We start from the raw sequence: 115,343 nt of genomic DNA, 5'->3' as shown, positions 1-115,343 counted from the left end.
GCACGTCCTTGATTTAGCGGACGCTCATATTTTAGCCATGAAGTATCTGGAAAAGGGTAATCCAAGTAACATCTTTAACCTCGGTTCATCAACTGGTTTTTCCAATAAACAGATCGTTGATGCCGCTCGAAAGGTTACTGGTAAGAAGATTCCGGTTGAAATTGACGCAAGACGTGGTGGCGATCCTGATACCTTGATTGCTAACTCTGACAAGGCGAGAGAAGTTCTTGGTTGGAAACCACAGTTTGATAACGTTGAAGAAATCATTAAAACCGCTTGGACCTGGAAGACTAAGCATCCAAATGGTTACGAAGATAAGTAAATGGGGCACAAATATTGAAGAAAAGTAAAACTTACATTGGTGTCATCCTAGCAATTGCTGGAGCCATCATGTGGGGAATTCAAGGACCTGTTTCGCAGTTCTTGTTTCAAGATAAGAATTTTTCAACGGAATGGTTAATGGGAGTTAAGATGTCGGTTGCCGGCATCTTAATTCTTTTATTTACAAAGTTTGTTCAAAGAAATAGGATTTTAAAGATTTGGCACACCGGATATAGCTGGGTCATCCTGCTCTGTTATGCGATTTTTGGTTTATCGGCCGTTCAGTACCTATACTTACTGACAACGAGAGCCAGTAATGCGGCAACTTCAACTATCATGCAGAGCCTTGGAACGGTCATCATTATGATTTTGACGGTGATTGTGTACAAAAAAGCACCAACGATTCAGCAGGGTGTGGCTGTAGTGGTAGCCCTACTTGGAACGTGGTTACTGGTAACAAAGGGAGATTTGACCCACCTCGCAATGAGTCCTAAAGCGTTTACGCTTGGCCTTTGCCTGGCTTTTGCTGGCGCGCTTCAGACCATGCTGCCGGTCAAACTCCAGGAAAAGTTCAGCACGTTTGTCATCATTGGATGGGCAATGATCGTTGGTGGAGTGATCTTCACCTGCGTTCATCCCTTTTGGGTGGATGTTCCCAAGCTTTCTCTTGGTGGCATTTTGGGAGTGGCCTTCATTGTGCTTTTTGGCACAATGTTGTCATTTCTATGCTTCACATCGAGTTTAAGGTACGTGTCCGCTACGACTGCTGGACTACTAGATACGTTTGAACCCTTGTCTGCAACGATTGGAACCGTGGTTTTCTTACATACCAGTTTCAATATCTATGAAATTATTGGTGGCATTTTGGTCTTGAGTACCGTTTTTATCCTGGCAATCAGACCCAGAAAAGCATCACTTCAGCACTGACTAATTGGTTGGTGCTTTTTTGATTGAACTGCTTTTGGCGGATTGCTTGTTTGTGATCAATTTTGTATAATTGGAAGCGTTATGAATGAATTAATGTTTTAAGTAAAATATTAAACATTGAGGAGGAGTTTGATGAATAGGTTCGTCAAAAAATACATATTTTTTGCGATATTTTGGGTTCTTGCCGTTTTAGCTGCCATTTTCTTTTTGCCTAGCATTTCACAGGTAACTGCACAACATGGACAAACTAAGATTCCAGCTAACATGCAGAGTCAAGTTGCTGAAAATATTCAAAAGCATTGGGGCCATCATATTAGCGATACCAGACAAGTTGTACTGGTATATAACAACGGCAATAAACGCATTAATGCTAGTAAACAGGCTAACATCGATCGAACCGTTTCGAAGCTAAAAAATGATGCCGATTACTATGGAATTAAGGGTGTTACCTCAGCAAACGAGAATGCCGCCGCCAAGAAACAACTGATTTCAAAGGACGGTACGACTGAATTAGTTCAACTGAATGTTTCGAAAAAGGACTCGGTTGAAACGATGAACAATAAACTCAAAAAGGGTGCGAAAACGGCGAACTTGAAGTCGTACGTGACGGGATCCGATGTCTTAGATGACGACATGCGGCAGTCAATGATTGATGGAATCAAGCAAACCGAAATCATTGCAGCAGTCTTCATTTTGATTGTGTTGATCATTGTCTTTAAATCTCCAATCGTTCCGTTGATTTCACTTTTGACCGTGGGAGTTTCTTTCATTGTCTCTTTGAGTGTCGTCATGAATTTGGCGAAGTATATGGGCTTTCCACTCTCAAACTTTACCCAGGTCTTTATGGTGGTAGTGCTGTTTGGAATTGGAACTGATTACAACATCCTACTGTATGACCGGTTTAAGGATAATCTGGGACAAGGAATGGACAAAGTGGAGGCGACGGTCGATGCCAGAAGACGAGCCGGTAAGACCATTCTATACAGTGGTGGTTCGGTCCTAATTGGTTTCTTTGCCCTTGGACTAGCCAAGTTCTCAATTTACCAGTCTGGAGTGGCAGTTGCCATCGGAGTGGTGGTATTATTACTGGTACTTCTCTCATTAAATCCGTTCTTTATGGCGCTCCTTGGTAAGACCATGTACTGGCCAGCTAAGAATCTGTCACCAAAGAAACGGGGTAGTCGAATCTGGTACTTCTTGTCCAGTCATTCAGTTGCACATCCGGTGATGGCGATTGCCTTGGTTTTAGTTTTGACTTTGCCGTTGATTTTCTTTGCAGGAAAGAGCAGCTTGAACTACGATAATTCGGTTGAATTAAGTAATTCATTGCCTTCAAAACAAGGATTAAATACGGTATCCAAGCATTTCTCAAAGGGAACTGCTGAACCGTCAACGATTTATATTCAATCCAAACACAAGGTCAATAACGAGAAGTCAATGATGGAAATTGATCGGATTACTCGTCAATTGGAGAAAAATAAGGAAATTAAGACGGTTACTTCGGTCACCCAGCCAAGTGGCGAACCAATTAACCAACTCTACTTAAACGATCAGCTGGGGACTTTGAACAGTAAGATGCAACAGGCTAATGCTGGTCTAACCCAACTTCAGAGTGGGGCTAACAGTGGTTCATTTAATGCCGATCAACTAAAGGCAATTGGGGCTTCGGCACAATCAATTGGAGATCATTTAAAGACCATTCAAGGCGCTAGTGGAGCAAGTACCGCTCCTGGTCAAACGTCGGGTCAGCAAGTCATCGCCCAGATGCAACAACAAGCCACCGCTATGGGGTCACCAATGAGTCCCCAGCAGTTACAAATTGTTGCTAGTGGCCTTCAAAGTGTTAGTTCCAAGGTACAAATGCAACAGGCCGCTTCTATGTCAGGTCTTCAAAATGAATTGGCTGGGATTGCCTCAGATACTCAAAACATTGGTGCAAATGCTCAGGCGATGGGGCAACAACTCCAGGGTGTTCAAGCCCAATTGACGCAGGCAAATGATGGCCTAAGTAAGATTAATAAGGGCATGCAACAGTCAAATGAATACTTGACCGGTTTACAGAACTCAGCTGCGGCTGCGAACACGTTCTACATTCCTAATCAGGTGCTTCAAAGTGATACTTTCAAGCAAGCCTTAAACAACTACGTTTCTTCTAATGACAAGATTACAAGCATCACCTTTGTCTTAAAAGATAACCCATCAAACGCTAAGTCGATGAACTTGGTTAAGGACGTTCAAAATCAAGTTAAACAGTCACTGAAGGGAACTAGTTTAAATGATGCAACCGTTGCAATTGGGGGAGAGACAGCAACCATGTCTGACACCCATGATATTGCCTCACAAGACTTCTTCAGAACGGCTGTCATCATGTTAGTCGGAATCCTGATTGCACTGATGTTTGTAACCCGTTCAATTTTACAACCACTTTACATTGAAGGAACATTAATTTTGACGTACTTCACTTCATTGACGTTGACACGGATCTTCTCGGATATTTTCCTCGGACAGAGCATGTTGACTTGGAACACGCCGTTCTTTACCTTTATCATGTTGATTGCGTTGGGGGTTGATTACAGTATTTTCTTGATGATGAGGTACCGAGAAACCAAAGACGGAACGCCTGCGAAACGAATCGTTAATTCGGCCAACTATATTGGAGTAGTGGTATTATCTGCTGCTGTGATTTTAGGTGGTACGTTTGCCGCACTGATTCCATCAGGAATTTTGACACTGATTCAGGTTGCCATCGGGGTAATCATTGGTTTGATTATCTTAGTAATCATCTTGCCAATCCTGTTACCAGCTGCCATTCGGTTAACGTATCAACCAATGAGTTTTAAACGAGATAAAAACGAAGATTAGTTTTTAATTTAAAAGCGAAACCAAATAAAATTGGTTTCGCTTTTTTATGTTAGATAAAATGACATGGACTATTGACCGCCCTGTTCTTTACGCCTAAAATTAAACTATTAAATTGATATGTAAAAAAATAAATCGGTTTATGCCGAGTTAGGGTGAAAATATGAGTGAAGAAAAGACTAGCATTGGAAAAAGTAAAGTATTAAAAGGCATTGCTTGGGCAACCCTTGCATCCACTTTTTGGGGTATTTCTGGGGTTGTTTTGCAGTTTGTCTCACAAAATGCCGCTATTCCAGCTTCATGGTTCTTGTCCGTCAGAACTATTTTTTCCGGGATTCTACTTTTAGCAATTGGTTCGATTATGTATGGGAAAAAAATCTTCCATGTTTTTAAGGACTGGAAATCGATTATTTGTATTGTGGCATATGGAATCATTGGCTTAGGTGCCAACCTGATGTCGTTTTACCTTAGTGTTCAGGACGGAAACGCAGCATCAGCAACCATCTTGCAGTATTTATCACCACTGTTCATCCTTTTAGGTGGATTTTTGTTCTTTCATAAACGTCCCTATAAGATTGATTTAATTGTGTTCCTGTTGGCACTTGTCGGGGTGTTTTTGGCAATTACCAAGGGTGACATTAATCAGTTAGCCATTCCGCTGCCAGCGTTACTTTGGGGAATTGTTTCAGGAATTACGGCCGCATGTTACGTTGTCATCCCTCGGCCATTAATGGAAGAAAATTCACCAATCGTCGTCCTTGGATGGGGAACCTTGATTGCCGGATTGGTCTTTAACATTCATCAACCAGTTTGGGTTGGTGTACCTCACTTAACGATGGGTGCGATCATTGGGATTGGTGCCATTGTTATCATTGGAACCGTAATCCCATTTGCATGTTTGCTTCACAGTTTACATTTTGCTTCCTCTGAAGATGTTAGTTTAGTTGACGCCGTTCAGCCAGTAGTGACTTTCATTTTGAGTGTTATCTTCTTGCACACCAAAATTAGTTTAATGGAAATTGTCGGATCCGCCTTGGTAATTCTTGCCATCTACATCTTGCAGGATTCCAAGCGTCGCAATATTAAACAACAGAAGCTTTAGCCGAGATCATGGCAGATAAATATAAAGTAATTCGTTTTACCGGGGTTCCAGTTAAACTGGATGACTCCGGTAATTATGTAATTAAGAAGGATGAGCAGGGTAATTTTAAACTTCATACTTGGCGGATCGGGAAACATACTAAGGGACATTTTCAGCGCATTGGTCAGGTTTTTTTGACGGAAAATAAATTAAGGGTTGCCATTGTGGCGGATTTTAGTGTATCTTTTAAAAAACGACATTTGTACACACCGATGGAACGTTTTTTAAATGATTACGTTGATTTGAAGTTGATTGATGAGGCAAAGTCACATTTAGATCAAGAGTAGACTGTGAGGAGAGAATATGAAAAGTAAAACGGGTAAGATGAGCAACACCGTTAAAGGAATTAGTTTAGCGGCGTTTGCTTCAACTTCATGGGGTGTTGCTGGCGTTATTACGCAGTACGTTTCACAAAACGTTGGGATTCCAGCTGCGTGGTTCTTGTCAGCACGAACTACCGGGGCTGCCATTGTATTATTACTAGTCAGTGCCATTATTTACGGAAAAGGCATTTTTAGTGTTTTCCGTTCATGGAAATCAATCATGTGGCTAGTTTTATACGGTTTGTTCGGTTTGGCTGCCAACATGGGAAGTTTCTACGTTAGTATCCAGACTGGAAACGCCGCTGCCACCACGATTTTGCAGTACCTGTCACCGTTATTCATCCTACTGGGTGGTTTTCTGTTCATGCGCAAAAAGCCTATGAAGATGGACATCGTGGTCTTCATTTTGGCGCTAGCTGGAGTTTTCCTTTCAATTACTAAGGGGGACCTTTCTCAATTATCCATTCCCTTTGACTCGTTTTTCTGGGGGATCATTTCTGGAATCACTGCTGCTTTGTACGTGGTGCTTCCAAGGCCACTGGCTCACGACAACTCACCAATCGTGGTTCTTGGTTGGGGAACTCTGATTGCCAGTTTAGCCTTTAACATTAATCATCCCGTTTGGACTAACGTTCCTCACCTAGGAATGGGTGGAGTCCTTGGTGTTTGTGGGATCATCCTCTTTGGAACCCTCCTGACATTCTCATCACTGATCTACGCTTCCCGCTTTACTTCATCAGAAGTTATTAGTCTATTAGATGCCATTCAACCGGTAGCAACCTTTATCTTGAGTGTGATCTTTTTACACACGCACATCAGTTGGATTGAAGTCCTTGGTGCCGTTCTGGTTATTTTGGCCGTTTACATCCTGCAGTACGTCCAGCGACACAAGAATCAAGAGGAACTCTTATAACTTTCTTAAACCCTTGAGCATATTGGTTTGAACCCCTGATGTTTCAAGATATAATGATGTCATACTTAAATAAAGGGGAGAGATTGTTATGTCAGACGAAAGTAAAGAAACAAAAGCATTAGATAAGATTTCAGAAATTATGAACGAACTCCAAAAAACTTTGGACAAGGAAGGCACTGAATCACAAGAGGGCCACAAAGTTCATCGTTGGTTAGAAGAACACCGTGCCATTCATGAAATTAAACGTACCCTTCATGAAGTTGGTAAGTTCGACAAGTTCGATTCTGCTGCTTATGATAAATTTATGAAAGATTATAAAAAGGTTGTCGACGATTTGGACGACAACGATTAATAAGCTCTAAAAGGAGGCTACTCGGTAGCTTCCTTTTTTTGTGACAATTTTAATAAATAAAATCGGAGATGAGAATTTGGTAGATAAAAGTAATGGATTTAGTTTTGATGGGTTCACTTTAAATCCGGCAGTGGGAGAACTAAGCAGTAATACACAGTCGATTAAGCTAACTCCAACGGAGACTTCACTAATGGTCCTTTTCATTGAGCATAAGAATAAGTTAGTGTCCAAAAAGGAATTGATGACGTTTCTGTGGGCGAACGGAAGTTTTATTGATGAGGATGCCATTGAAGATGACATTAGTTTACTTCGACGCAAGTTAGACCAAGTTGGACTAAAAGGAAAAATTAAGACGGTACCAATGCGGGGATATAAGCTGGTTGCCGATCGTTAACAATTTAAACTTTTTAGAGAAGTCAGTCATGCTGGCTTCTTTTTTGTGGATGAAAACTAATTATTGATAGTGTAAACTAAGAAAAGATTAAGAAAATATAGTAGGAGGGTAGAAATGACACGAATATTTTTAGTTGAAGATGATCAAACAATTGCGAAAGCGGTTGTTAGTGAACTTAAGAAATGGAAGTACATAGTAACGGTGACAAAAGATTGGGAACACATACTAGATGAATTCAGTGAGGTAAAGGCTGATTTAGTTCTAATGGATATTACCTTGCCAATTTATGATGGATTTTATTGGACTGAAAAAATCCGCAAAAAATCAAATGTCCCCATTATTTTTCTTTCGTCTGCAGAAATGGACCCAAACGCAGTTCGTGCCATTTCCGCTGGTGCTGATGATTACATTACTAAACCGTTTTCCACTAACGTATTGAGTTCTAAAATTAGTGCGATGTTGCGTCGTACTAAGAATAACCAACCCAACGAAAACTATTTAGAATACGAAAACTTTAAACTGAACTTTCTAACAAATGAATTCAGTGACGGTAATGATGCGGTTAAGTTAACCCCAACTGAAGCCTACGTTTTACGCATCCTTATATTAAATGTCAATAGTCTAGTCTCGAAAAAGAAATTAATGCGTTTATTGTGGGAAGGTGGGTCGTTCATTGATTTGGACGTTCTTGGAGTAAATATTAGTCGTTTAAGAGGCAAACTAAATAAGGTTGGTCTGAATGATCGAATTGTAACCGAACGAAAACGCGGATATAGGTTAATTTCTGATGAATAAGATTAAATATTGGATTCAATTATTCTTACAACAAACTCCAATTGTATTAGTTTACTTGATCACGCTTAGTTTCATGTTAGCGTTATGTTTGCTTTACAAGTTTCCAATGGAAGTTTGTAAAGATTTGATCAGGTTTACGTGGATACCCGTCGTTTTTATTATTTTGTATCAAATCGTTAAGATGAATCACAAAATTTCTAAGACCCAAAAGGATTTTTCTAGTAGAAAAATTAACGAGTTCTCCAAATCTGATCCACTACTTAGGTTGACACAGATGAATTTTAATAAACAAATTGATAATGTCACTAGGTTAGAAAAGAAAATTAGACAGCGTGAGAAGAATAATCAGGATTATCTGATGATGTGGAGTCACGAAATGAAGCTTCCAATTGCCAGGCTTAGTATTTTGGCAGAACAATCCGATAAGATTGATAGTGACGACATCGTCAAACAAGTGTCGTTAATGCAAAATGAACTCGATAACCTATTAACTTATGAACGATTAAATAGTTTTAATCATGACTTAAAGTTTGAGTCGTATGATTTAAATTTAATGATTCAGCAGGTTGTAAAAGAGTATTCGATTTTTTTCATCGAAAAACAAATCACTCCAAAAATTGAAGTTGATAACATTAAAGTTTTAACTGATAAGAAATGGCTTTCTTTTGTGTTAAAACAGGTAATTTATAATGGATTAAAGTATGCTTCGAAAAAAACTGTAATTCATGTGAATTGGAAGGGAACTACCCTTAGTGTTCAAGATAGTGGAGTTCCAATCCGTCAAAGTGAGTTGTCACGAATTTTTGAACCTGGTTTTACGGGAACTAACGGGAGAACACGGCAGTCTTCGACAGGGATGGGTTTATATTTAACTAAAACAATCTGTGATGAATTGAATATTAAAATTATGGTGACTTCTAATGAACGCGTCACTACCGTTAAATTAACTTTTTCTGACTTAATAATTGAAAAATAACAAACTGTAAGGTTACTTTCAAAACCGTAAGATCGATTTTTTAAGTAACCTTTTATAATGGATTCATAACTTAAACAAGGGGAATTTTAGATGACTTTATTAAGATTAGAACATGTTAAGAAAGTGTATCGAGAAGGATTAGAAAAGAAAATTGCGCTAAAGGATATTTCTTTTGATGTGAACAAAGGTGACTTTGTTGCCATCATGGGCGAATCTGGTGCTGGAAAGACCACACTTTTAAACATCATGGCAACCCTCGATAAGCCAACAAGTGGTGTAATCAATTTGAATGGGACAAACATTGATGAGCTATCTGAGGAACAAGCAGCCAGATTTCGACGTGATCATCTAGGTTTTATTTTCCAAGATTTTGATTTATTAGATACATTTAATAATAAAGACAATATATTACTCCCCTTAGTTTTAGCTAGGACCAGTATGGTACTTATGACCAAGCAATTAAATAAAATTGCTGATGAATTAGGAATTAATAGTATTTTGGAAAAATATCCATACGAAATTTCTGGTGGTCAGAAACAAAGAATTGCAGCTGCTAGAGCGTTAGTGACTCGTCCAGAATTAGTTTTAGCAGATGAACCAACGGGAGCACTTGATTCTCATAATTCGGCTAGGTTAATGAAACTACTTAATTCAGTAAATGTTGCCGGGCAAACGATTGTGATGGTGACTCACAGTGCCTTATCGGCAAGTTATTCAAAACGAACTCTTTTTATCAAAGATGGGATCATTTATCATGATTTGAGAAAAGGAGACATGAGCCAGAACCAGTACCTTGATGAAATTTCCAACAGTGTTAATTCCATTATTAGGGGAGGTTCTGATAATGATTGAAGCTAAATTATCCTTCCATAGTCTGAGACATAATCTTTCGCGATATGCCCTATTTATCCTTTCAACGTCACTATTAATTGGAATTAACTACATTTTATTTAGTTTATTAAATAATAGTAGTCTTCATAACAGTGAATATTGGAAGTTGATTGAGGCTCTGATGATACTCGGACTAGTATTTGTATTACTTATTTCTGTGATTTTTATTTTCTATGCGAATAGTTTTTTGATGCGACAGCGGGATCAAGAGCTTGGTCTGTATAATATTTTGGGACTGACTAAAGCAAATTTAGATCTGATTCTTTTGATTGAAAATATCATTTTATACTTAGTTAGTAGTGTAATTGGGATAATATTTGGGATCACTTTTGTAAAATTAGCATTTTTAATTCTTAAACGATTACTAAATGACAGCCAAATTAAGAGTACTATTTCGATTATTGCTATCGGATTGGTGTTACTGATATTTGCTGGTATTTTTCTCTTAATATTTTTAATTGATGTATGTCGCATTATCAAGACTAATCCAATTATGTTGCTTAGGGCGGCAAGCAAGACTCCTAATGAGCCGAAGTCTCATTACCTCTGGGGAGTGATGGGATTAATTTGTTTAGCAAGTGGTTATTTCATCTCAGCAACGACTAAGCCCAATGACAGCGTGTTATATGTATTTATAATTGCGGTAGTTTTAGTTGTAATAGGAACGTACTTAGTTTTTATTACCGGCAGCATTTTAATTTTAAAAATGCTGCAAAAAAACAAACGATTTTATTACCAACCCAATCACTTTATTTCTATTTCGGGAATGTTGTATCGAATGAAACAGAATGGTGCAGGGCTAGCTTCCATTTGCTTATTATGTACAGCAACTTTGGTAGTAATTGTGGCTACTGTAACTTTATTTATTAACACCCAGGCGTTAGTCAAAAATTTCAGTCCATATGATGTCATGGTTACGAGTAGTACTAAGTTTACTCAGACTAATAAGAAAAGTATTAGTAATATTGCTAGACAGAACCACACTAATATCACTGATTTTAAACAATTAAAACAAACTCAACCACAATCAGGAAACTTTACTGAGGAAGGTAAATTTGTCCCAAGTTTAACTGGTAAAACTGAATTATCAATCGTATCGTTGAAAGATTACAATGATTGGCAGCATCAAAGCGTTAAATTAAAACCGAACCAGGTATTATTTTTCTCACCTAGGTCTAAGATCGTTCCAAAAGAGATTAAGACAAATGGTGGTGAGTATCATGTTAAAAGAATTAATCATTTCTCTGTCACATCAGATTCACCTAACTTAGGGCAGCGTAGGACGTATGTCGTTGCTTCAAACAAAGAGAGTGTCTTGAAAATCAATCCATTTGTGAAAGAAGAGAAAGATGTTCCCTTTCAAAATGTAACTGCTTTTAATATTTATGGAAATGATAAAGCTAAGGTGGCCACTTCTAGACAAATCCAGAAACAATTAAAAATCCCAGAATATGAGTATACTTCTAAACCGATGATGAAAGATTTAATTCAATCTGTTTTTGGTAGTCTGTTATTTGTTGGAATTCTAATTGCTTTTATTATGGTAATTATGACTGCACTAATTATCTATTACAAGCAAATTTCGGAAGGACTGTCTGATAAAAACAGCTTTAAAACAATGAAAAAAGTTGGGTTAAGTACTAAGGAAAGTAAACATGCAATTCACAGTCAAATGCTCATGGTCTTTATGTTGCCAATTGTTGGAACAGTTATAAACTTAGGCTTTGCATATCCAGCTCTATCAAGCGTACTAAAAATGATTGGGGTATATGATTCAAAAGTTATGCTAAGCGTCAGTGTCTGTGCGACACTAGTTTTAATTATTTTCTATATAGTAATTTATCTGTTAACAACTCATGTTTATCAACGAATCGTTAATAATTAATTCTAAATAAAAGAGATGACAATTCAGTCATCTCTTTTTGTATAAAAAAGAACCCATCAATTAATGATGAGTTCTAAGAATCAAAAACTATTTCTTAAGTAACTTTTCAGCATCAGCTTTAACGTCGTCATCGCTCATGTTTAAGTACTTTTCCATATCAGATTCAGTCTTCATGGTATCATGACTGTTATCTTCCATGTAGTGATCCCATAATGCATCACGTACTGGAGTTGAGTCGTCGCTCCAATCAAATACTTCTGACATCTTTTCGTCTAATACGCGTGGTGTTTCAAAATCATCAGCCATGTTATATATCCCCTTTTTCATTTATTCATGTCTATTCTAGTTCTTTTGGGTTAAAAATGTTAGTTATTTGCACTTAATTTAGTGTTTTTACTTAATTTTTTAATGCCAGGGATGCTGATCATGGTGACAAAGCTGATTAAATATAAAACGGAAAGGAAAATCATTACTACGTACAGGTTGTATTGATCCATTAGAATTCCGATAATGACCGATGACATTCCACCAACAGCTCGCCCAACTCCCACGATGATATTGTTGGAGCTACTTCTAACCTCAGTGGGATAGAGTTGACTCACAACCGCACCGTATCCGCCGTACATCCCGTTTGAGAAGAAACCAACGACCGCACCAATCACTAGTAGAGCAATCGTGGTGTGCGCTAGGGCCAATAAATAAACCATGATTGATGAGGCAATTAGGAAGATCCCAAATGAGAGCCGTGGTCCGATGTGATCAAGAATCGTGCCAAACACCATCATGCCAACGCTCATCCCAATAATGGTGGAAATCATCCACAGTGAGGATCCCGCGACGTTTAAGCCACTTTGCTTTTGAACGATGGTTGGAAGCCAATTCATTAAACCGAAGTATCCAGCGATTTGAACGGTGGTCATAATCATCAAACCGACACTCTGATAGGCGGTCTTAAAGTCTGAAAACATGTATTTTTTAATTGCTTCACCAGTTGAAATGGTCTGTTCCTGCTTTGATTCAAGAAACTCATCCGACTCATGTAGGTGGCGTCTAACGAAGAAGATTAGGACAATCGGAATGAGCCCGAACAAGTACAACGCATGCCAGCCAAGGTGTGGAATAATAAAGGCGGCCAGGATAGCTGCAAGTAGAGCACCGACTTGCCCTCCGACTGATGCAATTGATGACATTTTTCCTAACTTATTCTTCGGAAAGGCTTCGGCTAGTAAAGTAATGCCAAGTCCATACTCACCACCAGCTCCAATCCCGGTCAACAGTCTTAGAAAGTAGATTAAGTAGATATTGTTGGCAAATCCCATTAGAGCGGTCGCAAACGCAAAGATGAAGATGGTGTAGGTAAACGTTTTGACTCGACCAAAACGGTCACCAAGAAATCCAAAGATCACGCCACCAAGCAACATTCCCCAGTTGGTGATGGTTCCAATTAACCCGGCCGCTCCGGCTGAGATGTGTAAGGATGCGATGATCGAACTCATTGTAAAAGACAGAAAAAGCACATCCATGTTTTCAAGACCAAAGCCAGAACTAGACGACAGTAAGACTAGTTTCTGGTTCTTGCTCATTGATGCATGGCTGTGCTCAGTATTATTGCTTATTTTATCCATAATTTCCTCCAAATTAAGACTCACTGGTCTTGTTTATTTGACGCTGTTAGTGATTATTACATAGTAAAATTGTTTTGACAAGATGAACTTTTATCTTGACGGCCCCACCGATATTCCCTATATTTAGAGTAATAATTAATTAAGTTGGTTCAGAGAAACCAGGATTATGTTTATTAACTGATATAAATTTAATTTTAAAGGACCATTCTCTGACACCCGTCTGTGATTGGTCCTTTTTTGCGAGGTAAGAAAATGAAGAAGACGATGATGATTGCGCTGGATTTTCCGACGCAGATGGACGTAAATACGTTTTTGGATCAATTTGCGTACCCAAGTCAGTTGACGGTCAAGATTGGCATGGAACTTTTCTATCGATACGGTCCTGAGACGGTCAAAGAAATCAAAAATAAAGGGTGTTCAATCTTTTTAGACCTGAAGTTAATGGACATTCCTAATACTGTATACGCGGGCATGTTTCAGCTTGCTCAACTTGGGGTTGACTACGTGACCGTGCACACACTTGGCGGAAGTGAAATGATGAGGGCTGCTAAGCGCGGCTTAGTGGATGGCAGTAATCACTCTCATAATCAGATTCCCGAGTTATTAGGGGTGACCGAATTAACTTCTATTTTGCAAAAAGGACTCGCTAACGAACAAAATTGTTCTTTGAGCATGAATGAGCAGGTGGTTTCTCTAGCTAAGTTAGCTAAAAGTTCTGGTTGTGAGGGAGTTATTACCTCCGCTAAGGAGTTGCCCGATTTAGTGAAGCAGGTTGGGGTTGATTTTGATTACGTTGTGCCGGGAATCAGAAGTAAAGACGACGCCAGTGAAGATCAAAAACGGGTGGCAACACCAGAACAAGCGCGACGTGATGGTGCGTCTGCCATTGTCGTAGGACGTCCCATTACGCAGAGTGAACATCCTTATCGGGCTTATCAAAAATACAATGATGAATGGAATTTAAAAAAGGGGACAGATTAGTTATGAATAGTACAACTGAGATTTTAAAAGACCTGGTTAACGACCAAATCGTTCAACTGAATCCAAGACGCCCCTTTACGTTTGCCAGTGGGATTAAGTCGCCAATTTACACCGATCTGCGTTTAACGATTTCGTATCCAGAACTAAGAAAAAAGATTTATCAGGTACTTGGTCAGTTAATTCAGACTAATTTTCCGAACGTCACGGTCATTGGCGGAGTGGCAACGGCTGGGATCCCGCATGCAGCCTGGGTAGCTGAAGCAATGAAGTTACCGATGATCTACGTTAGATCCAAACCAAAGGATCATGGAACCAGTAAACAGATTGAAGGAAAAGTAGGCCCAGATGATCACATTGTGCTCATTGATGATTTAATTTCAACTGGCGGCAGTGTGATTAAAGCAGCTCAGGCAGTTCAAAATGACGGCCATCAAGTTGATGGGGTGGTTTCCATCTTCTCCTATGGTTTTAGTGATGCCGACGATAATTTTGACAAGGCTGATTTAAGATTTGTTCCGCTGTTAACTTATCCTGAACTAATTAAGCAAATGCTTAACAACGGTCAAATCGAAAATGATCAGTACGAGCGACTTAATAAATGGCATCAAGACCCCTGGGCATGGAAATAAATCACTTTTTTAATTCTTCGTTTTTTAAGGATATATTACAATCTGTTATCGCTTACAATTCCCTGTTGACACGTGAAAATTTTAACTATATGATAGGAATTGTTGATAGATAGACGACTATAAATCATGGGAATAGGAGAATTAATATGGTAAAAGCAGCAGTTGTTAGAGATAATTCAGATGGATACGTTGATGTTAAAGATGTCAAACTTCGTCCAATTCACGAGGGTGAAGCTTTAGTTAAAGTTGAGTATTGTGGACTCTGTCATACTGACCTCCACGTTGCCTCGGGTGACTTCGGTGAAGTTCCGGGCCGAATCATTGGTCACGAAGGAGTCGGACGTGTAACTCAAGTTGCTGACGATGTTACCGACTTAAAAGTTGGTGATCGAGTTTCAATCGCTTGGTTCTACTCAGCTGACGGTACTTGTGAGTATTGTGTTACTGGTAATGAGACCTTATGTCGTAACGTTAAAAACTCTGGTTTCACCGTTAACGGTGCCATGGCAGAAGAATGTATCGTTGATGCTAAGTACGCCGTTAAGGTTCCTGAAGGCTTGGACCCCGTTGAAGCAACTTCACTAACTTGTGCCGGTGTTACCACTTACAAAGCTTTAAAGATTGGTGACACGAGACCCGGCAAGTGGGTTGAAATCGTTGGTGCCGGTGGATTAGGTAACCTGGGTGTTCAACTTGCCAAAAACGTCTTTGGTGCTCCAGTTGTAGTTGTGGATGGAGATCCTAAGAAGTTGGAAGCTGCTAAAGAAAATGGTGCCGATGTTTTGATTAACAGACATGACGGTAACGTTGCCGAACAAGTTCAAGATAAAGTTGGTGGGGTTTACGATTCAATCGTTACTGCCGTTAACAAGGATGCTTTCACTCAATCAGTTAACGCTTTACGTCCTGACGGAACCTTAGTTGCGGTTGCTCTACCAAAGGGTGATATGGCACTTAACATCGACAAGACCGTTCTTGACGGTATTAAAGTTGCTGGTTCACTAGTTGGAACTAGACAAGATCTTAGAGAAACCTTCCAGTTCGGTGCTGAAGGTAAGGTTAAACCAATCGTTAGAACTGACAAGTTAGAAAATATCAACAACGTAATTGATGACATGAAGGCTGGTAAGATTGTTGGCCGTGTTGTTTTCGATTTCACTGGTGATGACAAATAAATTAAAATTATCAACTAACTTAAGAAGTAGAATTCATAGAATTCTGCTTCTTTTTTTAATAATTAGTCCTGGGTCCGTTATAATAGAAGAATAAAACTATTTTCAAATTCATAACGAACGAGGAATCATAATGACGGAACCAAAGTATAAAATTGCAATCCCAAATCAGGTCGTTGAACGTCTCCATATTAAGCCGGGAGCCAAATTGAACTTGACACTGCGAAGACAGGGCATGACGGTAGAGAAAGTTAATGATGGCACGCCGAATTCGTGGAACGTTTCGATCTGGTGGTCGCTGATTCCGGCGGTGATGACCGCGTTAATCGCACTGATCTTTTTTAAGTATCGGCACTTTCAGATCGTCCCCATCAGTGGTAAATATTCGATTGCCAGTGGCACCATTGTATTGGGACTGTTTTTTGGTGCTTTACTGTTTACGATTTTTCTCATTAAAAGTCGCAAGAATCCACAAAATACCATTTATCGCAATATTTACTGGCGAAACTTTCCAACGATTGTTCTATCCTTTACTGCCAGTTTATTGGTTGGGCTGCTTGGGGTATTTTGGATTCTGGGAATTGCTTTTAAAGGCGCCACTTTCGATGTGTATACGGCGACCATCATCATTGCCATTTTAGAGGGAATCGTGAACTACGTCATGATTAGTGTGGCAGTGGCTCTAACGCCAACTTTATTAGTCGATCTTTTGAACCTAATCATTGTTTCTGGTGTTCTGATCTCCATGTCGTCAAACAGTCATCGCTACTGGTGGCGCCATAATCTGAGCTTTTTGGGGACGAGTCGAGCAACCGACAGTTGGCAGTTTAACTTGACCATTATCTTTTCCGCTTTATTGATGTGGGCTGTGATTGATTTCTTGTTTGTTTCGTTAAAATCAGTTCAAAGACCAACCATTCAAACTTGGATTTTACGAACCCTTTTGACGTTAATGGCGTTTAACGTGGCCGCTATCGGGATTATTCCCAATGACATTCAGATTCCGTGGATGCATTTTTGGCACACTCAGTTTGGCTGGTCGTTAGTTTGGATTATTATTATTCTGATTGCTGGAATTCGTTGGCTTTGGCCTGGAATTTCTAAAAACTTCCTGAAAACGTCGTATTTGATTGGACTACTACTAGTGCTGGCCAGTATCCTCTTTCAAGTTGTGAACTACTTCTCACTAACAGCCTTTGAGATTACTTCGTTCACGTTGGCCTTTTCTTGGATTATGATGTTATTTCAGTACATCTTAGACGTCGTGAACAAGGGAACGCTTGATTTTACCGTGACGCTCGCTAAAAATAACAAACAAAATTCATGAAATAAATAACGTGATATCCTACAATTAGTTCATGGAGGTGTTAAGTATGAGTAGAGATTTAGAATCAAAAGTACGTTTAAATAATGGCGTTGAAATGCCCCAATTAGGAATGGGTGTTTGGAAGAGTGATAATAAAACCGCCGCTCAATCCGTTGAATGGGCACTAAATGATGGTTATCGAGCAATCGATACCGCCAAACAATATGGAAATGAAGCCGGTGTTGGTGAGGGTCTGAAAAAAGGTCTGGCTGACAACGGATTAAAACGTGAAGATGTTTTTCTAACGACTAAAGTATTTAATGGTGACCAAGGATATGATTCAACTCTTGAAGCTTTTGAAGGACAATTAAAGCGTCTTCAAACTTCATACGTTGATTTGTTACTGATTCACTGGCCAGTTAATGGTAAGTACAAGGAAACCTGGCGTGCTCTTGAAAAGATTTACCATGAAGGTAAAGCACGGGCCATTGGAGTTTCAAACTTCAACATTCGTCGTCTAAGAGACTTGATGAAGCACGCTTCCGTAAAGCCAGCTGTTAACCAAATGGAATTTCATCCATTAGAACAAGAAGCTGACATTAAAGAATACTGTGACTTAAATGACATTAAGCTTGAAGCATGGTCACCACTTGGTGGTGGAGCTGCTTTAAACAATCCACTTGTTAAGAAGATTGCTGAAAAGTACGGTAAATCAACCGCACAAATCATTATTCGTTGGGACATGCAACGTGGCATTATCTCAATTCCAAAGTCAGCTCACGAAAAATACATTAAAGCCAATGCTGACATCTTTGACTTTGAACTTGACGACGATGACATTCGCCTAATTAATAGCCTTAACGTTGACAAGCGTTCAATTTGGTACGGTGACTTCCGTTGGAACGGGAATCCTGATGCTCCAGTTGACACTGTTGACCAATGGGATGACTAATTTAGTCAAAAGAGAAGCGTGTGCTTCTTTTTTTTATTGGTTGTGATTGTGACTGATAGCGTTTTTATTAAGATTTCGTTATAATGAAATTGTAAATAAATTAACAAAGGGAGAATTATTATGATTATTAAAGCAATTAAAAGTGCCCTTAACGTAACCAAAAAGCATTTTTGGATTTTGTTAGCAATGGTTGTTCCTGCGATCTTAATATCCGCTGTTCTGGGTGGATTAGTTAGCAGCCTGCAAAATTCTGAGGCTTTGAGTTTAAGTTATAGTTTGGGTGCCAGTTTTAGTATCTGGTTAATCTCGATCATCGTTGGAATTATTGGGATTGTATTATTTGAATCAGCAGCGATGGGGTACCTGACTGGTGACGAGACCGATACGTTTAAATTTGAAGATGCCTTTGTGGCATTTAAACAAGGAAATACATGGTTAGTGGCAGCACTGTATGCCGCTTTTATGGATTTGATTAGTTTCATTTTTGGTGCATTATTTGTTGCCTCCGCTGGCGTTATTAGTGCTTCATTTGTTCCTCGAGTCTTTGGTTTTAACACCACCACCGCTCAAGTGGTCGCTTTGATCATTGTTGGAATTGTGATTCTAGCATTAGTTGGAATTGCTTGGATCTTTGTTGCCACTGGGTTAGCGTTCATTTACTTAACCTACTTTGATGTTCAACGAGCTGGTAAAAAAGTTCATCTAATGGATGGCTTTTCAGCTTCATGGAAACTCATGACTGGCAATCGTTGGGGTCTGATTGGTTTGAAAGTTTTGAACCTAATCATTGCCATCGTAACCTACGCGGTAATTGTCCTGGTAGGTGCACTTCTCTGGTGGATCTTTGCCTCAATGTTGACATGGACCGTCTTTGCAATTGTGCTTGAAGTCATTTTGACGGTGCTCGCCATCGCAATTTCAATCTTTTACATGGTATGGTTCTCAATGGCTAACATTAAATTCTACGAAGAAATTAAATAGTTAATCATTAGTTACAAAAAGAGAAGCAAGTTGCTTCTCTTTTTTTACGTTGTCAAAAAGAACTCGGCGTGTAATAATTCTAGTAACGAAAAATGGAGGAATACATATGATTGCAAATGCAATGACAAAGTCGTGGGGAATCGTTAAGAAGAACTGGTGGATGATGTTTTTAATGGGCATCCCAGCTGGGGTCGTGGGAGCTTTTTCGGATCCAATGATGTTGTTCAAGCTTCAAGGCATGCAAAGAGCCCTTTTCTCAATCTTTGAATTAATCGTTGGTCTGGTGGGAATCTTATTTTCTGCCTCTTTGGCCATGGGATACGCCAAGAGTATTCAAAATGATAGTTTTAAGTTTAAGAATGCTTTTGTGGCTTTTAATCGTAAGTATAATTGGCCTGTCATCATTCTGGTAGGACTATTAATGACACTTGCAGAGGCCTTTGCAACCCTCCTATTGATTGTTCCCGGCGTCATCTTGTCGGTTGGATGGGGTCTTTGGATGTATTCGTATCAAGATGAAATTGAGACCGGAAAAGAAGTTGGGATTACTCAAGCATTTACCGATGCTTGGCAAACAACGAAGGGTTACAAGTGGAACTTTTTTTATCTGCAGCTGTTATTTTTCTGTATGTATTTCGTATTAACCATTTTGATGACAGCCGTTACAACCGTTGTGAAGGGTAATTCTATTTTAGCCGCGGTGGTTTCTGTAATTGTATATGTTCCAATGATTTTCATTAGTTTCTGGAATTCAGCGGCTCAAATCATTTTCTACCGTGAAATTAAAAATAAATAAGTGTCAAAAAAGCGTTCATCAAATGATGAACGCTTTTCATTTCTTAATTTCTATTTAAATAGGGTGTTAATTTGATCATACTCGGCGTGGCTAAGGTCAATGTCTAACGCTTTAGCATTGCTTTTGACTTGCTCTGGCTTTTTGGCACCCGGAATAACAACCGTGATATCAGGATTCTTGATGTACCAAGCAATGACGATTTGAGCAACGGTAGCGTCATGCTTGTCGGCAATTGGCTTTAGTTGGTCAACTTTTTCAACAATCTTTTTGAACTCTTTGCCTTTAAAGTCGGGATTGTCATGTCTGATATCATCCTTTGGGAACTTAGTCTCTTTGCTGTACTTGCCGGTCAAGAGTCCAGATGCAAGTGGGAAGAATGGAACAAATGAAATATCGTGTTCCTTTAGATATGGGAATCTTTCCCTTTCGGCTGAGCGATCAATCAAGTTGTATTCTTCTTCATCAATGTCAACCAGTCCGTCAAGGTTGGCCTGCTTTAATTGTTTCATTGACATGTTTGAAACTCCGATGGCACGAATCTTACCGGCTTTTTTCATTTCGTTTAAAGCAGCCACTGATTCGTTTAATGGGGTGTGATCATCTGGAAAATGGATGTAGAAGATATCAACGTAGTCGGTTTGAAGTCGTTTCAAACTATCTTCGACGCATTGTTTTAAGTATTCCGGAGAGTCATCAATAACAACGCTTCCATCGCTTTGAACCTTTTGACAACCCTTAGTAGCGATCTGAATCTTAGAACGATCGTATCCCTTGATGGCTTCACCGATTAGTTTTTCTGATTCGCCCATGCCATACGCAAAGGCAGTATCTAGCAGGGTAATGCCAGAGTCTAAAGCTGTTTTAACGATTTCGATTCCGGTTTGGTCACTTAAGTTTGGAAATAAGTTGTGACCACCAACGGCATTAGTGCCTAAACCTAGTGGGACGGTCGTTACGTCTGATTTACCAATTTCTACTGTTTTCATGTTAAATTCCTCCATTACTGATTGAGTTCTGCTTTAATCTCAGGTTGGGCAAGCAAATAGTGATAGATAATGATCGCTTGATTATGCTTTGTATCTTTTGCTCCGTATAATAAAATTACGTTGCCCGATTTTAAATGGGTGGAAATTAATGATATAAATCCGGGCATTTGTGGATTATTTTTTAGTTCATCCAAATACTTTTGTTTGAATTCCTCAAACTTGGCGGGGTCGTGTCCGAACCATTTTCTTAGTTCGGTACTTGGAGCGATTGATTTGAACCAAATATCTAGATCGGCGTTAACCTTCGAGATTCCACGAGGCCAGAGACGATCAACTAGGATTCGGTATCCATCCTTATCGACGGGCTTGGTATAGATTCGTTCAAGCTTCAATTCCATTTTTCTTACCTACCTTCATTGATTATTTGATCTCTTATACTATAAGCAAGTATACGATACCTTGGTGCCCAAACGTTAGAATTTAGTCTTCAATGTGGTAAAATCAAGTGTAAAAAAATTAAGGAGGGACAGTATCATGGTTAGAAAAAATCGGATTTCGGATGGTATTTCCAAATTGCACGGTTCGGCCAATGAATTCTTGAAAAAATTTCAAACTGAAATCGATGAAAAACGACATCCTAATAAACAGAGAGTGATTGATGGGACAGATATTGAGCTGGCGCCACGGCAAAAGATTGAACGTCATCGTTATCCAGATTTGGTGGACTATGGCACCTATTATTCCGCAATCATGGATAATGGGCATACTGTTCTGGTCAACCCAGATTACCTTGAGTACAGCGTTGAGGTTATGCCCGGTTCCTATGATCAAGAGCATCATTTCATAAATGACACCAATCACTGGCGGATGTACTATGTTGATGGTGTTGGAATCGATCGTTACTCGGCTCCCATCCCAGAATCCTATGATTATCTACAGGATATGGATAATGATGAGGCCGATAAATTCCCAGGAATTCCCGGAGATCGATACGGAAATCGATGGGCGATTGGGTATAATTCAAAGGATAAAATCCTGTTAGTAAGTAGCGAGGCACTCAGTTTGAATAAACGTTAAGATGTTACCAAACGTCACATTTGTAACGTAAAACTAAATTTTGTGAGATGAAAATATGGAACAGTTAAGCATTGATAAAATAATGGAAATTCTTCCAAACCGTAACCCAACTTTATTTGTGGACCGAGTGGATCAGCTAACCCCGGGCGAGTCAATCGATGCCGTAAAGAACGTCACCGCTAATGAAAACTATTTTCAGGGTCATTTTCCCGGATTTCCACTAATGCCAGGAGTTTTAATTGTTGAGACCTTATCGCAGGTGGCGTCAATCCTCATTTTGAAATCGCTTGATGTTGATCCTAAAAGTAAGGTTACTAAACTTAACAAAACTAAAAATGTGAAGTTTAGACACATGGTTCGACCCGGCGACACTTTGAAAGTTCACGTTGATTTAAAAGAAGTTAACGATGGAACCTACACGATGGTAGCTGATAGTGAAGTTAATGGCGATAAAGCTTGTTCGGCCACGCTTGAATTCTCGTTAGCTGACCGGTCCGATTAAGTAGGTGATAAGTAGTGAGTGCTTTTAAAATTATTTCAAGCGCCAAAAGTGTTCCTGAAAAGGTCGTCACTAATGACGACCTGGCTAAGATTATGGACACCTCTGATGAATGGATTAAGAGACGAACAGGCATTTCAAGTCGGCACATTGCGGTTAATGAATCTACAACGTCAATGAGTGTGGAAGTGGCTCAAAAGCTTTTGAAAAGTTCTGGGACTGATCCTAAAGACTTGGATTATGTAATTGTGGCCACCATGTCATCTGATTATCAGACTCCATCGACGGCTGCTAGCGTTCAGGGTGCGATTGACGCTACTAATGCGGTGGCGTTTGATATTGATGCCGCATGTACGGGTTTTGCGTTTGGAACGTCAATTCTTAATTCGTTGTTAGCAAAAAAGAACGGTAGTTGTGGGATTTTGATTGGTGCGGAAGTATTAAGTAAGTTTTTGGACTGGTCAGATCGATCAACTGCCGTGCTTTTTGGTGATGGAGCCGCTGGAATCTTGGTTAAAAATGATCCTAGTTCTGATTCGAAGATCTTAGGAGAGTCCCTTCAAACTTATGGTGATTTGGGGTCAGCTTTAACAGCTGGACACTTTCCCTGCGTTACACCATTTGGGAAAAGTACCAATCAGGAAAATCGGTTCTTTAAGATGGATGGTCATAAAGTGTTTAACTTTGCGTTAAAGAGGGTTCCCAGTTCAATTAAAATAGCACTAACAGATGCTCATTTAGCTTTAGATGATATTGATGTTTTTGTCATGCATCAAGCTAATGCCAGAATTATTACTAGCGTTGTTAGAAGGCTTGATTTGCCGAAAAGTCGGTTCCCAATTGATATTGATGAATATGGGAATACAGCGGCAGCTAGTGAACCACTGCTATTGGCAGATTTGCTTACAAGCGGTAAAATTCAAAGAGGAAACAAAGTTGCCCTTGTCGGTTTTGGTGGCGGATTAACTACTGGAACTGTTATAATTAATTATTGAGGACAAACAAATTTTATTAAATGGAGTGATTATTTATGGCTGAAAAAGCAGATAAGAATCAGATTTTTGACAAGATTAAGGCGGTTGTTACCGACCAAACCGATATCAACCCCGATGACATTAAAATGGACGCTAACTTCAAAGATAACTTGGATTTAGATTCATTAGATATCTTTGAAATTGTGGATGCCCTAGAAGATGCCTATGACATCGAAATTGATAGTGACGAGGGCATGGAGACGGTTTCTGACCTAGTTGATTATGTTGCAAAGCAAATTGACGAAAAGAACGATAAATAATAAAGTGTTTTTTATTTTAGGAGTGTTTTAAATTTTGAAAATCGGTTATTTATTCAGTGGCCAGGGACAACAGTTTGCTAACATGGGATCTGACTTGTATCAAAATAACGATACCTATAAAAACGTGGTCGATACCGCGTCGCATACTTTAAATCTTGATCTATCCGATCCGAAGGTTTTTGACGATCCTGAAAATACTCAGATTGCCATTTTGACTTTGAGTTATGGGATTTACCAGATTTTAGCTGGCAAGCTTCCTAAAGCGCAGGCAATGATGGGTCTTAGTTTAGGCGAGTATAGTGCTTTAGTATCTGCTAAAGCACTATCTTTTCAATCAGGATTAAAATTAGTGCGTGACCGAAGCCACTACATGGATGAAGCCGGAAAGCAAAATCCCGGTTCAATGGCTGCTGTGTTAAAGGTTGAGCCCCAAGTAGTGGTTGACGTAACTAACGAAGTTGATGGAGCATACCCAGCTAATTTCAATACCAGCGAACAAACTGTGATTGGTGGGACTGAGTCTGGGGTCAAAACAGCTAGTGCAGAACTTAAGAACCGGGGAGCAAAGCGAGTCGTTCCTTTAAAAGTGGCCGTTTCTTCACATACTCCGCTGATGCAGCTAGCGAGTGATTTGCTTTCAAAACGAATGGAGAATGTTGCCTTTAAAACCCCGGAGGTTCCAGTGATCAGCAACACTGACGTTGGTCTGTTTAATAAGGATAACCTCTCCGATACGTTAACCCGTCAGTTGGTCAATCCAACCCACTTTAAAGCGGATCTAGAATTCATGGTCAAAAACTACGGAGTGGATACGCTGATTGAAATCGGGCCGGGGAACACACTGACTAAATTTGCAAAAAAGACACTTAAAGATGTCGATGCTTATAGCGTTGACAGTTTAAAGAAATTAAATGATTTACAAGCAAAACTTGGTTTGGAGGACTAATTCATGACAACGAAAAATGACAAAAGCACGGTTTTAATTACCGGTGCTACTAAGGGAATTGGTCTGGCAACTGCCAAACGATTAGCAAAAGATCCACATAATTTTGTGATTGTGAATTCTCATCGAGAATTAAGTGATGACGAAGTAAAAGATTTAAAGTCACAGTTTGACACTGAGATTGAGATCTTGATTGGCGACGTTTCAAAAGAAGAAGACGCTGAGTCAATGGTGAACCAGATCTTAGATGAACATGATCATCTCGATGTATTAGTTAATAATGCTGGGATTACCAGGGACAAACTCTTAACGCGGATGAGCGAAGAGGATTTTAAAGCTGTGTTAGACACCAACCTTGTTGGAACGTTTAATATGACTAAGTATGCCTTAAAGACAATGCAAAAGAAACGAGCTGGTGTTATCATCAACACTTCCAGTATTTCGGGACTTCACGGAAATATGGGACAGGCGAATTATTCGGCAAGCAAATCAGGGATTGTTGGTTTAACAAAGACGACGGCACAAGAGGGATCACTTAGAGGGGTTCGTTGTAACGCCGTTGCTCCTGGCATGATCAAGACCGACATGACGGCCAAATTGAGTGACAAAATTATTTCGAGGTGGGAAGATACCATTCCCCTTCATCGTTTTGGAAGTGCTGAAGAAGTAGCCGAAACAATCGAGTTTTTGATTAATAATCAATACATTACCGGACAGGTAATCACTGTTGATGGCGGACTCACAATGTAGTTCCGTTTATTTAAGGGAGGATTCAATTGGGTAATAGAGTTGTTGTTACGGGCATGGGTGCAGTAACCCCGATCGGGAACGATGCTGAGACTTTTATTGATAATTTGTTGGCTTCAAAGGTTGGAATCGAAAAAATCACTAGTTTTGACACCTCTGAGATTAAAGCTCACGTGGCAGCCGGCGTAAAGGACTTTGATCCAAGCAAACGCTTAGCTAAACGAGACTATCATCGAGTAGATCCATTTGCGCAATACGCACTTTACAGTGCCGTAGAGGCAATGGACCAAGCTGGGTTGAAACGAGGAGAATATGATGGGAAGGATCTTGGCGTCATCTACGGATCTGGGATTGGTGGTATTAGTACTATCGAGACGCAGGTTCTAAAAATGTACAAAAAGGGTCCCAGACGTCTTTCCCCGTTATTTATCCCAGAAACCATTATTAATATGGCTGCTGGCAATATTTCGATCTACTTTGGCGCTAAAAACACTAGTAAAGCCGTGGTTACAGCTTGTGCAACTGGAACCAACGCGATTGGCGATGCTTATGAATACATTAAAGCTGGCAAGGCTAAAATGATGATCGCTGGTGGATCCGAGGCAGCAATTACGCCGGTTGGAATTTCAGCCTTTGCAGCCCTAACAGCTCTTTCTTCAAGTGAAGATCCAGCTCACGCTTCCATGCCATTTGATAAAGATCGGGATGGTTTCGTAATGGGCGCTGGTGCTGGAACCTTAGTGCTTGAAGATTACGATCACGCCAAAGCACGTGATGCACATATTTTGGGTGAGATCGTTGGCTACGGCCAAACCAGTGATGCTTATAATTTAACTGCTCCTGATCCAGATGGGGAAGGGGCCATTGGGGCCATGCAACAAGCATTGGATGAAGCTCACATCAAGACTTCCGACCTTGATTACATTAATGCCCATGGCACAGCAACTCAATCTAATGATGTTTCTGAGTCAAAGGCCATTAGCAAGTTGTTTAAAGATAATGACCACGTCTTGGTTAGTTCAACCAAGGGGATGACTGGTCATGCCCTTGGGGCTGCTGGAGCCATTGAGGCCGTGGCAATTCTTGGAGCCATGAAGCATAGTCAAATGCCAGTGAATGTTGGTGTCAGTACCCAGGATCCAGAAAGTCATATCAGGCTAGTGGATAAAGAGAATGCTAAAAGACCGGTCAATACCGCCATTAGTAATTCATTTGGATTTGGTGGTCATAACGCGGTCATTGCGATAAAGAAGTGGAATCAATAATGAATGAAAAAGACATTGAAAAATTAATTACTAAATTTGATAAGTCTAACTTACAAGAATTAAAAATTGATGAAAACGGTCAACAACTTTATTTCTCAAAGATTGACAGTCATTCTAAACCAGTCACCCACGTTGAAAAAACGGCGGATGATAAATCGGATGAAAATCAGGAAAAGCTTCAGTTGAATGCACCTACTAGTGGTAATTATCAACTAAAGGCACCGATGGTGGGAATATTGTATTTTGCTCCTAGTCCTGAAAAGCCTGACTTCAAAAAAGATGGTGATCGTGTTCAAAAGGGTGAAACGGTTTGTATCATTGAGGCCATGAAGATGGTCAATGAAGTCAAAAGTCCAGTGAGCGGAACCATCGTGAAACGTCTGGTTGATAATGGTTCGATGGTTGAGTATAACGAACCAGTTTATGAGATTAAGGAGGATTAGTTATGACATTGAATGTTAATGATTATATTCCCCAACGACCCCCAATTCAGATGATCGATAAGATTGACACTATTACCCCGGGAGAGGGAGCCGAGGCCACTAAGATGTTGGCAGGAAACGAATGGTACTTTGCAAATCAAGGTAATCATCCGACACTGCCACGTCCGTTGGTGCTTGAGTCAATGGCTCAGACTGGAGTGGTTGCTCTCTTATCAATGCCAGAATACAAGGGTAAAAACGCCTTTTTTGGTGGAATCAAACAAGCTGAATTTAAAGATGACTTTCGACCAGGCGATGTTTTACATTTAAAAGTTGATTTATTAAAGGTTAAACATAATATTGGAATTGGCAAAGGTGTTGTCACTAGGGACGGACAGGAAATCGCTAATGCAACGTTGATGTTTGCGGTTGAATCATAGTGAGTGAAAGGTGATTTAATGTTTAAAAAGGTACTGGTGGCTAATCGGGGCGAGATTGCAGTCCAGATTATCCGTGCGCTTCATGATATGAATATTAAGGCAGTGGCAGTGTATTCAACTGCTGACGCTGATAGTTTATTCGTAAAATTGGCCGATGAGTCAGTTTGTATCGGTGGACCATTTCCAGACGAGTCATATCTCAATATGGCAGCAATTGTTGATGCAGCGGTACTTACTGGTTGCGATGCTTTGCACCCGGGATATGGCTTTTTGTCTGAAAACGCTGATTTTGCGGAACTTTGCAATCAGTGTGGCATTAAGTTTATCGGTCCAAGTGCTAAGGTCATAAATTTGATGGGAAATAAAGGCAATGCTAAGGAAGCCATGAAAAAAAGTGGTGTGCCAACGATTCCTGGCAGTGATGGTTTTATTGACTCCGTGGAACAAGCCAAAGAAGTCGCTCATCAAATTGGTTATCCAGTAATGCTGAAGGCTGCTGCCGGCGGTGGTGGTAAGGGCATCCGAAAAGTTGCTGATGACGATGAACTGGCTAAGGCTTTTCAGGATACGAAACGGGAGGCTAAACTTTCCTTTGGCGATGATCGATTGTACATGGAAAAAGATCTAAACGACGCCAAGCACATTGAGATGCAAGTCATTGCCGATGAGCATGGTAACGTTGTTTATTTTCCCGAACGTGATTGTTCACTTCAACGTAATCACCAGAAGATCATTGAAGAAAGTCCATGTTCTGAAATCACTTCCGCAAAGCGCCAAGAACTTGGTCAGATCGTCGTTAACGCCACCAAGGGAATCCAGTATACAAATACAGGTACATACGAGTTCTTAATGGATCAGGATCACAACTTCTACTTTATGGAAATGAATACCCGACTGCAGGTTGAGTACACCATTACCGAAGAAGTTGCCGATGTGGAAATCATTAAAGCTCAGATCTTAGTTGCAGAAGGCGAAAAATTACCCTTCACGCAGGCTGATTGTGACGTAAAAGGCTACGCTTTGGAGTGTCGAATTGATGCAGAAGATCCCAGCAATAATTTTGCCCCATCGCCGGGTAAGATTACGAGTTTGCACCAGACTTATGGTACAAAGGGAGTTCGAGTGGACTCTGGCATTGGACAAAACGATGTCATTTCACCGTACTACGATTCGATGATTGCCAAAATCATTGTTCACTTGCCTACTAAGAAACAGGCTGTCCATAAGATGCGTCGGGTTCTTAATGAGTTTCACATTGAAGGGGTCAAAACCAACCGGGACTTCTTGATTGCTTTATTAAATGACAAGCATTTCTTGGCTGGGGACTTCAACAATAATTACATTGAAAGTACGTTCTTAAAAGAATGGATGAAGAAACATGGCAAAAAGTGATTTTGAGAATTTGAATTCGGATGAGCTGACCAAAAGAATGGATCAGATTCCTGATGATATTTGGGTGAAATGTCCTTATTGTGGGACTACTTTTTACAAAAAGAAACTTGGTAAATACAAAGAATGCCCAAATTGTGGCTATGCTTTTCGGATTGGAGCCAAAGAACGCATTCAAATGATGTGCGACGACTTTACACCCATTAATACTGATTTAAAGGCTTCCAAAAAATTTAAAGACGATAAGTACGTGGCAAAACTAAAGAAGGCCAGAGAGATTACTGGGATAAACGAAAGTGTCCTATCGGGAATCGGAACGATCAACGGTGTCAAAGTTGCGGTTGCAGCGATGGACTGGCGTTTTATTATGGCCAGTTTAGGGACAGCTACTGGAGAGATTTTGGCTCGTTTATTTGAAACGGCTACTAAAAAGGGCCTGCCGGTGATTGTCTTCACTGCTTCTGGGGGTGCGCGAATGCAGGAGGGAATTCATTCCTTAATGCAGATGGCCAAGGTCTCTGAGGCTGTGGCTGAACACAGTAAGGCTGGGTTGCTTTACATCAGTATGCTGGGCGATCCTACCACTGGTGGTGTGACCGCCAGCTTTGCCATGCAGGGTGATATTTTGTTGTCAGAACCCCATGCTTTGATTGGTTTTGCTGGTCGTCGGGTGATTGAAAAAACGATCCAACAGCGTCCGCCAAAGGATTTTCAGCGGGCTGAAACGTTGCTTAAAAATGGCTTCTTGGACGATGTCATTAAACGTTCTGAATTGAAAGAAACGTTAGGGAAGTTATTAAAATGGCATCAGGTAGGTGATCTTAATGGCTAAAAAAACGGCATGGGATAAGGTGCTAGCCGCTAGAGCTGCCAAAAAAATTGGGGTTGATGATTTAATCAACGGCATTACCGATGATTTTATGGAACTTCATGGTGACCGGGCTTATGGTGATGATCCGGCTGTTTATGGTGGGATTGGCACCATGGACAACATTGCCACTACGTTTGTGGGAATTAGAAAGGGATCAGACCTGAACTCCAACATTGAGCGGCACTTTGGTTCCGCAGAACCAGATGGATATCGGAAGGCTTTGCGTCTGATGAAACAGGCCGAAAAGTTCAACCGGCCGATTGTCACCTTAATCAATACGCCTGGAGCGTATCCAGGTGTTGATGCCGAGTACCACGGGATTGGTTATACGATTGCTCAATTAATCTTACAAGGAATGCAACTAACCGTTCCTTATATTAGTGTGATCATTGGCGAAGGTGGCAGTGGTGGTGCTTTAGCACTGGCTGTCGGTGATTGTGTCTGGGCCTTTGAGGATAGTATTTATTCGGTGCTCTCACCTGAAGGTTACGCCACGATTTTGTGGAAAGACCCCAGTCGGATGAAAGAAGCTGCTTCAGTGATGAAATTAACGCCAGATGATTTGTTGTCCGAGGGAATCATCGATCGGATTATTCCCGAAGCTGATACGGTTGATGGTTTCGAACGTTTCAGAGGCGATCTGGTTAAAAAAATTAGGGAATTAAATGCATTATCTAAGGATGATTTGGTTGCTAAGCGACTTTCCCGTTACCGAAATTTTTAATGAATGAATTAATTTTTTGATATAATGATGTAAATTAGATATTTGGTTCTAGGAGGATTTTGAAGATGGCTGATTTATTAAAAGGAAAAAAAGTTGTTGTGATGGGTGTGGCGAATAGAAAAAGTATTGCTTGGGGATGTGCACAAGCAATTAAGTCACTTGGAGCTCAAGTTATTTTGACATACCAAAATGATCGTTTAAAGAAGAGTATTGAGAAGACCATTGGTGATGAAGAGTTCCCACTGGTTAAATGTGACGTGGCCGAAGATGCTAACGTCCAAAAGGCTTTTTCCGAAATTCATGACCGTTTTGGAAACATCGATGGGGTTATTCATGCCATTGCTTTTGCTGACAAAGAAACCCTTCAAAATGGTGTGATTAACACCAAAAAAGATGGTTACAACTTAGCCGAAGACATTAGTGCGTACTCATTTATCTCAGTTACTCGTTATGCCAGCAAGATTATGAACAAACCTGGTAGCATTTTAACGTTAACTTATATGGGTTCAACTCGTGCCATTCCTGATTACAACATGATGGGAATTGCTAAGGCATCCCTTGAATCAGCTATGCGTTACCTTGCTTCTGAACTTGGTAAAGACCAAATTCGAGTAAACGCAATTTCCGCTGGAGCCGTTAAAACTTTGGCTGTTACCGGAATTAAGGGTCATCGTGACCTTCTTAAAATGTCACAATCATTCACCGTTGATGGTGAGAATGTAACAACTGATCAGATTGGTAACGTTGCTGCTTTCTTAGTTAGTGATTTATCAACCGGTGTTACTGGTGACATTATCTACGTTGACAAGGGTGTTCATTTACTTGCCTAAAACCAATCAAATAAATCTAAATATCCCATGGCCTAAAAATGGCTATGGGATATTTTTTGGGCTTAAGAGCGTGATTTGAAACATGATTACACATTAAAACAAGTGTAACCAGATACATACTTGCTTTAAAATGCTGATATGACAGGCTTTTATGTCAGAATCATTCTATCTAGAATGGTTTTTGATTGCTAAATAACGAAAACTTGTTGAATATGAACACATGGTAATTACTCGAAATACCATGCTTGAATCAAATTAGATTAATAGAGGTGAATAATTTGAGTTTAATGAACGCAAAAGAAATTATGGATCTAATTCCTAATCGTTACCCGATTTTATTTATTGACCGGGTCGATGCGATGGATCCAGGCAAGTCCATTACGGCTACCAAGAATGTTACAATTAACGAAAATTATTTCCAAGGACATTTCCCTGGTAATCCAGTCATGCCCGGTGTTTTAATTATTGAATCGATGGCCCAGGTGGCTTCAATTCTGATTTTGAAGTCGCCCCAGTTTAAGAACAAAACGGTTTATATGGGTAGCATTCGCAACGCGAAGTTCAGAAAGATGGTGGAGCCCGGTGATGTTCTACGCTTTGAGGTTAAGATTGATAAGGTTAGAGGAAGTGCCGGCTCAGTTTCGTGTGTGGCATACGTTGGCGATAAAAAGGCTTGTGACGCTCAGTTGACCTTTATCGTAAGTAACAAGGAAAGAGAACAATAAAATAGGTAATAGGAGTCGCAAATGGGTAGTTTTTCAATCTTAGAAACGGCAAGGTCAACGCCCAATAATGTTGTTACTAATCATGATTTAACTAAAATCATGGATACCTCTGATGAGTGGATCAAACGACGGACCGGTATTCACGCCCGTCACATTTCTAAGTCAGAGACTAATACTTCCATGTGTACTGATGTTGCAACTAAGCTCATTAATAAGGCCAATATTTCTGCAAGTGACGTTGATTTCATCATCGTAGCCACCATGTCATCAGACTTTCAAACTCCCTCAACTGCAGCAGCGGTTCAAGGAAATCTTCATGCCGACAATGCAGTTGCCTTTGATCTAAACGCCGCTTGTTCCGGATTTGCTTACGGAATTTACGTCTTGAATGCGTTGCTTGCAAATAAGCCGCATGCAAAGGGAATTTTAATTGGCGGTGAGAAGCTAAGCAAGTACATTGATTGGTCGGACCGTTCAACGGCGGTCCTGTTTGGGGATGGTGCTGCGGGAATTCTAGCTACCAATGATGGAAGTGAGTCAGAGGTGCTTGCTAGTGACTTAGAAACAGTTGGAGAACTTGGTAATTCGCTAACGGCTGGGCACTTCGCTGATGATACACACCAGCCGTATTTCAAGATGGATGGTCATGAAGTATATCGTTTTGCTACTCAAAGAGTTCCCAAGTCCATCAAACTGGCGCTTTCAAAAGCAAACATTGACTTAAATGATGTGAAGTACTTTATCGTTCATCAAGCAAATGAACGAATTATTAAAAGTATTGCTAACAAATTAGGTTTATCGATGGAAAAGTTTCCCGTTAATATCAATAAGTATGGCAATACCGCTGCGGCGAGTGAGCCACTGCTATTAAGTGAAATGGTAGAGGAGCATCAGATTAACCGTGGTGACAACCTTGTTTTAACCGGTTTTGGTGGTGGATTAACCATTGGAACCGTAGTAATTAGATACTAAATACAAAAAATATTATGGAGTGATAAATTATGGCAGATCAAAACGAAATTTTTAACAAAATCAAGGACTTAATCGCAAAACAAACTGATGTACCAGCATCAGACATCAAGATGGACACTAATCTTAAGGAAGACGTTGATATTGATAGTCTTGACTTTTTTGAAGTGGTTGACGGACTTGAAAATGAATATGACATCGAAATTGAAAGTGATGAAGACATCAACACCGTCCAACAATTAGTTGACTACATTCAAAAGAAGATTGCGGAGAACGATAAATAATCAGTAAAATTATTTATTTGAACAGGAGGAAATCATTTGAGTAATCGAGTAGTTGTAACAGGGATGGGAGCTGTCACCCCCATCGGAAATGATGCCGAAACCTTTTCCAACAATTTGTTTAACTCTAAAGTGGGCATTGCACCAATTACCAAATTTGATGCTAGTAACACGGGTGTAACGGTAGCTGCTGAAGTTAAAGACTTTGATCCAAGCAAGCGTTTAGATAAACGTGCCTACAAACGAATTGATCTTTTTTCACAGTACGCTTTGTACAGTGCTAAAGAGGCCATGGATCAAGCTGGCCTGAAACAGGGTGATTACGAACCTGAGGACCTTGGTGTCATGTACGGAAATGGAATTGGTGGTCTTACTACCATTGAGAGTGACATCATCAAAATGCACGAAAAGGGACCAAAGCGAGTTTCACCACTTTTTGTTCCTAAAGCCATTGCTAACATGGCAGCTGGAAATGTTTCCATGTACTTTGATGCGGAAAACACGTCTCAGACCATTGTGACGGCTTGTGCTTCAGCTAATAATGCCATTGGAAACGCCTTTGAACTAATTAAACAAGGGAAAGCCAAGATGATGATTGCTGGTGGAACTGAAGCTGCCATCACCGAGATTGGAATTGCTGGATTTGCTAAATTGACCGCTCTTTCAACCGCTGAAAAAGTGGAAGATGCTTCAATGCCGTTTGATAAAGACCGTAATGGCTTTGTCATGGGAGAAGGGGCTGGTACTCTTGTACTTGAGGATTATGACCATGCTAAAGCGCGTGGTGCTAATATTTTGGCCGAAGTGGTTGGATACGGTGCTACCAGCGATGCTTATCATATGACTGCTCCGAACCCCTCTGGAAAAGGTGCCATTAGAGCAATGAAGGAAGCCATTGACGAGGGTCACATTAAGACCAGTGAACTTGACTACGTTAATGCGCACGGTACCAGTACACACGCTAATGATGTGGCTGAGGCCGGGGCAATTGAAAAGTTGTTTAAAGATAACGATCACGTCAAAGTTAGTTCCATTAAGGGAATGGTGGGACACTCCCTAGGTGCCGCTGGTGGACTTGAAGCGGTTGCCCTAGTTGCTGCCCTTCAAAATGATCAAATGCCAGTTAACGTGGGGATGAAGCATAAGGATCCTGAGATTCACGTTGATTTGGTTGATGAAGATAACAAAAAGGCGCCCGTTAATACGGCAATTAGTAATGCATTTGGCTTTGGTGGTCACAATGCGGTAATTGCGATGAAGAAGTGGAATGAAGATTAGTGAATGAACAAGATATTGAAAAATTAATTGATAAATTTGAGCAATCGAGTTTACAAGAAATTAAGATTAATCAGAATGAAGGGGCCGTTTACTTATCCAAAATTCCTGATCACGACAGCTTGCATGCAAGTGAGTCAGTTAATGAATCCAGAAAGCCGGCTCAACTTGAATCTGCGTCAATTGATGCAACTGACGACTCCGATAATTATCAATTGAAAGCTCCAATGGTTGGAATTCTTTATTACGCTCCAAGCCCAGAAAAGGCCGACTTTAAGCAAGATGGTGATCATGTTAAAAAGGGTGAGACCGTTTGTGTAATTGAAGCCATGAAGTTGGTTAATGAGGTTAAAAGTCCAGTGAGTGGGACCATCGTTAAACGAATGCCTGAAAGTGGTTCGATGGTGGAATACAATGAACCGATTTTTGAAATTAAGGAAGACTAGAAAGCTCAATTCATATTAGTTTAAAAAGGTGATTTAATGTTTAAAAAAGTGCTGGTTGCAAACCGCGGTGAAATCGCAGTTCAGATCATCCGTGCACTTCACGAAATGAACATCAAGGCGGTGGCGGTTTATTCAACCGCTGATGCTGATAGTTTATTCGTAAAATTAGCTGACGAATCCGTATGTATTGGTGGACCGTTTCCAGATGAGTCATACTTAAACATGGCAGCAATTATTGATTCCGCGGTTCTTTGCGGATGTGATGCGCTCCATCCTGGGTATGGCTTTTTGTCTGAAAATGCTGATTTTGCTGAATTATGTGAACAGTGCGGAATTAAATTTATTGGTCCTACCGCTTCAGTAATTAATCTGATGGGGAATAAGGGTAATGCCAAAGAAGCAATGAAAAAGAATGGCGTTCCAACTATCCCTGGTAGCGATGGGTTTGTTGATACTTACGACCAAGCTAAAGAAGTGGCCCAAGAAACTGGTTATCCCGTGATGTTAAAGGCTGCTGCCGGTGGCGGCGGTAAGGGAATTCGAAAAGTTACTAGTGAATCTGAATTAAAAAAAGCCTTTAGTGATACGAAGCGTGAAGCTAAACTTTCATTTGGGGATAACCGGCTTTACATGGAAAAAGATTTAAATGATGCCAAACACATTGAAATGCAGGTCATTGCCGATGAACACGGCCACGTGGTCTATTTTCCGGAGCGAGATTGCTCAATGCAACGAAATCATCAAAAAATAATCGAAGAAAGTCCCTGTTCCAAGATTACACCCAACAAACGCCAAGAACTTGGACAGACCGTGGCTAAAGCCGCTAAGGGAATTGGTTATACTAATACCGGAACCTTCGAATTTTTGATGGATAAAGAAGAACATTTTTATTTTATGGAAATGAATACCAGGCTTCAAGTTGAATATACCGTTACCGAAGAAGTAACTGGAGTTGAAATTATTAAAGCTCAGATTCTAGTGGCAGAAGGACAATCACTCCCTTTTAATCAACAAGACTGTGAGGTAAAGGGTTACTCACTTGAATGTCGGATCGATGCCGAGGATCCTAGCAATAATTTTGCTCCATCACCTGGTAAACTTCAGCAGGTGAAATTTACCCATGAATCTGATTCCATTCGAATTGATTCTGGGGTTGAAGCTGGCGACATGATTTCACCTTACTATGATTCGATGATTGCTAAAGTTATCGTGCATAAACCGACAAAACGGGAATCCGTGTCCGAAATGAAGCAAATTTTGAACGAATTTGTTGTGAAGGAGGTCACCACCAATCGCGATTTCTTGATTGGTTTGATTTCTGATCAGCATTTTTTGACTGGTGATTTTAACAATAATTACATTGAAGGTGCGTTCTTAAAAGAATGGATGAAGCAGTATGACAAGCAAACGGTTTGAAAGTATTAGTCAAAAAGAGTTAAGTCAGCGAATGGATCAAATCCCCGATCACATCTGGGTCAAATGTCCAATCTGTCAGAAGAGTTTTTACAAGAAAGATCTTGGCAGGTATAAAGAGTGTCCTAATTGTTACTATGCCTTTCGGATTGGTGCTAAAGAACGCATTGAGTTAATGTGTGATGATTTTGAACCCATTAATACCGATTTGAAGGCTTCTAAAAAATTTAACGACGAAAAATACGTAACTAAGTTGAAGAAGGCACGCGCGGTGACTGGTCTAAATGAGAGTGTTTTGTCTGGGATTGGTACCATTGATGGAAATCAGGTAGCGATGGCTGCGATGGACTGGCGCTTTGTGATGGCTAGTCTTGGGACGGCAACGGGCGAGATTTTGGCACGATTGTTTGAAACGGCGACAAAAAAGAAGCTGCCTGTAATCGTGTTCACCGCATCGGGAGGAGCCCGAATGCAAGAGGGAATTCATTCCCTGATGCAGATGGCCAAAGTGTCTGAAGCGGTTGCGGAACACAGTAAAGCGGGCTTACTATACGTCAGTGTTCCCTGTGATCCCACTACTGGTGGGGTGACCGCCAGTTTTGCAATGCAGGGAGACATTATTTTGTCAGAACCCCACGCTTTGATTGGTTTTGCGGGACGTCGGGTGATTGAAAAGACGATTCAACAGCGTCCACCAAAAGACTTTCAACGATCAGAGACATTACTTAAAAGTGGGTTTTTGGATGGAGTCGTGAGACGACGTGATCTAAAAGAGACACTTAATAAAATTCTAAAGTGGCATCGGGTAGGTGATAACGATGAGTAAACCAACCGCATGGGATAGAGTTATAAATGCTAGAGCTGCTGGTAAGATTGGGGTTGATGACCTCATTAACGGAATTACCGAAGATTTTATGGAACTGCATGGTGATCGTGCTTACGGTGATGATCCCGCCGTATACGCTGGGATTGGAACCCTTGATGAAATTCCGACGACGTTGATTGGGATTAGAAAGGGCTCGGATCTAAATTCCAACATCGAACGGCACTTTGGTTCGGCTGAGCCTGACGGATACCGCAAAGCGCTGCGATTAATGAAGCAGGCCGAAAAATTCAATCGTCCAATTGTTACCTTGATTAATACTCCTGGAGCTTATCCTGGTGTAGAAGCTGAGTACCACGGGATTGGCTATACGATTGCGCAATTAATCTTACAGGGAATGCAACTGAAAGTTCCTTACGTAAGTGTGATTGTTGGTGAAGGTGGCAGTGGTGGTGCCCTGGCATTAGCTGTTGGTGACTGCGTCTGGGCTTTTGAGGATAGTATCTATTCGGTTCTTTCCCCAGAAGGATATGCCACCATTTTGTGGAAAGATGCTAGTCGGATGAAAGAAGCTGCTTCAGTCATGAAGTTGACTCCAGATGACTTACTAAAAGAAGGAATCATTGATCGGATTATTCCTGAAGTAAATACCGCCGATGGCTTTGAACGGTTTCGTGGTGATTTGGTTAAAAAAATTAAAGAACTAAATGCGATGCCAAAGGATGAGATGCTTAAGAAGCGGTTTGCTAGGTACCGTAATTTTTAGTCAATGACCAAGATGTATGAGAGTGTTACTATTGTATCTGTTGAAAATAGTGAGACTCTTATTTTTTATCTCTCGGACCCAATCAGGTCTAATAAAATGAAAATGAGGAATTAGCATGATTAAATTTTTAAGTGATTCGATCACCACAAAAGCATTTCAACCATACTACCAAGACTTAGAAATCACCGATAAGCCCAAAAAGCAACAGACGCTTGTTGGAAGGGTTTTGTTAGCTAAACTGGTGGGGATGCCAGTACAAGACGCCATTAAAAACGTTGACATTGATTTTGGACATTACGGGAAACCCTATTTTGTGCCAAATGGCTATCATTTTAACATTGCTCACTCTCATGACGCGGTTTTGGTGGTAATTTCTGATCAACCAATTGGAGTTGACTTAGAACAGATTCGTCCTTATGACTACACCAGGATTACCAAGGCTTTCACCCCAGTGGAACTTAATTACTTAAAGAATTTAAAGGGCGAACGGCAAGGTGAACAAGCCTTAAGATTATGGACCATCAAGGAAGCGGTCTTAAAACTTCAGGGAGTCGGATTGATCGGAAAACCCAAGTCCGTTGAGGTTTCATTACCTCACATGGAAAGTGCTAGAAGAAACGATGATTTGTACCAGATTAACTTTTTGGACGTGGGATGGAAGTACATTGGGACACTTGCTACCCAGGTGAGTGAATAAATCATGAACGATATTTTAAATGCACGCGTAATTCATAGCTTAATTAGTAATCCCATTGATCAAATCGAGGTTTATGACCAATTGCCGTCGACTAACGAAGAGGCTCAAGTGGAGGTCTGGCATCGTCCTGGCATGATCATTGCTAACGAACAAACGAAGGGGAAAGGCCAAAATGGCCATCATTTTTATTCTCCTGCAAACAACGGGGTTTATTTTACGGTGGTGTTTCAGGCCCAACCAAGGTATCTTGATAATCCAGGCGTTTTAACACTTGGGATTGGCGTTGCCGTTACGGACGCCATTAAACTGGTCTACAACATCGATACTCAATTAAAATGGGTGAATGACGTGTATCACGATGACAGTAAGGTCTGTGGGATTTTAACTGAAATTCAGAGTAACGAAGATAACGAGCCCGAGAACTTTATCATGGGCATTGGCCTCGATATTGGGATCATGCCGTTTTCACGTAATGGTGACCAAATGGTGGGGAGTTTAAACGTGGTACCACCACTTAAAAGGAACCAGTTAATTGCTTCGGTTTATGACCATTTGTATAAGGTCTATCGCGAGTGGGACGATGATCGGATTATTAATCAATATACTAAGCGGCTGCTGTGGCTTAACGAACAAGTTTCCCTGATCAATCATGATAATGAAATCACTGGAAAATTAGCGGGAATCGACGAACGTGGGCACCTTTTGTTAAAGACACGAGACCAGCAAACGTTAAACCTGGATCCGAATGTGACCAGACATATTAGGAAGATGAAATCTGACGATTGATGTTAGGTTTCTCTTTTTGTGTTGATTAAATTTAATTGTATGCTAAAATTAGCAACAAATTCAGGAGGTCTTATTATGGTTAAATTAAATGAAATGAGAGACTACGTTAACCAAAGGAAGCTTGATGTTGCTTACATCAGTAATTTTGAGGATATTAAGTACTTTACTGGTTTTGGTAGTGATCCCGTTGAACGGGTGTTGGCACTTTTTATTTTTCCTGATGCGGAACCATTTCTGTTTGCACCAGAACTCGAAGTGGAGGCCATAAAGGAGTCAGGATGGAAGTATCCCGTTTATGGTTACTTAGACCATGAAGATCCCTTTAAACTGATTGCCAAGCACATTCGTGATGTAACTCCTGATCCCAAGCGATTTGGGATTGAAGACGACAACTTGGTCATTAGTCGTTATCAACAGCTTCAAGCTGAATTTCCGAAGGCTGACTTTAGCACTAACGTGGCTCCAGAAGTTAGTGAACTGCGGGTAATTAAGACGCCATATGAGATTGAACAGTTAGACGCTGCTGGAAAAGAAGCCGACTTTGCCTTTCAAGTTGGTTTTGAGACCGCTAAAGCCGGTAAAACGGAGGCAGAAGTGGCTGCTGAGATTGAGTACCAGGAAAAAGTCAGAGGGGTTATGAACATGAGTTTTGATACTCTGGTTCAGACTGGACCTCACGCGGCGGAACCGCATGGTGCTACTGACATGAACAAGATTAAGAACGATAACCTGTTATTATTTGATTTAGGAACGGTTCATAATGGCTACATCTCTGATGCTTCCCGGACGGTCGCTGTTGGTGATAAAATTCCGGCCAAACAAAAAGAGATTTATGACGTTTGTTTGGAAGCTCAGTTAGCTGCCCAATCTGCTGCTAAACCAGGTATTCGGGCCGAAGACCTGGATGCGGTTGCAAGAGATATCATTGACAAGGCTGGTTATGGTAAATACTTCATCCACCGTTTAGGCCACGGCATGGGGATGGGTGAGCATGAATTCCCTTCAATCATGGAGGGCAATAAGATGATTTTAAAGGAAGGCATGTGTTTTTCAATTGAACCTGGTATCTACATTCCTGGCGTAGCCGGAGTTCGAATTGAAGATTGCATTCACCTAACCAAGGATGGAAATGAACCATTTACTCACACATCCAAAGAATTACGCTATGTATAAGAGTTGACATAAAAAGACCCTGGATTTTATCCAGGGTCTTATTTTTTACATTTGATGGGTCTGTTCTCGCTTGGGACCAGTTGAGAAAGTGATTAACGGGATACCTACAAGTTCTGAAACCCGGTCAAGAAACTTTTGGGCGTTTTTAGGAAGCTTGTCGTAGGTATCACAATTAGTGATATCCTCATTCCATCCCTGGAGCGTTTCGTAGACCGGTTTGCACTTGTCCAAGATATCCAAGTTAGCGGGGTAATAAGTGATTTTCTTACCGTCTAGTTCATATGCGGTACAAATCTTAATTTCTTTTAATCCGTCTAAAACATCCAGACAGTTTAAGGCTAAGTGGGTTAGACCAGAAACACGACGAGCGTGTCTTAAGGCAACGCTGTCAAACCAACCGATTCGTCTGGGACGCTTGGTCACAACCCCATACTCATGGGCGGTTTCTCTGATGTAGTTACCGGTCTCGTCTAGTAGTTCCGTTGGAAATGGTCCCTCACCGACACGTGAAGTATAGGCTTTACAAGTTCCAATGACCCGATCAATCTTGCTGGGTCCAATTCCAGCACCAACGGCAGCGCCTCCGGCAACGGGGTTCGAGGAAGTGACATAGGGATAGGTTCCATGGTCAACGTCTAACATAATTCCCTGAGCGCCTTCAAACAGGACGTTTTGGTTATGATCGATTTCATCATTTAAAAGAACGGAGGTTTCGGTTACGTATGGTTTTAATCGTTTCCCTAACTGGACGTATTCATTATAGATTTCTTCAAAATTAAGGGGCTCATGGTCGTATAGTTTAACCAAAATTTCGTTCTTTTCAGCCAAGACGTCTTTCAAACGCTTCTTGAAAGTTACTGGATCAATTAAATCGGCCACCCGAATTCCGACCCTAGCAACTTTGTCCATGTAAGCAGGGCCAATTCCCTTTTGGGTCGTTCCAATCTTATGATGTTTGTGTTCCTCTTGAAGCTTATCAAAAAGAGGATGGTATGGCATGATGACTTGAGCACGAGATGATACACGGAGGTTGTCGGTAGAAACACCATGTTCGTTTAGATAGTCGACTTCTTTAAATAGTGACTTGGGGTTTAAAACAACGCCGTTTCCAATTACTGCCAACTTGTCAGAATAGAAAATTCCGGACGGAACGAGTTGAACGTGAAAATTTTGATTGTTATACACAATGGTGTGACCCGCATTGTCACCGCCCTGATATCTAGCAATGATATCCGCGTCAGCACTTAGGGTATCGACAATCTTTCCCTTGCCCTCATCGCCCCACTGACTACCAACAACAACTGTTACAGACATAAATAGCACCTCGTAAATGAATTTTTTGACCAACAACAGTTTACCAATCACATATGGAAAAATCAAGAACGTTCAAAATATTGTTAAAAATAATGTTCGTGTTTTATTGAATATTAGAATTATAATAAAGTAGTAGCGGCGTTGATTTGACTGAAAAGAAAACATTATGTAAGATTATCCTGTAATTATAATGAGGTGAATGAAATGATTGATCGTTATACAAGAGCACCAATGAAGCGAATTTGGAGTAAGCAGAATCAGTATCAGACATGGCTTGAAGTTGAGATTGCGATTGATGAAGCATGGAATAAGTTAGGTAAGATTCCAGATGCTGACATTATTGCCATTAAAAGAAACGCGACCTTTGACGTTGACCGCATTGCACAGATTGAATCGGAAACTCACCATGATGTGGTGGCCTTTACTCGCGATGTTTCGGAGTCGCTTGGCCCCGAAAAAAAGTGGATCCATTACGGCGTTACTAGTACTGATGTTGTCGATACCGCTCAGGGACTTAGACTAAAGCAGGCTGACGAGATTCTTCGTCAGGATATTTTAACTTTAATGGATACCATTAAGCAGAAAGCCTTAAAATATAAGGATACGGTTGAAATTGGAAGAACCCATGGGGTTCAGGCGGAACCAATGACCTTTGGCTTAAAGATGGCACGTTGGTATTCAGAAATGAAACGAAACCTAAAACGATTTAACGAAGCAGCTGCCGGAGTGGAAGCCGGGAAAATTTCTGGAGCCGTTGGGACATTTGCTAACATCGATCCTCAGGTAGAGGCTTACGTATGTAATAAATTAGGACTACGAGCCCAAGAAATCACTAGTCAAGTCTTACCTCGTGATTTGCATGCCGAATATATCGCCACTTTGGCGTTGGTTGCCACTAGTCTTGAAAATTTTGCAACGGAGATTCGTGGTTTGCAACGTTCTGAGATTCATGAAGTAGAAGAGCATTTTAATTCTGGTCAAAAGGGTTCTTCGGCAATGCCACATAAACGGAACCCAATTGGATCAGAAAACATTTGTGGATTGGCCAGAACCATGCGTGGACTAATCACCACTGCCTACGAGAACGTTTCTTTGTGGCATGAACGTGATATTTCGCACTCTTCAGCTGAGCGAATTATTCTACCAGAGAGTACCACGCTCTTAGATTACATGCTCCATCGTTTCAACAACATTCTTTCAAATCTAGACGTGTTCCCAAAGCGGATGAAGGAAAATATGAATTTAACTTATGGCCTAATTTACAGTCAACGAGTAATGCTAAAACTAATTGATAAAGGCATGAGTCGGGAAGAAGCGTACGACTTAGTTCAACCACTGACGGCTCAGTCATGGGAGAACCACGAGTCATTTGAAAAGTTAGTTAAAGCTAACGATCAGATTAATGAACGGTTGTCTGACCAAGAGATTAACGATGCGTTTGATTATCATTACCACCTTAGACACGTTGATGATATTTTCAAACGGGTCGGATTAGAATAGGTTAAATGGAGTTGCATTAATGCATCTCCATTTTGATTTTGATTGCTTTTACCATTCAATCAGTATATTATTAAAGTGAATTATATGATTCTGGGGTGCCGAAAGGCTGAGATAATACCCATTGAACCTGATCAGGTTAAGACCTGCGAAGGGATCCGACTACACTACAAGTGTCATTTTTAATCATGTGTTGAAGTTCCCGGGGTAGATCCAGGAACTTTTTTTATTGGAGGAGATCACATGAAAATTTTGAGAGAATGGCATTTAAAGGACATTATTTTAGTTACATTGATTGGTGCTTTTTGTGGAGTGATTTTTTGGGGAACTTCATTTCTCTATAATATCTTAGCTGCGGCACTTACACCATTTGGATTGCAGCCGTTGGCAAACGAAGCCACCTTTGGATTATGGACGCTTGCTGGACCGTTAGCAGCGTTTATCATTCGCATCCCATTTTCCGCTACCCTTGGTGAGTTACTGGGAGCCTTCGTCGAGATGATCCTTGGCAGTCAGTGGGGAATTGCTGATTTGTTATCCGGCTTAATTCAAGGACTATCGTCTGAGTTAGGATTTGCCGTATTGGGATATAAACATTATGATTGGTTAGGAATCATAAGTACGACGATTACCACCACGGTAATTACGTTTGCTTGGGATATGATCAAAAGTGGATACGCAAATTATCATTTTGGATTTTTACTCCTACTGTTTCTAACCCGGCTTGTATCGGTCTTCTTATTCAGTGGAGTGCTGACTTATTTCATCAGTCGTTTACTAGAAAAAAGTCAGGTCTTAAGCAGATAAGTCGTACCCAATATTTAATTAGGAGATGACAAAATGTCTGATTATCGAATTGAAAGTGACACGCTTGGAGACGTCAAGGTGCCAAAGGATGCTTTGTGGGGTGCTCAAACCGAGCGGAGCCGGCATAATTTTCCTGTCGGTCCCAAGTTACCAGTATTGGTAATTCGCGCTCTCATAAACATTAAAGCAAGTGCCGCCGAGGTGAGCATCAAACAAGACACCATCGATCGAAAAAAGGGTGAGTTGATTGAGCAGGGTGCCCAAAAATTATTGAGTCTTTCCGATGATCAATTAATGCAAAACTTCCCGTTACACATTTACCAAACTGGATCGGGAACTCAGACTAACATGAACGTGAACGAGGTGATTGCCCACGTTGCTAATCAGATTAATCCAAAGATTAATGTTTTACCAAATGATGATGTTAATCATTCCCAGAGTTCAAATGATACGTTTCCAACGGCAATGAACATTGCAAGTCTGGTTGCCATCAATCAGCTGTTACCTGAGTTGGAGCACTTGATTGACGTTATGCATCACTTACAGAAAAAGTATTGGGATGTGGTTAAGATTGGGCGCACTCATTTACAGGATGCCACTCCAATGACATTTGGACAGGAAGTGTCGGGATGGGCTAGCACCATTCAACACGACCTTGATTTTGTGAGGGACAATTCGAAGTCACTACTGGGTCTACCAATTGGTGGAACCGCTGTCGGAACCGGCCTTAATACGACGGAAGACTTTGATAAGGAAATGGTTCAAACCCTGGGTAATAAGTATCACGAGCCGTTTGAAGTTGAAAATAAATTTTATGGATTAGCTTCCCATTCTGCCATTACCATGACGCATGGGGCTGTGCGAACGCTTGCAACTGATCTGATGAAGATTGCCAATGACATTAAATTTCTAGCGAGTGGTCCTAGAGCTGGTTACGGTGAGATTAAAATTCCCGCTAATGAACCTGGGTCATCGATTATGCCTGGCAAGGTGAACCCGACTCAGGGTGAAGCCATGGATATGGTAGTAGCACGCATCATGGGAAATGATACGACCATCGAAGTTGCTAACACTCAAGGAAACTTTGAAATGAATGTCTATAAGCCAATTATCATATCCTGTTTTCTTGATTCCGTTCAGTCACTGACAGGCATCTTAAGCCACTTTACGGACTTGATGGTCAAAGGGATTGAAGTCAACCAAGATCGCATGGAGGAGTTGGTCCATAATTCTTTGATGACGGTAACGGCATTGTCACCACACATTGGCTATCATCGAGCAGCTGAAATTGCCAATGCTGCTTTAAAGGGAAAGACGAATCTTAGACAGGCGGCCATTGATTCAGGATACGTCACTGGTGATAACTTTGATAAATGGGTTGAGCCATTAAAAATGACTAATTATAAGCGCGAACAATGATCAAGATTATAAATAAAAAAAGGTCCAGCAACTAACGTCTCCGTTATTGCTGGACCTTTTGGGTATTTAATTACTTTTTGGAATCATTGGAGTTATTGGCATCAGAATCTTTTGAATTTTGAGGAGCACCATCAGTAGTACTACCAGTTGATTGTGGATTAACGTTACCGTTTTTGCTTCGTTTCATCATTTCTGCCATCAACATTCTGTACTGGGTCCGGTAAGCATTGTAGGCCTTCTGTGAGTCTTCCATGTTCGTTTGGGCGTCGTGAAGACGAGTCCCTAACTGTTGATTAGTGTACCCTGATAAGTTCATCTGAACGTTTAAAGTCGCGTTGTAAGCATGGGTTAGATAATGGTACCCAGATAACGTCGCCTTAGAAATCGTGCTAGCGGCGTGTTTAACCGTTGGCTGTTCACTGAAGTCGTCAATTCCGTTAACAATGGGGTCACTAATGTGTTTGTTCCAGTAGGAAATTAGTGGACCGGCAAAGAAGGCAACAATGATTGATGCAAATCCAACGGGGCCACCAGCAAGGACAGCGGCAATCAAGAAGAGGATATCTTGGATCACACGAGCCGTCTTGTACTTGATGTGTAGTCGTGATGATACAATTGGAGCAATGGCATCATAGGGGGCAACACCAAGATTAGGAGCCATGTAGATTGAACTACCAGCCGTAAATAGGATTAGTCCCAAGAAGGCATTAGCAACGATTACGAAGAAGTTAATCCCCGACGGGAAGATTTGTTGGTAAAATTGAGTGAAAATTTGAATCTCAAATCCAACTAACACCATGTTCATGATGGTTCCAATTCCGATCATGTGACGGTCAAGGAACAAGACAAACACGAAGATTACCAGGTTAGCCAGTAACTGGTACAAACCAAGTGACATGTGCAGATGGTTTGACATACCAATATTAACGGCAGTAAAAGGATCAAGACCTAAAATCTTGCTTGATCGAAGTAACGTGGCACCAAGTGATAACATGGTGATACCAACAAACGACATTAAAACTTTAAGTAATATATTAAATGTTTTACCGTACCAAGTCATTTGTGGTGCGGCAGTATTGCCTGATTGGGTAGAATTACTCATTGAATAGACTTCCTTCTTAATTTGATATTTGTATTATAACTTATTGCATACAGGATTGTAAGGGCTGGGCGGCACAAACGTATTGATACGGGCAATAAATTACAAGAGATGACTAATTTTGAAATATGTATTATAATTCTTGTTAACTTGAACTAATCATTTAAGTTGATTTTGTATTTGGAGGGATTGCTTATGAATATTAAAGTATTAAACAAGCAAGGCGCTCTACCAGTCAAAGACTGGCAACAGCGTGAAAATAACCTTTTTCGAGTTCATCAGCTAATGCACAATAAGAAACTTCAATTGAGTAAATCAGCCAGAGCAATGATTGCACCCATCTTGAAACCGTTAACTTAGTAAATTTTAGTAATTTAATTGCAAGGTGCTGCGGTTTCAACTAAAATGCAATTGTCTAGGAAGTGAGTATAATGGTTGATTCAGATTTGAAACAACAGGTCAAAGATTTATTGGCTCGTAATAAAGAGCTTAAAAGTAAAATTCAAGCTTTGACAAGTGGTACTGACATTTCAGATAAGAGCACTAGTGATTTGAAGTCACAGGTGGTCCAGTTTCAAGACGAATTAAAAAATGCTCTCGATCGAGCTACTCAGTATGAAAATAAATATAATAAAATGAGTACTGAATACATGGAATTATCAAATCAGTATCATGAATTGCAAACGCAACTTGACTCGTTAAAAAATAAATAAGTGTGAGGAGAACATTCTTCACGCTTATTTATTTGCCAAGTTAATCTCTCATGTTTATGGTCGAATGGTGAAAATATGGCAAAAAAAGAAACAGCCAAAAAGAGAATAATTGAAGGAACGTTTGAGATGCTCCAAACTAAGTCTTATCAAGAAATTACGGTGAAAGACATTTCCAAACATGTTGGGGTTTCCCGGATGACGTTTTATCGTAACTTCCATACCAAGGAAGACGTCATCGTTGGTCAATTTCAGGAGACCTTTTCAACCTTTATTAATCGTTTATTAGCGCAAAAGGTCTCTAATTTTAACGGCCTGGCAACGACTTTCTTTACGATTATTAAAGAGAATAAGCGGATGATGGATGTAATCGTTGATAATGATCTGTCTTATTTGTTACTTAAAATCTTAAAAAAATACATTACGAATTTGGTTGACGACGATATATTAGAGTTGCGCGCCAATTCATCGAAAATGCTAATTGCGTTGATTTCAGGTGGTTTAACTGAAGTTTTACTAACGTGGACAGAAGACGGGATGGAAGAGCCCGTTGAAGAATTGGTCATCTTTGCATCGAAGTACATGAACTTTAAGGTTAACTAATTTTTTAATTTAAAAATATGTATAAAAAAAGAGCTCTGCGATTGCAGAACTCTTTTTGTTTGGCTAAAATTAGTCCATTGGAGTAACGTTAGCAGCTTGGGGACCACGGTCTCCTTCTTCAACGTCCAAAGTAACCTTTTCGCCTTCGTCAAGGGTCTTGAAGCCATCCTTGTTGATAGCTGAGTAATGTACGAATACATCACCATCATCAGTAGTAATAAAACCATAACCCTTGTCAGCGTTAAACCATTTAACAGTACCTTGTTTCATAATATGAAACCTCCTAGCGCATAGCGCAATAAATTTTTCAGTGTTGCTTAGTTTGAATCTTAAAAGGAAGTCATTTCATAATAATACAAAACAAGAAACCTTAGAAACTCGAAACCATTCACACATCTATTTAAATATAACATAAATTCTACTGATGTCAATATGATAGACTTATATTAATCAATTAAAAGAAGATGAAGGCATGAAAACATTAATAATCGTTTCACACCCCAAGTTTCAGGACTCAATTACCCAGGAATTTCTAAGAACCAGTCAAGCTGATTTAGCCGATGTTACGTGGCACTGTTTAGATGAAATATATGGAAGTGATCCAATTGACGTGCAAGCTGAGCGTGACCTCTTAAATAAGGCTGATCGGATCATTTTTCAGTTTCCACTTTATTGGTATAGTGCCCCCTCATCGCTTAAAGTTTGGGAGGATGAGGTCTTAAGTCGGGCCTACACGTACGCTAATGAAGATGGCCGTTTAAAGGGCAAGAAACTCGGAATCGTGACGAGTGTGGGCTACCCTAAATCATCGTTTGCGGTGGGTGCTAGTCAATCCTTTAGTATTTCTCAAATTATGACACCATACGAAGCCCTTGCTAGACAAGCAGGTATGAAGTTTATGACACCACTTGTGATTTCGCAATTTGGGTACATGTCGGATGATGAGAAAAAAAAGTTGCTTGTTGACTACCAGATGTATTTGACAGCTAAGTATCCCTTTAACTTTAACGAACGTGAGACGTGGATGGCTTTTCAACTAAAGAAATTGGCAAAGGGGAGTATGAAGTCGCATCAAAAAGATTTGGATTTAATTATTAAAGAAGTGGAAACCAGCCAAGATAATTTAAATGACTTAAAGGAACAAATTAACCTAATTCGGAATCAGGAGGAAGACTAATATGGATGATAACGAAGAATGGACGACTAATAAGATTAATGAATTAATTAAGACCCAGACATCATTTATTAATCGTTCACTGTTATATGGATGTAAACAGTTAGTTAGAGAACAGGCCAAAAGAAATGAGCAGGCTGAAAATGAGATTGATGGAAGAAGTTGGAGTCCCGAAAAATGGTAAGGACTCTTTACTTTGATGGTATTGACAACAAAAGGGACTCGTCGCTAAAGACGAGCCCCTGTGGGTAGTGTTTGATTTAAAAGCTCCGGATTGGGAGCTTTTTTATTTATAATACTAAATTCGTTCGCTTCGGTCTGAAATAATATATTGATTTATTAAGGCTGCCAGAATCGAACCGACAAGTGGCGCTGTTAGATAAAGCCACAGTGATTTTAATGCTAATCCACCAGCAAAAATAGCGGGGAACAATGATCGGACGGGATTCATTGAAGCGCCGGTTAACTTCCCACCAACAATTACCAGAACAAAGATGGTAAAGCCGACGGCAATTGGTGACTGAATGGCATACATATTTGTTTTAGAATGGTTTAAGACTAGGATCACAATTAACAAAGTGGTGGTCAGTAGAACTTCGGTGAAGAAAGCAATTGGAGCGGAGATGTGGGGGAAGACCGTTCCACCTAAATAATTAGTGCTAACTTCCTTGTTCCAACTTTCACCAGTCTTGTTAAGCAGTGAGACGTAGGTTAAAACGACACAAATTTCACCTAAGAGACCGCCGACTAGTTGACTAATTACATAAATAATCGCCTCTTTTCCGGGCATTCTTTTAGTTAAATACATGGTAAGGGTTACGGCTGGATTTAGATGAGCTCCTGAAAGTGGTCCAGTGGCATAAACCAGAATGGATAAGGTGAGACCCCACCCAACCGACGGACCTAACTGGTCAGCGTACGGTCCGCTGAAAATGATGAGGCCTGTTCCTAAATAGATTAATAAGGCAGTCCCAACCAGTTCACCAAAGATTTTTAATTTCATTATTAGGTTCCTCTTTGAACTTCGGCCACGTCATTGATGATTTTAAGAAAGGTATCTGAAGATAATGAGGCTCTTCCAATCAGCAGTCCGTCGATATTTGGTAATGAAAAAATGGCTTTGGCATTTTCTGGGGTGACTGCTCCACCGTATTGAATCCTGATCTTTTCGGCAGTGTCATTTCCGAAAATAATCTTAAGGGAGGTGCGAATCACCCGTGCTGCATGTTCAATCTCCGCTAATGAGGCTGTTTTAGCAGCACCGATGGACCACGATGGTTCGTATGCAATGACTAAATGTTCAGCATCCTTTTTGTTGATGCCAGCAAATGAAACGGCAATTTCGGTTAAGGGTGACATCTCCAGATCATCAGGATTATAGGTTGAGGTATCTTCTGAGATTGCCACTACCGGAGTGAGGTGATTGCGAAAGCTGCCCATGATTTTTAATCCAATTGTACCGTTCGTTTCTTTAAACATCTTGCGGCGTTCATAGTGACCAATGATAGAACCATTGATTCCAAGGTCTGATAATGCAACCGGGGACGTTTCTCCGGTGTACGGACCTTCGTCGGCCCAGTGCAAATTTTCGGCAAAAACTTCGATGGGCTCTTTTTGGGATTGAATGAACTGAACCATTTTATAAAGGTAGACGTTTTGAGCTGCAATGCCAACTTGAACGAGGTTTTTATCAGGCAACTTACCTTCTAATGATTTTAAGAAGTCCTCAATATCTTTGCTGGTTTTGTTCATTTTCCAATTTGCTAAAATAAGTGGAATTCGATTACTCATTGAGACTAGCCTCCTTTAGTTTCTTTAATTGAGACTGATGGCGGATCTTAAAGTATTCCCTGGTCATGTTTTCTTTAGTTGCTCGATCCCAGCCTAATTGGCGGCTCATTTCATCGATTACCGGCCTCTCGATTTGATCGGTTTTCTCGGAATCAAATAGGAGGTAATTCGTTCTTCTAAGTAAGAAGTCGATTGGACGACTGATCATTTCGTGATCGATTGAGTAGTGGAGGACACTTGTTTCTGCCAAGGTTAAACCTGGCGCAGTGACTCCACTGGCAACGTAGTTAGCGATTAAGGGAGTGTTTGATCCAAACAGGTTGGCAATCGCCGTGGCTTCCTTAGTGCTTAAGCCGCGGTTGACTAAAGTGGCGGCGTAACTTTTAATGTTGCCATTAACGTCGTTTGAATCGAAGTGACCACCAGAGATTTGGTAATTTTTAGAGTCAATTAATGAAACAGGTTGATCAAATTTTTGTTCCAGTTCTTTTTTGACAAGTTTCATCGTGTCTTCGCCCATCAGCCGGTAATCGGTTAATTTACCGCCAGAGACGTTGATGACACCGTCGACCAGTTTGATTTCAAATCCACGTGAAACACTTGAAGCACTTTGGTCGTTTGAAACTACCGAATGAACGTAATTGTTAACGTCGTTGTGGTCAATCTGCCGGTTAAAGTATTGATTGATTTTAGTGTCCAGGTGGTGCAGATCGTCGTCGTTTAAGTTTTTGTGCGTGGTATTCCCGTTATAATCACCGGATTCAATCAAAGGACGAATGCCAGCCCAGCTTGCTTCTATATCGTTAGTCGTTAAGTTAGCGTTTGGAAAGTGTTGGTTAACGGCCTTTAAGAGATAGTTAACATCTTTTTGATTAACGGTTGGGTTGCTGTAATCGCCATCGTAATCCGTGTCCGTCGTTCCAAAGTAAGTTTTTCCAAATCTTGGAATGATAAAAATCATCCGACCATCGTCTAACCCAGAGTCTAGGTAAACGGGGAGGGGCACCTTAAGTTTGCTTTGATCAACTACTAAGTGAACTCCCTTGGTAGGTCTGATTTTTTGCTTATGATCGTAATCAAACATTTTAACAATGCCATCGTACCAAGGGCCTGCCGCATTGATGACGATTTTGGATTTAATTGGAAATTCGGTGTTATCTTCTCTATCAATCACGTTTACAATCTTTTGATTGTGATCGTTTTCGATGTTGACTGCTTTAACGTGACTAACGGCAACGGCACCATCACTGACTGCTTGTTTAATGTTTTCGATTGTGAGGCGCGCATCGTTATTTTTGTAATCAAGATAGACTCCCATCCCAACTAAATGATTGTGGTTTAGGTTGGGTAATTTTTTCTCTGCATCCGCTTTTGACAATGTTTGGTGTGCAAAGGGACTGTCTTTTGAAACGTTGGCTAAACGATCGTAAATGGCCATGGCGACTTCTGCGCTTAACGGGGTGAAGGTGTCATCCTTATTATCGTAAAGTGGCAGTAGCATTTTAGAAGGACGAGGGATGTGTGGAGCGATATGTTGCACAATGGCTCGTTCCTTGACGGTGTCGTTTACGACGTCAATATCAAAAGTCTTGAGGTAGCGGATTCCCCCATGAACGAGTTTGGTCGAACGACTACTGGTTCCTTCAGCAAAATCCTGCATATCAATTAAAGCGGTTTTGAGACCCGAAGCAGCGGCCTGAACGGCAATGCCTGCTCCAGTAATGCCACCACCAATGATTGTGACGTCAAAGTCATCATTTTTAAGTTGATCAATATCTTGATTTCGGTTTTTATACGAAAAGTTATTCATTTTCATTCTCCTGAGGCTTAAATGATTCAGTTGCCTTAACTGCTTGTTTCCAGCCCGAATATAAGCTTTCTGCTTCATCTTTTTCCATGTTGGGATTGAAAATGGTTGGTTCAGGCTGAAGTTTTTTAAGTTCGTCAATACTCTTCCAGAATCCGATGGCTAGTCCGGCTAAATAGGCGGCGCCACGTCCAGTCATTTCAATGTCTTTTGATCGCACGACTGAGGTCTCTAAAAGATCGGATTGAAACTGCATTAAATAGTTATTTAACGAGGCTCCCCCATCAACGTGAAGGTTGGTGACTGGCATATTAGTATCATTCACCATGGCACCAACAACGTCTCGACTTTGATAGGCAATGGACTGTAACGTTGCCTTAACAAAGTCATTTTTGGTGGTTCCACGTGATAAACCGAAGACCGCACCACGCGCGTCTGGATTCCAGTATGGAGCACCTAATCCAGTGAATGCTGGGACGACATAAACCTCATTGTGATTATTAGACTTGTTGGCTAGATTTTCGGTATCGGGAGCCGTTTTAACTAACTGCATGCGATCCCTTAGCCACTGGATGGCGGAACCAGCAATAAACACGGATCCCTCCAAAGCGTAGGTAATTTGACCACCAATTCCATAACCAATCGTGGTTAATAAGCCGTTGTGTGAGTATTTGGGCTTTTTTCCCGTATTCATCACAATAAAGGAACCGGTACCATAAGTGTTTTTAACGTCACCGGAATTAACCGCTAAATGACCGAATAGAGCGGCTTGTTGATCACCAGCGATTCCAGAGATGGGAACCGAAGCACCAAAAAAGTTTTCCGGCAGACTCTTACCAAAGACTCCCGATGAGTCCTTGACTTCTGGAAGCATGACTTTAGGAATATTGAGAATGTTCAGTAATTCAGGATCCCAGTCGAGATTTTCGATGTTATATAGCATGGTTCGAGAAACGTTCGAATAATCGGTCGCATGAACTTCACCGCCCGTTAGTTTCCAAAGTAACCAACTGTCGATCGTACCAAACAGAAGTTCACCATTTTCGGCTCGTTCCTGGGCACCAGAGACTTGATCCAAGATGTATCTGATTTTAGTGGCAGAAAAATACGCATCGATAATTAAGCCGGTTTTCTTTTGCACCATGCTTTTATACCCGGCATCAATCATTGTTTTGGCTATTGGGGCAGTTTGACGTGATTGCCACACAATGGCCTTAGAAATGGGCAATCCACTTTCTTTGTCCCAAATTACGGTGGTTTCTCGTTGATTAGTAATTCCGATACTAGCGATCTCATTCGGATTAATCCGGCCCTTGATAATGGCGGTTGCCATCACGGCTTGGGCGGTTAACCAAATTTCGTTAGCATCCTGTTCCACCCAACCGGGTTCCGGGAAATACATGGTTAATTCTTTTTGATCGCTAGATACCACGTTTGCGTTTTTATCGTAAATGATAGCGCGAACACTGGTGGTTCCTTCGTCAATTACTAAAATATATTTTTTCATTTTGTCTATCACTTCTTACTTTCACAAATAAACCATATTTCACATAATTATTAAATGTGCCATTTTCCTAGGATTCGCTTGATGGCAGCATTCATAAACTAAAGAAAACGTTTTCTTTAACGGTTAGTATACTACCAATATCAAATTTCACAATAAAAACATCCTGGATAATATCCGGCTTTGAGTAAGAAAATGAGTAATCACGTGGGTTAACGTTCGTTAAACTTTATTCATTTTATTATATGTAGTTGATGAATGAACTGATGGAATAAAAAAAGGATTCACATTTTTAGATAAATGTGAATCCAGATGGATTAATTATTTTGATAACGGGTATGAATTAGGCTTTGTTTTCTGATCCAAAGACTCTAATCCGGTCTAGGCACATGTTTTTAAGCGCGTTGGTTCCAGCCTTTAAGAAGATTCGGGGGTCATAATTTTTTCCTTCGAGGTCTTTATCAGAGTGGACGTAGTCACGCATTGCTTGGTGGAAAGCTAATTGTCCCTCAGTATTGACGTTGATCTTAGAGATTCCTAATTGAATGGCCTTTTTGATTTGGTCATCAGGAATTCCAGAGCCGCCATGGAGAACCAATGGGATTTGCTTTCCCGTATTATCATAAAGGGCTTGGTCGATCTTTTTTAGATGAGCAAAGTTGAGACCCTTCCAGTCCTTTGGATACTTACCGTGGATATTACCGATGCCAACTGCCAGCATGTCTACGCCAGTCTCGGCCATTTTGACGGCTGAATCAACTGGTGCAATTTCACCATCAGCAATTACTCCGTCCTCTTCACCACCAATGGTTCCGACTTCAGCTTCGACACTAACGTCTTCTGCGTGTGCTAACTTAATTAGGGTCTTGGTTTTTTCAAGGTTTTCGTCTAACGGGAGGGCAGACCCGTCAAACATGATTGAAGTGAACTTGATTCCAAGGGTTTTAATGGAGTCGTAGTAGTTTCCGTGATCGAGATGGATTGAGACCGGTACGGTGATGTTTAGTGCATTGTGCATATCCACGATCAAATCATAGGCTAATCTAAAACTGCCCATGTAGTTGGCCGCACCAGAAGTAACCTGCATAATGACCGGTGACTTGGCTTCTTCACATGCTTCTAAGATGGCTTTCGCCCATTCGAGGTTGTTGACGTTGAATGCCGGAACGGCATAGTGTTCTTTTCGAGCTTTATCTAACATTTCAGTACTGTTTGTAATCATTTTATTTTCTCCCTTATTCCCAATTTTCTTTTTGAAACGTACTTACATTTCCGTGGACGACGTATTTTGGATTTTGATCATTAGCCTGATTGACGGCATCAATCAACTGGTTAGTTTGATTGCCATATTGGGCAATTTTAATCAAGAATGGAACTAGATCATCTTTCCAAGTCAATCGTTTATCAAATCCGTATTGGATCCACACACTGTTGGTTTTGGTGTCGTTCCAAGCACTGGCACCATGATACGGACGATCATCGATCAGAATTCCACCAACGTAGTGAACGAGACTCTTATCGTGAGTCATTGTGATTTTTTTGTAAAAGGGGCTTCCTTTTTCTTGACCAAAGTAGCGTTGAATCCACGCTACCTTATCCTGCCAAGCACTTGGATTGCTCCACGGAGCAGTAGTGAGGATGTACAAATCATAATATTTTTTTAATTGATTAACACTTTCAATCGCATTTTCGGTCGGATCAAGATCCTTAAAGATGCCGGGGATCCGATCAGGACGAGCTCCGGTTGGTAATGATTTCGCCCGTTGGTTTAGAACAGGGATGGTATTAACTAACACGTTATCCATGTCTAAAAATAATTTTATTGGTTTGTTTGCTTTCATGAAACATAAGATTCCTTTCCTTTTTGATCAATAAATTAATAATCAAAATTATTTAAGCTTGGATAATTAGAACATACCACATTATGATTAATTTGCCTCAAATGAAAATTGAGCTCAATCCAAAAAAAGACCCAAACTCATCCCTTAAGTAATGAATTTGCGTCTTACAAATATTAATTCCTAAATTATCTTGCCCAATGATTGATTGGACCATATTTATGACCAACTTGGATCTCGTCTTCGATTGCGCCATCAACGTATTGTTTGGCAATCTTAATGGAATCGGAAACGGTGTGTCCCTTTGCCAGTTCAGCGGTAATGCCAGCTGAAAGAGTATCACCAGTTCCATTTTTACGGTCGGTGGTAAAATAAGGGCCGTCGATATTAAAATGTTTGCCGTCTTCAAGTAAAACGTAGTCAGAAACCTTGGTCTGACTAGGGTCATCATGACGTCCCTTGACAATTACGTTACTAGCACCCATGTCCTGCATGGCTTGAGCTGACTTTGCCATAAAGTTGGGATCGTCAACGTCTAAACCAGTCAACTTTTGCGCTTCAAAAAAGTTCGGCGTGAGGACGGTTGCCATGGGAACCAGTTGGTTTTTCATGGCGTCAAAAGCATCCGCTTCTAAAAGCATGGTACCAAATTTGGTGGTGATTACTGGATCAACCACGAGGGGGCCAAAGTCATAGAGCTGATAATCTTTTACGACTGTATTAATGATGTTAGCGTCTGATAACATGCCAGTTTTAGCAGCCAAGATGTGAAAATCATCACCGAGGTCTTTAAATTCCTGGTCAATAAAACTAGTCGGCATGTTAACACTATCGTGAATCCCATATGAATTACCCGATACACATGCTGTGATAATCGATGCCCCATAGACCCGACGGGCAAAGAAAGTGTTTAAATCAGCTTGGACGCCAGCACTACCGTCGCTATCGCTTCCAGCAATCGTTACTGCTTGTGGATAATCTTTAGCCATTTTTGTGTCTCCATTCTAGTTTGATTTGATTTTTACCTGTTCCATGTATTATAATACTAGGAGCTGATGTATTTAAGGAATTAGACTTAATTGGAAGGAGTTTTTCATCATGAGAATTTGTCATCCAAATGGTGTCCAAGGTCGTCGTCCGATCGACACTAAAAAACGTAAAGCAAAACAAAAAGAAGTAGCAGACTTACAAAAGTTTTTGAAACAAAAACCTGCTAAATAATTGAACTAATTAACTTTTACTAGACGTCTGATTATTGATTTATTTTGATAATTAGTGGTCTATTTTTTTGTGCTTTTTTATTGATAACCATTGAGCAAGGTGTGATAATGATGGTGAAAATTATGGGAATGGGATGATAAAAATGGGAGTTGTAGGTTTCTAACCTAAAATGATTTTTGTAAATGAGTTCTTAATAAAGGAGACTGAAAATCATGACTGATGTAAAAATTCCCGACTATGACAAAAATAATATGCCTAAGACCACTAAAAGTGCGGTCTTAGAAAAAATGTTTGATATTGATATGAAGGACACTAAGTTAAAGAAAATGGGTCCAACTGATGTTTTGATTAAAGTTGTGGCGGTTGGAATCTGTGGTTCAGATGTTCACTACTATGACCAAGGACACATTGGTGATTTTGTGGTTAAAAAACCCTTAATCTTAGGACATGAAAGTTCTGGTGTGATTGTAGCAGTGGGTGATCAAGTAACCGACTTTAAACGTGGTGATCGAGTCGCAATGGAACCGGGTGTTCCCTGTGGTCATTGTGAGGCTTGTCGAACGGGCCATTATAACCTCTGTCCTAACATGCAATTCATGGCAACCCCGCCAGTTGATGGTGATTTAACTCAATTCATCGTTTATCCACAAGACTTTGTTTATCACATTCCTGAAAACGTTTCTTATGAAGAGGCGACTCTAAATGAGCCATTGTCAGTTGGCGTCCATGCTACACAAAAATTAGGAGTTGACGTTGGTTCAACAATTCTCATTTCTGGCATGGGTCCCGTTGGATTGCTTGCGATCTTAGCCGCAAAGGCCCATGGTGCTGACACCATCATTGTCAGTGATACCGAGCAACTCCGACTTGATACCGCCAAGAAGCTGGGAGCTACTCATGCAATTAACATTAAAAATGCGGATGTTTTAGACGAAGTTAAGACCATCACAAATGGCAAGGGCGTTGATTACGCCATTGACGCTTCAGGATCAGTTCCAGGTGAACAAACTTCACTTCACGCGCTAAAGCGGGGTGGTAAAGTCGCCTACATTGGTGTCCCAACAACCGACCAAACGCCACTGGATGTTCCGTTCATGACTGATCATGAAACCACCATTATGGGGATCTTTAGATACTGTAACAACTACAAGACTGGATTAAAGATTTTAGCTAAAACCACTGATAAGGTTGATAATCTATTAACTAACTTTTATCCACTAGATGAAACGAAAGCGGCTCTTGAAAAATCAAGAACGGATAAATCGAACTCTTTAAAGGTTATCATTTACCCAAACGAACAGCTGCGAAAATAGATTAGAGTTGAGTTCTGCGTTTCTTTAGCGCAGAACTTTTTTTATTTAAAATAATTTGATAAAACAGTAGACAGTTAATTAATAACTGTGTATACTTGTGAACAACAAATTAAGTAATTCATTATTGCTGTGTAGTTCAGTTGGTAGAAACGCTTCACTGTTAATGAAGATGTCGCTGGTTCGAGCCCAGCCACAGCAGCTACAAAAAAGCACCCCTCATTTGATTGAGCGGTGCTTTTTTGTGAAATTAGTTAATCAAAAACCCAAATTCAACTCGGGACTTTTGATATTAATGCTTTTTACCCTTTTTAGCTTTTTTTGGTTTACTTTTTTTAGGTTTTGGCATTTGTCTAAGCTGGTCTTTCATGCCTTCAATTTCTTTTGCATGCTCTTGTTTCCATTCTTTGAATGAAGATCCTGAATCAGAATCGGCCGGTTTAAGACCGGTATCTAACCAGAATAATGCTTCTGATAGACTAGGGAAATTGTGCAACCAAAGCGTCTGACCATTCTCTGAATCGAAAGCAACGTATGAGCGGGAGCGCCGCTTTAAGAAAGTATGCTTTCTAATCTTAAACGCTTCCCTTTTTCTAGTTAAGAAGTAATCTGGTAGAATGTACTTACCGGGAGTCATTAACTTGGGAAAACGTTCATTTTTTTGAGCATGACGGTCCTTGAGCATTGCTAACGCTTGATCAACTGTAATTAATTTTGCAGCTATGTCAGCCATTGTATGAATCCCCTCCTGTATGTTATTTTCGCATAAATATTACAAAATGCAAAACGATATGATTAAATGTAATAATTAATTAAGATTTTAATTCAAATGGAGCTAAAATGGCAAAGAATAAGAAGTATTACGCGGTAAAGCAGGGGAGACACCCTGGAATTTATCCAACGTGGGAACTCACTAAAAAGCAAGTTGATGGATTTTCGGGAGCTGAGTATAAAAGTTTTGTAACTAAAAGAGAAGCTGGTGCGTACTTATATGGGGTTCAATTTGAAAACCATCCGGTGGAAAGTAAAGTAGGTAAACGCCCAACCATCATTGTATTTACCGATGGTGGTTCCAGAAATCACGGTAATGTTGCTGGTGGTCACGTCAAATCAAACGATAAGGCGGCGTGGGCATACCTAATTGACGCTCCGACCGGTCAGCACGTTGATTCAGGCGGTGAGTATGGGGTGACTAATAATAGAATGGAGATCATGGCACTCGTGAAAGCTTTGAAATGGTTGTTTGATCATCAGCTTAACGACCAGAGTGTTGGGGTTGTCAGCGATTCAAGATACGTTTTAAACGCCATTACTAAGCACTGGATTGACGGGTGGAAAAAGCGCGGATGGAAACGTAGTGGCGGAGAACTTAAAAATAAGGAACTCTGGCAACAATTGGATGATTTATTGAAACAGTTTCCTAACATCCAATTTGGTTGGACGAAGGGTCACGCCACAAATAAAGGAAACGTCTTCGTGGACGAGAAATTGAATCAGACTATGGACAAAATGTAAATTTTCCTAATAATAAGGTTAAGACCTAAAAGGAGTGATTCAATGACGAGTGAAAGAGAAAAAATGACTAAGGGAGAATCTTATAATCAATTTGATAAAGAACTGATTAGTCGAAGGATCCTTTGTCGAAAGCAGTTGCAGGAGGCTAATAATACCCCTAATAATGAGAGGCGGAACCAACTGATTCAATCATTGTTAAAAAAGAGCGGACCAAGATTCTTTGTTGAGACTGGGATGGAGTTTGATTATGGCTTTAATATTTACATCGGGGACAACTTTTACGCTAACTACGGATTAACGCTGCTTGATACGGCTCCAATCACATTTGGTAAAAATTGTTACATAGGTCCTAATTGTGGACTTTATACAAACGTCCATCCTTTGAATGCTAAGGAACGGGTTGCAGATGTTGAAATGGCGGCCCCAATTACAATTGGTGATAATGCCTGGTTTGGTGGTCATGTCACCATTGTTCCCGGCGTGACACTCGGAAACAATGTGGTGGTTGGTGCTGGAGCTGTTGTCACCAAATCGTTTGGAGACGATGTGGTTTTAGTCGGAAATCCAGCTCAAGTATTAAAAAAGATTGACAATAATTAGTGAATTTTACTTATTATCTTAGTTGTGTATAATGATAGTGAAAGATAAGTAATTATCATTTGTGTGACCTTTACAACGCTATGCAAGTGGCTCTATGAGCACCATACATAGCGTTTTTTGTTGTGAAAAAAGCGTTTGGAGGGATTTCTTTATTTTTAAAAAATTTAATATTGATAAATTCGTCTTTATTCCAACCTTATTAATTTTTGGAATTGGTTCAATCATTCTGATTATTGGTGGTTCCAAGTTGCAAGGAGTACTAGCGGTAGCCTTAAATTGGATCACTAATCAAATGGGATGGGCCTATATGGTGGTTTACATAATTAACTTCTTATTTTTTATGTGGTTAATCTTTTCAAAGTATGGTGCTATCCGCTTGGGAGAGCCCCACTCCAAACCAGAGTATAGTGATTTGCAATGGGGCAGCATGGTCTTTGCGACCGCAATTGATGCCAGCATTTTAATGTTGAGTATGGTGGATCCGCTTCGATACTTGCAGCATCCTCCCTTTGGGGCTAAACCATTTTCACAGAGTGCTTATAATTATGCGCACATGTTTGGTCAGTTTAACTGGGGACCAATGGCATGGATGATGTTTGCCCCGGCTACGATTGCCATTGCTTATATTCTATTTGTTAAACACGGCAAGGTACAACGCCTTAGCTCTGCCATTGATTTTATTCAAGGTGAGGCTAGGTGGAAGTATTACACCAGACAGCTAGTTGATTTTCTGGTTGTCTTTGGAATTATGGGTGGTGTTGGATCATCGGTTGGAATGGAAATTCCCATTATTTCTAATGTTTTAAGTCGTTTATTAGGGATTCCAGATAATTTGGAACTTAAAACTGCGCTCTTTGCGGTGCTATTTGTGATCTTTGCCTGGACCGTTTATAAGGGATTAAATGGTGGAATTGATCGTTTGAGTGATGCCCATATTTGGACAGCCATTATTTTCTTAGCCTTTGTCCTGTTAGTTGGTCCAACTATTTATATCTTAAGTTCAGAGACCAACAGTTTGGGACTCTTGGCTGATAAGTTTGTTTCCATGTCGACTAATACCATTCCCAATGGAACTGCGGATGTTGCCAAACTGGAAACGATTTTCTACTGGGGCTGGTGGCTGTCATACATGCCGGTCATGGGACTCTTTATTGCTCGTATTTCTAAAGGACGAACCATTCGTTCCACTTTGATTGGAATGCTTGGTTACGGTTCAGTAGGATGTTTAAGTTTTTATGCAATTCTTGGTGGCTATTCGTTATGGTTACAAAGGACCGGCCAGATTAACTTGGTTCATATTTTGAATACGCAGGGTCAGGCTGCTGTCATTACTGCTGTATTATCCAGTTTGCCCTTTAAGGTAATTGTTTTTGTCGTTTACTGTATTTCGTGTTTTATCTTTCTGGCGACGACCATCTCGTCCTCAGCTTTCATTGTTTCCTCATTTACAAGTTTAGGGTTAAAGGAGGGACAGGAACCAACCCAGTTTAACCGAATGACATGGGTTGTTGTCTTTGTCTTATTCTCGTTTGGACTAGTAGTTGTCGGAGGATTTAGTACCATCCAGACCTTCTGTGCGATTGCTGGATTTCCATTAATGTTCGTATGTATCATGATATTGATATCGATTTACCACATGGTTAAAAATGATGAAGGAATCGTGCTTAAAAATAAAGCAATGGACAATTTAAGAATTAAACAAAAAAAGGAAAAGATGCGTCGTATTCATGCTAAAAAAATGGTAAAAAGTATTGAAGACGCTCAAAATGGTGCTGGTGAAGCGTCGCTACCTGATCCTAATAAAGAATAATGAGTTAATAATAATCAGTGGGTTGCTACTGATTATTTTTTTATTAAAAATCATAAAATTAATGATATGATGTTATTGAAAGGGGATGAAGACAATGGAAAAATTTAAACCATTGACATTTGAAAGGATTTTATTGACAGTTGATCCCGACGATAGTAAGTCAACGCAACGGGCTTTTCGTTACGCAGTTACTATTGCCATTAAGTTTCATGCGGCACTTGGAATTTGCTCGGTGTTAGAAAATAATGATATTAATATTTATGATTCTTTAACACCAAGTAAAATCGAAGCAAAACGGGATCATTTACGAGAAGTGGTTGGTAATTACACCGATCGAGCAAGTGACGCTGGCGTGGAGGACGTAACCCCCATTATTTCGGTTGGTGGGAACATTGACGATGAAATTTTGGATGCCATTGCTCCCAAGTTTAAGGCAGATCTCTTAATTTGTGGAGCTGATGCGACCGGTGAACACGGTAATCGTAGTATTAGTGTTAAACTGGTTAAGCAGTCTAAAATTTCAACGATTATCATTCGTTAGTCTAAAGTTTTTAATAAGAGGTAGGGTAGGTAAGGGTTTTGTCAGATAAGTTAAGAGATTTTTTTAATGAAGGTACCACCGATGAGATTACTAAAAAGATGCTTGGAACGTTACTGGTTTATCATTCTCCAAAGGGGTTGATGAGCGGATACGTTACCGAAGCGGAAGCCTACCTGGGACAAAGAGATTCAGCAGCGCATGCCTATCAGGGGAAAAGGACCCCATCGAACGAAGCCTTGTATGGTGTTCCTGGCACGATTTATATCTACTCCATTCATGGTCGACTTTGTTTGGACGTTGCTGCTCAGGCTAAGGACGTACCAGAGGGAATTTTGATTCGTGGAATCGAACCTTATCAAGGGATTGACTTGATGAAACAAAATCGTAAGAAAAATGGTTTTGAATTGACTAATGGCCCGGGAAAATTAATGGATGCCTTGGGGATTTATGACAAGGATATGAACTTGATTGAGCTTGGTAACACCGCCCTTGACTTAGACATTGATCATGTGAAAGTCCCAAAAGAAGTGGTCGAATCGGGACGAATTGGGGTTAGTGACCGAGGAACTTGGACGGACAAGCCGTATCGTTTCTACGTTAAAGGGAACCCTTATGTGTCTAAGATACCTAAGCGTGATATGGATTTAAAAACATACGGATGGAAATAAGGAAGGGATGCTACTTTCATAAAGTAGCATCCCTTTAAAATTGTTTTATTTTTCATTGTACAGGTTTTTTAAACCATGAATGTCACTAAGACCAATCTGATTAGGATCAAGTGAATTATAGTAGGTGTCATTTGGGAACATGATACTTTCTTGAGCGTGATTGTGCTTAAGCCCCATTGCATGACCAAATTCGTGTTCGGTTGTTAGTAGTTGCTGCTTGTAAGTGTATTCCATGTTGCTCATTACCCGCGGATTGAGCGTGATTTTGGCACCTGACTGATAAGTGTGATTTTTAACGTTGACGGTTTTAGTGAGATTTAAAGTAACTCCAGCGTACCGATTGCCCTTCCAGAAGCCAGTATTACTATTGGTAGTACCAATGGTTGTCGGAACTTTGGTTTTGGAACGAATCCAGGTAAAAGCGTGCGTTTTATTCCAGTTTCTGGCAGCTTGTTCAATGATAGTTTGGTACGATTGGGGAGTTCCTCTCCGAATATAGTATTTGGCGGTGGGGTGTTCATAACGAAAACCAATGTTAGGGTCAACTTTCTGATCAGCTTCAGTGGTCGAGCTCGTGAGAGAACTAAAGGCAATCATTGAAATTAATAATACCATTAGTGTTCCCACAATTTTGATTGATTTTTTCATTTTTGGTCCACCTTTCATTCCTGATTTAGTCTGAAACAAATCCATCTTAGCATAGCGAAACAGAATGGAGAACAAAAAAGAAATGGGTCCGAAATTCTTAATGATTTCGGATCCATTTTAATTACTTTTATTTTTTGAACATGTATTTAGCGTCAGCAACGTGATCCTGAGAAGTGAGAATTTTAGGACCATCTTCGGTGATTGCTAAGGTGTGTTCGTATTGAGCTGAGTATGAACCATCTTGGCTAACGTAGTAGGTCCAATCGTCTTTTTTATCATAATCATCTTTGATTTTCCAAGTACCGAGGTTAACCATTGGTTCAATGGTAATGGTCATGCCTGGTCTGAGACGCATTCCATGACCGGCAACCCCATAAGCTGGAACAGCTGGATCTTCATGAATGGAAGGCTGGATGCCATGTCCAATTAATTCTCGGACATCACCCATATGGTTTTCGTCTTCAACGTAGTGTTGAATGGCAGCACCAATGTCTCCAATTCGATTACCAACTTGAGCTTGGTCAATGCCAAGGTATAGTCCTTTTTTAGTAACTTCCATGAGTTTCTTGATCTTTGGTGAGACTTCACCAACCGCGTATGACCAGCAGGAGTCACTTTCAAAACCGTCTTTATTGACACACATGTCAACTTTGACAATGTCGCCTTCCTTTAATTTTAAGCCCCGACGCGGGATTCCATGGGCAACTTCATTGTTGATTGAGATGCAAGTCCCGTAGTTATAGCCGTCAAAGCCCTTTTCTGATGGAGTAGCCCCGTGGTCGGTAATGTACTTATCAGCAAATTCTTCAATTTCCCAAGTATCAACGCCCGGCTTAATGATTTTTTTCAAACCATTGTGGACACCAGCAAGAACTGCACCAGACTCGGCCATTTTTTTAATTTCACGATCTGATTTTAAAGTAATCAAGTGAATATCTCCTTTTATTAGTTGGATAAATTATTTTTTCTTCAATAATTAAAATTAAATAAAGCGTAAAAATAATTTTTAATTACCAAATTTAGTTAAAATCTCACACCTCTAATATATCACTACTGGGCCTATTATTTCTAATCATAAATTAACCGACGTCTTTGTGAAAGAACATCACATTTATTTTTATAAAATTTAAAGATTGATGGGGATCGTGTTACAATATCAATTAATTAAGTGATAAATTAATAATTATTCTAAAATATGAAGCAAGATATCTGGTTTAGTTAACAAGTTGTTGTTAAAGAAGATTACTTTTTATTCTTTGAGATAAAAGAGGCGACGAGTTTGGTAGCAAAAGTAAAATATGTAGGGCTTTTTCTATGCAGCATGGTTTTGTTAGTGTGCCTATTTTCCATAATTGTAAAAGCCGATGGGTTAATTGATTATTCCCAAAATAATAATACCAACGTTGGCCTAAACGTGCAGGGAAGATTTAATGTCCCAATCATCAATCCTTTTACACCAAGTGACAATTCCAACATTGGTGCTAATGGAGCGGCTGGTGAGAATAATGATCAAGATGCCGTCGATTATGTCCCCAAAGATTTAACCTTTCAGGCTCTCAGTGACCCACATTTTGCGGATAGTCCGTTAACTTCAAGTGGCTCTAGCACGTCTAAAGATGGAAGTCAGAATAACTTTGTGTTTGTCCAAGTTCATGACTTTGGTGATACCGGACCAATGGAGTTAAAGGCCACGCTTGAAGCCGATGGGAATGGAAACGGGTTTGTTAACGGTGATGGAGATGCCCTTCCCGGAGCGTACATTGAATTAAAGAATACCCAACTGTTTCAATATGACATTAGGGATGCTGTGTACAATAATCTCTCACAACCAGCGTCACCAGACAACATTGGAACTACCACCATTACGACTGATGCAGATGCTCCGGTAATGTTGTCGAATACTAATAATGGCCCCGCTGATCAGTCAATGACTCCGGTTGGTTCGTTTGGCGTGTATGAATTAGCATGGACGTTAGGAGATTTCCGCCTGGAAGTTCCGTTTAATAGTAATAGTTTTACTGGCTATGATAAAGTCCCTAGTCAAGATAATGAATACAACGGCACAATTGATTGGAATTATGCTCCTCAGGTTCACTAAAAAGTTAGGACCCTAATTATGAAAAAGTTCGTTAAATCACTATTAATCACGCTGATTGCTTTATTTATGGTGGTAGTCTTGGCCACTTTGACGACTTCGGCTGCTAGTATGAGCAGTACGACCCCAATCCAGGTCAAGATTGATGACAGTTATCATGTGTCACATGATAATTCATACTACCAGATTATAACTAACCAAGCACGTGATTATCCCATCGCCATCTCGATAACTAATTTAAGTAAAACCAACGCTTGTCAGATTAGCACCCGAGTTGATTCTGCGTCCACATCATCTAAGTTGGCGTTATTTTTTAATAATAATCAAAGTCAGTTTCGTGGATTACCCGTTAACATGCGCCAAGTGGTCTCATTTAATGAGTTAAGTGATCGTGATTTTCAGTTAGCTCCCAGGCAAACTCGGATCGTGAAGATGTCCCTCAACTTAAATAATGATAAGTTTCGCGACTTTAATGGCGAAATTCTTGGTGCAGTAACTTTTACACAAGATGCGCCGGCAGTTAAGGGTGAGATTAATAATCAATTTTCTTACACCATCCCGATTGAAGTTAGAAAAGGGAAACCGCAAGGTAGTGAGATTAAGGCAACCAAAAACGATCTCAAGAAGGATGCTGTCAAACATGCAATGTTTACTTTTGGACTAGTAAATAAAAAACCGGCCATGTTAGATGACGTGAAGGCTAATGCAACATTGAAGAACGTGACGCTGAACCGAATTATGACAAGTACCAAGATTAGAAGGGGTCAGGTTGCGCCCAACAGTGAATTTGCGATCAAACAACCGCTAAATAAGCAATTATTGCCCGGTAGGTACGTTGCTACCGTTAATCTCAGTGGTAAGAATTCAGTTAATGAATCACCTAGTCACGTTAAATTACAAAGGGAATTTATCGTTAGTCCGGTTGACTACATCAGGACATTTTCAGATCGAACACTCTTGATTATGATCGGAATTATAGTTGCGTTAGGCCTGATTGTCACAATTTTGGCATCTCTAGTAATATTTAATCATCGAAAACACAAGGTGTAAGTCTTAAATCAGGGAGGAATGAACGGTGAAAAAAGACAAGTGGATTAAACGAGTAACTATCGGTGGAGTGACCATATTATTTATAGTGGCTTATACGATTCTACTCGTGTATACAACGAGTTTAAATCGTTCTGCTTCAGTAAAGGCCGAAAGTAATCCTCAAACAGCTAGTTCATCAGCTAGTCATGCTCATTCCACTAGTCAAAGCAGTTCGTTTAAAAAGACAAGTCCAAATAGTGATAACCCGGATCAGGCGTCATCTGGAAACGACCAGAAGACAAAAACCCTAAGTAACCATGATATGGACCAAAAGAATGGTAAGTACACACAATTAATGCAAGAAAGTCAGAATGACGAAAGTGATTTTAAGGCGGGTAAGTACGTGCCAGCCACCAAGTTGTCGGCTGCGCAAATTAAAACGGCTGATTTATCGACTGTCTCAGTGGGCGACTGGAGTAGTTTTGTTGCGGCCATCCAGAATTCAAACGTCGATCATATTTTAATTGCAAATGATTTTGCCGCTCCTGATACCGGAATGCGACAGGTCCAGGCTGCTTCTCGTCTAAGTGGTAATCTGGTGGTCGACGGACAAGTTACCGCTTCTAATAGTAATCCGGACGATCAACACGTTAATGGTCCAACGGTTGATTTAGGCGGTAATAGTTTTGATTGGCATGGAAATAATGGAAGCAATTCGAATGGGACATCCCAGTTTCCAGACGTTCAGGTTAACAACTTGAACGTGTATGGTGGTAATTATTATGGGATGTTTTGTGATAGCAACGGTGGAATTCATGGTGATGTACAAACTTACACCAATTATTCGTATACTGGTTCTCAACCGTTTGTTAACTATGGTGGATTAGACGTTTTAAAGGGCCAAATCCGGTTGAACCAGGTTAATCGGTATTCAGCGATGGGGCGAACTAATTCTAATATTTCCTTTGGTGGTCAACAACTGATGGAAGCATGTGCATTGTGGATTGCCGACAGTAATGACAGTTCCAATCCAACTAACGTTAAAACCACCAGTAATAACAATTCTTCTCTTCCTAATTTTGAAATTGGTGACTGGGGAGACGAACGATGGGATCAGCGGATTCAAAATGTTCCCACTAATCCTAATACTGGTCAACCTTTTAATCTGGGTCAGATTGCGATTGGTAACAATGTCAATGTCGATATGGATGCGACCGCTAAAAACTCAGTTGGTGGTGGTAATAGCAACAGTTCAGGTCAAACTTCTGGATTTGATCTGGGGCGTGGAAATAACCAAAATGACTTTAGTATTGGTAATTACTCCAAGGTTAATATTGATATGACGCCTGGTCATACGGCCATCACTTCTTATAATCGAGCAAATAGTAGTGCTCAATCTGGAATTAATATTGGGAGTTCAACCCTAACGGTCAATAGTTATCATGGTTACGGAAGCCCAGCAACTAATCGTCCAGGCATATTTGCTAACGGTGACATTACCTTTGCTCCTAATCAGGTTGCTGAACTTGACCCAGGTTCTGATCAACAGCCAACCTTAAACATTGATAAAAATGTTCAAAATAATGACTCAAGAATGGCAATTCAGTCGCTAACTGGGAACGTTGATTTACGTAAACTAGGGTATGGCGATCTGCGGATGAGTAATTATAGTCATCCGGTTAACGAACCAATTATTTCGGTTAATCGCGGTCGTACAACCGGGAGTGGACAGATTGAGTTTGGTGCTAATCAACCATTCTCAGCTTGGAACTTAACTAATCATGATAATGACGGTTCGCCTCAGTGGAGCTGGGAACAATCACCGGCTAGTGGCTGGTCGTATCCAAATGATACCTTTCAACCCACTTCGTTTGATCCATATCAATATTCTCGTTTAAAGGTGGGGACTTCCCAGTCCGAAGGTAACCTGCAGTTTGACCATTCCTTAAATGATGCAAGGGATTCGAAGTACTCGTACCAGATTGACGGAACCGTCACGGATGACAACGGTGCTCCCTATGCAGATGCGTATGTTAGTTTAACTGGTGATCCGAATATCCAACCCAATGTTGGTAACAACGATAGTATCCCAAATGATGGTTACGCCTTTGGATATCCAATGTTTCAACCCAAAGCTCCTGATAATATTTCCAAAAGGGAGTACGTCGCTAAGACTGATTCTAACGGGCACTTCAATTATACGTTGCCTAAAAAGAACGGACAGCAAACCTACCTGACTGCGAACGAAACCATTACGGCTTTTGCCGCTGGATATAATGATTCCAGTTGGTTTTACACGAAGGAGACCCCAGAACCAGTTGACGGTGTTAATAGCCCAGGGGTGATTAATCCATATCAACCGCAAACACAGGATGACAATGGCTTTCCACAAAATGTCGATCCGGGTGACCAAGTTGCGGGAGCTAACAACCCTGCTGACAATAATGATCCGGCAATGTTAAGACTCGACGCAGTTCCTCAAAGCATGCAATTTAACATGAACGGTGGGAATGTGTCACCGATTAATGGTCATTTGGCGGTTCCAATTTCTGAGCAGGGAACTTCGTTAGCTTACAATCCAAATAGTTCGAAGCCAGGGATCTTTACCCAGTTTACTAATTCTGTTGGTAGCGAAATAAATGATGACGGTTGGAACTTATCGGTTACGGCTACAGCAAATGATAATCAAGGAAACCTGTTAAATGATGCATCGTTACTTTTGGGTGGGTCCCCACTTGGTGATGGTTTTCTCCAAGAATTAAGTACCCCAAGTGGCATGGGACTTACGCAGTGGAGTAAAACGGGAAACAATCTTTCCGACCTCATTAACTTTAATGGACAGGAAACCCCGATTGTCTCAAGTAATGATGTGAGTTTAGATAATTCAACCTATCAGACATTTTGGAATTTGGATAACATTAAATTGAACCTAGATGAAGAAGTTTTAAGGGATAATAAAGCGGGCCTTGGTGGCAATTCACAGAACTCTAGTGGAACGCTGACTTGGAACTTGTCTCACGGTCCTTCTGAGGGCGACTAATGATTAAGACGATGATAATTTAAGAATTGTTGTCGTCTTTTGTGCGTAATGAATGATTAAACTTGGAAATTGGAGTGGCGTTATAATGAAAGTAGTTCAAAGATTAATGGTGATGATGGTTGCACTCGGTGCTTTTGTTCTTTTCTTCTTACTTGGAAGTGTTTTTACCCAGGCCGATACACAAAATCAGGTCCCACTGGAAGTTCTTCCTCAGATTAAAGATGTGAAAGGCCAACAAAAAAGGGCTGATTATTTCGATATTAAGGCAACTCCTGGGATGAAACAACAGCTAAAAATCAAATTGATTAACCGAAGCACTAACATGCCATTAAAGGTTAAATTGGGAGTTAATCCCGCTACTACTTCTGGAGCTCCTACGATTAGTTACGCTAATAAAGAGAAAACTAATAACCGTCAATTTCCGATTGAGAAGTTGGTAACTTTTGCTAAAACTTCCGATCAGTCGGTTTCACTTCAACCGCAACAAAAGCAAACCGTTGTTTTAAATCTAAATGTTCCGAATGACAGGCGATTTCAAGACTTCAAGGGAACCATTCTTGGTGGCCTTTACGTTGTCGAAGATAATGGCAACCAGTCGTCATCACCAGTCAATTCACTGTATTCATATTCGGTTGGAATTCAGTTAAAACACGGAAAACAACCTGCTAACATCAAAATGAATGGGATTAAGATGCTGAATGCTAGTAATCCTAATTTGATGGAAGTCAAGTTATCAAATGACAGGGCGGCGGTGCTTGGAAAAACCAAGATTAAGACTGACGTTACACCGATTAACAGTATGAATGCTTTAGACTCACATACAACTTTTGATGCCGTAATCGCGCCTAATAGTTCGTTTAATTACCTGGTTCCTAAGTCCGCTAACCAATTACCGAACGGACGCTATTTGCTTCACTTAAAAATGATTTCTAATGATCCTCAATTTAAGGGAACTAAGGTCTGGAACTTTACGCGTGGGTTTACTGTCAATAACCCAATTTCAGCGACTCATTCAATAAATAAAGCGGTTTCAAAGAGCATCTTCTGGTTGGTTATGTTAATATTGTTGTTGGGTATCATTGGTATCTGTCTTTATTTCTTTTTTGCCGGAAGAAAACAAGATGAGCTATAAATCTAATAAGACTATGTTTCATACACAATTGTGTATTATTATTTGGAAACCGGTGCTTGCGTGTTCCGGATTTTTTGTGCGGGATTTTTGTGTCACTGGGATTCCTAATTTATGAACAAAGGAAGAGTGATTTTTTGGAAAAAGCAGCAAAGAAAAACATTTTTTTATTTGCGATTGGAATTGCCATTGTTGTGGCTGGTTTTCTTTTTATTGAATTTGGGATCAACGTTGATGGTGTAAAGCGTGGCGAACACACCCCCATTTTATTTGTATCAGACCTAAATAAAACTTCCAAGGCTGCTAACCACCTGACGGTTACTTCTAGTCGTGAGGGCGGCGAGTATGCCATGAAGATTAATGTTTATCCGGACGGTAAGATTTATTACCATCCTAACGGAAATGTACACGCTAAGTATCCGATTATCAAGGTCAACTTTACCGACAATACTGCTTCCACGGTAATTCAGGCGAAGTGGCTGAATGAGATTCTCGTTCATTTAAATCATAAGTACCATTATCAACAATATAATGCTTTAGGATTTGGTTCTGGGAGTCTAACGATTTATCAGAACGCCGTGGCATATGGTCAAGAATCGAATCATATGCGACTGACCAAGTTCATATCAATTGGTGGACCATACAAGGGCATCATGCCGGTAACTGATGTTATGAACCATCGCTACCCGAAAGTTAGTGAATTAAAGGATGCCTCTAAGAGTTTTCCGAAGGGTGTGAGTGTCCTCAACGTTTACGGACAATTGAGCAAGACAAATAAATCTGACGGACGAGTTACTACTTCGTCTGCTCGTGAATTAAGAAAGCTTGTCCCGGGCTCTGACTATCAGGAAATTAAAGTAAGCGGAAGATCAGGTCAACACAGTAAGTTATTAAACAATCAGATGGCTTCAAGAATTATTGAAAGATTCCTGTTCGCTGAATAATCAAACAAAAAGCGAGATCACAAATTAATGTGATCTCGCTTTTGTTTTAATTAGAGTTGGTTAACGACACCTTTTTCAACGGCACGGCTTAATGCTTGAAGTTCGTTAATCTTTGATTCAATGAGGTATTGACCCTTAACTTCACTCTTGTCTTTAGCATCTTGTAATTGTTGGTCTAAGAATTGAATTTGTTTATCGATATAATCAGTAAGTTTCATATTATGCACTCCCATCTGTTCTATTTTTCACTTACATCCTACCAGATTTGAACTCGTTTATCAGGTTTTAAGTACATCTGATCTTTGGCGGTTACGTCAAAAGTTGTGTAAAAGTCATCAAGATTCTTAACTTGAACAGATGCTCGAAGTGGAGCAGGTGCATGCACGTCAATTGATAGTAATAGATTCTGGTATTCTGAGGTGGCTTTCATTCGCCAAATCCGACCCCAGTTGGTAAAGAACTGGTATAAGTCAGTGTCATCACCATTTTTAGCGGCTTCTTCAGCACAGCTAAGACCACCCGCATCAGCGATATTCTCTGAGACGGTCAGGTTACCGTTAACTTTACCACCCGCAAATGGAATGCCGTTGAATTCGTCAATCATTTTCTGGGCTAACTTGGAGAAGTGTTCGTGATCGGACTTGGTCCACCAATTATTCAGGTTACCATACTGGTCGAATAAAGAGCCATTATTGTCAAAGGCGTGTGAAATTTCATGAGCCATAACCGCTCCGATTCCGCCATAATTAGCGCTTTCGGGTTGATCTAAACTGTAAAATGGTGCTTGTAGAATGGCGGCCGGGAAGACAATGATGTTTTTAAAGGGATGATAGTAAGCATTCACGGTGTTGGCACTCATTTCCCAACGTTCTCTTTCCACTGGTTTGTTCCACTTTGAGAATTCGTCTTGGTTGGCAATTTTTTCAAAGTTAAGTAGGTTACTTAAAACCGTGCCACCATCTTTTTCCTCGGTAACGTGAAATTTCTTGTAAAGCGGATCTAGTTCATCAGGATATCCGACTTGAACTCCAAGGGTAGAAAGCTTTTTAGTTGCCATCTTCTTAGTGTCGTCGCTTAACCATTGGTTGTTTGAAAGTCGGTTTTTATATACGTCGATCATACTATCAACCATTTGATGAACGTCAGCTTTGGCTTTTTCACCAAAGTGTTTTTTACCGTAGTAGTCACCAACCACTTGATCAAAAGTTCCTGATGCAAGGTAGTAGGCGGCCTTCTTTTTATTAGTGGCTTCCTTCTTGCCTGAGAGCGATCTACTATAGGTCCCACCAACAACCCGGAATTCGTCTGAGAGAGCGCCACTGTACCCATTAAGTGTCTTCACAAGCATCCAGTCCTTCATAAGCTGGAAGTGAGATGAAGTTAAAAGTTCGGAAAGATTACTAAAGAATTGGGGTTCGGTGACGATGATCTTTTCAGGAAGGGTACCCACTAATTGGTTAATGGCTTCCTTTAGGTTCAAGGCATTGGTTGACCGAGCTAATTCGTCGGTACTTTCTGGGTTGTACATTTTACTGTAGTCAGCAGCTTCTTCAGCTGACTTGACGTTTGGGGCGATTAAGCGATCAAATTCAACCGCATTTTCAACGATCTTTTGACTGTCGTTCTCACTATATCCAGCCATTTCAAATAACTTGGTGGTCATTTGAATGAAGATTGGCATTAAGGTTTTGGCCGCTTCATTATCTTTTTCGTAGTAAGTTTTATCTGGCATAAAAAGGGAAGGTCCACTCGCAAAGAGGGCGTTCACTTTCGCATTCTTCATGTCAGGATCAAGTCCCAATGAAAATGGGGTTGGGAGTCCAGAAAGGATCCAATCGGGGAGCTGATCGTTTAAATCATTGTAATTTTCCAGATTACTGATTCGGTCAAGGACTGGCTTTAAAGGCTTAACGCCATCTTCATCACGCTTTTTGAAGTTATTAGTCATGTTATAGAACTTTTTGTATTCTTCGAGTTCGGGGGTTTTAGCAGGTAACTTTCCACTTGATAGGTCCGCTGAATCCTTCATTAAGGTCTTGTCGATATCATCAACTAGATCCATGAAACCACCGGTTGAAGAGTGATCAGACGGGATGGTTGCTTGTTTAATCCATGCTCCATTAATGGCGTCATAGAAGTCGGTTTTTAGTTCTGACTTATCAATTGGAAATTCTTTGTTAGTCATAGTCATTGTCCTTTCGAATTTTTTCTCATAATTAAATGGTATCAAAAAAGTCTCATGAATGTTGTTCATGAGACTCATTTTTTTCGATTATTTATTTTTTTAGGTCTTCAATTGAGTTAACGTTCTTCATGTACTTCGGCACAGCTAAGCCAACTTTAGCCTTGTCAATACTGGTACCAACGATTTCAACGTTGTTTTTGTACTTCTTGTACATCGGTGCCATCGTTGTTGGCAACCAACCAGCAGTTGAAGCATCGGCCGATCCAGTTGAAAGGGCCGTCCACATTGGTTGAGCTTCCATTGCTGAAAGGGTTGGTTTATAACCCTTCATCCGTAGCATTTGAGCAACCACGTTGGATGATGACAATTCAGAGTCCCAGGAAACGAGGACCAGTTTAACGGGTTGACCGTGTCCCTCAGGAACACCGTTAAGCCACTGTTTAACTAGTTCGGGGTGTTTATTGATGAATTCTTTTGATGCTTTTTCAGCATTTTCACCCTTATCAATCTTAAACATGACTTCACTCATTAATTCGTCGTTCCAGTGGAATTGTCTGAGAAGTTTCGTTGCCCCAGGATTTTTCTTTTCAAATCCCTTGTGGATGATAGTTTGAATGTGTTCACCCTTACCATAGGCGTTCTTTGGATCTTTTAAGAACTTGATAGGATACTTTTGAAACATCCAGTGCGGGGTCCAACCAGTAATTACGATTGGTTGTTTGTACTTGAGCGCTTTATCAAGAGATGAAAGCATGGCAGCAGTAGAACTAGCCTGAAGTTGCCATTTTTCCCTCTTAAGTCCATAGGTGTTTAACGCCTTGGTGGTTGATGACATGATTCCGGCTCCGGAATCAATTCCAGTTATTGTGTAGTTAACTTGTGGTCCAACTTTAGCGTTGGGATTGTACTTTGGTGGATTTACACTACATGCGGTTAGAGTTACCGCTAAAAGTAACGCGGAAGTGATTCCTAGAATCCATTTTGTAAATTTTTTATTCATTATTTATTTGCTCTTGCATCAGCTTTATTGGCACCACCAAGGCCTTTACTGATTTTATCAAGAACAATGGCAAGAATAACGATTGCGATACCCGCTGCAAAACCAGTACCAACATCATTTCTACCAACGGCAAAGTAAACGGCTTCTCCAAGCCCCATTGTACCGATCATTGAAGCAATAACTACCATTGAGAGGGCAAGCATGATTCCCTGGTTAATCCCTGACATAACGGTTGGTTTTGCTAGTGGGAACTGAACTTTGAAGAGTTTTTGCCATGCGGTACAACCAAATGATTCCGATACTTCAAGGTATTCACTTGGGACTTGTCTAATTCCAAGGTTGGTCATGTTGACGATTGGTGGAATTGAGAAGATTACGGAAGCAAATACACCAGGAACTTGACCGATTCCGAATAAAGCAACGGCAGGGATCAAGTAAACGAAAGCTGGCATGGTTTGAAGAAATGACATGATTGGACTCACAATAGTTTCCACAATTTTACTTTTAGCCATCCAGGTTCCAAGTGGAACTCCAATGATGACGATTAAAAGACAGGTTGTCAGAACCAAGTCCAAAGTTTGAGTCATGTCACGCCAGTATCCTTGGTTCCAGATTAAAAGGAAGCCAAGAAGTTCAAAGAGCATGAAGCCCCAGTGCTTTGTTTTGCGAAATAAGAACCATGTTCCAAGTAGGATAATGACAATAAACAACCAAATTGGGATAATGTCAAAAACCCATTGGATTCCGTTCATAACGGTATTTAAGAAAAGCGTAATTGCATTAAAGAAACCAGCAAATCCAGTTAACCAAGCAAAAAAGTCATTGACCCACTTGGCAATGGGAATTGCACCAATGCTAGCGATAGATAACAAACTATTCATTAGTTATCTCCTCCTTTCTTCGTAGCCATGGCATCAAGAACGGCACTTCTTAAAATAATACCCTTCAGATGTTTTTCGTCATCAACCACCGCGTATGGGATTGGTGATTTAGAGATGGCATTGAACAAGTCACCGATTGGTGTACTTGGAGCAGTAGTTGGAACATTTGTTTTTAATGCGATGTGAAGATCTTTTTCGTGTTTATCAATCATTTCGTTGACGTCATCAGCGTCGACAATTCCAACGAAGTGGTCTTGTGAATCAACAACAAAGATACTTGAGATTTGGTCTTCCTTCATCCGACGAAGGGCTAACTTAGGACCGTCTTTTTCGATATTAACGGTATTTGGCTTAACCATGACGTTGTATGCGGTAAGAATCTTAGAACGATCAACGTTTTCGATGAATTTCTTAACGTAATCATTTTTAGGATGATCAAGTAAGTCTTCTGGTGTATCAACTTGAATGACGTCGCCATCGTGCATCATCATGATCCGATCACCAACTCTTAGTGCTTCATTTAGGTCATGACTGATAAAGATAATGGTTTTATGCAACTTCCGTTGTAGTTCCAATAATTCATTCTGCATTTCCCGCCGATTCAATGGGTCAAGAGCTGAGAAAGCTTCGTCCATCAAAAGAATATCAGGATCATTAGTGATGGCACGTGCTAAACCAACTCGTTGTTGCATTCCACCAGATAGTTCAGTTGGATAACTATCGTCGTATCCGTGAAGACCCACCATCTCTAGTGATTCGTGGGCCTTTTTTTCACGTTCTTCTTTGTCAACGTCTTGAACTTCAAGTCCAAAAGCAGCATTTTCAAGGATGGTACGGTTAGGAAGTAAGCCAAAACCTTGAAATACCATACTCATTTTTTTACGACGAAGGTTAAGTAATTGTTTCTTATCAAACTTCATGATGTCTTCTCCATCTAAGTAGATGGATCCAGAAGTAGGGTCAATCAAGCGATTAAACATTCTTAACATGGTTGACTTACCCGAACCAGATAGTCCCATGATAACGAAAATTTCGTTGTTTTTAATTGAGAAGTTAGCATTATCAACTCCAACTGTACTACCAGTTTCTTCAAGAATTTGAGCCTTATCTTCTCCCTTAGATAAAAGTTCTTGTGCTTTTTTAATATGAGGACCAAAGATTTTAGTGATGTGATCAACTTTGATTTTTTCATTATTATTTTGAGCCACAGAACTCCTCCTTTCGATTAACACTGACAATTAAAGTAAAAATATCTACATTAACCAACTTAACAAGTACAACCGTATATGTCAACTTTTCTACCATTTATAAAGCGCGGCACACCGGTTTTTACGGGTTCTATGTCCTTACTCTGATGTAGGTTCTCGTAATGTAATTTTATTTTAAAATTAATGTTAAAAGATGAGAAATGTGTTAGAAGAATTGTCCGATCCCATAGTGAATGATCATGGTAATGATTCCCACGATGACGTTTCTAATTACCGCAATCTTCACCAGACCATTCCCAAGTTCGGCACTTAAGAATCCGGTGATAGCTACAGCAATGATGACAGCGATGATAGTTCCAGGCCACTGAAGTCCGACGGGAAGCAGCGTCATGGCAAGTAGTGGGAGAATTCCACCAAGTGCAGCAGAACACAGCGACGAGAAAGCGGCACTCCACGGACTTAGATATTTCCCTAACTGAAGGTCATATTTGACGCTCACTACCGTTTCAAGCGGTTTTTTTGATAATAGATCCCTTGCAATTTCAGTTGCCGTTTCTTTACTAACCCCACGGCTCATGTAAAATTGAACGACACTTGCCATTTCATCATCGAAATTGGTTTTTAAAAGCTTGCTTTCGGTTTTAACGGCCGCTTCCTCAGTGTCACGTTGTGAACTTACTGAAGCATATTCTCCTCCTGCCATTGAAAAGGCACAGGCAAGCAGATCCGATAGTCCGGCAATGAAAATGGTGAGGGGATTCGTAGTAGCTACGGCAACTGAAAAAAGGACTCCAACGACGGTGAGAATTCCGTCATTTGATCCGAGAACGCCGGCACGGAGATTGTTCAATTTCTCATCCATGGTATTGTCGTTATTATCTTTTAGTTGTTTCTTTAAATGAAGACGCATCTGCTTACCTCCTAAAATGCTAATCCGACTAAACGACCAACAAGATAGGCAACGGTCATGGTTACTAACCCCGAAATGACGTTTCGTATTAGTGACTTAGTCCGGTTAGCGTTTCCAAGGATGGCAGCAACGTATCCGGTGATTGAAAGTGCCAAGACGATGGCAATGTAGGTCCCAAGCACGCGATATTGCGCTGGTGCAACGAAAATAGTTACCAGGGGAAGAATTGATCCAGTTGGAAACGAGATCATTGATGCGATGGCAGCGGCATATGGATTAGTGAAATCATTTCGATCAAATGAATATTTTTCACGAACCACGGTAGTGAGGGGATCCTTTTGCATCATTTCGGAAGTTGCTCTTTCAGCCAGGGCGTTTGCCATTCCGGTTTTAAGGTACTTATTTTTAACGTAGTTAAACTCGTCATCATAATGATTTTTAAGGCCTTGTTTAACAAGATCAATTGCCTGACGTTGTGAATCTTTCTGGGTGTTAACCGAGACGTATTCTCCCATCGTCATGGATACCGTTCCGGCAAGCATTCCCGCTAAACCTGAAATTAGAATTGCCCAATTACTAGTTGATGCACCAGCGACCCCGAGGACAATTCCAGCAACCGATAGGATCCCATCATTGGCACCCATAACACTAGCCCGCAAAACGTTGATTTTCTGGGCAAGTGATGTTTTCATTTTTGACATAACTGACTCCTCCAGTTTATAATGATTATAATCTAGCTCAACTACTATTTTACCGCAATAACTTGACATAGTAAACACGAAAGAGAAATTAGGCATAAAAAAAGCACCATGAACAAATGTCATGGTGATCGATTTTTGAAATAAAATTAGTTTTTTAATTAGTCCTTTGATGAAGTTTTAGATATTTCAACAACTTTTTGGTTGTTGCTCTTGTTTTGACTCTGTTGGTCCTTTTCCTTTGCTTGACATTCTTTACAAATTCCATGAACTTCAACGTTTGAAACTGATGGATCAAATCCAACCTGTTTGGTTGCGTCCTGTAAGTCTTTATCAATTTGCTTGAACTTTGGATCATCAATATCAATAATTTTTCCACAGGTATCACAAATGGCGTGAAAATGGGGATGACTGTAAAAGTCATAGCGATATCCACCATCTGGATTTGGCAATTCAATCACGATTCTAAGCTTTTTAAATAAACGTAAGTTATTGTAAACAGTTGCCATACTTAGGTTGGGAAAGGTTTCTTCCAAAAAATGGAAGATGGTCTCAACTGAAGGATGGTTATTGTGATCGATAAGGTACTTTAAAATAATTTGTCGTTGCGGGGTAATTCGGACATTGTTACTTTTAAGAATGTCCATGGCTTTCCCATACGCTTCTTTCTTCTCTTTTTCATTCATAAATATGCACTCCCATACATTATAATGTTACTCTTTTATTTCAATAATCATTCTAGTAGCTTATGGAACACAATTCAACTGAAATCACTGAAATAATTGAAATCTAGCGGATTTCGGGGATCGGCCTACTTGAGAGAAACCTAATCTTTTTATTATACCTATAAGATTATGCTGATTATTATTTAATAGAATAGAGATGTTTGGCTGTTTTAATTCTTGAAAAGTAAACTTGATCATGTGATTTAATAATTCGGAAATTAGATCCGGAGCAATTCCGACCTCAAAGATAAAGTAAAACTGGGGTTGGTTATTGTCTAAATTACTGATGGCAAAGATTCCGAATAGAGTGTGAGTGTTTTTGTCCAACACTCCCCAAATCAGAGCCTGAGATTTCATGATTTTACGCATGTCAAGATTAACTAGATCGGCTGTTCTAGTGGGGTTATACTCACCATCCAGGCGAACATTGGCAATTGTGCGACCATTTAAGAGTGAGGTTATTTCGCCAAGATTCATGGTAGTCAGCCAATCCATTTCAAGGTGAGCGGTAAAAATTGGGTGGTAACTTTCAAGTTTCGTCATGGTTTTTCTCCTTTATATTATTCCAAAATTGTTTGATGTCATGCTCGAGTTCATCAGGGTTGTGAGCAATCTGATAATTTTTCCATTGTTGAGGATAAAGGTTTGTGTACCTTTTCTGGGTAAATCTTTGATCCATTAATACAACGATTCCCTGATCATGCTTACCACGGATGAGACGTCCGGCAGCCTGAAAAACGTTGTTTAAGCCCGGTAGCTGATAAGCATATTCAAATCCGTGACCATTTTCGGCATCAAAGTAGTCCCGAATCAGGTTGGTTTCTGGGTTAAGTCCTGGAAGTCCAACCCCAACAATCCCAACCCCAATTAATTTATCACCAACCAGGTCAATTCCCTCCGAAAAGATGCCACCAAGAAGGGCAAATCCGACAACCGGATGGTCGTTTGGCTGATTGAATTGATTGATAAAGCTGGAACGCGCTGCTTCGTTCATGCCGGCTTCTTGCTTGATTGTTTTAACCGTGGGGTGTTGCCTGTTAAATTCATCGTAGATTTTTTCTAGGTACACCCCCGATGGAACAAAGATCAGGTAGTTGCCGGCTTTTCCGCTGATCATTTTGTTGACGGTATCAACAATCTTAGGGATGCTTTGGTCACGTTTTTGAAACGTAGTATTGATGTAAGAAGTGATGATGATATTCTGATTTGCTTTTGGAAACGGGGAGGGCAGTTGATACTTCAAACTATTGTCTTCGTCACCGAGAACCTTGGCATAGTAGTTCATCGGTGAGAGGGTGGCCGAAAACAACACTGCTCCGCCACCAAGGTTAAGGGTCTCGGCTAGATTGTGACTTGGATCCATACAGAAGAGACGAACAGTCGTATTCTTACCATTGATGAGGATTCTCGTTTTGTAATTTGGACCATAGTACTCGTTGATTTTGAGGTATCCCGTACACTGAAAGAAAAAATCAAGCACCAAGTCCAGGTCATCACCGTCGTCTTGTTTTGCGATCCATTTCCGGAGGACCTTGACTACGTTAGTGACTGCTTTTGTAAATTTATCCAGTGGATCATCGATTGATACTTCTGATTGATGATCCTCCTTTAGTGGTTTGGCAATTGCATTAAATTGACGTTTGAGTGATCGTAACTTGGTTAAGACCTTTGCGTTTTGTTCCTTGTTTTTTGATAGAAGCTTGATAACTTTTTCTAATGGTTCAGATGATATTTCGGTTGAGTACATGTCACGGGAGCGATCGACTAGGTTATGGGCCTCATCAATCAGGTAAAAATTCTGATAGTCTTGCACCTCAAAGAAGCGTTGAAGGTGGACCTGTGGATCAAATAAGTAATTGTAGTCACCAATGATAACGTCACAAAAAAGGCTGATATCAAGCGAGAATTCAAAGGGATCAAGTGTGTATTTTTTTGCGTACTTTTCTACCACGTCACGCGTGATCTGGTGATTATTTTTTAAAATAGCCTTTAGGGCTGGTTTTAAGCGATCATAGTAGCCCAGCATATAGGGATTATCCTCTGGTGATTTGTCACGTTCATCATCAAACGTAATCTTGTCCTTAGCGGTAAGGGTAATGCTTCGAAGTCGTAATCCATGATTACTCATGAGATTAATGGCGTCTTCAGCAACTCGTCGAGTACTTTGTTTAGCCGTTAAGTAAAACACCTTGGAGATAAGGTCATTTCCCATGGCTTTGATGGTAGGAAAGAGGGTTGAGATGGTTTTACCAGTTCCAGTTGGAGCTTCTGCAAACAGGTGGCGGTTAGAAGCGACGGTCTTATATACCGCAGCTGCCAGTTCATGTTGACCCCTTCGATACGTTGGGAAGGGAAATTGAACTTTTTTGGCGGTGATTCTTTTTTCTTCATTTAACTGGTCTTTAAGTTCAAGCCATTCCCCAAATTCGTGAATTAAGTTGTCAAAGAAACGTTTGGAATCTTCGTATGTAATGGAACGTTCCTTTTGTGTAATTTCTTCTTCAGGGGTCTGGACGTACGTCAGCCGCATGGTGACTGATTTGATTGAGGGATGTTCCGTCATTAGTAAATAGGCATAAGCCTGTACTTGTCCCCAGTAAAGAATCATTTTGTTTTTTGGAATATCGTTAAACTCAATGTCAGAGGTTTTGATTTCTTCGATTGTGGCTGATTTATCACTCATGATGACACCATCGGCACGACCATGAACCAGAAAATCAGTCTGATTAGCCTGGACTTCTTTTTCTAGGTAGTACTCCTTTTCATAATTACTAGGACGATTCTTTTGAATTTTCCGGTGGATTTTAGTGCCAGCTTGAGCCGTGTTCAGACTACTAAGACTACTATTTAGATCTCCGCTTCGAAGTAAAAATTCAACGAGATCTCTGATTCCAACTTTGTTCACTATTTCCACCTCCTTTTTTCAATAAAAAAACAACTTCAAACGAAGTTGTTTTATTCTTCACGCCAACGATTGAACTCGTTTGCATGAGATCCTAAGTAATTCATTGCCTCTTTGGTTAGCCGATCAACCTCAGTTTTTGTTTGATCAGGCATTACGTGATAGAAGTTGCAAACATATCCTTCAGCAATGTCTTCGTATTGTTCTCTTCGTCCGTAGCCAGCATCGTTAAATAATTTATCTAATCCTTTGACATCGTTTTTACCGGCTTCATAGACTTGCTGAGCTAGATTAGTTTTGTTTTCACCTAACATTGTAGCGGCATATTTTATGATAAAATCATTCATATCAATGATGATGTTTTGGCGTTGTTTACGTTCTATTTTCTTCTTCGACATATTTTCACCTCACTATTAGTTTAAAGCATTCGCCCAATAAATGAAAATAGAAAGTGAAAGCTTAAAAAGAACGCAAAATTTATGTTATGATAAGCGCACTAAACTTGGTCGAATCCATACATGTGATAAGATTAAACTGATGTTATTAGAGAAGCGGGTGATTGTTTGGATAATTCAGTTAATCAAGTTGTTAAGGACTTGAAGTATTCGATGAATAACAATTTATTGGTAAATTTGACCCAGCAAAATACAACGGTCTTCTATACTGGTGTGGTCGTTGCCCTTGATGCTGCTGGTGCGATTTTGATCACATACGATGATTACGGGCTTGCTAACGGACTGGTCTACGTTGTTTACGGAGATATCGATGATATTGACTTTCAAAGTGAGGACCTCACCAAGATGGAGGGACGTATCCGAATGTCTCGTCAATTAAAACTGAACGGAACTAAGCAGGAAGTAATGAAACTTAATTCTAAAAATGATCTATTGACCCAGATTTTGGGCAATTCATTTGTCGACCAACAAGCGGTGATGGTGGTAACTCAAGACGGCAATTCCGTTGAAGGGTTCATTAATTCACTGTCGGACTTTGAATTTTCACTTTCCGTTGTTGATAAATTTGACAACGAAAATGTGACCCATAAGACCATCATTAAACCGTTGGTTCGTTCGGTTGAGTTTCTTGGAACCGAGTTAAAGTTATTAACGGATTCTAAATCAGTTTTATTTGCCAAACACATTGCCCCGAAAGTCATCGACGGACAGTTAGCCATTGAAGCCAACTTGTACTCGGCCATGGAAACAGGGAGAAGAATTGTGATGATACCAAAGATTCATTCTGATTTGTTTTTCATTGGTCAGGTGAAAGCGGTTAATTCTGATTCCGTTATGTTTTCGTTGGTTGATATGATGGGACGGTTTGGTGGATATGAACTCATCAAGATTGATGAGATTGATAAATTAGTGATTAAAAGTGATTATTTGCGGCTAATCAATCACTTCGTGTCCATCAACTCGGCTAATGGGGTCTTCGTTCAACCCGTGTTAAATAATGATCGAAGTTTTGATTCGACGATCAATCTATTTGAAGCCACGATTCAAATGGCCATCAAATTTCAACGGGTGGTTAGAATAAAAATGAGTGACGGCCAATCTTACCTCGGATTTCCCGTGAAGTACGAGCATGGTCAGATAACCGTTCAAATCGTTGACAAAGCGAAATTATTCGTCGTGAATAATCAACTCATTAATCTCGGAGATATTGACGAAATTGCTTTTGGCTACCTTGACTCATATCTAATTGAGCAACAAATCGGATAAAAAAACGATGGCTTTTATAAAAGTCATCGTTTTTATTTGTTATGAACAATAAACTGCTTAATTATTTTTACTTCATCCTGAGTAGGCTGAATTTGCATACTCTTGATGGCATGAAATCTCTCCACCGTCATGTGTAGGTCAACGGCCATTTGGTTGTCAGGGATGTCATGTTTTTCTTGGAATTTAATTAGATCGGTTGCTACCTGACTAAATTCTTCTCCAATTTTCATTTTGCTTCCTCCTCTACTTCGCTTACTTGACTCTATTATACATTAATTTATTTATTTGAGACAAAGAATACTAGAGCAGAAGCAGAACTACTTGAAGTAAAATGACGTTAAAAACAAAGACGAGCCAGTCCACCTTTGTGATTTTAATGGTCTGATAAAAAGTTCGTGGCTGACCTTCGACAAAACCGTGTGATTCCATTCCTTGTGCTAAGTTTTCCGACCAGCGAATTGCTGATAAGATGGCTTTAAAGTATAGGGTCGGTGACCACCAGTGTAATTTAACTCCCCGCATCAAACTAGCAGTTTTAATCTTGTTAACTTCGGTTTGAATTTCTGGTAGAAGGTTGAAAGCCGCCATTGCCCCATAAACAAATTTACTTGGGAGGCGGAGGTTTTGCTCTAACGAATTAACCAGTTCGTATAATTTAGTGGTTAACGTGAAGGCCGCTCCATAGACGATGTAAACGTAGATCCGAGTAAATAATAGGATTCCCGCGTGCGTGCTTTTAGCGTATAAAATCTGGGAGATCAGTAACCCAACCGCAGGAATGAAGGCAATCAGAAGGATCCATAACAGATGCTTGAAGTTTACGTGTTTCACTATGAGATAGGCGAGTCCACAGACGATTAGTACACTGTTACCAACGATACTGGTAGTGAAAGAAACTTCTAGGGCAATGATCAATACCAGAACGAATTTTAGACTAGGATTCATGAACATCCTCCTTGTAAGTTAATCGATGATTGGCAAGTTCAATAAAGAAATCAGCATTTTCGACGAGGTCGGTTCGTTGATGGGAAGCAAAAATAATGGTTTTCCCGTTCTTAGCCTCGTTCTCAAGGATCCGTGAAATAATGACGGTTGATTTTTGGTCAAGACCAGCGAATGGTTCGTCAAGCATGAGGATGGGCGCATCCCGAATCAACATAATCACGATCTGGAGCTTTTTCTTTTGCCCACCACTTAGTGAGTAAACAACCCGATTCAAGAGATTATCAAGATGTAGGGCTTTTAAGAGGTCGTTAATTCGGTCATCAGTCCATTGTTTGGTGATGGCATTTTTTTTGGCTAAGGTTAGTTCGTCTTTAAGCGTAATGGTTAAAAATTGGTCTTCTGAATTTTGAAAAATCAGGTTTTCGGACTTCATGAGAGAGGAAAGGGATGATTTTTTAATGTTATGATTCATAATTTTGACGACCCCGTTGTACGAATGGAGGCGGGACAGCGCCTTAAAGAAGGTGGACTTTCCGCTTCCATTCTTCCCATTTAGGTAAGTGATTCCGGGATACAGGTCAATGTTTTCTGGTTCAATCAGATTTTGATTACCGTTCGTCATGGAAAAATTTAATAAATTAATCACGGGATCGTTATCTGACATAATCTTGTAGTGGATTTCTTCTTTAGGGTCGTTTGCAAGTTCATCTTTAATCTGATCAGCTGTAACCGCTTGAACGGAGCCAGCTTGGACGTTAAAGAAATGATCAGCCACGTCGAGATAGTCAGAAAGGTTGTGATCGGAGATAATGATGGTCCGATTACTTTTTTTCTTTAACTGGATTAGACGTTCGATGATGTCTTTTTTGCTATCAACATCAACGTTACTAAATGGTTCGTCCAGTAAAAGGATGGGACGTTTCATCGCAACTGTCACGGCTAAGGCAACCTTTTGCTTTTCGCCACCCGACAAGGTGGTAATGGCCCGATTTTTAAGTTCACTAATACCACAAAACTTTAAAGCAGAGTCAATCCGGTTGGGCATTTTAACAGGGTCAACGTGAAGGTTGCCAAGGGCAAAAATGAGTTCTTCTTTGACGGTCTTCATCGCAAACTGATGGTTTGGATCCTGAAATAACATGGCTGGTTTTTCATCCATGTCAATCTTTCCGGTTAGTTGGCCTTTGCTATATTTTGGATACAATTGATCAATTAGTTTTAAGAGGGTGGTTTTTCCACTACCAGTGGGACCAAACAGGAGATTGATGCTATTTGGTTCAAAATTTAAATTGACCTGATTTAGAATTTTATCCTGTTCGGGATATGAAAATGATAGATTTTTAATTGTTATCATTGATTATTCTCCATAAAAAAAGACGTTTCAAGCGCGAGTGCGAGAACGTCCAGCTGATGTATCTAAGCTTAATCTTATATTTCCTGCGCTGGCATTGTCCAAGTCAGGTTCAACGGGTATAATCTCAGCCACTCGGCACCCCTATGTTTAATTAAACTTAGTATATCAAAGATGGCATAAAAATCAATTTTCAATTAGAATAGGGAAGATAGGAAAATGAAGCGGAGGATACTTTCATGAATTCATGGTGGAATCTTATAGGTGTAGTTGCATGGGTAGTTGTGTTAATCGTGTTGATCTTTATGATTAAAAATATTCGATCACGACGAATTAAGATGATTATCGAGGATAAAAAAACTTTTGAATGGCGTAATTTTTTGATATCAATTGGCGAAATTGTTGTTTTTGTGTTGTTGCTTACCTTAATGGTTTATACGACTTTCTTCAGAAATATTACTAAAACCAATAATCGAAACGTTATTACGACGTCCCAAGTCGAACCATTGATTATTCAAAGTGATAAGAATGGCTCCTACTACGTAAAGGTTGAAGGTAATAGAGGACCGATCCAGCAATATTCGTTCTGGCTAAAGAACATTAAGTATCAACTGCCAAGTACGAATGCTCAGGTAGTTACTACGCGTGGAAACGCTGAGGTCACTGGCCGTAGTTACAAGTTGAAGCATAAAAACATCAAATTAAATGACGAGCATTTTCAAAATGCATGGGCCAAGGTGGTTACCTTAAGATACAAAGGAAACTTTTGGAACGGTTTAGGGATGCATGCTGGTAAGGATGCTAACCAGTTCATCTTAATCAGAGTTCCAAACAAGACATTTGTTCAAAAAGAAAAATAATTAACTGACCACCGATAAGTACGTATCGGTGGTTTTGTTTAAATTGAGGTGTTTAAAATGAGTGAAAAAATTCCAGAGACAATGGATGAAATTAAAAATTTGTTAGACAAACTAAAAAAAGAAGGCAAAACGATTACACTGGATGAGTTGATCCTTGATAACATCGGGGAATTATCTCAAGCCTATCTAGATGCGGCGGAAGAGGGCCATTATGACTCTGTAAAAGTGGTTGATGATAAGACAATTGAATTTGTTAGCATCACTGGGAGAACGGTTGGAAAATACGTTTCTAAGGGGCAAAGTTTAGTTGATGACTTTAAAGATAATTCGCTAAAGTTAGAGTTAGATCTTGAAGCAAACGCAAATAAGGTCGCAAATGAATAATTTACTTGCAATTTACTGTGTTTATCGATAGCATAGTATTTGTTAAGCGCCCTTAGTGTAATGGATAGCACATGAGATTTCGGTCCTCATGATCCGAGTTCGACTCTCGGGGGGCGCATATATTGCTTATCAGGTATTTTTCAAAACACTTATAGAAAGCAAATGTAAGGGCTGACAAAATTATTAAAACTGGTATACTTAGTTAACGGAGATTAAGTCGCAAAGGAGCCTCACTACTTTTGGTAGTGGGGCTCCTTTTGTGCTTAAATAACAAAACATTAAAAAGGTTTGTTTTCTCAAATGGTGGTAAAATTTTCTTGAATCAACTTTAGGAGGGAATTTTATGAGTGAAAGTGTAGTAATTTTTGGAGTTGGAAAAGGATTTGGCTTTTCAATTGCCAAAAAGTTTGGTGAAGCTGGCAAGACACCGATTATGGTGGCCAGAGATGCTGCTCAGTTAAAGCAGTTTGTTAAAGATTTGAATCAAGAAGGGATTAAAGCTGATTTTATTGCTGCTGATGTTACCGATCCAGCGCAGGTAACCAACGTGTTTAGTAAGATTAAAATGGCATACGGGATTCCTCAAACCATGGTTTATAACGTGGGTGATAAGACTTTAGATACACCATTCTCATTACCATTAGACCAGATTAAGAAAATGTACAATACCAACGTTTTTGGTGCCATTACGACAACCCGCCAATTTGTTGGCCTTTCAGACGATCAAAAGGAAAACCGGAACATTCTGATTACTGGTGGTGGAGCTGCCTTTCATCCTACCAAGGGGAATGTCACTTTGGCAGCCACTAAAGCAGCCTTAAGTGATTACGCCTTTTCACTTCATGATGCGGTTCAAGATGATAATATTTACGTCGGTTTGATTACCATTCAAGGACTATCCGGTAGTAGTGAAGAAATGCAGCCTGACAACGTTGCCAAGGTATACGTAAAGGCTGCTCAAGATCGCTCTGAAAAAGAAATTAAATATCCCGAGAAGCCGTCAGATTTTTAAGAAAGAAGATTAAAAATGGCTGATAAAGAAAGAAGTGCGCTTTTAATTATTGATTACACCAATGACTTTGTTGATGATCAGGGATCTTTGACCGCCGGGAAGCCAGCTCAAGATCTCGACCAGTCAATTAGCGACTTGGCTGAAAAATTCAAAAATGATGGTCAATTTGTTATTTTTCCCACTGATGTTCATAAAAAGGATGATCCATATAGTCCTGAAACAAAGTTGTATCCAACTCACAACGTACGGGGAACTTGGGGTCGTCAGTTGTATGGAAACGTCGGAAAGTGGTTTGATAAGAACCACAATTTAGATAATGTTTGGCAAATGGATAAGACTAGGTACAGTGCGTTTGCTGGCACTGATCTGGATCTTAGACTTCGTGAAAGAAACGTTAAGACTCTCCATCTCGTGGGTGTCTGCACCGACATTTGTGTCTTGCACACCGCAATTGCTGGATATAACCTTGCTTATAACTTGGTTATTCATAAAAGTGGGGTGGCAACCTTTTCTGATTTGGGTCAGAAGTTTGCGATGAATCATTTCAAGACCGTCTTGGGTGCTAAAGTAGTCGATTAGGATTGTCATGCCAAATTTTAAAGCATATAATGAGTTTAATTGAATAGCTGTATGAGGGGGTGCCAAGTGGCTGAGACTATACCCATTGAACTTGAACTGGTTAATACCTGCGAAAGGAATCGTGCGATCTTTAATTAAGAATATAATTGAAGGCTCCTCATCAATGATGAGGAGCCTTTTTGTGTAGGAGATGTGAGTAGTTGATGACAAATAAATTTACCGATGAATTGATAAGTAATGCGACAACAATAATGAATCAAATCATGAATTGTGATTATGTTAGGGGAATTAAAAGCGGTAAAGTACCAGAAGAGGCGCTAATTAACTACGTTCAACAAGATGAAATGTATTTAGACGGTTACGTTAAACAGTTTCAACAAATTCAGACTGAAACAAGTGATGTGAATTTGAAAAGATTTTTGGCAGGTTGCGTTGCCGGGATTAAAAACGAAAGCACACCGCACGAGGTCATGTTAAAAATTGCAAAAGTGACTGATGATGAGCTTCAAGATACCCGCATGTTCAACGTTACCAAGGATTACGTTGAAAGTATGCGTGAAGCCGTGAGCACTAAGTCCATTCTAGTTGGATTGAGCGTGCTCGCACCGTGTATTTGGACTTACTATGTAGTTGCTACTGAACTAAATAAAACCAACCTTATTAATAATCCATTTAGTGACTGGATCAAATTCTACGCTGATGCAGATGAGGTAAAACAAATTTTTGCTTTTATTGATCTCCAGGCGGAAATTCATCCAAACGAAAGGGCCGTCGCAAATCAAGTTTTTCAGAATAGTTGTCATTATGAATTGGATTTTTGGAACAAAATGTATAACGCTTAGAACTTTTTAGGAGGGAACTATGAGTAGTGAAATAAATCAATATCCAGAAGCTTTAACAATTGCTGGGACTGATTCTGGTGGTGGAGCAGGGATGGAAGCTGATATTAAAACGATGCAGGCTTGTCAGGTGTTTAGCACCAACGTGGTAGTGGGAGTGACGGCACAAAACACCCTTGGTGTTCAAGATACGTATCCACTTCCAAAAAAGATTATTGATGAGCAGTTTGCTTCCGTTTGCGATGATTTTGATATTAAAGCAACTAAGACCGGGGCTTTGTTTGACGAAGAACACGTTCATTTAGTGGCAGATAACATTAAAAAGTACAAGTTGGGCCAAATTGTTGTTGATCCTGTTATGGTAGCCAAGGGAGGGTCAGTGCTACTTGAAGCCGGCGCCATTAAAACCTTGATTAACGAACTGATCCCATTGGCCGATTTAGTAACACCAAACTTACCTGAAGCGGAAAAGATTACGAATCAGTCCATTACTTCCGGTGAAGCAATCAAAAGGGCAGCGCGAAAAATTCAAATTGCTGGTGCTAAAAATGTCATGATTAAAGGCGGACATGATACCGATAAGATCGTAAAGGACTATGTTCTTTTACAAGATGGATCTGATTTTTGGTTGATTACGAAGCGGGTGAATACGGTTCGGACTCATGGTACGGGGGACACGCTTTCTTCAGCAATTGTCGCGGCTTTAGCTCGTGGTGAAAGTATTGAAACTGCCATTCGCTTTGGGAAAGATTATCTGGATAAAATTATCAGAAAACCGTTGATTATTGGTCATGGACACGGGCCCCTAAATCACGGAATGTGGGAGTAATAAATATGCAATTTAATAAAAAAATGCTGCAAATATACCTGGTGGCGGGTACCCAAAATTTTGCTGGTTCTGAAACTGAATTTTTGGATCACATTGACCAAGCTTTAGATGCTGGTGTTACAGCTTTTCAGTACCGTGAAAAGGGTGTAGGTTCACTTACGGGTTTGAAAAGGATTGAGATGGGAAAGAAACTTCGTCATTTAACCACTAAACATCATACTCCACTAATTGTGGACGATGACGTGGATTTGGCTAATCAGATTAATGCGGACGGGATCCACGTTGGTCAAAGTGATGAGAGCGTGCAAAAGGTGATTCATGATAATCCAGAAATGATAGTTGGATTGTCGATCAGTACCAAAGAAGAGTTAAAACGTAGTGAACCTCTCACTGGCATTGATTATTTAGGAATTGGACCAATTTTTCCGACCACTAGTAAAGCGGATGCCGAGTCACCGATTGGCGTTTCTGGTTTAGTTCAACTACAACGACAAGTATCTTTACCTGTAGTTGCGATTGGTGGAATTAATGCAAGTAACTGTCAGTCAATTTATCAGGTTTCAAACGCTGGAATTGCGGTAATATCAGCAATTATGGACAGCACTAACGTTGAAAAGACAATTAGCAAACTAGAGAGGAAATGATAGTATGACGTCGATTTTAGAAGAAATTAGAAGGGAAAATCCCGTTGTTTTGGACATTCCTAACATGGTGACCCCACAGAAAGTAGCGGATGCAATTAGTTATGTTGGTGGCTCACCAATTATGTGTGACTCTTCAAATGAGGGTCATGACTTGGTGGCAATTGCTAACAGTTTGGTCCTAAACCTGGGGACGATGAACGATGATAGTATTAAATTAGATATAATTGCTGGTCAAGCAGCTAATAATCGTCGTTTGCCGGTGGTGGTTGATCCAGTCGCTGTGAGTGCCTCAGAATTAAGAACGGAAGTTTTTAAGAAGATTAGTAGTGAAATTAATATTGATGTCTTGCGTGGCAACGTTGGTGAGATTGCCTTTATTGCCGGAATTGACTGGGGCAGTCGTGGAATTGATGCTGCTGACGGTAATGGTGATCGCGTTCAGGTTGCTAAAATGGCTGCTAAACAATTTCATTCCACGGTTGTCATTTCAGGAGTTGACGACGTAATTTCGAATGGGGAGGAAACGTATGTGGTCCACAACGGCAGTCATGAATTAGCAATCAACGTTGGATCTGGAGATGTTTTAGATGGTGTCATTGGTGTGGTTGCCGCTCACCATCAAAGTGTTCATGAAATTGCACTAGGGACGGCCATGGTTGGCATTGCTGGTGAACTGGCGGAGCAAAAATATCCGGATGAGCCGGCGTCATTTGAAGTCGAATTCTTCAATAATTTGTACCGACTGGATGACCATCATCTTTCCGATACAATTAAAATTGAAAAAAGCGATGATTAGAAAAAAGCGACCAATTGTTAACAATTGGTCGCTTTTATTTAGTTTTAAGTTTAACGACGACGATGTCTTAAGAACGTAAAGAAGTGAAGCAAGATTGCTAGAAGAACATAGAAAATAACCACAAATGCTACATAGAAGAGCCAAAATTCTCCGTTAAATTTCAGTCCAAAAACTAATCCTTCAATTAGCATTGTCACTAGTGACATTACTGCAATCATACAAAATAATTCGATATAACGTTTCAAAGTACTATCATCCTTTCGTGGCTTGTTGGCAATCTTTTGTCCCCATCGTTTACACAGTTCAATTTTTTTAGGGTCAGGAATTCCCTTACTTCCCCAGGTGTGCGTTCCGATTACCTCACCAAGTTTGATTAGACCGGCTGCGGTCATGATCTTATCAATGGTCCGAAAGGTTTGATCGGTAATGCCGGTAAAGAAATTTTGAAATGAGGAGAGAAAGCAAGTGGTCAGACTAAGGTAGTGTTTGTTTTTAAACTTACCGGGCAAGGTGTCACCAATACTGTTCATTTTAACCATCCGGTGACGCATGCAATCGAATAGATTTTTGGTAACTCCTGATAAATCAGCAAAATACGTCGGAGATGCAATGATCCAGACGTCCGCTTCTTCCATTTTCTTTTCAATCATGTCAAGCGTTGGATTTGGGTTTTTGAGATTATCTGGTTTGATGTCATAATCTTGCAGAAATAATGTCTCAACCTGCGCGTCCTTTGGAAGACCTGAGATTACTGCATCAAGGTATTTGGCAGTCAAGCCATCCTTACTTTGTGAGCCTAAAAATGCTAGATAACGCAAATTTATGACCTCCTTTGAAATTAATTGATTCTTTCTATTTCATGTTATATTTTTGTGAAACTAATATCAATTAAAAACCCATCATTAATGATGGGTTTTGATTATGTGGTTTTAACGTGTCTCCCAATTGCCTGCTGATGAAAATGATCCGGCTGGATTACTCGGGCAAAAGCGTAAATAAACGGTGCAAACATGTAAGCATTAGTAAGTTGGGTTTCAATGATGCCTTGAACAGCAAGGGCAATTAAAATCACACAAAGGAAATAGTTATCGTCCTGTTTAGCCTTGTAAGCACTAGCAAGAAACAATGCCAGTAGCAACATTAAACCAATGAAACCGGTACTTAATAAGATGAACAAGAACGTGTTATCGACCCACAAGTTTGACCGAGCACCTAACAAGGGCATATTTTGCCCAATTAACTTTGGCGAATAGAAATATTGAATGACGGTTAACTGTTGTCCGGGACGACCAGAAAGGGCACGATTCAACACGTTGAATAATGGCAGTGATGAACCCCAAGCGACCATGCCGATTCCTACTACGAAAGTCAATGAAACCAGGATCCAAGTGATTTTTGGTAGTAGGTGAGTGATTTTGGGAGCAAAGCTCAAAGCAAATCCGAGTACTAGGATAGCTCCAGCAACCATAAATCCGCGTGAACCAGTCAGGTAGGCAATAATTAAGTAACTAACGAAAATAAAGGCATATACGAAATACATCAGTTTTTTTCGACTATTTTGTATTAGCAAGAGGGCCGAACAGAAAATGCTTAAGATGAAACCACTTAAGACGTTTGGATGAGTGAATCCAATTGCATATCTAGTGGATGAGCCTCTTGTAAAGGAAATGGCATTTTGTGGTGGAAACACGTGTAAAATCAAAAAGGCTAAAATCACGAATAGAACAACGAGCTTAGTTGCAAGGTCGATGGTCGCAAACGCATCTTGATTTAGTAAGTCAGCGTTGGCCATGAATAAGAACAATAAAAATAGGGTACTGGTAATCACATTTAAATGAAAAAGATATGACAAGATAAAGATGACTGCCATTATTATGATAATTGTCCACTGTTTAGGGCTATGTCTCCTGGTAAGTAATAGTACGATTTGGATTCCAATGACAACTAACGTGATTACCCCTGCGATTTGCCATTGCAAGAAACTTTTAGCGGAATATACGTTATTAAATTGACTGTTCAAAAGGATTACTGATGATGCCAGAAAAACAACGTAACTCAGCACGTACACGAGTTGGTATAAATGATTTTTATTGGTTAAAGCCATTAATTAAATTCTCCAATTATTGGGTCATCTTATCGGTGAAGAAGTATTCTGCGATGATCTTAACGATGGATGGGTTCTCGTGAAGCATTGTGTGCTGAGCTTGGGAACTGTTTCCGTGATATACGTAGAGCTTGTAACTTTTGACGTAGCCAGTCACAAGATTCTTCATTGGGATCTCACTTTTCATTGTAACTTCGCCATCCGTTCCAGAATGGTTCATATCCCCAACTAGATTAAGAATCTGAAGGTCTTTTGGTAGGTTCTTTACGTCGGGATCGTTTGGAGCATAGTTCGTTGCAAGCGAGATGAACTTTTTAACCTTTGGAACGTTTTTAAGATTGGGATAATGAGCTAGGTAATAGTAAATAATGTTTCCACCAGACGAATGCCCAATCATGTTAACTGAACGAATGTTGTACTTCTTATACAGATAGCGCATTACGTTTGGCATTTGGGTTGATTGAAAATAAGGATGATGATTGTCCTGAAAGACAATTTGAACGGTCGGATTATCAGCACCAAACTTATGGAACTGTTTAGTGGTTTTAACGGTACCATCCTTTTTCACATACAGTTGTAAGGTTTTGGTTGCTAGGTGGTAACGATTTAGGGTGTCAACCATGTAACCAGTCGTGATGTTATTTCCACCTAGTCCGGGAATGAACACAGTAGCGGTATCGCTTTGATTAACGTCTAATTTACTGAGAAAACTACCATGGTTATGCCAATAATAATAACCGCCACCGGCGAAGATGGCGATCAAGATGATGATAAAGAGGGCAATGAATGATTTGGTGTGTTTTCTTTTTTTGATGTGCATTGCAAACATTCCTTTTAATTATTTTAAATTTGTACACTAACATCTAACATCATATAACAATTAACGTGATTCAGCTAGATGGTTGAAATGAATTGATCTTTAAAAGGCAATAAAAAATAGCCAAGCGTAAGGGCTTAGCTATTTTGTTTAAATAAGTCTTAACTATTTTATTGGGGTATTCTCCATGTTGGTTCTAACAATAATCACATCACAGGCGGCATGTGAGTTAACGTATCCGGCAACTGAACCCTCAAGCATGCGGTACAAGCGACCCTTACCAGTCGCTCCCATCATAATTAGATCGGTTTGATGGTCCTTGGGAAATTCGTAAGTAATTACTTCTCTAGGACTTCCAAACCGAGCATGGATATGAATATCGTCAATGCCAGTTTGGTCCTTGACTTTCTTAACTAAATCCTTTAAATAGTTAAGTTCTTCATTAACGATTTGGGTGATAACACTGCCATCAACAACTCCTAGGCTGTATCCATAATTAGTGGTGTTAATCACGTTTAAGACGTCAATTCGGCCTTTATTTCTTTGTGCTACCGCTGCCGCCTTGTATAAAGCAGCCTCTGCTTCTTTTGATCCATCAACTGGTACTAAAATGTGTTTGTATCCATTTAGCATTATGAAAGCCTCCGTTTTAGTTTTTCACTGGTAAAATTTGTTCGGCACTGGCAAGGACGTGTCCTGCCATTTTTTTCTTTAGTTCATTAAGCCAAAAGCCGTTGGTTAAATCTAGTTTTTGATCCAAGGCGTAAACATGCAACTGATAATCGTGTGGTTTATCGGGAGGAGTAGGACCAATGTAGTGTTGATTTAATTTTGAATCAGTAACGTGTACTAGTCCACCAGCTAAACTATTTTTCCCCAAAGTCATGTTAATTGATTGATCTTGGCTAGCATTTTCTGGTATTTCAGATATATTTGGATCAATGTTGGCAGCCACCCAATGAATGTAAGTAAAACCACAAACTGGGATTGAATCGTCGTCCAGTAGGATAACTACTAGTGACTTTGCGTTTTTTGGGACATCAGAGATTTTGATCGGGAATGAAATGATTGGATTACCATCTAACATTTCATCTGGGTCAGCGTGTTTAGTATACTTATCAGGTAAAAATCCATTTTGAAGTGGAGTATTAATTTTCATAATAGTGCCTCCTATACACTTCATTATACCAAATTCATTTGAATATAAAAAAATAAGGAACTATAAATAGTTCCTTATTTAACAAATTGCAAGGTGTAAAAGCCCTGACCATTCCGCTCAATTGTAAAGTTAGAGTAACCAGCTGCTAACCAACTGCTTTGAGTAGCGTGTGCATAGTTTTTAGCGTCTTGAACCGAGTCAAATGATTTTGGTGTAGCAAACATCGAACTAGAATCACTCGTTGAGTTGTTTCCATTGGAATTATTTCCGTTTGATGATTGTGACCCACTTTGATTTGTTGGTGCTTGTTGGTTCCTGTTTACTGACGCTTCCTTGTTGGTCGTGGCTTGTTCCGCCTTATTAAAGTGTTTTGCTTTCTTTTCTGATTGAATAGCTCTGCTACTCTGTTGACTTGTGGAGGATCCATTCATCCGATTCCCACTGCCGCTTGTCAGAAAGTGAATTCCAAAGACTAGCAGGATCACGATTACTACTAGTCCTAAAACCCATGGCCAAGTCTTAAAGTTTTTCTTTTGATGCTTTGGACCATTTGCGGCATTAAAGTCATAACGTTCGTATCTCGAATCTGGATCTTGACTATTCATAAGAATCCCTCCATCCATTTCAAGAAAAACAAGATGCATACGCATTATAACAAAATCCTTATGATTTTGCATTAACTTAACTAATGGTTGACCTGATCATCATCGACCTGTTCATTGACGCTTTTAGCGTTAAGCATGTTACCAGTGCGCTGATAACTAAAGACACCCCAGTAGAAGAACAGTAGTGCAACTACAATAATTACGATAAAATCATATGGGTAATGAATCCAGTTTTGACCACCGAATGGTGCGGATCCGATATACGAAAATGCTGACATAAAGATTAAATAGGCGACCATCCAAGCTCCTCCACGAAACTTGGTCAGGGTATTTTTCCAGCCGTTCTTGTTTTCGTAGAAGAAGTAAAACGGCAGCCCCAGCATAATAACAAGGATGACTTCAATAGTAGTAGGCCACATTGCCCAATAGATTGCCAAACTAGCAAGAACAAAGGCAAGTGGTGCCATGATTCCAGCAAAACTAATTTTGACTGGACGTTTGAAGTTAGGAGCGTGGAGACGTAATGATCCAAGGGTAACTGGACCAGTCAAATATGCAATTAAGGTTGACGTTGAGATAACACTGGCTAAAACAGCCCAGTTTCTGAACACTGATACCAAGATACAACTGACAATCCAGTTTACGATCATTGCGATTCTAGGAGTTCCCCATTTTTGGTTAATCTTACCTAAAAACTTTGGCATATGACCATTTTCGGTCATTGCTGCTAGTGTCCGACTAGTTGAAGCAACAAATGATACTCCGGTGCCAAAGGGTGAAACGAAGGCATCTAAATAGAGTAGAATTACTAGCCAGTTCAAGTTCAACATAATGGCTAAATCAGCAAATGGTGAACTGAAATTAAGACCATGCCAACCGTATTTGGCTAAAGTTGACGGGTCAATAACACCAACGAATGTGAACTGTAACATGACGTAAATGATGATACTGATTAAAAGTGAAATAACGATTCCCCGCCAGATGTTTTTCTTAGGATTGGTAATCTCATCACCAACATTTATAACCGTTTGAAAAGCATTATAAGAGAAGATGATTCCAGATACGGTGGTAGCCGCAAAGATTGGAGCCGTTCCGTATGGGAAAAATCCACCAGTTTGAACGTTGTTAAAGTTTCCGGGATGAAAGCCAGAAGCAAGTAGCATAATAATGGTAAGAACTGGAACTACAATTTTAAAAATTGAAGTCAAAGTAGTGAAACGAGTCAGTAAGTTGACTGACCAGTAGTTTAACAAGGTGAACACTAAGATGAAGAGAAAAACGACGAATAACCCTTCGGTAGTAACCGTGCCATTGGCGTAAAACCCGTGAGTCCAGTTGGCCCATGACCAAGGCCATGAACTCATGTATTGAACGGCAGCGACCGCTTCGATTGGAAGCAACGTTACAAGCGAGACCCAGTTAGACCATGATGAGATGAATCCTAGAAGAGGGCCATGGGTATACTGGGCATACTTACTCATCCCGCCACTTTCTGGGAACATGGTTCCTAATTCGATGTAGTTAAACGCAATTGCACCAATCACAACGGCACCGATGATCCACGAAATAATGGCAGCTGGACCAGCAATTTTAGCACCCTCCCAGGCACCGAATAACCATCCTGAACCAATGATAGAGCTTAGTGCCAGCATCGTGACACTGAAAAGGCTCATTTTTGGTTTAGTAACATTTTGATTTGAATTGTCCTTCGAATTTTCTTTTTTCATAAGTATCCTTTCTTTTTGCGTATTCGACGAATATAACAAAAATGATTATGGTTGTAAAATTGAAAAACACTATTTGATGGGGATTTTAGCCGGGTTGTATTCCCTTTCATTCCTATCGTTGATACTCTCTAATTTCAATCAAATTTTTATCTGGATCATTGATAAATAGTGAATTCATTTTACCGTTATGTCCCTGACTTTCGATCGGTCCTGCAACTACTTCAATAAAGTAGTTGGCTAAATGTGACTGGATTGAATCAAGTGGATCTCTTGCAACCACGCTGAAACTGGTAGAACCAGGAGTTGGATTTTCTGGTTTAACGTTATCTTCTTTGTTTGTGACACAAACGAGTCGTTGGTGACCCAGCTGAAATTCAATTCTAGAATCAGTTTCGATCACAACTGGTAAGTCTAAAACCTCATGGTAAAAACGCATCGATTTCTCGATGTCATTTACCGATATGGTGATGTGATCAATATCTTTGATTTTCATAGGCACTCCTCTTTTTTAAAAATGTACATACAATTATACCACTCAAATTCACCTGATTGACGTTGATTGCGATTCGGTGTTACGGTATAGGTTATGAAATAATGGAGGGAATTATATAATGGCGTTATTAAGTGTATCTAATCTAAGTATGAGTTTTGCCGACAAAGACCTGTACTCGGATGCTACATTTCAGCTAAATAAAGGTGAGCACATGGGAATTGTGGGCCAAAATGGGGTTGGAAAATCAACTTTGATTAAGATTTTGACCAATAAGCAATTGCCCTTATCTGGTGACATCAAATGGCAAAAGGGGACCAAAGTTGGTTACCTAGATCAGTACGTTAATATTCCAAAGGGAATGACACTGATTGATTTTTTGCATACTGCCTTTTCAGACCTCTACAACATGAATCAGCATATGAGCGATTTGTACGTAAAATATGCCGACAATATGGACGAAAAGTTACTTGAACAAGCGGGAAGAATCCAAGAACAACTTGAATCTCGTAATTTTTATGATATTGATACTGAAGTTGAGCAGGTGATTAATGGATTGGGTCTTGACGACATTGGAAGAGATCAAACCATTTCTGAAATGAGCGGGGGACAACGCTCTAAGATTATTTTAGCGAAATTAATTCTGGAGCATCCCGATGTAATTTTGCTTGATGAACCGACTAACTATCTGGATACCGCTCACATTAATTGGTTGGAAGATTATTTAAATAGTTTTGATGGGGCAGCGATGATCATTTCCCATGACTACGACTTTCTAGAAAAAGTAACGAATTGTATCGTAAACGTTGCGTTTGGGAAGGTCACTAAGTACCGTGGTGATTTCAAGTCCGCCATGAGACAAAAAGACGAAAAAGAAATGACCCAGCAGCGGGAGTACGAGAAACAACAAGAAGAGATCTCCAAGGCCAAAACTTTTATTCAAAAAAACAAGGCCGGAAGTCATTCCAATATGGCTAAATCACGGGAAAAGATGTTAAAACGAATGGATGTGATTGAGCCACCTTCAAGTAACATCCAGGCTTCTTTTGACTTTCCGTATGCTGATACTGGATCCCAGAACGCACTAGTGGTTGACCAACTGTCAGTTGGTTACGATCAACCGTTACTTAAGCCAGTTACCTTTTCCGTTAATACTGATCAGAAAGTTGGGCTTCAGGGTTTTAATGGGGTTGGAAAGTCAACCTTAATTAAATCAATCCTCGGACAAATTCCGGCAAAGGGGGGAAAGGCTAACTTTTCTCCATCCGCGAAGGTTAACTATTTCAGTCAAGACTTGATCTGGCCGAATAGTAAGATGACACCCCTGCAAATCATTCAGGATAAGTATCCCAAGTTGACACAGAAGGAGATTCGTTCTCAGCTGGGTCGTTGTGGACTCGACGCTGCTAACGCCATGAAACCAATTGGTAAGCTTTCTGGTGGAGAACAAACTAAGGTCAAATTGGCTTTGATGGAATTTGTAAAAAGCAATTTCTTAATCATGGATGAACCGACTAATCACCTGGACGATGAGACTAAAAATGCTTTAAAACGGGCAATTATTAAATTTCCTGGGAATGCCATCATTGTTAGTCATGAAGCCAGTTTTTATGATGGATTGGTTGACAAGACCATTGACGTTGAAAAATTAAGTTTAAACCAAAAATAAAAAGGCACTTCATTTTGAAGTGTCTTTTCGTTTGCTTATTTTTGGTTGAAAGTTCCATTTTCAACTTGTCTAATGAAGTTGGCCAAATGGTCGTAGTAGACGGGGGCATTATCAATCATGTGGTGATGACCACCGTTTGGGGTTGAAACGAATTGAGCGTTTGGAATCATTTTAGCCATTCGTTTTCCGGTTTCCATTGGCATGGTTTCGTGTTCACCAAAAGTGACCAGTGTTGGAACTTTGATGTCCTTTAAATGATCAGTAAAGTTCCAGTCTTTTAACTTTCCAGTGATGACAAATTCGTTATCACCCTGAAAGGCGTTATAGATCGGTTTGCTCATGGTATCAATGACGTGGGCAATTGCAGGGGGTTGCTTTCGATCCACATATTCACGGTTTAAGAGTTCGACCAGTTCCTGATACTTATCGTTATCGTAATCGTTATTTGCTTCGCATTTTTTCATGTACGCTAATTGTTCGGGGGTGAGCGCTTTTTCTCTAATTTGAGCTAAATGGTCAGTATAGTCCCCGATCCGATCAACCATTGAAGAAATGATGGCACCTTTCAGGTGATCACCATATTTAGCGGCGTACATCTGAACTAAAGCACCACCCCAAGATTGACCAATCAAATAAAATTTATCGATTCCGAGTTTTTGTCTAACCTCTTCAACCTCGTCAAGGAAGTAGTCGTAGGTTAAAACCTTGTTAGCTACCTTCGGATCATCAAAATCGGGAGTGTCGGAGTACCACGAACCTAATTGATCGTACATGTGAACTTGGACGTTTAGTCCTTGTTTTTTCAGTTGTTTCGCAGTGTTTTCCCAGTATTCATGTGTTCCACCCGGGCCACCATGAAGGGCGAGAAGATGAATGTCTCCGGTCCCTTGAGTGTTAGTCCATAGGTGGTAACCATTATCTAATGTAATGATTTTAGTTCCTTGTTTCATAACATTCACCTACCTAATTAGTTTAATTATTATGATAACACTTTAAAATGGTAAAAAAAGTGTGGAAGAATCAACGTACCCGTGTGATACACGTTCAAACGTGTACATAACAATTATTCTAGGATATAATGGGAACGGTTTAAAAAGGAGTAGGATCGGAAATGGAGTTCCGTATAAAACGTTTCATTAAAAATGTAAACGTTTGTTATTTTTTGGCTTTTGTGGTCGTAGCCTTAATCTTTATTGGGATGTTTAGTTACGCATCGCCACTTTATTATTTTGATTATTCGCCCGACGTTAACTGTTTCTTTACGGTCGGCAAGGGTATGATGCACGGACTAGTTCCGTACAAGGATGTTTTTGAGCAAAAGGGGCCATACGTTTATCTGCTTTATGGGCTCGCTTATTTAATCAGTCACTATTCGATTATTGGAATTACCATAGCAGAAATAATTGCATTAGCAACCTCGTTATTTTTGGTTTTTAAAACCGCTCATTTATACGTTAGTAAACCAACTGCTTCAATTTTGGCACTTATAACGCCCTTTTTCTTAATGTTTCAAGAGTATTTTACCTATGGTGGCCTGGCGGAAGAATTCGTGTTTCCGATGATTTTATCGGCCATTTATTTAACTTTTAAAGCATGCCACAATCATTTTGCGATTAGTAACGTGAACTGGTTAGTTCAGGGATTCCTAGTTGGGGTGGTTTTTTTATCTAAATACACGCTGTTGGGCACTTGGATTGCTTTTTACATTATTTTTGCGCTGGTTTATTTGTATCATAAAAAGTTTAGTAGTCTTTTTAAGTTGATCTTTTCAAGTGGCGTTGGTTTTTTGGCCGCGATAGTACCCTGGGGAATTTATTTTCTCGTTACTAACTCGTTTAAAGCCTTTTACGACGTTTATTTTGTTTCCAACATGACGGTTTATAGCACCTCAGCTAATGGTGGAATTTTCACGAAGATTGCTGGCTCACTAGCCATTTTTAGTGAATTTTTAATTGATAAACCGCAACTCTTTGTTTTGGGTGCAATTCCGTTAATTCTTTTTGTCGTCTTTAACCATGGGGCGGAAAAGAATATTTTTTTGTGTATGATGTTTGTGAGTGCTTTTTTTGCTGTTTACAGCTATACCCCAGATACCCTATACGTCTATTACCAATTAGCGTTTATGCCGTACGTTCTTGTAACGTTGGTCGTTTTAATTGCTAAAGGACTAAATTATAAGCAAATTACATTGCCTAGTAAGCGACTTGTTTCGACGTTTATTTTGATGACGCTTTTAGTCCTGTTCTTTACCATGGGGGTTAACGGTAATTTTCAAAAATCAAAATTATTTCCGAATAACAATCAGGAAACGCTGGATCCTAGTGATCCGCAGACCGCGCAAAAGAAGTTTGGCAAAATTATTAGAAAAGAGAGTAAGGGAACTCCAACCCTTCTCAACTACGGATATCTTGATCTTGGCATGTACACGGTCTCAGGAGCACTTCCCACGCAGTATTATTTCCAGATCAACAATATCTCGTATGATAAGAACCCTAAAATGGTCGAGTCACAAAATAAAGTTGTTAAAAAGAAGGCGGTTGAATGGATTGTCGTAAAGACCAATCAAGCTGATTCAATCAAAACATACTTTGGCAGACACGATTCTACTAGACCAGCATCCAAAACCCTGTTAGAGAATTATCGGGTCGTATCCACTCATGAACAAAAGGCTCCCAATAATCGGAAGTCAGTATATTGGTTACTAAAAAGAAAAGCATAATCTTAAAATAAGGTTATGAAGTCTGGCGTCTCCGCGTTTGAGTGGAGGAATGTGGTATAATTGCTTTTATTATTGAGTGTGAGCTTAAATTCTTAATGATTGGAAGAACAATGTATGTTAAAAAAACTAAAAACTAAACCTTATTTATTTGGTTTAACGTTTGTAGTAATGAGTATTATCATAATTCTACTTTTGTCATTTGCTTCACCGTTCTATTATTTTGATACCTCACCCGACAGTAATAATTTTTTCACTGTCGGTAAAGCAATGTTTCACGGAATCATTCCATATAAGGATGTTTTTGAGCAAAAAGGGCCATTTGTTTATTTGCTTTACGGACTAGCCTCACTGATCACAAAACGATCGCTTGTTGGGATGGTACCGTTTGAGATTATTGCGATGATTATTATTATGACCATGGCTTACAAGATTGCTAGATTATACTTGTCACAAAATTGGTCATTTGTAATTTCATTGTTCATGCCAGTTTTTTCCGTGCTTCAGCCATTTTATGACTATGGTGGTTCGGTTGAATTCTTCGTGTTCCCGGCCGTTTTATATTTGATTTATGTTGCTTTAAAGGCTTGTCAAAATGATTTTGATATCAAATGGTGGGAATGGATGATTCAGGGATTCATGGTCGGAGTGGTCTTCTTTTCGAAGTACACTTTACTTGGTCCATGGATTGGATTTTATGTCTTTATGTTTATCTTCTACGTTTACCATCGTCGCTTTAAAGAAATGTGGCGATTGATTTTCTTTAGTGGACTCAGCTTCTTAATCGCACTTATTCCATGGTTGATTTATTTCTTAGTAACAGGGAGTTTTAAGTCCTTTATCCACGTTTACTTTACCATTAACATGACTGTTTACGGTTCATCGGGAATTGTACCAACTAAGATTCTAATGGCAACTGGATTCTTTATGAAGTTTCTGACGCAGTATCCGATCACGGTGGTCTTTGGTCTCTTGGGCTTAATCTATGTTTTATTTGACCATGAAATCTTTAAAGATGGAATTTCAAAGTCGCTTTTCTTGTTCATGATGATTGTAAATGCGATTGTAGCCGTTTACGGTCACACCTTTGGTAAAATCTATCAGTACTATCAATTAGCTTATTTCCCATTTATCATGGTGACAACTATCTTTGTACTGGTATTTTTTATCAGACACTTTGAATCTAACAGAAAGCTCGCTCTCCCTTGGACGTTTGTTTTCGTAACGCTATGTATGGCCTTAACCTTTGTCCTTGGATCAAACAATAACTTTATTTACTCGAAGTTGCATCCCCAAAACTTATACGTTACTCTTAATCCTAAGAAAGGTGAGTACCAACAGCCTGCTCAAGTTTCGTTTGGAAAGATTATTAGAGACGAAAGTAAGGGAACGCCGACCCTTTTAACCTACAGTCGTTTAGAAAATGGCTTTTACACCAGTTCTGGTGCATATCCAACTCATTACTTCTTCGAACGTAATAATATTCCTAGCCGAGCTTATCCTAAAATGATGAGATCAGCTAACAAGGTGGTTCGAAAGAAACAAGTTCAATGGTTGGTAATTAGGGTTGATAATACAAGCAACAAGAGTAATGCTGAGTTGTACAAGTACATGAGCAGTGGTTCTAGAAAGGGTGGACGTGATGCGCTAATTAAGAATTATAAATTGCGTAGTAGTCATGCCCAAATGTTTGAGGAAAGACGAGCTACCTATTACTTGTTTGAAGCTAGGTCCAAGCCTAACCCCAATGCAAAGAAAATGATAAAAGAACATAAGTTTTATTAAATTAGTGGAGTTTGTCAAATTGGCAAACTCTGCTTTTTTTGAGGGATAACGGTGGTTATATGGAATATTTAGCAACAATTGGATTGATTTTACTTTCAACGTTGATTTTAGGAGTTTTAAGTCAAAGGATTGGGATGCCAGCGGTGGTAGGAGAGATTATGGCCGGCTTATTAATTGGACCCGCGGTTTTGCACCTAGTCAGTTTAAATCACCTGGTTTCGGTTGGATCCGAAATTGGGGTCATCTTTTTGATGTTTATTGCGGGATTAGAATGTGACTTCGAATTGGTCAAGAAGTACTTAAAGCCGGCCGTTAGCGTTGCTATCTGTGGGGTCATTTTACCGGTGGTCGCTTTTACCCTTTATGGTCAACTACTAGGCCAAGGAATTGAAAGAGCGCTCTTTTGGGGAGTGATCTTTTCGGCTACTTCAGTATCCATTAGTGTCGAAGTGCTTCAGGAGTTTGGCAAGTTGAAATCGGTCGCGGGAGCAACCATTTTAGGGGCCGCGGTAGTTGACGATGTGATTTCAATTATTTTGTTGAGTGTTTTTTCCAGTGTGTTTGGGACGGAATCAGGATCTAAAAATTTGTTTGTTCTGTTTACGTTTCAAATCTTGTTTTTTGGATTGATTTTTGTTGTCATTAAATGGATTGCACCTTGGCTCATGCGGTTAGCCGACCTTCTTCCTGCCAATTCAGCCGTGTCGATTATGGGGATTAGCATTTGTTTGATCATGGCATATCTGGCAGAAGCGGCCAATCTGAGCACGGTGTTAGGGGCTTTCTTTGCTGGAATTGCAATTGGACGTACGCCGCTTCATGATCAGGTGATTCAAAGTGCTAATCGAATTGGTTATTCCTTCTTTATTCCAATCTTTTTTGCCGCAATTGGGATGGAGATGAGTTTTAAGGGGCTCTCTAGCACGTGGTTGATTGTTGTAGTAATGACGATCTTAGCGGTTCTTACCAAATGGATTGGGTGTGGAATTGGAGCGAAATTAACTGGATTGACCCTAAAAGATGCCAACGTAGTGGGTGCCGGAATGGTATCAAGAGGTGAAATGGCTCTCATTGTCGCTCAGATTGGACTAGCTAGTCATCTGCTTGCTTCTGAACTATACTCCGAAATTATTATGGTAATTGTACTTTCGACGATTCTTTCACCAATTATGCTTAAGTTCAGTATTAAATCAGTGTAGTTTTTGATTTTTTGGTACAATGAAAGAAACAAATAAATGGGGCATTTTTATGATTAATGAAATTGACGGTGGAACGATTGTTTTTCAACTTAAGGAAAATCAACCACTATATTTACTTTTAAAAAGTGCAACTAGTGATTTTTGGGGATATCCCAAGGGGCACGTCGAGGGAAACGAGACATTACAACAGGCCGCTAAACGTGAATTAAGAGAAGAAACGGGAATTCATGCTGAAATTGATGATGGTTTTGATGTAAAGGTCGAGTATGACATGAAGAATGGCCACCACAAAGTGGTAACTTTCTTTGTGACGGAGGTTCCGGTTGACACTTCGGTTACCAGACAGAAGGAAGAGATTAGTGAAGATCGTTGGTGCACCTACGAAGAAGCTTTGAAGTTAGTCACATACGATAACTTACTTCCACCACTTAAAAAGGCCAATGAATACATTGAGGACCACTATGTCAAATAAACGATTTGTAATTGTGATTACTGGAGCCGCTGGCACTGGTAAGACCACCATCTCGGATTATTTAATGAAAAAGTATGGAATTCCTAAGGTGATTACCCATACGACCAGAGCACCACGGGATCAAGAGCAAGATGGAGTGGATTATTATTTTGAATCACCGACAAGTTTTAAAAAACTTCATCTTTTAGAATCAGTAAGATATTCGGGGCACTGTTATGGATCATCATACGAAGGGTTAGACCGTGCTTTTTTAAAGTCTTCCATTGTTTCAATTGTGTTAGACACGAAAGGTGCCATTACGTACAAGGATCGATTAGGAGTAGAAGCGGTTGTCATTTTTTTGAAAGTTAAAGATCCGGCTGAGCTTAAAAAGCGCATGATTGATCGCGGGGATACTCTGGCTCAGATTCAAGTTCGAATGGAAAGTAAAGAAGACGCGCGTGATTTAAAGCTTCCAGCTGCTTTAAAAAATCGGTCAATTGTGATTGATAATGAGAAATGGAGTCAAACTAAGAATCAGATTGATCAAATTGTACTAAATTTAAAAAGACAACTTTAAAGAAATCTTTTATCGACTGGAATAAATTCTTTACTTTTAAGTGCAATAATTAAGTTTCACAAAAGAGAATATACGTTGAGAGGATGATTAAATGCCAAATCGAGTACCACCATTTCTTACTCCATTTGCCATTATTTCAATTTGTTTAGCGTTAGGAGCCACTAATATTGTTGTCAATAAAGCAACCAATACCCACGAGGGTGCTAAAGTCACTACCCATCAAAGCCAGAAACGTTCTATTTTTGACTTTAAGAAGAATGATGATAATAATAAGGGTACTAAGAACCAGAACTCGAATTCTAATGACGATAATAGTAAAAATGAATCCAATAGTTCTGGTGCTAAACAAGATAATATGAATAATAACAATAACGATGGCAATAGTAAGTCACCAAATAATGAACAAGGTAAAACAAATTTTGGTGGACAGGAGCAAAATAATTCGACCAGCACGAATGGAAATAATTCGGAGACTGGTAATAACAATCAAAAGACAACTGATAATAACGGTGGAAATGCCGAAAAATCAAGTCAGAATACCGGAAATAACGGCAATGCTAATAACGGTACGGGGACTACTTCTAACAATACTCAGAATAATACCCAAGCCAATACGACTAATCCTGGGGGTGAACATTAATGTTTAGTTTTCTAGATATTATTAATCATTATCTTGGATATATAACGATTGAAACAAACACTAAAAGCCGAATTTACGTAATTTTAGGAATTCTAGGCGACTTTTACCTTTTGTACGTTGCCTACCGTTTTGTTGTAAATGGCTTTATGATTAGGGGGTTTCTGGTCTTCTTAGTTGTCTTGATTTTAGCGTACTTCTTGTACCTGAACATCATGTATTACTTTACTAAAAAACGGGCGAAGTTTGATGTTACCCCGGTCATTAATAAGGTCTTGCACATTCAGCCCAAGGAAACTGATCAGCAAACCGAGGCTCGTAGTGGAAGTCGTCGTTATCGTAATATTCCGGCCAACGGTTTATTTGATGAAAGAAAAACGATGCCAGCTAAATTGGAATCGACAATTAGTGAGCGCCATAACGTTCATCAGTTGGCCGATACCATGATTACCAAAAAAGTTGCAAGTGATGACTACAATGGATTAGGCGATCGGGTGCTTCTTTCCGAAATTAAAGCTAATCCTAAGCATCGCGTCTACGCTTTGGGTGATGGAGTGTTAATTCCTTACTTCGATTTAAGAGAAGAAAACGGAAAGTATGAAGTCTATGCCGGAATGAATCAGGTTAATTGTGAACCCGTTGGCCACATTGTTAAAGCTGGTTTTGAAGATATTCAAAAAATCGATAAGAATAAAGTCAAGTTGTATCTAGCTGAAGCCTTTTTGGTTGGAGGAAAATATAAGACTTCTGGTCGAGCAGGCTTAATTGATGGAGCTGACGACTATGCGGTTCAGATTAAAATTGCATATCAGAAAAAATAAGAGATCTCGTCTGAGATCTCTTATTTTTTAGCCTTATTTCTTTTGAGAGTAACTTCAAAGTAATAGATTGGAATCCCGAGTGCAACGATTCCCAGTGAGCAAACGACTCCATAGAAGTCTGATCCAATTTCTGAACAGATTACGAAAAGGGATGCCAAAATAGCTACGATTGGTGTGAATGGATATAGTGGAACTGAGAAAACTCGCTTTCGGTCGGGGTAACGTTTTCTAAGGATGAAAACGCCGAAGAACGCCATCACGTAAAAACAATAGACGGTAAAGATACATAGTTCTGAGAGTCGGTCGGCATCAAAGAAACAGATCATGATGATTACGATTACTAGAACAGCAGCAATTGATACCACTGGCGTTCTGGTCTTTGGATTGAGGTAAGCTAACTGCTTAGAGAACGGAAGTTGATTTTCTTTCGCCATGGCATACATGATACGGGGAAAGGTCATGATTTTTCCGTTCATGCAACCGATGATTGAGATGATGATACCGATACTTAAAATCTTCCCACCAATCATTCCAAAATCTTTGTTAGCCATGTATGGAATGGCATTTGTTCCAAGATCATGAATTTTCTCGGGACCAATGCTTTTTAAAACACCGTATGAAACTAGCATATAAATGGCAATGACAATTAAAATTCCGAAGGTAATAGCGCGTGGTAGCATCTTTTTAGGATTTTTGATTTCTCCACCAAGGTTAGCAACTAGGATCCACCCGTCAAAGGCAAATAGAGTGGCTAACATGGCAACTCCAAAACCACCAACTGAGGAGTGGACGTCACTAATACTTTGAGTAAAAGCATCGGCGTGACCAAAGAAAAGTCCGAAGATAATAAGCGCTGCGACTGGGACGAGCTTACAAATTGTGGTAATAATTGAAAAAGCAGCCCCAAATCGATTGGGAAAGGTATTTAATAGACCAACCGCAACAACTGCAATGATAGCTATCGGAATGTTCCATTCTGGTGAAATATGGAAAAAGTCACCTAATAGGATGGCAAGATAAGCTCCAAGTGAAGCGATCATTGCGGGACCATAAACAATAATCTGCATCCATCCAGATAAAAAGCCCCAAAACTTGTTATAAATGACTTCCATGTATGCATATAGTCCACCGGTTTCTGGAATTTGCGAGGCAATCTCGGCAATTGAAAGTCCCGCGGCTAAAGTCAGAAGTCCCCCGGCTAGCCAAGCCAGCATGGCACCATTTGCTGATCCTGCATCGTTTAGAACGGCAGCTTGTCTAACAAAGATTCCAACTCCGATGATGGTTCCAACTACAAGTGAGAGTGCGGACCAAATTCCTAAAGAACGGTTTAACTTTACATTGGACTCTTCTTTTGGTTTCTTCATATAAAATTCCTCCCTTTGAGAATAAAAAAAAGTCCCTGACAACTAAATGTCAGGGACGCAAATTTGCGCGGTTCCACCCAAAATTCTCTGAAATTTTCAGAGCGCTTTTTGTTGCGTATTAATGTGTTTTAAGAGGTGGTTAAATAAAGATTAGTCAGCCAACTTCCAGAATAACGTCGGCTTCTCTTGGGCGGTTTCTTTAAATATTGTTCTCTTAAATTAGTATAGGACCATTTAACCGCGATCCATATTAAATGTCAATGTAATTTTATTAATTAACTTCGTATTTTTGGTATTTTTTGGCCGATGTTTCGGGAAGTTCAACTTTCAACCTCGTTCCCTGATCGGTGTAGTCAGTCTGATAGACCGTTTCGTTTTCATTTAGGTCCGAAACTACTTGGCCACTACTGAAAGGGATGAGGTACGTCTTTTTGACGTAATCTTTAAACAAGTTTTGAGAAATTATGTCGATTAATAAATTAATTGAATCAGGGTCAAGAGCTGACATGATGATGTTATTGCCTTCACGAACGGGATAATTTTCTCCACTCTTATCAGCCTTATTAAAGACCTTAATCATGTTAATGTCGGGGACCCCGATTTCTCTTAGAGTTTTTTCAGTAGTTTGCATCATTAGTTCTTGATTTGGGTCAGAGTAGTCAACTACCTGTACCAAGATATCAGCGTTGCTTGCCTCTTTTAAAGTTGATTTAAAGGCTTGAATTAGTTGATGCGGAAGTTGACTGACAAAACCAACCGTGTCGGTTGCAAGGAAACGTTTATGGTTTGGTAGCTCAATCTTTCGCACGCTGGTGTCTAAGGTGGCAAATAGCATGTTTTTAACGGTAACTTCTTTCTCCTCGTTTTCACCAAATCGTTTTACCAGTTGATTCATAATCGTGGATTTGCCCGCGTTGGTGTAACCAACAAGAGCAATGGTTTTCAAATCGTTTTGTTTGCGCTTTTTACTTTGAGTGTCGTATGATTTGTCAATTTCCTTTAATTCGTGACGAACGTGCGTGATTTGATGTTGAATGGTTCGACGATTCAATTCAATTTGGGTTTCACCCGCACCACGGTTAGCTAGTCCGCCACCAGCAGACTGTTGGTCTAATCGTTGACTAGCACTAGTACGGAGCCTTGGGAGTTGATAGTTTAGTTTGGCAAGCTGGACCTGTAACTTGGCTTCACGAGAACGAGCTCGATTGGCGAAGATCTCCAAAATTAGCCCAGTTCGGTCAATGATTTTAGCGTTGGTTAATTTTTCAAGGTTTCGAATTTGACTAGGACTGAGTTCATCGTTTGCCACAATGATATCTGTCCCAGACGTTTTGACGAGTTGTTCTAGAAATTCAACCTTACCTTTGCCGAAGTAGGTTGCTGGATCAGGGTGATCCAATTTTTGGGTCACGGTTTCAACGCTATGCATGTTGTTCGCGGTGACTAAGTTGTTAAGTTCCTCCATTGAGTACTGAAAATTAGCATCATTTAAATCTAAACCAATTGTAATTACATCAGTAAAGTTGTCGATCATTTATACTCCTTTAGACTGGATCTGAAATGTTGTTATAGTATTTGATAATATAATCGCCATCTTTATAATCAACTTTAGTGACGCTGCCATTCTGAATGGGTTCACTAATATCGATGTCACTAAAACGACTAACGATACTTCGAATGAGAGTTCCATGAGCGGTAATGAGAATATCATCACCATCTTCAGCGTTGTTAACGATTTCGTCCAGCCCAGTTTGAACTCGTTTCCAAAACTGTGAATCATTTTCGGCATCCCCGTATGGATCGGCGTCAGCAATCATGTCGCGGGTCTTTTCCATCGTATAAGTGGCGATCATTTGACTGTATGAATCAGCGCCAGATGGCCCCCCAATGATGTGCCAAACTTGTCCCATGTCATTTCCCTCAAAATATCCAAAATTCTCTTCTCTGAGGTTTTCCATTTCGATCGGTTCAACTAGTCCTGATGGATTTTCTTTTAGGATTAGTTCCGCGGTGTCACGGGCCCTTTTGGTATCACTACTATATGCCTTGTTGAAATCAACCTTATTAAGGTGTTTTCCAGCATCGATTGCATCGGTGATTCCCTTATCGGTTAAAGCTGAGTCTGCCCATCCCTGTAAACGATGGTAACGATTCAAATATGTTTGGCCGTGTCTGACAAAATATAAATTGATTGAAGTCATTTTTATTTCCCCCTGATTCACTAGTTGCTTAATTCTAGCATATTTTAACGTCCAAGATAAACGGGACGGATGGAATTGGTATAATTTAGTAATCATTTGAAATAATCATTATATTGTTTTGCGTAAATCATCATGAACGCGATAAAAAATCCACTGACATCATCTTAGTCAGTGGATTAATTAATCTAATTTTGTGATGCTTCCGGGTTAAAATCACTTCTGATTTGAATTCCAGTTCCCTTTTGGGCTGAGAAAATAATTTGATCACCTAATCTTAGGATCGTCTCACCGGTCGGATGAAGTAGTTTATGGTCGCGAAAGATTTCGTTAATGGTAATGTCACTACTAAAGGGAAGGTCTTTGACTGCTATGTTAGCCAAACTCGGATTAGTTAGTTTAACTTCATGGAGAACTGATTCGTTAGATTCAATCATCTTAAATGTTGACGGGACCTCAATCAACTCTCTTAGCATGGCAATATTAACGGCAAGGTTGTTATATATCTCGACTCCTAGAGAAAGGAGTTCATCTTGATGCTTATCAAGGACATCGCGATTTTCAAAACGAGCGATAACCCGTTTGACACCGTACTTTTTAGCCGACTTGGCCAACTCGTAACTTTTCTCGGAATCAAAGTATGCCATGACGACGATATCGCAGTCAAAATAGCCGTTGTCAATTAGAAATCTTGGGTCAAGCTTAGAAACAAGATGAACGTTAGCCTGACTGTTATAGGAGCGGTAGTGCTCCTGATTATCAGTGTATACGTTAACGTCGTACCACCCAGTTGAAAGTTGTTGAGCGACTGGGATGGTAGTTAAGTTAACCCCAAAGAAATTAACCTTAATCTTAGGATAGGTTTCTGGTTCGACTTTAAAGGCCTTGTTAAAGACCAGTGGGCCAATGATACAGGTGATAATCGCTGCAAGCAAAAATGCCCCCGATTGTTGAGATGTGATCACTTTCATCCCCTTAGCAACTTGGAGGATTGCCAGAACCATGGTGATGGTTGCACTCGGAAGGGCCATTCCAGCCAGTGAGTTTTGCTTATTGAAACGTAACCTAAAGATGGGATAAAGTCCCAACTTCGCGATGATGTAACTAGCAAAGAAAACAGGGATTAGAACCAAAGTCGCTGGGTTTGACAGCAACTCTTTGACATTCAAACCAACACCACTCATGATAAAGAAGACCGGGATAAAGAGCCCATATCCGATTGAATCCAATCGATCTTTCGTGGTTTCGGATGGTTGTAGTAATTTATAGACCATTCCACCGATGAATGCTCCTAAGATGTCCTCTGATCCAACAAAGACGGCAATCGTTGATAGTAAAACGATGATGAAGAAGGCTAGCCGAATGTCAATCTGAGT

Annotated in this window: 124 protein-coding genes, 2 tRNA genes and 3 riboswitches (2 of these 129 cut by a window edge); of the genes, 82 read left to right on the top strand and 44 right to left on the bottom strand. The window is 40.0% G+C overall.

The window, feature by feature from the left end; all coding sequences use genetic code 11:
• The 12 genes from galE to AC6UD1_RS03100 all read left to right on the top strand — a co-directional run.
• On the top strand, positions 1-322 hold the 3' portion of the coding sequence (gene galE / locus AC6UD1_RS03155) for a UDP-glucose 4-epimerase GalE (protein ID WP_500693389.1). The gene continues 671 nt to the left of window position 1, outside the view; only the last 322 of its 993 coding nucleotides appear in the window; its start codon lies beyond the left edge, outside the window; the stop codon is at positions 320-322.
• A 14-nt stretch (positions 323-336) separates the two neighbouring features.
• A complete protein-coding gene (locus AC6UD1_RS03150; RefSeq protein ID WP_500693390.1) occupies positions 337-1,248 on the top strand; it encodes a DMT family transporter in 912 nt (303 codons plus the stop codon).
• A gap of 132 nt (positions 1,249-1,380) precedes the next feature.
• A complete protein-coding gene (locus AC6UD1_RS03145) occupies positions 1,381-4,110 on the top strand; it encodes an MMPL family transporter (RefSeq protein WP_500707283.1) in 2,730 nt (909 codons plus the stop codon).
• Positions 4,111-4,270: 160 nt separating this feature from the next.
• Entirely contained in the window at positions 4,271-5,209 is a 939-nt protein-coding gene (locus tag AC6UD1_RS03140; protein ID WP_500693392.1) for a DMT family transporter, read from the top strand.
• Positions 5,210-5,217: 8 nt separating this feature from the next.
• Positions 5,218-5,535: a DUF7671 family protein gene (locus AC6UD1_RS03135; RefSeq protein WP_500693393.1), complete on the top strand. Its 318-nt coding sequence runs from the start codon at positions 5,218-5,220 to the stop codon at positions 5,533-5,535.
• A 16-nt stretch (positions 5,536-5,551) separates the two neighbouring features.
• Positions 5,552-6,484 carry a DMT family transporter gene (locus AC6UD1_RS03130; protein ID WP_500707282.1) on the top strand — a complete coding sequence of 311 codons (933 nt, stop codon included), beginning with the start codon at positions 5,552-5,554 and terminating at the stop codon, positions 6,482-6,484.
• Positions 6,485-6,572: 88 nt separating this feature from the next.
• Positions 6,573-6,836 carry a hypothetical protein gene (locus AC6UD1_RS03125; protein ID WP_500693395.1) on the top strand — a complete coding sequence of 88 codons (264 nt, stop codon included), beginning with the start codon at positions 6,573-6,575 and terminating at the stop codon, positions 6,834-6,836.
• A gap of 76 nt (positions 6,837-6,912) precedes the next feature.
• Positions 6,913-7,230 (top strand): winged helix-turn-helix domain-containing protein, encoded by a 318-nt coding sequence (locus tag AC6UD1_RS03120; RefSeq protein WP_500706238.1) that lies wholly within the window; start codon positions 6,913-6,915, stop codon positions 7,228-7,230.
• A 114-nt stretch (positions 7,231-7,344) separates the two neighbouring features.
• On the top strand, positions 7,345-8,025 hold the full coding sequence (locus tag AC6UD1_RS03115; protein WP_500707281.1) for a response regulator transcription factor: 681 nt from the start codon (positions 7,345-7,347) through the stop codon (positions 8,023-8,025).
• Positions 8,018-9,001, top strand: a complete 984-nt coding sequence (locus AC6UD1_RS03110) for a sensor histidine kinase (protein ID WP_500707280.1) — start codon at positions 8,018-8,020, stop codon at positions 8,999-9,001. The genes AC6UD1_RS03115 and AC6UD1_RS03110 overlap by 8 nt, the downstream gene beginning before the upstream one ends.
• A 90-nt stretch (positions 9,002-9,091) precedes the next feature.
• Positions 9,092-9,853, top strand: coding sequence for an ABC transporter ATP-binding protein (locus AC6UD1_RS03105; protein WP_500707279.1), 762 nt, complete (start codon positions 9,092-9,094; stop codon positions 9,851-9,853).
• The gene (locus AC6UD1_RS03100; RefSeq protein WP_500707278.1) at positions 9,846-11,777 is read left to right on the top strand and encodes an ABC transporter permease; all 1,932 of its coding nucleotides are present in this window, start codon (positions 9,846-9,848) and stop codon (positions 11,775-11,777) included. Before AC6UD1_RS03105 ends, AC6UD1_RS03100 begins: the two co-directional genes overlap by 8 nt.
• Before the next feature lie 87 nt (positions 11,778-11,864).
• Here the strand turns inward: AC6UD1_RS03100 and AC6UD1_RS03095 are convergent, their stop codons facing one another.
• Together AC6UD1_RS03095 and AC6UD1_RS03090 are read right to left on the bottom strand one after the other, a co-directional pair.
• Positions 11,865-12,083, bottom strand: coding sequence for a P8 family protein (locus tag AC6UD1_RS03095; RefSeq protein WP_500693400.1), 219 nt, complete (start codon positions 12,081-12,083; stop codon positions 11,865-11,867).
• A 59-nt stretch (positions 12,084-12,142) separates the two neighbouring features.
• On the bottom strand, positions 12,143-13,402 hold the full coding sequence (locus AC6UD1_RS03090; RefSeq protein ID WP_500700875.1) for an MFS transporter: 1,260 nt from the start codon (positions 13,400-13,402) through the stop codon (positions 12,143-12,145).
• A gap of 252 nt (positions 13,403-13,654) precedes the next feature.
• Between AC6UD1_RS03090 and pyrF the strand changes: the two genes are divergently transcribed.
• The 7 genes from pyrF to AC6UD1_RS03055 all read left to right on the top strand — a co-directional run bounded on the left by pyrF (position 13,655) and on the right by AC6UD1_RS03055 (position 20,219).
• The gene (gene pyrF / locus AC6UD1_RS03085; RefSeq protein WP_500700874.1) at positions 13,655-14,383 is read left to right on the top strand and encodes an orotidine-5'-phosphate decarboxylase; all 729 of its coding nucleotides are present in this window, start codon (positions 13,655-13,657) and stop codon (positions 14,381-14,383) included.
• Positions 14,384-14,385: 2 nt separating this feature from the next.
• Positions 14,386-15,012, top strand: a complete 627-nt coding sequence (gene pyrE / locus AC6UD1_RS03080; protein ID WP_500700873.1) for an orotate phosphoribosyltransferase — start codon at positions 14,386-14,388, stop codon at positions 15,010-15,012.
• Positions 15,013-15,158: 146 nt separating this feature from the next.
• On the top strand, positions 15,159-16,187 hold the full coding sequence (gene adhP / locus AC6UD1_RS03075) for an alcohol dehydrogenase AdhP (protein ID WP_500696445.1): 1,029 nt from the start codon (positions 15,159-15,161) through the stop codon (positions 16,185-16,187).
• 130 nt (positions 16,188-16,317) lie between these two features.
• On the top strand, positions 16,318-17,511 hold the full coding sequence (locus AC6UD1_RS03070; RefSeq protein ID WP_500707277.1) for an AbrB/MazE/SpoVT family DNA-binding domain-containing protein: 1,194 nt from the start codon (positions 16,318-16,320) through the stop codon (positions 17,509-17,511).
• Between the two features lie 46 nt (positions 17,512-17,557).
• On the top strand, positions 17,558-18,442 hold the full coding sequence (locus tag AC6UD1_RS03065; protein ID WP_500707276.1) for an aldo/keto reductase: 885 nt from the start codon (positions 17,558-17,560) through the stop codon (positions 18,440-18,442).
• A 120-nt stretch (positions 18,443-18,562) separates the two neighbouring features.
• Positions 18,563-19,423, top strand: coding sequence for a hypothetical protein (locus AC6UD1_RS03060; protein WP_500707275.1), 861 nt, complete (start codon positions 18,563-18,565; stop codon positions 19,421-19,423).
• A 106-nt stretch (positions 19,424-19,529) separates the two neighbouring features.
• A complete protein-coding gene (locus AC6UD1_RS03055) occupies positions 19,530-20,219 on the top strand; it encodes a hypothetical protein (RefSeq protein ID WP_500696449.1) in 690 nt (229 codons plus the stop codon).
• Positions 20,220-20,269: 50 nt separating this feature from the next.
• Here AC6UD1_RS03055 and AC6UD1_RS03050 read toward each other — a convergent pair whose 3' ends face one another.
• Both AC6UD1_RS03050 and AC6UD1_RS03045 read right to left on the bottom strand, forming a co-directional pair.
• Positions 20,270-21,205 (bottom strand): aldo/keto reductase, encoded by a 936-nt coding sequence (locus AC6UD1_RS03050; protein WP_500695357.1) that lies wholly within the window; start codon positions 21,203-21,205, stop codon positions 20,270-20,272.
• A gap of 14 nt (positions 21,206-21,219) precedes the next feature.
• Entirely contained in the window at positions 21,220-21,603 is a 384-nt protein-coding gene (locus AC6UD1_RS03045; RefSeq protein ID WP_500696451.1) for a DUF488 domain-containing protein, read from the bottom strand.
• 136 nt (positions 21,604-21,739) lie between these two features.
• Here AC6UD1_RS03045 and AC6UD1_RS03040 point away from each other — a divergent pair, with 136 nt between their 5' ends.
• From AC6UD1_RS03040 to AC6UD1_RS02925, 24 genes are all read left to right on the top strand, one after another.
• Positions 21,740-22,282 (top strand): hypothetical protein, encoded by a 543-nt coding sequence (locus AC6UD1_RS03040; RefSeq protein ID WP_500693411.1) that lies wholly within the window; start codon positions 21,740-21,742, stop codon positions 22,280-22,282.
• Between the two features lie 55 nt (positions 22,283-22,337).
• Positions 22,338-22,784, top strand: coding sequence for a 3-hydroxyacyl-ACP dehydratase FabZ (gene fabZ, locus AC6UD1_RS03035; protein ID WP_500707274.1), 447 nt, complete (start codon positions 22,338-22,340; stop codon positions 22,782-22,784).
• Between the two features lie 14 nt (positions 22,785-22,798).
• Positions 22,799-23,776 (top strand): beta-ketoacyl-ACP synthase III, encoded by a 978-nt coding sequence (locus AC6UD1_RS03030; protein WP_500707273.1) that lies wholly within the window; start codon positions 22,799-22,801, stop codon positions 23,774-23,776.
• Between the two features lie 35 nt (positions 23,777-23,811).
• The gene (locus AC6UD1_RS03025; RefSeq protein ID WP_500693414.1) at positions 23,812-24,075 is read left to right on the top strand and encodes an acyl carrier protein; all 264 of its coding nucleotides are present in this window, start codon (positions 23,812-23,814) and stop codon (positions 24,073-24,075) included.
• 34 nt (positions 24,076-24,109) lie between these two features.
• A complete protein-coding gene (locus tag AC6UD1_RS03020) occupies positions 24,110-25,021 on the top strand; it encodes an ACP S-malonyltransferase (RefSeq protein ID WP_500707272.1) in 912 nt (303 codons plus the stop codon).
• A 3-nt stretch (positions 25,022-25,024) separates the two neighbouring features.
• Complete coding sequence (gene fabG, locus AC6UD1_RS03015; protein WP_500696453.1) at positions 25,025-25,768, top strand: 3-oxoacyl-ACP reductase FabG; 744 nt, start codon at positions 25,025-25,027, stop codon at positions 25,766-25,768.
• Between the two features lie 26 nt (positions 25,769-25,794).
• Positions 25,795-27,030, top strand: a complete 1,236-nt coding sequence (gene fabF / locus AC6UD1_RS03010; RefSeq protein ID WP_500707271.1) for a beta-ketoacyl-ACP synthase II — start codon at positions 25,795-25,797, stop codon at positions 27,028-27,030.
• Positions 27,030-27,473 (top strand): acetyl-CoA carboxylase biotin carboxyl carrier protein, encoded by a 444-nt coding sequence (locus AC6UD1_RS03005; protein ID WP_500695350.1) that lies wholly within the window; start codon positions 27,030-27,032, stop codon positions 27,471-27,473. Before fabF (AC6UD1_RS03010) ends, AC6UD1_RS03005 begins: the two co-directional genes overlap by 1 nt.
• A 2-nt stretch (positions 27,474-27,475) precedes the next feature.
• A complete protein-coding gene (locus tag AC6UD1_RS03000) occupies positions 27,476-27,892 on the top strand; it encodes a 3-hydroxyacyl-ACP dehydratase FabZ family protein (protein WP_500707270.1) in 417 nt (138 codons plus the stop codon).
• Positions 27,893-27,910: 18 nt separating this feature from the next.
• The gene (gene accC / locus AC6UD1_RS02995; RefSeq protein ID WP_500695348.1) at positions 27,911-29,284 is read left to right on the top strand and encodes an acetyl-CoA carboxylase biotin carboxylase subunit; all 1,374 of its coding nucleotides are present in this window, start codon (positions 27,911-27,913) and stop codon (positions 29,282-29,284) included.
• Positions 29,271-30,113 (top strand): acetyl-CoA carboxylase carboxyltransferase subunit beta, encoded by an 843-nt coding sequence (locus tag AC6UD1_RS02990; protein WP_500707269.1) that lies wholly within the window; start codon positions 29,271-29,273, stop codon positions 30,111-30,113. The genes accC and AC6UD1_RS02990 overlap by 14 nt, the downstream gene beginning before the upstream one ends.
• Positions 30,106-30,876 (top strand): carboxyltransferase subunit alpha, encoded by a 771-nt coding sequence (accA, locus tag AC6UD1_RS02985; protein WP_500707268.1) that lies wholly within the window; start codon positions 30,106-30,108, stop codon positions 30,874-30,876. Before AC6UD1_RS02990 ends, accA (AC6UD1_RS02985) begins: the two co-directional genes overlap by 8 nt.
• A gap of 65 nt (positions 30,877-30,941) precedes the next feature.
• Positions 30,942-31,706, top strand: coding sequence for an enoyl-ACP reductase FabI (gene fabI, locus AC6UD1_RS02980; RefSeq protein WP_500707267.1), 765 nt, complete (start codon positions 30,942-30,944; stop codon positions 31,704-31,706).
• Between the two features lie 278 nt (positions 31,707-31,984).
• The gene (gene fabZ / locus AC6UD1_RS02975; protein ID WP_500693424.1) at positions 31,985-32,431 is read left to right on the top strand and encodes a 3-hydroxyacyl-ACP dehydratase FabZ; all 447 of its coding nucleotides are present in this window, start codon (positions 31,985-31,987) and stop codon (positions 32,429-32,431) included.
• Positions 32,432-32,452: 21 nt separating this feature from the next.
• Positions 32,453-33,403, top strand: a complete 951-nt coding sequence (locus AC6UD1_RS02970) for a beta-ketoacyl-ACP synthase III (protein ID WP_500707266.1) — start codon at positions 32,453-32,455, stop codon at positions 33,401-33,403.
• Between the two features lie 29 nt (positions 33,404-33,432).
• Positions 33,433-33,684 (top strand): acyl carrier protein, encoded by a 252-nt coding sequence (locus AC6UD1_RS02965; RefSeq protein ID WP_500693426.1) that lies wholly within the window; start codon positions 33,433-33,435, stop codon positions 33,682-33,684.
• Positions 33,685-33,720: 36 nt separating this feature from the next.
• The gene (gene fabF / locus AC6UD1_RS02960; RefSeq protein ID WP_500707265.1) at positions 33,721-34,959 is read left to right on the top strand and encodes a beta-ketoacyl-ACP synthase II; all 1,239 of its coding nucleotides are present in this window, start codon (positions 33,721-33,723) and stop codon (positions 34,957-34,959) included.
• A complete protein-coding gene (locus AC6UD1_RS02955) occupies positions 34,959-35,402 on the top strand; it encodes an acetyl-CoA carboxylase biotin carboxyl carrier protein (protein ID WP_500693428.1) in 444 nt (147 codons plus the stop codon). Before fabF (AC6UD1_RS02960) ends, AC6UD1_RS02955 begins: the two co-directional genes overlap by 1 nt.
• Before the next feature lie 36 nt (positions 35,403-35,438).
• Positions 35,439-36,818 carry an acetyl-CoA carboxylase biotin carboxylase subunit gene (locus AC6UD1_RS02950; RefSeq protein WP_500707264.1) on the top strand — a complete coding sequence of 460 codons (1,380 nt, stop codon included), beginning with the start codon at positions 35,439-35,441 and terminating at the stop codon, positions 36,816-36,818.
• Positions 36,799-37,641 carry an acetyl-CoA carboxylase carboxyltransferase subunit beta gene (locus tag AC6UD1_RS02945; RefSeq protein WP_500707263.1) on the top strand — a complete coding sequence of 281 codons (843 nt, stop codon included), beginning with the start codon at positions 36,799-36,801 and terminating at the stop codon, positions 37,639-37,641. Before AC6UD1_RS02950 ends, AC6UD1_RS02945 begins: the two co-directional genes overlap by 20 nt.
• The gene (gene accA / locus AC6UD1_RS02940) at positions 37,634-38,404 is read left to right on the top strand and encodes a carboxyltransferase subunit alpha (protein ID WP_500693431.1); all 771 of its coding nucleotides are present in this window, start codon (positions 37,634-37,636) and stop codon (positions 38,402-38,404) included. The genes AC6UD1_RS02945 and accA (AC6UD1_RS02940) overlap by 8 nt, the downstream gene beginning before the upstream one ends.
• A 115-nt stretch (positions 38,405-38,519) precedes the next feature.
• Positions 38,520-39,101, top strand: a complete 582-nt coding sequence (locus tag AC6UD1_RS02935; protein WP_500707262.1) for a 4'-phosphopantetheinyl transferase family protein — start codon at positions 38,520-38,522, stop codon at positions 39,099-39,101.
• 3 nt (positions 39,102-39,104) lie between these two features.
• The gene (locus AC6UD1_RS02930) at positions 39,105-39,887 is read left to right on the top strand and encodes a biotin--[acetyl-CoA-carboxylase] ligase (RefSeq protein WP_500707261.1); all 783 of its coding nucleotides are present in this window, start codon (positions 39,105-39,107) and stop codon (positions 39,885-39,887) included.
• Between the two features lie 75 nt (positions 39,888-39,962).
• On the top strand, positions 39,963-41,060 hold the full coding sequence (locus AC6UD1_RS02925; RefSeq protein ID WP_500707260.1) for a M24 family metallopeptidase: 1,098 nt from the start codon (positions 39,963-39,965) through the stop codon (positions 41,058-41,060).
• Positions 41,061-41,105: 45 nt separating this feature from the next.
• Here the strand turns inward: AC6UD1_RS02925 and AC6UD1_RS02920 are convergent, their stop codons facing one another.
• Entirely contained in the window at positions 41,106-42,374 is a 1,269-nt protein-coding gene (locus tag AC6UD1_RS02920) for an adenylosuccinate synthase (RefSeq protein ID WP_500707259.1), read from the bottom strand.
• Positions 42,375-42,578: 204 nt separating this feature from the next.
• Between AC6UD1_RS02920 and purB the strand changes: the two genes are divergently transcribed.
• The 3 genes from purB to AC6UD1_RS02905 all read left to right on the top strand — a co-directional run bounded on the left by purB (position 42,579) and on the right by AC6UD1_RS02905 (position 46,097).
• Entirely contained in the window at positions 42,579-43,874 is a 1,296-nt protein-coding gene (gene purB, locus AC6UD1_RS02915; RefSeq protein ID WP_500707258.1) for an adenylosuccinate lyase, read from the top strand.
• 81 nt (positions 43,875-43,955) lie between these two features.
• Positions 43,956-44,046, top strand: a riboswitch (TPP riboswitch).
• 68 nt (positions 44,047-44,114) lie between these two features.
• Positions 44,115-44,678 (top strand): ECF transporter S component, encoded by a 564-nt coding sequence (locus AC6UD1_RS02910; protein ID WP_500696470.1) that lies wholly within the window; start codon positions 44,115-44,117, stop codon positions 44,676-44,678.
• Positions 44,679-44,711: 33 nt separating this feature from the next.
• Positions 44,712-46,097 (top strand): class II fumarate hydratase, encoded by a 1,386-nt coding sequence (locus tag AC6UD1_RS02905; protein WP_500695322.1) that lies wholly within the window; start codon positions 44,712-44,714, stop codon positions 46,095-46,097.
• A 70-nt stretch (positions 46,098-46,167) separates the two neighbouring features.
• Here AC6UD1_RS02905 and AC6UD1_RS02900 read toward each other — a convergent pair whose 3' ends face one another.
• Positions 46,168-47,199 carry a YczE/YyaS/YitT family protein gene (locus AC6UD1_RS02900; RefSeq protein WP_500695320.1) on the bottom strand — a complete coding sequence of 344 codons (1,032 nt, stop codon included), beginning with the start codon at positions 47,197-47,199 and terminating at the stop codon, positions 46,168-46,170.
• A 192-nt stretch (positions 47,200-47,391) separates the two neighbouring features.
• Between AC6UD1_RS02900 and AC6UD1_RS02895 the strand changes: the two genes are divergently transcribed.
• The 3 genes from AC6UD1_RS02895 (at position 47,392) to AC6UD1_RS02885 (ending at position 48,509) form a co-directional block, all read left to right on the top strand.
• Positions 47,392-47,556 (top strand): hypothetical protein, encoded by a 165-nt coding sequence (locus AC6UD1_RS02895; protein ID WP_500693440.1) that lies wholly within the window; start codon positions 47,392-47,394, stop codon positions 47,554-47,556.
• Positions 47,557-47,627: 71 nt separating this feature from the next.
• Positions 47,628-47,909: a hypothetical protein gene (locus AC6UD1_RS02890; RefSeq protein WP_500693441.1), complete on the top strand. Its 282-nt coding sequence runs from the start codon at positions 47,628-47,630 to the stop codon at positions 47,907-47,909.
• 75 nt (positions 47,910-47,984) lie between these two features.
• Positions 47,985-48,509, top strand: coding sequence for a TetR/AcrR family transcriptional regulator (locus tag AC6UD1_RS02885; protein WP_500695318.1), 525 nt, complete (start codon positions 47,985-47,987; stop codon positions 48,507-48,509).
• 69 nt (positions 48,510-48,578) lie between these two features.
• Here AC6UD1_RS02885 and AC6UD1_RS02880 read toward each other — a convergent pair whose 3' ends face one another.
• A complete protein-coding gene (locus AC6UD1_RS02880) occupies positions 48,579-48,779 on the bottom strand; it encodes a cold-shock protein (protein WP_010022560.1) in 201 nt (66 codons plus the stop codon).
• A gap of 202 nt (positions 48,780-48,981) precedes the next feature.
• Between AC6UD1_RS02880 and AC6UD1_RS02875 the strand changes: the two genes are divergently transcribed.
• Complete coding sequence (locus AC6UD1_RS02875; RefSeq protein ID WP_500707257.1) at positions 48,982-49,686, top strand: NAD(P)H-dependent oxidoreductase; 705 nt, start codon at positions 48,982-48,984, stop codon at positions 49,684-49,686.
• Between the two features lies 1 nt (position 49,687).
• Positions 49,688-49,867, top strand: a complete 180-nt coding sequence (locus tag AC6UD1_RS02870) for a hypothetical protein (RefSeq protein ID WP_500707256.1) — start codon at positions 49,688-49,690, stop codon at positions 49,865-49,867.
• A 114-nt stretch (positions 49,868-49,981) separates the two neighbouring features.
• On the opposite strand, the gene AC6UD1_RS02865 is transcribed toward AC6UD1_RS02870, so the two are convergent.
• The 7 genes from AC6UD1_RS02865 to thiD (AC6UD1_RS02835) all read right to left on the bottom strand — a co-directional run bounded on the left by AC6UD1_RS02865 (position 49,982) and on the right by thiD (AC6UD1_RS02835) (position 57,612).
• Positions 49,982-50,686, bottom strand: coding sequence for an MIP/aquaporin family protein (locus tag AC6UD1_RS02865; protein WP_500693445.1), 705 nt, complete (start codon positions 50,684-50,686; stop codon positions 49,982-49,984).
• Positions 50,687-50,688: 2 nt separating this feature from the next.
• Positions 50,689-51,474: a triose-phosphate isomerase gene (tpiA, locus tag AC6UD1_RS02860; RefSeq protein ID WP_500696475.1), complete on the bottom strand. Its 786-nt coding sequence runs from the start codon at positions 51,472-51,474 to the stop codon at positions 50,689-50,691.
• Positions 51,467-53,284 (bottom strand): FAD-dependent oxidoreductase, encoded by a 1,818-nt coding sequence (locus AC6UD1_RS02855; protein ID WP_500707255.1) that lies wholly within the window; start codon positions 53,282-53,284, stop codon positions 51,467-51,469. Before AC6UD1_RS02855 ends, tpiA begins: the two co-directional genes overlap by 8 nt.
• The gene (glpK, locus tag AC6UD1_RS02850; protein ID WP_500693448.1) at positions 53,277-54,788 is read right to left on the bottom strand and encodes a glycerol kinase GlpK; all 1,512 of its coding nucleotides are present in this window, start codon (positions 54,786-54,788) and stop codon (positions 53,277-53,279) included. Before glpK ends, AC6UD1_RS02855 begins: the two co-directional genes overlap by 8 nt.
• Before the next feature lie 340 nt (positions 54,789-55,128).
• Complete coding sequence (gene fba, locus AC6UD1_RS02845; protein ID WP_500696478.1) at positions 55,129-56,007, bottom strand: class II fructose-1,6-bisphosphate aldolase; 879 nt, start codon at positions 56,005-56,007, stop codon at positions 55,129-55,131.
• Between the two features lie 13 nt (positions 56,008-56,020).
• Positions 56,021-56,626 carry a 5' nucleotidase, NT5C type gene (locus tag AC6UD1_RS02840; RefSeq protein ID WP_500695304.1) on the bottom strand — a complete coding sequence of 202 codons (606 nt, stop codon included), beginning with the start codon at positions 56,624-56,626 and terminating at the stop codon, positions 56,021-56,023.
• A gap of 185 nt (positions 56,627-56,811) precedes the next feature.
• Positions 56,812-57,612, bottom strand: a complete 801-nt coding sequence (gene thiD / locus AC6UD1_RS02835) for a bifunctional hydroxymethylpyrimidine kinase/phosphomethylpyrimidine kinase (RefSeq protein ID WP_500707254.1) — start codon at positions 57,610-57,612, stop codon at positions 56,812-56,814.
• Positions 57,613-57,721: 109 nt separating this feature from the next.
• Here thiD (AC6UD1_RS02835) and AC6UD1_RS02830 point away from each other — a divergent pair, with 109 nt between their 5' ends.
• The 3 genes from AC6UD1_RS02830 to AC6UD1_RS02820 all read left to right on the top strand — a co-directional run bounded on the left by AC6UD1_RS02830 (position 57,722) and on the right by AC6UD1_RS02820 (position 59,356).
• On the top strand, positions 57,722-57,844 hold the full coding sequence (locus AC6UD1_RS02830; protein WP_010022570.1) for a hypothetical protein: 123 nt from the start codon (positions 57,722-57,724) through the stop codon (positions 57,842-57,844).
• Between the two features lie 212 nt (positions 57,845-58,056).
• A complete protein-coding gene (locus tag AC6UD1_RS02825) occupies positions 58,057-59,157 on the top strand; it encodes an NAD(P)-dependent alcohol dehydrogenase (protein WP_500707253.1) in 1,101 nt (366 codons plus the stop codon).
• 125 nt (positions 59,158-59,282) lie between these two features.
• Positions 59,283-59,356 (top strand) — tRNA-Asn (locus AC6UD1_RS02820).
• Between the two features lie 90 nt (positions 59,357-59,446).
• Here AC6UD1_RS02820 and AC6UD1_RS02815 read toward each other — a convergent pair.
• Positions 59,447-59,887, bottom strand: a complete 441-nt coding sequence (locus tag AC6UD1_RS02815) for a hypothetical protein (RefSeq protein WP_500693453.1) — start codon at positions 59,885-59,887, stop codon at positions 59,447-59,449.
• Between the two features lie 107 nt (positions 59,888-59,994).
• Here AC6UD1_RS02815 and AC6UD1_RS02810 point away from each other — a divergent pair, with 107 nt between their 5' ends.
• The 5 genes from AC6UD1_RS02810 (at position 59,995) to AC6UD1_RS02790 (ending at position 64,288) form a co-directional block, all read left to right on the top strand.
• Positions 59,995-60,669 (top strand): ribonuclease H family protein, encoded by a 675-nt coding sequence (locus AC6UD1_RS02810; protein WP_500707252.1) that lies wholly within the window; start codon positions 59,995-59,997, stop codon positions 60,667-60,669.
• A gap of 42 nt (positions 60,670-60,711) precedes the next feature.
• On the top strand, positions 60,712-61,269 hold the full coding sequence (locus AC6UD1_RS02805; protein WP_500696482.1) for a sugar O-acetyltransferase: 558 nt from the start codon (positions 60,712-60,714) through the stop codon (positions 61,267-61,269).
• 94 nt (positions 61,270-61,363) lie between these two features.
• A complete protein-coding gene (locus AC6UD1_RS02800; RefSeq protein ID WP_500693456.1) occupies positions 61,364-63,079 on the top strand; it encodes a BCCT family transporter in 1,716 nt (571 codons plus the stop codon).
• A 94-nt stretch (positions 63,080-63,173) separates the two neighbouring features.
• Positions 63,174-63,620 (top strand): universal stress protein, encoded by a 447-nt coding sequence (locus AC6UD1_RS02795; protein ID WP_500693457.1) that lies wholly within the window; start codon positions 63,174-63,176, stop codon positions 63,618-63,620.
• 38 nt (positions 63,621-63,658) lie between these two features.
• Positions 63,659-64,288, top strand: a complete 630-nt coding sequence (locus AC6UD1_RS02790) for a DNA-3-methyladenine glycosylase (RefSeq protein ID WP_500693458.1) — start codon at positions 63,659-63,661, stop codon at positions 64,286-64,288.
• 45 nt (positions 64,289-64,333) lie between these two features.
• On the opposite strand, the gene AC6UD1_RS02785 is transcribed toward AC6UD1_RS02790, so the two are convergent.
• Together AC6UD1_RS02785 and map are read right to left on the bottom strand one after the other, a co-directional pair.
• Positions 64,334-64,936 (bottom strand): matrixin family metalloprotease, encoded by a 603-nt coding sequence (locus tag AC6UD1_RS02785; protein WP_500693459.1) that lies wholly within the window; start codon positions 64,934-64,936, stop codon positions 64,334-64,336.
• A 127-nt stretch (positions 64,937-65,063) separates the two neighbouring features.
• Positions 65,064-65,864, bottom strand: a complete 801-nt coding sequence (map, locus tag AC6UD1_RS02780) for a type I methionyl aminopeptidase (protein ID WP_500695297.1) — start codon at positions 65,862-65,864, stop codon at positions 65,064-65,066.
• Between the two features lie 351 nt (positions 65,865-66,215).
• On the opposite strand from map, the gene AC6UD1_RS02775 reads away from it, so the two are divergent.
• The 5 genes from AC6UD1_RS02775 (at position 66,216) to AC6UD1_RS02755 (ending at position 73,173) form a co-directional block, all read left to right on the top strand.
• A complete protein-coding gene (locus tag AC6UD1_RS02775) occupies positions 66,216-67,034 on the top strand; it encodes a hypothetical protein (protein WP_500707250.1) in 819 nt (272 codons plus the stop codon).
• A gap of 18 nt (positions 67,035-67,052) precedes the next feature.
• Entirely contained in the window at positions 67,053-68,081 is a 1,029-nt protein-coding gene (locus tag AC6UD1_RS02770; protein WP_500707248.1) for a WxL protein host-binding domain-containing protein, read from the top strand.
• Positions 68,082-68,106: 25 nt separating this feature from the next.
• Positions 68,107-71,100: a pectate lyase-like adhesive domain-containing protein gene (locus AC6UD1_RS02765; RefSeq protein ID WP_500707246.1), complete on the top strand. Its 2,994-nt coding sequence runs from the start codon at positions 68,107-68,109 to the stop codon at positions 71,098-71,100.
• A gap of 85 nt (positions 71,101-71,185) precedes the next feature.
• Positions 71,186-72,232, top strand: coding sequence for a WxL protein host-binding domain-containing protein (locus tag AC6UD1_RS02760; RefSeq protein WP_500706278.1), 1,047 nt, complete (start codon positions 71,186-71,188; stop codon positions 72,230-72,232).
• A 134-nt stretch (positions 72,233-72,366) separates the two neighbouring features.
• Complete coding sequence (locus AC6UD1_RS02755; protein WP_500693465.1) at positions 72,367-73,173, top strand: alpha/beta hydrolase; 807 nt, start codon at positions 72,367-72,369, stop codon at positions 73,171-73,173.
• A 50-nt stretch (positions 73,174-73,223) separates the two neighbouring features.
• Here the strand turns inward: AC6UD1_RS02755 and AC6UD1_RS02750 are convergent, their stop codons facing one another.
• The 11 genes from AC6UD1_RS02750 to AC6UD1_RS02700 form a co-directional block, all read right to left on the bottom strand.
• Complete coding sequence (locus AC6UD1_RS02750) at positions 73,224-73,391, bottom strand: hypothetical protein (RefSeq protein ID WP_010022596.1); 168 nt, start codon at positions 73,389-73,391, stop codon at positions 73,224-73,226.
• Between the two features lie 38 nt (positions 73,392-73,429).
• Positions 73,430-75,358, bottom strand: coding sequence for a M13 family metallopeptidase (locus AC6UD1_RS02745; protein WP_500707244.1), 1,929 nt, complete (start codon positions 75,356-75,358; stop codon positions 73,430-73,432).
• Between the two features lie 91 nt (positions 75,359-75,449).
• Positions 75,450-76,358 (bottom strand): glycine betaine ABC transporter substrate-binding protein, encoded by a 909-nt coding sequence (locus AC6UD1_RS02740; RefSeq protein WP_500707242.1) that lies wholly within the window; start codon positions 76,356-76,358, stop codon positions 75,450-75,452.
• Positions 76,358-77,239: an ABC transporter permease gene (locus AC6UD1_RS02735; protein ID WP_500693468.1), complete on the bottom strand. Its 882-nt coding sequence runs from the start codon at positions 77,237-77,239 to the stop codon at positions 76,358-76,360. Before AC6UD1_RS02735 ends, AC6UD1_RS02740 begins: the two co-directional genes overlap by 1 nt.
• Positions 77,239-78,447 (bottom strand): quaternary amine ABC transporter ATP-binding protein, encoded by a 1,209-nt coding sequence (locus tag AC6UD1_RS02730; protein WP_500696488.1) that lies wholly within the window; start codon positions 78,445-78,447, stop codon positions 77,239-77,241. The genes AC6UD1_RS02735 and AC6UD1_RS02730 overlap by 1 nt, the downstream gene beginning before the upstream one ends.
• A gap of 205 nt (positions 78,448-78,652) precedes the next feature.
• On the bottom strand, positions 78,653-79,357 hold the full coding sequence (locus tag AC6UD1_RS02725) for a VIT1/CCC1 transporter family protein (protein WP_500707240.1): 705 nt from the start codon (positions 79,355-79,357) through the stop codon (positions 78,653-78,655).
• An 11-nt stretch (positions 79,358-79,368) separates the two neighbouring features.
• Complete coding sequence (locus AC6UD1_RS02720; RefSeq protein ID WP_500696489.1) at positions 79,369-80,058, bottom strand: VIT1/CCC1 transporter family protein; 690 nt, start codon at positions 80,056-80,058, stop codon at positions 79,369-79,371.
• 158 nt (positions 80,059-80,216) lie between these two features.
• A complete protein-coding gene (locus AC6UD1_RS02715) occupies positions 80,217-80,741 on the bottom strand; it encodes a Fur family transcriptional regulator (RefSeq protein ID WP_500707238.1) in 525 nt (174 codons plus the stop codon).
• An 84-nt stretch (positions 80,742-80,825) separates the two neighbouring features.
• Positions 80,826-81,323, bottom strand: coding sequence for a GNAT family N-acetyltransferase (locus tag AC6UD1_RS02710; protein WP_500707236.1), 498 nt, complete (start codon positions 81,321-81,323; stop codon positions 80,826-80,828).
• On the bottom strand, positions 81,310-83,688 hold the full coding sequence (locus AC6UD1_RS02705) for a helicase C-terminal domain-containing protein (protein WP_500707299.1): 2,379 nt from the start codon (positions 83,686-83,688) through the stop codon (positions 81,310-81,312). Before AC6UD1_RS02705 ends, AC6UD1_RS02710 begins: the two co-directional genes overlap by 14 nt.
• A 47-nt stretch (positions 83,689-83,735) precedes the next feature.
• Positions 83,736-84,080 (bottom strand): hypothetical protein, encoded by a 345-nt coding sequence (locus tag AC6UD1_RS02700; protein ID WP_500693474.1) that lies wholly within the window; start codon positions 84,078-84,080, stop codon positions 83,736-83,738.
• Positions 84,081-84,245: 165 nt separating this feature from the next.
• Between AC6UD1_RS02700 and AC6UD1_RS02695 the strand changes: the two genes are divergently transcribed.
• Positions 84,246-85,403 (top strand): hypothetical protein, encoded by a 1,158-nt coding sequence (locus AC6UD1_RS02695; protein WP_500707234.1) that lies wholly within the window; start codon positions 84,246-84,248, stop codon positions 85,401-85,403.
• 32 nt (positions 85,404-85,435) lie between these two features.
• Here AC6UD1_RS02695 and AC6UD1_RS02690 read toward each other — a convergent pair whose 3' ends face one another.
• From AC6UD1_RS02690 to AC6UD1_RS02680, 3 genes are all read right to left on the bottom strand, one after another.
• Positions 85,436-85,633: an LBP_cg2779 family protein gene (locus AC6UD1_RS02690; RefSeq protein WP_500693476.1), complete on the bottom strand. Its 198-nt coding sequence runs from the start codon at positions 85,631-85,633 to the stop codon at positions 85,436-85,438.
• Between the two features lie 70 nt (positions 85,634-85,703).
• Positions 85,704-86,348, bottom strand: a complete 645-nt coding sequence (locus AC6UD1_RS02685) for an energy-coupling factor transporter transmembrane component T family protein (protein ID WP_500693477.1) — start codon at positions 86,346-86,348, stop codon at positions 85,704-85,706.
• Positions 86,338-87,702, bottom strand: coding sequence for an ATP-binding cassette domain-containing protein (locus tag AC6UD1_RS02680; protein ID WP_500707232.1), 1,365 nt, complete (start codon positions 87,700-87,702; stop codon positions 86,338-86,340). The genes AC6UD1_RS02685 and AC6UD1_RS02680 overlap by 11 nt, the downstream gene beginning before the upstream one ends.
• A 63-nt stretch (positions 87,703-87,765) precedes the next feature.
• Positions 87,766-87,855, bottom strand: a riboswitch (TPP riboswitch).
• Positions 87,856-87,938: 83 nt separating this feature from the next.
• Here AC6UD1_RS02680 and AC6UD1_RS02675 point away from each other — a divergent pair.
• From AC6UD1_RS02675 to thiM, 9 genes are all read left to right on the top strand, one after another.
• A complete protein-coding gene (locus AC6UD1_RS02675) occupies positions 87,939-88,559 on the top strand; it encodes an LVIS_2131 family protein (protein ID WP_500707230.1) in 621 nt (206 codons plus the stop codon).
• A gap of 57 nt (positions 88,560-88,616) precedes the next feature.
• Entirely contained in the window at positions 88,617-88,943 is a 327-nt protein-coding gene (locus AC6UD1_RS02670) for a hypothetical protein (protein ID WP_500707229.1), read from the top strand.
• Between the two features lie 46 nt (positions 88,944-88,989).
• A tRNA-Arg gene (locus AC6UD1_RS02665) sits at positions 88,990-89,061 on the top strand.
• Positions 89,062-89,286: 225 nt separating this feature from the next.
• Entirely contained in the window at positions 89,287-89,955 is a 669-nt protein-coding gene (locus tag AC6UD1_RS02660; RefSeq protein ID WP_500695276.1) for an SDR family NAD(P)-dependent oxidoreductase, read from the top strand.
• Positions 89,956-89,970: 15 nt separating this feature from the next.
• Positions 89,971-90,534, top strand: coding sequence for a cysteine hydrolase family protein (locus tag AC6UD1_RS02655; protein ID WP_500707228.1), 564 nt, complete (start codon positions 89,971-89,973; stop codon positions 90,532-90,534).
• Positions 90,535-90,579: 45 nt separating this feature from the next.
• A riboswitch (TPP riboswitch) is annotated at positions 90,580-90,670 on the top strand.
• A 67-nt stretch (positions 90,671-90,737) separates the two neighbouring features.
• A complete protein-coding gene (locus AC6UD1_RS02650) occupies positions 90,738-91,376 on the top strand; it encodes a TenA family protein (protein WP_500707226.1) in 639 nt (212 codons plus the stop codon).
• A 19-nt stretch (positions 91,377-91,395) separates the two neighbouring features.
• Entirely contained in the window at positions 91,396-92,202 is an 807-nt protein-coding gene (gene thiD / locus AC6UD1_RS02645; protein WP_500707225.1) for a bifunctional hydroxymethylpyrimidine kinase/phosphomethylpyrimidine kinase, read from the top strand.
• A gap of 5 nt (positions 92,203-92,207) precedes the next feature.
• Entirely contained in the window at positions 92,208-92,846 is a 639-nt protein-coding gene (gene thiE, locus AC6UD1_RS02640) for a thiamine phosphate synthase (RefSeq protein ID WP_500693484.1), read from the top strand.
• 4 nt (positions 92,847-92,850) lie between these two features.
• On the top strand, positions 92,851-93,642 hold the full coding sequence (gene thiM / locus AC6UD1_RS02635) for a hydroxyethylthiazole kinase (RefSeq protein ID WP_500693485.1): 792 nt from the start codon (positions 92,851-92,853) through the stop codon (positions 93,640-93,642).
• Between the two features lie 50 nt (positions 93,643-93,692).
• On the opposite strand, the gene AC6UD1_RS02630 is transcribed toward thiM, so the two are convergent.
• From AC6UD1_RS02630 to AC6UD1_RS02595, 8 genes are all read right to left on the bottom strand, one after another.
• Positions 93,693-94,460, bottom strand: coding sequence for a flavodoxin family protein (locus tag AC6UD1_RS02630; protein ID WP_500707224.1), 768 nt, complete (start codon positions 94,458-94,460; stop codon positions 93,693-93,695).
• Positions 94,461-94,561: 101 nt separating this feature from the next.
• Complete coding sequence (locus tag AC6UD1_RS02625; RefSeq protein WP_500707223.1) at positions 94,562-95,746, bottom strand: O-antigen ligase family protein; 1,185 nt, start codon at positions 95,744-95,746, stop codon at positions 94,562-94,564.
• Positions 95,747-95,762: 16 nt separating this feature from the next.
• Positions 95,763-96,566 carry an alpha/beta fold hydrolase gene (locus AC6UD1_RS02620; protein ID WP_500707222.1) on the bottom strand — a complete coding sequence of 268 codons (804 nt, stop codon included), beginning with the start codon at positions 96,564-96,566 and terminating at the stop codon, positions 95,763-95,765.
• A gap of 162 nt (positions 96,567-96,728) precedes the next feature.
• A complete protein-coding gene (locus tag AC6UD1_RS02615) occupies positions 96,729-97,196 on the bottom strand; it encodes a universal stress protein (protein WP_500693489.1) in 468 nt (155 codons plus the stop codon).
• 16 nt (positions 97,197-97,212) lie between these two features.
• Positions 97,213-97,722 (bottom strand): YbhB/YbcL family Raf kinase inhibitor-like protein, encoded by a 510-nt coding sequence (locus AC6UD1_RS02610; RefSeq protein ID WP_500700824.1) that lies wholly within the window; start codon positions 97,720-97,722, stop codon positions 97,213-97,215.
• Between the two features lie 74 nt (positions 97,723-97,796).
• Positions 97,797-98,327: a hypothetical protein gene (locus AC6UD1_RS02605; RefSeq protein WP_500707221.1), complete on the bottom strand. Its 531-nt coding sequence runs from the start codon at positions 98,325-98,327 to the stop codon at positions 97,797-97,799.
• Positions 98,328-98,407: 80 nt separating this feature from the next.
• Entirely contained in the window at positions 98,408-100,054 is a 1,647-nt protein-coding gene (locus tag AC6UD1_RS02600) for an APC family permease (protein ID WP_500707220.1), read from the bottom strand.
• Between the two features lie 112 nt (positions 100,055-100,166).
• Positions 100,167-100,547, bottom strand: coding sequence for a VOC family protein (locus tag AC6UD1_RS02595; protein WP_500707219.1), 381 nt, complete (start codon positions 100,545-100,547; stop codon positions 100,167-100,169).
• Between the two features lie 118 nt (positions 100,548-100,665).
• Here AC6UD1_RS02595 and AC6UD1_RS02590 point away from each other — a divergent pair, with 118 nt between their 5' ends.
• On the top strand, positions 100,666-102,213 hold the full coding sequence (locus AC6UD1_RS02590; RefSeq protein ID WP_500707218.1) for an ABC-F family ATP-binding cassette domain-containing protein: 1,548 nt from the start codon (positions 100,666-100,668) through the stop codon (positions 102,211-102,213).
• A 35-nt stretch (positions 102,214-102,248) separates the two neighbouring features.
• Here AC6UD1_RS02590 and AC6UD1_RS02585 read toward each other — a convergent pair whose 3' ends face one another.
• A complete protein-coding gene (locus AC6UD1_RS02585) occupies positions 102,249-103,163 on the bottom strand; it encodes a proline-specific peptidase family protein (protein ID WP_500695260.1) in 915 nt (304 codons plus the stop codon).
• 161 nt (positions 103,164-103,324) lie between these two features.
• On the opposite strand from AC6UD1_RS02585, the gene AC6UD1_RS02580 reads away from it, so the two are divergent.
• From AC6UD1_RS02580 to AC6UD1_RS02550, 7 genes are all read left to right on the top strand, one after another.
• Positions 103,325-104,932, top strand: a complete 1,608-nt coding sequence (locus AC6UD1_RS02580; protein ID WP_500707217.1) for an ArnT family glycosyltransferase — start codon at positions 103,325-103,327, stop codon at positions 104,930-104,932.
• A gap of 114 nt (positions 104,933-105,046) precedes the next feature.
• Positions 105,047-106,714 (top strand): glycosyltransferase family 39 protein, encoded by a 1,668-nt coding sequence (locus tag AC6UD1_RS02575; protein WP_500696507.1) that lies wholly within the window; start codon positions 105,047-105,049, stop codon positions 106,712-106,714.
• Between the two features lie 59 nt (positions 106,715-106,773).
• The gene (locus tag AC6UD1_RS02570; protein WP_500695257.1) at positions 106,774-107,913 is read left to right on the top strand and encodes a cation:proton antiporter; all 1,140 of its coding nucleotides are present in this window, start codon (positions 106,774-106,776) and stop codon (positions 107,911-107,913) included.
• Between the two features lie 49 nt (positions 107,914-107,962).
• Positions 107,963-108,385, top strand: coding sequence for a bis(5'-nucleosyl)-tetraphosphatase (locus AC6UD1_RS02565; RefSeq protein ID WP_500707298.1), 423 nt, complete (start codon positions 107,963-107,965; stop codon positions 108,383-108,385).
• Positions 108,375-108,944 carry a guanylate kinase gene (locus tag AC6UD1_RS02560; protein ID WP_500707215.1) on the top strand — a complete coding sequence of 190 codons (570 nt, stop codon included), beginning with the start codon at positions 108,375-108,377 and terminating at the stop codon, positions 108,942-108,944. The genes AC6UD1_RS02565 and AC6UD1_RS02560 overlap by 11 nt, the downstream gene beginning before the upstream one ends.
• A 91-nt stretch (positions 108,945-109,035) precedes the next feature.
• Complete coding sequence (locus AC6UD1_RS02555) at positions 109,036-109,584, top strand: hypothetical protein (RefSeq protein ID WP_500707214.1); 549 nt, start codon at positions 109,036-109,038, stop codon at positions 109,582-109,584.
• Positions 109,584-110,402, top strand: coding sequence for a DUF6681 family protein (locus AC6UD1_RS02550; protein ID WP_500707213.1), 819 nt, complete (start codon positions 109,584-109,586; stop codon positions 110,400-110,402). The genes AC6UD1_RS02555 and AC6UD1_RS02550 overlap by 1 nt, the downstream gene beginning before the upstream one ends.
• Positions 110,403-110,422: 20 nt before the next feature.
• Here AC6UD1_RS02550 and AC6UD1_RS02545 read toward each other — a convergent pair whose 3' ends face one another.
• From AC6UD1_RS02545 to AC6UD1_RS02530, 4 genes are all read right to left on the bottom strand, one after another.
• Positions 110,423-111,769 (bottom strand): APC family permease, encoded by a 1,347-nt coding sequence (locus tag AC6UD1_RS02545; protein WP_500707212.1) that lies wholly within the window; start codon positions 111,767-111,769, stop codon positions 110,423-110,425.
• A 271-nt stretch (positions 111,770-112,040) separates the two neighbouring features.
• A complete protein-coding gene (hflX, locus tag AC6UD1_RS02540; protein ID WP_500707211.1) occupies positions 112,041-113,303 on the bottom strand; it encodes a GTPase HflX in 1,263 nt (420 codons plus the stop codon).
• A gap of 10 nt (positions 113,304-113,313) precedes the next feature.
• Positions 113,314-113,970, bottom strand: coding sequence for a histidine phosphatase family protein (locus tag AC6UD1_RS02535; RefSeq protein ID WP_500693505.1), 657 nt, complete (start codon positions 113,968-113,970; stop codon positions 113,314-113,316).
• Positions 113,971-114,155: 185 nt separating this feature from the next.
• Positions 114,156-115,343, bottom strand: partial view of a cation:proton antiporter domain-containing protein gene (locus tag AC6UD1_RS02530; protein WP_500693506.1) — the 3' portion only. 678 nt of this gene lie beyond the right edge of the window; only the last 1,188 of its 1,866 coding nucleotides appear in the window; the start codon falls outside the window, past its right edge; its stop codon occupies positions 114,156-114,158.

The organism is Fructilactobacillus sp. X8R1C1, assembly GCF_059900945.1.
Note: the sequence above shows the minus strand (reverse complement) of the source record. Positions and strands in the feature narration are given on the sequence as shown.

Excerpts from the sequence above, each read along its gene's own strand:
- AC6UD1_RS02625 (WP_500707223.1), bottom strand. The coding sequence starts at position 95,746 with ATGGCTTTAACCAATAAAAATCATTTATACCAACTCGTGTACGTGCTG.
- AC6UD1_RS03125 (WP_500693395.1), top strand. The coding sequence starts at position 6,573 with ATGTCAGACGAAAGTAAAGAAACAAAAGCATTAGATAAGATTTCAGAA.
- AC6UD1_RS02800 (WP_500693456.1), top strand. The coding sequence starts at position 61,364 with ATGAGCACCATACATAGCGTTTTTTGTTGTGAAAAAAGCGTTTGGAGG.
- AC6UD1_RS02905 (WP_500695322.1), top strand. The coding sequence starts at position 44,712 with ATGTCTGATTATCGAATTGAAAGTGACACGCTTGGAGACGTCAAGGTG.
- hflX (WP_500707211.1), bottom strand. The coding sequence starts at position 113,303 with ATGATCGACAACTTTACTGATGTAATTACAATTGGTTTAGATTTAAAT.
- AC6UD1_RS03095 (WP_500693400.1), bottom strand. The coding sequence starts at position 12,083 with ATGGCTGATGATTTTGAAACACCACGCGTATTAGACGAAAAGATGTCA.
- AC6UD1_RS02580 (WP_500707217.1), top strand. The coding sequence starts at position 103,325 with ATGGAGTTCCGTATAAAACGTTTCATTAAAAATGTAAACGTTTGTTAT.
- AC6UD1_RS03115 (WP_500707281.1), top strand. The coding sequence starts at position 7,345 with ATGACACGAATATTTTTAGTTGAAGATGATCAAACAATTGCGAAAGCG.
- AC6UD1_RS02935 (WP_500707262.1), top strand. The coding sequence starts at position 38,520 with ATGATTAAATTTTTAAGTGATTCGATCACCACAAAAGCATTTCAACCA.
- AC6UD1_RS02615 (WP_500693489.1), bottom strand. The coding sequence starts at position 97,196 with ATGCTAAATGGATACAAACACATTTTAGTACCAGTTGATGGATCAAAA.
- AC6UD1_RS02760 (WP_500706278.1), top strand. The coding sequence starts at position 71,186 with ATGAAAGTAGTTCAAAGATTAATGGTGATGATGGTTGCACTCGGTGCT.
- AC6UD1_RS02725 (WP_500707240.1), bottom strand. The coding sequence starts at position 79,357 with ATGCGTCTTCATTTAAAGAAACAACTAAAAGATAATAACGACAATACC.
- thiM (WP_500693485.1), top strand. The coding sequence starts at position 92,851 with ATGACGTCGATTTTAGAAGAAATTAGAAGGGAAAATCCCGTTGTTTTG.
- AC6UD1_RS02655 (WP_500707228.1), top strand. The coding sequence starts at position 89,971 with ATGGCTGATAAAGAAAGAAGTGCGCTTTTAATTATTGATTACACCAAT.
- AC6UD1_RS03065 (WP_500707276.1), top strand. The coding sequence starts at position 17,558 with ATGAGTAGAGATTTAGAATCAAAAGTACGTTTAAATAATGGCGTTGAA.
- AC6UD1_RS02865 (WP_500693445.1), bottom strand. The coding sequence starts at position 50,686 with ATGAAATTAAAAATCTTTGGTGAACTGGTTGGGACTGCCTTATTAATC.
- AC6UD1_RS02825 (WP_500707253.1), top strand. The coding sequence starts at position 58,057 with ATGACTGATGTAAAAATTCCCGACTATGACAAAAATAATATGCCTAAG.
- AC6UD1_RS02600 (WP_500707220.1), bottom strand. The coding sequence starts at position 100,054 with ATGAAAAAAGAAAATTCGAAGGACAATTCAAATCAAAATGTTACTAAA.
- AC6UD1_RS03000 (WP_500707270.1), top strand. The coding sequence starts at position 27,476 with ATGACATTGAATGTTAATGATTATATTCCCCAACGACCCCCAATTCAG.
- AC6UD1_RS02685 (WP_500693477.1), bottom strand. The coding sequence starts at position 86,348 with ATGAATCCTAGTCTAAAATTCGTTCTGGTATTGATCATTGCCCTAGAA.
- AC6UD1_RS02810 (WP_500707252.1), top strand. The coding sequence starts at position 59,995 with ATGGCAAAGAATAAGAAGTATTACGCGGTAAAGCAGGGGAGACACCCT.
- AC6UD1_RS03090 (WP_500700875.1), bottom strand. The coding sequence starts at position 13,402 with ATGGATAAAATAAGCAATAATACTGAGCACAGCCATGCATCAATGAGC.
- AC6UD1_RS02710 (WP_500707236.1), bottom strand. The coding sequence starts at position 81,323 with ATGACGAAACTTGAAAGTTACCACCCAATTTTTACCGCTCACCTTGAA.
- AC6UD1_RS02700 (WP_500693474.1), bottom strand. The coding sequence starts at position 84,080 with ATGTCGAAGAAGAAAATAGAACGTAAACAACGCCAAAACATCATCATT.
- AC6UD1_RS03045 (WP_500696451.1), bottom strand. The coding sequence starts at position 21,603 with ATGGAATTGAAGCTTGAACGAATCTATACCAAGCCCGTCGATAAGGAT.
- AC6UD1_RS02735 (WP_500693468.1), bottom strand. The coding sequence starts at position 77,239 with ATGAATAGTTTGTTATCTATCGCTAGCATTGGTGCAATTCCCATTGCC.
- AC6UD1_RS02805 (WP_500696482.1), top strand. The coding sequence starts at position 60,712 with ATGACGAGTGAAAGAGAAAAAATGACTAAGGGAGAATCTTATAATCAA.
- AC6UD1_RS02750 (WP_010022596.1), bottom strand. The coding sequence starts at position 73,391 with ATGAAACTTACTGATTATATCGATAAACAAATTCAATTCTTAGACCAA.
- AC6UD1_RS02675 (WP_500707230.1), top strand. The coding sequence starts at position 87,939 with ATGAATTCATGGTGGAATCTTATAGGTGTAGTTGCATGGGTAGTTGTG.
- AC6UD1_RS02720 (WP_500696489.1), bottom strand. The coding sequence starts at position 80,058 with ATGTCAAAAATGAAAACATCACTTGCCCAGAAAATCAACGTTTTGCGG.
- AC6UD1_RS02770 (WP_500707248.1), top strand. The coding sequence starts at position 67,053 with ATGAAAAAGTTCGTTAAATCACTATTAATCACGCTGATTGCTTTATTT.
- AC6UD1_RS02950 (WP_500707264.1), top strand. The coding sequence starts at position 35,439 with ATGTTTAAAAAAGTGCTGGTTGCAAACCGCGGTGAAATCGCAGTTCAG.
- AC6UD1_RS02535 (WP_500693505.1), bottom strand. The coding sequence starts at position 113,970 with ATGACTTCAATCAATTTATATTTTGTCAGACACGGCCAAACATATTTG.
- AC6UD1_RS02855 (WP_500707255.1), bottom strand. The coding sequence starts at position 53,284 with ATGAATAACTTTTCGTATAAAAACCGAAATCAAGATATTGATCAACTT.
- AC6UD1_RS02690 (WP_500693476.1), bottom strand. The coding sequence starts at position 85,633 with ATGAAAATTGGAGAAGAATTTAGTCAGGTAGCAACCGATCTAATTAAA.
- AC6UD1_RS02595 (WP_500707219.1), bottom strand. The coding sequence starts at position 100,547 with ATGAAAATCAAAGATATTGATCACATCACCATATCGGTAAATGACATC.
- AC6UD1_RS02680 (WP_500707232.1), bottom strand. The coding sequence starts at position 87,702 with ATGATAACAATTAAAAATCTATCATTTTCATATCCCGAACAGGATAAA.
- adhP (WP_500696445.1), top strand. The coding sequence starts at position 15,159 with ATGGTAAAAGCAGCAGTTGTTAGAGATAATTCAGATGGATACGTTGAT.
- AC6UD1_RS03060 (WP_500707275.1), top strand. The coding sequence starts at position 18,563 with ATGATTATTAAAGCAATTAAAAGTGCCCTTAACGTAACCAAAAAGCAT.
- AC6UD1_RS02890 (WP_500693441.1), top strand. The coding sequence starts at position 47,628 with ATGGTTGATTCAGATTTGAAACAACAGGTCAAAGATTTATTGGCTCGT.
- AC6UD1_RS03105 (WP_500707279.1), top strand. The coding sequence starts at position 9,092 with ATGACTTTATTAAGATTAGAACATGTTAAGAAAGTGTATCGAGAAGGA.
- fabG (WP_500696453.1), top strand. The coding sequence starts at position 25,025 with ATGACAACGAAAAATGACAAAAGCACGGTTTTAATTACCGGTGCTACT.
- AC6UD1_RS03130 (WP_500707282.1), top strand. The coding sequence starts at position 5,552 with ATGAAAAGTAAAACGGGTAAGATGAGCAACACCGTTAAAGGAATTAGT.
- AC6UD1_RS02650 (WP_500707226.1), top strand. The coding sequence starts at position 90,738 with ATGACAAATAAATTTACCGATGAATTGATAAGTAATGCGACAACAATA.
- accC (WP_500695348.1), top strand. The coding sequence starts at position 27,911 with ATGTTTAAAAAGGTACTGGTGGCTAATCGGGGCGAGATTGCAGTCCAG.
- AC6UD1_RS03055 (WP_500696449.1), top strand. The coding sequence starts at position 19,530 with ATGATTGCAAATGCAATGACAAAGTCGTGGGGAATCGTTAAGAAGAAC.
- glpK (WP_500693448.1), bottom strand. The coding sequence starts at position 54,788 with ATGAAAAAATATATTTTAGTAATTGACGAAGGAACCACCAGTGTTCGC.
- AC6UD1_RS02895 (WP_500693440.1), top strand. The coding sequence starts at position 47,392 with ATGAATATTAAAGTATTAAACAAGCAAGGCGCTCTACCAGTCAAAGAC.
- AC6UD1_RS03025 (WP_500693414.1), top strand. The coding sequence starts at position 23,812 with ATGGCTGAAAAAGCAGATAAGAATCAGATTTTTGACAAGATTAAGGCG.
- AC6UD1_RS02570 (WP_500695257.1), top strand. The coding sequence starts at position 106,774 with ATGGAATATTTAGCAACAATTGGATTGATTTTACTTTCAACGTTGATT.
- AC6UD1_RS03070 (WP_500707277.1), top strand. The coding sequence starts at position 16,318 with ATGACGGAACCAAAGTATAAAATTGCAATCCCAAATCAGGTCGTTGAA.
- pyrF (WP_500700874.1), top strand. The coding sequence starts at position 13,655 with ATGAAGAAGACGATGATGATTGCGCTGGATTTTCCGACGCAGATGGAC.
- AC6UD1_RS02610 (WP_500700824.1), bottom strand. The coding sequence starts at position 97,722 with ATGAAAATTAATACTCCACTTCAAAATGGATTTTTACCTGATAAGTAT.
- AC6UD1_RS02715 (WP_500707238.1), bottom strand. The coding sequence starts at position 80,741 with ATGAATGAAAAAGAGAAGAAAGAAGCGTATGGGAAAGCCATGGACATT.
- AC6UD1_RS03005 (WP_500695350.1), top strand. The coding sequence starts at position 27,030 with ATGAATGAAAAAGACATTGAAAAATTAATTACTAAATTTGATAAGTCT.
- AC6UD1_RS02745 (WP_500707244.1), bottom strand. The coding sequence starts at position 75,358 with ATGACTAACAAAGAATTTCCAATTGATAAGTCAGAACTAAAAACCGAC.
- pyrE (WP_500700873.1), top strand. The coding sequence starts at position 14,386 with ATGAATAGTACAACTGAGATTTTAAAAGACCTGGTTAACGACCAAATC.
- AC6UD1_RS02795 (WP_500693457.1), top strand. The coding sequence starts at position 63,174 with ATGGAAAAATTTAAACCATTGACATTTGAAAGGATTTTATTGACAGTT.
- AC6UD1_RS02965 (WP_500693426.1), top strand. The coding sequence starts at position 33,433 with ATGGCAGATCAAAACGAAATTTTTAACAAAATCAAGGACTTAATCGCA.
- AC6UD1_RS02910 (WP_500696470.1), top strand. The coding sequence starts at position 44,115 with ATGAAAATTTTGAGAGAATGGCATTTAAAGGACATTATTTTAGTTACA.
- AC6UD1_RS03140 (WP_500693392.1), top strand. The coding sequence starts at position 4,271 with ATGAGTGAAGAAAAGACTAGCATTGGAAAAAGTAAAGTATTAAAAGGC.
- AC6UD1_RS02870 (WP_500707256.1), top strand. The coding sequence starts at position 49,688 with ATGGATGATAACGAAGAATGGACGACTAATAAGATTAATGAATTAATT.
- AC6UD1_RS02740 (WP_500707242.1), bottom strand. The coding sequence starts at position 76,358 with ATGAATAAAAAATTTACAAAATGGATTCTAGGAATCACTTCCGCGTTA.
- AC6UD1_RS02885 (WP_500695318.1), top strand. The coding sequence starts at position 47,985 with ATGGCAAAAAAAGAAACAGCCAAAAAGAGAATAATTGAAGGAACGTTT.
- purB (WP_500707258.1), top strand. The coding sequence starts at position 42,579 with ATGATTGATCGTTATACAAGAGCACCAATGAAGCGAATTTGGAGTAAG.
- thiD (WP_500707225.1), top strand. The coding sequence starts at position 91,396 with ATGAGTAGTGAAATAAATCAATATCCAGAAGCTTTAACAATTGCTGGG.
- AC6UD1_RS03145 (WP_500707283.1), top strand. The coding sequence starts at position 1,381 with ATGAATAGGTTCGTCAAAAAATACATATTTTTTGCGATATTTTGGGTT.
- AC6UD1_RS02590 (WP_500707218.1), top strand. The coding sequence starts at position 100,666 with ATGGCGTTATTAAGTGTATCTAATCTAAGTATGAGTTTTGCCGACAAA.
- AC6UD1_RS02875 (WP_500707257.1), top strand. The coding sequence starts at position 48,982 with ATGAAAACATTAATAATCGTTTCACACCCCAAGTTTCAGGACTCAATT.
- thiE (WP_500693484.1), top strand. The coding sequence starts at position 92,208 with ATGCAATTTAATAAAAAAATGCTGCAAATATACCTGGTGGCGGGTACC.
- AC6UD1_RS02550 (WP_500707213.1), top strand. The coding sequence starts at position 109,584 with ATGTTTAGTTTTCTAGATATTATTAATCATTATCTTGGATATATAACG.
- AC6UD1_RS02560 (WP_500707215.1), top strand. The coding sequence starts at position 108,375 with ATGTCAAATAAACGATTTGTAATTGTGATTACTGGAGCCGCTGGCACT.
- AC6UD1_RS03040 (WP_500693411.1), top strand. The coding sequence starts at position 21,740 with ATGGTTAGAAAAAATCGGATTTCGGATGGTATTTCCAAATTGCACGGT.
- AC6UD1_RS02830 (WP_010022570.1), top strand. The coding sequence starts at position 57,722 with ATGAGAATTTGTCATCCAAATGGTGTCCAAGGTCGTCGTCCGATCGAC.
- AC6UD1_RS02970 (WP_500707266.1), top strand. The coding sequence starts at position 32,453 with ATGGGTAGTTTTTCAATCTTAGAAACGGCAAGGTCAACGCCCAATAAT.
- AC6UD1_RS03100 (WP_500707278.1), top strand. The coding sequence starts at position 9,846 with ATGATTGAAGCTAAATTATCCTTCCATAGTCTGAGACATAATCTTTCG.
- AC6UD1_RS02585 (WP_500695260.1), bottom strand. The coding sequence starts at position 103,163 with ATGAAACAAGGAACTAAAATCATTACATTAGATAATGGTTACCACCTA.
- accA (WP_500707268.1), top strand. The coding sequence starts at position 30,106 with ATGGCTAAAAAAACGGCATGGGATAAGGTGCTAGCCGCTAGAGCTGCC.
- AC6UD1_RS03110 (WP_500707280.1), top strand. The coding sequence starts at position 8,018 with ATGAATAAGATTAAATATTGGATTCAATTATTCTTACAACAAACTCCA.
- AC6UD1_RS02555 (WP_500707214.1), top strand. The coding sequence starts at position 109,036 with ATGCCAAATCGAGTACCACCATTTCTTACTCCATTTGCCATTATTTCA.
- AC6UD1_RS02945 (WP_500707263.1), top strand. The coding sequence starts at position 36,799 with ATGACAAGCAAACGGTTTGAAAGTATTAGTCAAAAAGAGTTAAGTCAG.
- AC6UD1_RS02545 (WP_500707212.1), bottom strand. The coding sequence starts at position 111,769 with ATGAAGAAACCAAAAGAAGAGTCCAATGTAAAGTTAAACCGTTCTTTA.
- AC6UD1_RS03135 (WP_500693393.1), top strand. The coding sequence starts at position 5,218 with ATGGCAGATAAATATAAAGTAATTCGTTTTACCGGGGTTCCAGTTAAA.
- AC6UD1_RS02620 (WP_500707222.1), bottom strand. The coding sequence starts at position 96,566 with ATGCACATCAAAAAAAGAAAACACACCAAATCATTCATTGCCCTCTTT.
- AC6UD1_RS02925 (WP_500707260.1), top strand. The coding sequence starts at position 39,963 with ATGGTTAAATTAAATGAAATGAGAGACTACGTTAACCAAAGGAAGCTT.
- fabZ (WP_500707274.1), top strand. The coding sequence starts at position 22,338 with ATGGAACAGTTAAGCATTGATAAAATAATGGAAATTCTTCCAAACCGT.
- AC6UD1_RS02900 (WP_500695320.1), bottom strand. The coding sequence starts at position 47,199 with ATGAGTAATTCTACCCAATCAGGCAATACTGCCGCACCACAAATGACT.
- AC6UD1_RS02990 (WP_500707269.1), top strand. The coding sequence starts at position 29,271 with ATGGCAAAAAGTGATTTTGAGAATTTGAATTCGGATGAGCTGACCAAA.
- AC6UD1_RS02840 (WP_500695304.1), bottom strand. The coding sequence starts at position 56,626 with ATGAAAGCAAACAAACCAATAAAATTATTTTTAGACATGGATAACGTG.
- AC6UD1_RS02660 (WP_500695276.1), top strand. The coding sequence starts at position 89,287 with ATGAGTGAAAGTGTAGTAATTTTTGGAGTTGGAAAAGGATTTGGCTTT.
- thiD (WP_500707254.1), bottom strand. The coding sequence starts at position 57,612 with ATGGCTAAAGATTATCCACAAGCAGTAACGATTGCTGGAAGCGATAGC.
- AC6UD1_RS03050 (WP_500695357.1), bottom strand. The coding sequence starts at position 21,205 with ATGAAAACAGTAGAAATTGGTAAATCAGACGTAACGACCGTCCCACTA.
- AC6UD1_RS02785 (WP_500693459.1), bottom strand. The coding sequence starts at position 64,936 with ATGAAAAAATCAATCAAAATTGTGGGAACACTAATGGTATTATTAATT.
- fabI (WP_500707267.1), top strand. The coding sequence starts at position 30,942 with ATGGCTGATTTATTAAAAGGAAAAAAAGTTGTTGTGATGGGTGTGGCG.
- AC6UD1_RS02575 (WP_500696507.1), top strand. The coding sequence starts at position 105,047 with ATGTTAAAAAAACTAAAAACTAAACCTTATTTATTTGGTTTAACGTTT.
- AC6UD1_RS02670 (WP_500707229.1), top strand. The coding sequence starts at position 88,617 with ATGAGTGAAAAAATTCCAGAGACAATGGATGAAATTAAAAATTTGTTA.
- AC6UD1_RS02920 (WP_500707259.1), bottom strand. The coding sequence starts at position 42,374 with ATGTCTGTAACAGTTGTTGTTGGTAGTCAGTGGGGCGATGAGGGCAAG.
- tpiA (WP_500696475.1), bottom strand. The coding sequence starts at position 51,474 with ATGAGTAATCGAATTCCACTTATTTTAGCAAATTGGAAAATGAACAAA.
- AC6UD1_RS02930 (WP_500707261.1), top strand. The coding sequence starts at position 39,105 with ATGAACGATATTTTAAATGCACGCGTAATTCATAGCTTAATTAGTAAT.
- AC6UD1_RS02565 (WP_500707298.1), top strand. The coding sequence starts at position 107,963 with ATGATTAATGAAATTGACGGTGGAACGATTGTTTTTCAACTTAAGGAA.
- fba (WP_500696478.1), bottom strand. The coding sequence starts at position 56,007 with ATGATTACAAACAGTACTGAAATGTTAGATAAAGCTCGAAAAGAACAC.
- AC6UD1_RS02880 (WP_010022560.1), bottom strand. The coding sequence starts at position 48,779 with ATGAAACAAGGTACTGTTAAATGGTTTAACGCTGACAAGGGTTATGGT.
- accA (WP_500693431.1), top strand. The coding sequence starts at position 37,634 with ATGAGTAAACCAACCGCATGGGATAGAGTTATAAATGCTAGAGCTGCT.
- AC6UD1_RS02815 (WP_500693453.1), bottom strand. The coding sequence starts at position 59,887 with ATGGCTGACATAGCTGCAAAATTAATTACAGTTGATCAAGCGTTAGCA.
- AC6UD1_RS02605 (WP_500707221.1), bottom strand. The coding sequence starts at position 98,327 with ATGAATAGTCAAGATCCAGATTCGAGATACGAACGTTATGACTTTAAT.